Annotated in this window: 88 protein-coding genes (2 of these 88 cut by a window edge); 39 read left to right on the plus strand and 49 right to left on the minus strand. The window is 73.2% G+C overall.

Translation table 11 applies throughout. The features are described 5' to 3' along the window. Positions 1-1,193 carry the 5' portion of a glycosyltransferase family 39 protein gene (locus tag WMF43_RS12585; protein ID WP_437680092.1) on the minus strand. 502 nt of this gene lie to the left of the window's left edge, so 1,193 of the gene's 1,695 nt are visible here — the first part of the coding sequence; its start codon is at positions 1,191-1,193; its stop codon lies off the left edge, out of view. 577 nt (positions 1,194-1,770) lie between these two features. On the opposite strand from WMF43_RS12585, the gene WMF43_RS12590 reads away from it, so the two are divergent. Beyond that, positions 1,771-2,553, plus strand: coding sequence for a DUF1206 domain-containing protein (locus WMF43_RS12590; RefSeq protein ID WP_437680094.1), 783 nt, complete (start codon positions 1,771-1,773; stop codon positions 2,551-2,553). 197 nt (positions 2,554-2,750) lie between these two features. Beyond that, positions 2,751-3,164 (plus strand): zf-TFIIB domain-containing protein, encoded by a 414-nt coding sequence (locus WMF43_RS12595; protein WP_437680095.1) that lies wholly within the window; start codon positions 2,751-2,753, stop codon positions 3,162-3,164. A 13-nt stretch (positions 3,165-3,177) separates the two neighbouring features. On the opposite strand, the gene WMF43_RS12600 is transcribed toward WMF43_RS12595, so the two are convergent. From WMF43_RS12600 to WMF43_RS12610, 3 genes are read right to left on the minus strand one after another with little or no spacing between them, the layout of a single operon-like run. Continuing rightward, a complete protein-coding gene (locus WMF43_RS12600) occupies positions 3,178-3,993 on the minus strand; it encodes a class II glutamine amidotransferase (RefSeq protein WP_437680097.1) in 816 nt (271 codons plus the stop codon). After that, entirely contained in the window at positions 3,986-5,377 is a 1,392-nt protein-coding gene (locus WMF43_RS12605; protein ID WP_437680099.1) for a hypothetical protein, read from the minus strand. The genes WMF43_RS12600 and WMF43_RS12605 overlap by 8 nt, the downstream gene beginning before the upstream one ends. Before the next feature lie 19 nt (positions 5,378-5,396). Beyond that, positions 5,397-6,890, minus strand: coding sequence for a hypothetical protein (locus WMF43_RS12610; protein WP_437680101.1), 1,494 nt, complete (start codon positions 6,888-6,890; stop codon positions 5,397-5,399). A gap of 567 nt (positions 6,891-7,457) precedes the next feature. On the opposite strand from WMF43_RS12610, the gene WMF43_RS12615 reads away from it, so the two are divergent. Further along, positions 7,458-9,047: a hypothetical protein gene (locus tag WMF43_RS12615; protein ID WP_437680102.1), complete on the plus strand. Its 1,590-nt coding sequence runs from the start codon at positions 7,458-7,460 to the stop codon at positions 9,045-9,047. A 117-nt stretch (positions 9,048-9,164) separates the two neighbouring features. Here the strand turns inward: WMF43_RS12615 and WMF43_RS12620 are convergent, their stop codons facing one another. Then, positions 9,165-9,644: a Spy/CpxP family protein refolding chaperone gene (locus WMF43_RS12620; protein ID WP_437680103.1), complete on the minus strand. Its 480-nt coding sequence runs from the start codon at positions 9,642-9,644 to the stop codon at positions 9,165-9,167. Between the two features lie 146 nt (positions 9,645-9,790). Between WMF43_RS12620 and WMF43_RS12625 the strand changes: the two genes are divergently transcribed. From WMF43_RS12625 to WMF43_RS12660, 8 genes are all read left to right on the plus strand, one after another. After that, entirely contained in the window at positions 9,791-10,672 is an 882-nt protein-coding gene (locus WMF43_RS12625; protein ID WP_437680104.1) for a GNAT family N-acetyltransferase, read from the plus strand. Between the two features lie 82 nt (positions 10,673-10,754). Continuing rightward, on the plus strand, positions 10,755-11,252 hold the full coding sequence (locus WMF43_RS12630; RefSeq protein WP_437680106.1) for an NADPH-dependent FMN reductase: 498 nt from the start codon (positions 10,755-10,757) through the stop codon (positions 11,250-11,252). Positions 11,253-11,752: 500 nt separating this feature from the next. Next, positions 11,753-13,510: a sigma-54-dependent transcriptional regulator gene (locus WMF43_RS12635; RefSeq protein WP_437680107.1), complete on the plus strand. Its 1,758-nt coding sequence runs from the start codon at positions 11,753-11,755 to the stop codon at positions 13,508-13,510. A 159-nt stretch (positions 13,511-13,669) separates the two neighbouring features. After that, a complete protein-coding gene (locus WMF43_RS12640; RefSeq protein ID WP_437680108.1) occupies positions 13,670-17,767 on the plus strand; it encodes a TOMM system kinase/cyclase fusion protein in 4,098 nt (1,365 codons plus the stop codon). 185 nt (positions 17,768-17,952) lie between these two features. Continuing rightward, positions 17,953-18,435 carry a hypothetical protein gene (locus WMF43_RS12645; protein WP_437680110.1) on the plus strand — a complete coding sequence of 161 codons (483 nt, stop codon included), beginning with the start codon at positions 17,953-17,955 and terminating at the stop codon, positions 18,433-18,435. Between the two features lie 226 nt (positions 18,436-18,661). Then, entirely contained in the window at positions 18,662-20,863 is a 2,202-nt protein-coding gene (locus tag WMF43_RS12650; RefSeq protein ID WP_437680112.1) for a TOMM precursor leader peptide-binding protein, read from the plus strand. A gap of 50 nt (positions 20,864-20,913) precedes the next feature. Beyond that, complete coding sequence (locus WMF43_RS12655) at positions 20,914-22,068, plus strand: amidohydrolase family protein (protein WP_437680114.1); 1,155 nt, start codon at positions 20,914-20,916, stop codon at positions 22,066-22,068. Between the two features lie 31 nt (positions 22,069-22,099). Continuing rightward, positions 22,100-22,504, plus strand: coding sequence for a nuclear transport factor 2 family protein (locus WMF43_RS12660; RefSeq protein WP_437680116.1), 405 nt, complete (start codon positions 22,100-22,102; stop codon positions 22,502-22,504). Between the two features lie 74 nt (positions 22,505-22,578). Here the strand turns inward: WMF43_RS12660 and WMF43_RS12665 are convergent, their stop codons facing one another. Beyond that, positions 22,579-23,403 (minus strand): hypothetical protein, encoded by an 825-nt coding sequence (locus WMF43_RS12665; RefSeq protein ID WP_437680117.1) that lies wholly within the window; start codon positions 23,401-23,403, stop codon positions 22,579-22,581. 229 nt (positions 23,404-23,632) lie between these two features. After that, the gene (locus WMF43_RS12670) at positions 23,633-23,929 is read right to left on the minus strand and encodes a hypothetical protein (protein ID WP_437680119.1); all 297 of its coding nucleotides are present in this window, start codon (positions 23,927-23,929) and stop codon (positions 23,633-23,635) included. A gap of 167 nt (positions 23,930-24,096) precedes the next feature. On the opposite strand from WMF43_RS12670, the gene WMF43_RS12675 reads away from it, so the two are divergent. Continuing rightward, on the plus strand, positions 24,097-25,335 hold the full coding sequence (locus WMF43_RS12675) for a methyltransferase (protein ID WP_437680121.1): 1,239 nt from the start codon (positions 24,097-24,099) through the stop codon (positions 25,333-25,335). A gap of 86 nt (positions 25,336-25,421) precedes the next feature. Here WMF43_RS12675 and WMF43_RS12680 read toward each other — a convergent pair whose 3' ends face one another. Next, on the minus strand, positions 25,422-27,248 hold the full coding sequence (locus WMF43_RS12680) for a protein kinase domain-containing protein (protein ID WP_437680123.1): 1,827 nt from the start codon (positions 27,246-27,248) through the stop codon (positions 25,422-25,424). A 131-nt stretch (positions 27,249-27,379) separates the two neighbouring features. On the opposite strand from WMF43_RS12680, the gene WMF43_RS12685 reads away from it, so the two are divergent. The 5 genes from WMF43_RS12685 to WMF43_RS12705 all read left to right on the plus strand — a co-directional run bounded on the left by WMF43_RS12685 (position 27,380) and on the right by WMF43_RS12705 (position 32,234). Next, positions 27,380-27,832 carry a YeeE/YedE family protein gene (locus WMF43_RS12685; RefSeq protein ID WP_437680125.1) on the plus strand — a complete coding sequence of 151 codons (453 nt, stop codon included), beginning with the start codon at positions 27,380-27,382 and terminating at the stop codon, positions 27,830-27,832. Next, positions 27,829-28,335, plus strand: a complete 507-nt coding sequence (locus WMF43_RS12690) for a DUF6691 family protein (protein WP_437680127.1) — start codon at positions 27,829-27,831, stop codon at positions 28,333-28,335. Before WMF43_RS12685 ends, WMF43_RS12690 begins: the two co-directional genes overlap by 4 nt. 204 nt (positions 28,336-28,539) lie before the next feature. Further along, positions 28,540-29,898, plus strand: a complete 1,359-nt coding sequence (locus WMF43_RS12695) for a hypothetical protein (protein WP_437680128.1) — start codon at positions 28,540-28,542, stop codon at positions 29,896-29,898. 504 nt (positions 29,899-30,402) lie between these two features. Continuing rightward, positions 30,403-30,960: a YdeI/OmpD-associated family protein gene (locus WMF43_RS12700; protein WP_437683998.1), complete on the plus strand. Its 558-nt coding sequence runs from the start codon at positions 30,403-30,405 to the stop codon at positions 30,958-30,960. Positions 30,961-31,040: 80 nt separating this feature from the next. Beyond that, positions 31,041-32,234, plus strand: coding sequence for a DUF3616 domain-containing protein (locus WMF43_RS12705; RefSeq protein ID WP_437680129.1), 1,194 nt, complete (start codon positions 31,041-31,043; stop codon positions 32,232-32,234). 28 nt (positions 32,235-32,262) lie between these two features. On the opposite strand, the gene WMF43_RS12710 is transcribed toward WMF43_RS12705, so the two are convergent. The 4 genes from WMF43_RS12710 to WMF43_RS12725 form a co-directional block, all read right to left on the minus strand. Continuing rightward, positions 32,263-32,760 (minus strand): DUF2383 domain-containing protein, encoded by a 498-nt coding sequence (locus WMF43_RS12710; protein WP_437680131.1) that lies wholly within the window; start codon positions 32,758-32,760, stop codon positions 32,263-32,265. Between the two features lie 263 nt (positions 32,761-33,023). Further along, positions 33,024-33,443 (minus strand): hypothetical protein, encoded by a 420-nt coding sequence (locus WMF43_RS12715; RefSeq protein WP_437680133.1) that lies wholly within the window; start codon positions 33,441-33,443, stop codon positions 33,024-33,026. 905 nt (positions 33,444-34,348) lie between these two features. Next, positions 34,349-34,795 (minus strand): hypothetical protein, encoded by a 447-nt coding sequence (locus WMF43_RS12720; RefSeq protein WP_437680135.1) that lies wholly within the window; start codon positions 34,793-34,795, stop codon positions 34,349-34,351. 573 nt (positions 34,796-35,368) lie between these two features. Further along, positions 35,369-38,692 carry a beta-propeller domain-containing protein gene (locus tag WMF43_RS12725; protein WP_437680137.1) on the minus strand — a complete coding sequence of 1,108 codons (3,324 nt, stop codon included), beginning with the start codon at positions 38,690-38,692 and terminating at the stop codon, positions 35,369-35,371. Positions 38,693-39,457: 765 nt separating this feature from the next. On the opposite strand from WMF43_RS12725, the gene WMF43_RS12730 reads away from it, so the two are divergent. Continuing rightward, positions 39,458-41,044 carry a glycoside hydrolase family 43 protein gene (locus tag WMF43_RS12730; protein WP_437680139.1) on the plus strand — a complete coding sequence of 529 codons (1,587 nt, stop codon included), beginning with the start codon at positions 39,458-39,460 and terminating at the stop codon, positions 41,042-41,044. 307 nt (positions 41,045-41,351) lie between these two features. On the opposite strand, the gene WMF43_RS12735 is transcribed toward WMF43_RS12730, so the two are convergent. From WMF43_RS12735 to WMF43_RS12770, 8 genes are all read right to left on the minus strand, one after another. Next, positions 41,352-43,532 carry a bi-domain-containing oxidoreductase gene (locus WMF43_RS12735; protein ID WP_437680141.1) on the minus strand — a complete coding sequence of 727 codons (2,181 nt, stop codon included), beginning with the start codon at positions 43,530-43,532 and terminating at the stop codon, positions 41,352-41,354. A gap of 19 nt (positions 43,533-43,551) precedes the next feature. Next, positions 43,552-45,123 carry a heparinase II/III domain-containing protein gene (locus WMF43_RS12740; RefSeq protein WP_437680143.1) on the minus strand — a complete coding sequence of 524 codons (1,572 nt, stop codon included), beginning with the start codon at positions 45,121-45,123 and terminating at the stop codon, positions 43,552-43,554. Positions 45,124-45,215: 92 nt separating this feature from the next. Next, positions 45,216-46,322, minus strand: coding sequence for a glycosyltransferase family 4 protein (locus WMF43_RS12745; RefSeq protein ID WP_437680145.1), 1,107 nt, complete (start codon positions 46,320-46,322; stop codon positions 45,216-45,218). 167 nt (positions 46,323-46,489) lie between these two features. After that, entirely contained in the window at positions 46,490-47,638 is a 1,149-nt protein-coding gene (locus tag WMF43_RS12750) for an acyltransferase family protein (protein WP_437680147.1), read from the minus strand. 187 nt (positions 47,639-47,825) lie between these two features. After that, a complete protein-coding gene (locus WMF43_RS12755) occupies positions 47,826-49,070 on the minus strand; it encodes an ATP-binding protein (RefSeq protein WP_437680148.1) in 1,245 nt (414 codons plus the stop codon). 91 nt (positions 49,071-49,161) lie between these two features. Beyond that, positions 49,162-50,661, minus strand: a complete 1,500-nt coding sequence (locus WMF43_RS12760) for a protein kinase domain-containing protein (RefSeq protein WP_437680150.1) — start codon at positions 50,659-50,661, stop codon at positions 49,162-49,164. Between the two features lie 292 nt (positions 50,662-50,953). Further along, positions 50,954-51,757: a metal-dependent hydrolase gene (locus WMF43_RS12765; RefSeq protein WP_437680152.1), complete on the minus strand. Its 804-nt coding sequence runs from the start codon at positions 51,755-51,757 to the stop codon at positions 50,954-50,956. A gap of 129 nt (positions 51,758-51,886) precedes the next feature. Further along, positions 51,887-52,324 carry a nucleotide triphosphate diphosphatase NUDT15 gene (locus tag WMF43_RS12770; RefSeq protein ID WP_437680154.1) on the minus strand — a complete coding sequence of 146 codons (438 nt, stop codon included), beginning with the start codon at positions 52,322-52,324 and terminating at the stop codon, positions 51,887-51,889. 638 nt (positions 52,325-52,962) lie between these two features. Between WMF43_RS12770 and WMF43_RS12775 the strand changes: the two genes are divergently transcribed. Next, positions 52,963-53,709, plus strand: a complete 747-nt coding sequence (locus tag WMF43_RS12775; RefSeq protein ID WP_437680156.1) for a hypothetical protein — start codon at positions 52,963-52,965, stop codon at positions 53,707-53,709. Between the two features lie 60 nt (positions 53,710-53,769). Here the strand turns inward: WMF43_RS12775 and WMF43_RS12780 are convergent, their stop codons facing one another. From WMF43_RS12780 to WMF43_RS12795, 4 genes are all read right to left on the minus strand, one after another. Next, on the minus strand, positions 53,770-54,621 hold the full coding sequence (locus WMF43_RS12780; RefSeq protein WP_437680158.1) for a PhzF family phenazine biosynthesis protein: 852 nt from the start codon (positions 54,619-54,621) through the stop codon (positions 53,770-53,772). Positions 54,622-54,746: 125 nt separating this feature from the next. After that, on the minus strand, positions 54,747-55,628 hold the full coding sequence (locus tag WMF43_RS12785) for a tRNA1(Val) (adenine(37)-N6)-methyltransferase (protein WP_437680160.1): 882 nt from the start codon (positions 55,626-55,628) through the stop codon (positions 54,747-54,749). A gap of 21 nt (positions 55,629-55,649) precedes the next feature. Beyond that, positions 55,650-56,369: a hypothetical protein gene (locus WMF43_RS12790; protein WP_437680162.1), complete on the minus strand. Its 720-nt coding sequence runs from the start codon at positions 56,367-56,369 to the stop codon at positions 55,650-55,652. A gap of 118 nt (positions 56,370-56,487) precedes the next feature. After that, entirely contained in the window at positions 56,488-57,417 is a 930-nt protein-coding gene (locus WMF43_RS12795; protein WP_437680163.1) for an SIMPL domain-containing protein, read from the minus strand. A 199-nt stretch (positions 57,418-57,616) separates the two neighbouring features. On the opposite strand from WMF43_RS12795, the gene WMF43_RS12800 reads away from it, so the two are divergent. From WMF43_RS12800 to WMF43_RS12820, 5 genes are all read left to right on the plus strand, one after another. Further along, positions 57,617-59,785 (plus strand): serine/threonine protein kinase, encoded by a 2,169-nt coding sequence (locus tag WMF43_RS12800; RefSeq protein WP_437680165.1) that lies wholly within the window; start codon positions 57,617-57,619, stop codon positions 59,783-59,785. A gap of 83 nt (positions 59,786-59,868) precedes the next feature. Beyond that, on the plus strand, positions 59,869-60,546 hold the full coding sequence (locus WMF43_RS12805; RefSeq protein ID WP_437680167.1) for a hypothetical protein: 678 nt from the start codon (positions 59,869-59,871) through the stop codon (positions 60,544-60,546). A 152-nt stretch (positions 60,547-60,698) separates the two neighbouring features. Next, on the plus strand, positions 60,699-61,106 hold the full coding sequence (locus WMF43_RS12810; protein WP_437680169.1) for a hypothetical protein: 408 nt from the start codon (positions 60,699-60,701) through the stop codon (positions 61,104-61,106). 218 nt (positions 61,107-61,324) lie between these two features. After that, a complete protein-coding gene (locus tag WMF43_RS12815; RefSeq protein ID WP_437680171.1) occupies positions 61,325-61,939 on the plus strand; it encodes a cysteine hydrolase family protein in 615 nt (204 codons plus the stop codon). Between the two features lie 242 nt (positions 61,940-62,181). Further along, entirely contained in the window at positions 62,182-63,255 is a 1,074-nt protein-coding gene (locus tag WMF43_RS12820) for a PAS domain-containing protein (RefSeq protein WP_437680173.1), read from the plus strand. Here the strand turns inward: WMF43_RS12820 and WMF43_RS12825 are convergent, their stop codons facing one another. The 6 genes from WMF43_RS12825 to WMF43_RS12850 form a co-directional block, all read right to left on the minus strand. After that, entirely contained in the window at positions 63,256-64,161 is a 906-nt protein-coding gene (locus WMF43_RS12825) for an ABC transporter ATP-binding protein (protein WP_437683999.1), read from the minus strand. It lies immediately after the preceding gene. After that, entirely contained in the window at positions 64,158-64,925 is a 768-nt protein-coding gene (locus WMF43_RS12830) for an ABC transporter permease (RefSeq protein WP_437680175.1), read from the minus strand. Before WMF43_RS12830 ends, WMF43_RS12825 begins: the two co-directional genes overlap by 4 nt. Positions 64,926-64,967: 42 nt before the next feature. Beyond that, positions 64,968-66,029: an ABC transporter substrate-binding protein gene (locus WMF43_RS12835; protein ID WP_437680177.1), complete on the minus strand. Its 1,062-nt coding sequence runs from the start codon at positions 66,027-66,029 to the stop codon at positions 64,968-64,970. A 202-nt stretch (positions 66,030-66,231) separates the two neighbouring features. Then, entirely contained in the window at positions 66,232-68,712 is a 2,481-nt protein-coding gene (locus WMF43_RS12840; RefSeq protein ID WP_437680179.1) for a SpoIIE family protein phosphatase, read from the minus strand. A 12-nt stretch (positions 68,713-68,724) separates the two neighbouring features. Beyond that, on the minus strand, positions 68,725-69,108 hold the full coding sequence (locus tag WMF43_RS12845) for a hypothetical protein (protein WP_437680180.1): 384 nt from the start codon (positions 69,106-69,108) through the stop codon (positions 68,725-68,727). Continuing rightward, positions 69,089-69,619 (minus strand): hypothetical protein, encoded by a 531-nt coding sequence (locus tag WMF43_RS12850; protein ID WP_437680182.1) that lies wholly within the window; start codon positions 69,617-69,619, stop codon positions 69,089-69,091. Before WMF43_RS12850 ends, WMF43_RS12845 begins: the two co-directional genes overlap by 20 nt. A gap of 382 nt (positions 69,620-70,001) precedes the next feature. Between WMF43_RS12850 and WMF43_RS12855 the strand changes: the two genes are divergently transcribed. Then, complete coding sequence (locus tag WMF43_RS12855) at positions 70,002-73,262, plus strand: PQQ-dependent sugar dehydrogenase (protein WP_437680183.1); 3,261 nt, start codon at positions 70,002-70,004, stop codon at positions 73,260-73,262. A 51-nt stretch (positions 73,263-73,313) separates the two neighbouring features. Here WMF43_RS12855 and WMF43_RS12860 read toward each other — a convergent pair whose 3' ends face one another. Continuing rightward, positions 73,314-77,516, minus strand: a complete 4,203-nt coding sequence (locus WMF43_RS12860) for a protein kinase domain-containing protein (protein WP_437680185.1) — start codon at positions 77,514-77,516, stop codon at positions 73,314-73,316. Between the two features lie 360 nt (positions 77,517-77,876). Between WMF43_RS12860 and WMF43_RS12865 the strand changes: the two genes are divergently transcribed. Beyond that, positions 77,877-78,323, plus strand: a complete 447-nt coding sequence (locus tag WMF43_RS12865) for a hypothetical protein (RefSeq protein ID WP_437680187.1) — start codon at positions 77,877-77,879, stop codon at positions 78,321-78,323. Between the two features lie 12 nt (positions 78,324-78,335). On the opposite strand, the gene WMF43_RS12870 is transcribed toward WMF43_RS12865, so the two are convergent. Further along, on the minus strand, positions 78,336-78,872 hold the full coding sequence (locus WMF43_RS12870; protein WP_437680189.1) for an N-acetyltransferase family protein: 537 nt from the start codon (positions 78,870-78,872) through the stop codon (positions 78,336-78,338). A 244-nt stretch (positions 78,873-79,116) separates the two neighbouring features. Here WMF43_RS12870 and WMF43_RS12875 point away from each other — a divergent pair, with 244 nt between their 5' ends. Beyond that, positions 79,117-79,557, plus strand: a complete 441-nt coding sequence (locus tag WMF43_RS12875; RefSeq protein WP_437680191.1) for a CBS domain-containing protein — start codon at positions 79,117-79,119, stop codon at positions 79,555-79,557. A 79-nt stretch (positions 79,558-79,636) separates the two neighbouring features. Here WMF43_RS12875 and msrA read toward each other — a convergent pair whose 3' ends face one another. Continuing rightward, a complete protein-coding gene (gene msrA / locus WMF43_RS12880) occupies positions 79,637-80,299 on the minus strand; it encodes a peptide-methionine (S)-S-oxide reductase MsrA (RefSeq protein ID WP_437684000.1) in 663 nt (220 codons plus the stop codon). A 341-nt stretch (positions 80,300-80,640) separates the two neighbouring features. On the opposite strand from msrA, the gene WMF43_RS12885 reads away from it, so the two are divergent. Beyond that, positions 80,641-81,165 (plus strand): dihydrofolate reductase family protein, encoded by a 525-nt coding sequence (locus tag WMF43_RS12885; RefSeq protein ID WP_437680193.1) that lies wholly within the window; start codon positions 80,641-80,643, stop codon positions 81,163-81,165. Positions 81,166-81,506: 341 nt separating this feature from the next. Beyond that, entirely contained in the window at positions 81,507-81,968 is a 462-nt protein-coding gene (locus tag WMF43_RS12890) for a hypothetical protein (RefSeq protein WP_437680195.1), read from the plus strand. A gap of 69 nt (positions 81,969-82,037) precedes the next feature. Here WMF43_RS12890 and WMF43_RS12895 read toward each other — a convergent pair whose 3' ends face one another. From WMF43_RS12895 to WMF43_RS12905, 3 genes are all read right to left on the minus strand, one after another. Next, entirely contained in the window at positions 82,038-82,700 is a 663-nt protein-coding gene (locus tag WMF43_RS12895) for a class I SAM-dependent methyltransferase (RefSeq protein WP_437680197.1), read from the minus strand. A gap of 178 nt (positions 82,701-82,878) precedes the next feature. Beyond that, positions 82,879-85,476, minus strand: a complete 2,598-nt coding sequence (gene pepN, locus WMF43_RS12900; protein WP_437680199.1) for an aminopeptidase N — start codon at positions 85,474-85,476, stop codon at positions 82,879-82,881. Positions 85,477-85,787: 311 nt separating this feature from the next. After that, a complete protein-coding gene (locus tag WMF43_RS12905; protein ID WP_437680200.1) occupies positions 85,788-86,888 on the minus strand; it encodes a lysylphosphatidylglycerol synthase domain-containing protein in 1,101 nt (366 codons plus the stop codon). Positions 86,889-87,040: 152 nt separating this feature from the next. Here WMF43_RS12905 and WMF43_RS12910 point away from each other — a divergent pair, with 152 nt between their 5' ends. Beyond that, a complete protein-coding gene (locus WMF43_RS12910) occupies positions 87,041-87,910 on the plus strand; it encodes a hypothetical protein (RefSeq protein WP_437680202.1) in 870 nt (289 codons plus the stop codon). A gap of 228 nt (positions 87,911-88,138) precedes the next feature. Here the strand turns inward: WMF43_RS12910 and WMF43_RS12915 are convergent, their stop codons facing one another. Next, complete coding sequence (locus WMF43_RS12915; protein WP_437680204.1) at positions 88,139-89,119, minus strand: ABC transporter substrate-binding protein; 981 nt, start codon at positions 89,117-89,119, stop codon at positions 88,139-88,141. Between the two features lie 267 nt (positions 89,120-89,386). Between WMF43_RS12915 and WMF43_RS12920 the strand changes: the two genes are divergently transcribed. Beyond that, a complete protein-coding gene (locus WMF43_RS12920) occupies positions 89,387-90,214 on the plus strand; it encodes an inositol monophosphatase family protein (protein ID WP_437680206.1) in 828 nt (275 codons plus the stop codon). 240 nt (positions 90,215-90,454) lie between these two features. Here WMF43_RS12920 and WMF43_RS12925 read toward each other — a convergent pair whose 3' ends face one another. The 5 genes from WMF43_RS12925 to rarD form a co-directional block, all read right to left on the minus strand. Beyond that, positions 90,455-91,204, minus strand: a complete 750-nt coding sequence (locus WMF43_RS12925) for a hypothetical protein (protein ID WP_437680208.1) — start codon at positions 91,202-91,204, stop codon at positions 90,455-90,457. A gap of 66 nt (positions 91,205-91,270) precedes the next feature. Then, the gene (locus WMF43_RS12930; protein WP_437680210.1) at positions 91,271-92,050 is read right to left on the minus strand and encodes a hypothetical protein; all 780 of its coding nucleotides are present in this window, start codon (positions 92,048-92,050) and stop codon (positions 91,271-91,273) included. A 46-nt stretch (positions 92,051-92,096) separates the two neighbouring features. Then, positions 92,097-92,693, minus strand: a complete 597-nt coding sequence (locus tag WMF43_RS12935) for an RNA polymerase sigma factor (RefSeq protein WP_437680211.1) — start codon at positions 92,691-92,693, stop codon at positions 92,097-92,099. A gap of 73 nt (positions 92,694-92,766) precedes the next feature. Next, positions 92,767-93,852, minus strand: a complete 1,086-nt coding sequence (locus WMF43_RS12940; RefSeq protein WP_437680213.1) for a hypothetical protein — start codon at positions 93,850-93,852, stop codon at positions 92,767-92,769. 78 nt (positions 93,853-93,930) lie between these two features. Next, positions 93,931-94,872 (minus strand): EamA family transporter RarD, encoded by a 942-nt coding sequence (rarD, locus tag WMF43_RS12945; RefSeq protein WP_437680215.1) that lies wholly within the window; start codon positions 94,870-94,872, stop codon positions 93,931-93,933. 235 nt (positions 94,873-95,107) lie between these two features. Here rarD and WMF43_RS12950 point away from each other — a divergent pair, with 235 nt between their 5' ends. Both WMF43_RS12950 and WMF43_RS12955 read left to right on the plus strand, forming a co-directional pair. Then, positions 95,108-95,752 carry a hypothetical protein gene (locus WMF43_RS12950; protein ID WP_437680217.1) on the plus strand — a complete coding sequence of 215 codons (645 nt, stop codon included), beginning with the start codon at positions 95,108-95,110 and terminating at the stop codon, positions 95,750-95,752. A 452-nt stretch (positions 95,753-96,204) separates the two neighbouring features. Further along, entirely contained in the window at positions 96,205-96,708 is a 504-nt protein-coding gene (locus WMF43_RS12955; protein WP_437680218.1) for a hypothetical protein, read from the plus strand. A gap of 99 nt (positions 96,709-96,807) precedes the next feature. On the opposite strand, the gene WMF43_RS12960 is transcribed toward WMF43_RS12955, so the two are convergent. Beyond that, positions 96,808-97,179: a thioredoxin family protein gene (locus tag WMF43_RS12960; RefSeq protein WP_437680220.1), complete on the minus strand. Its 372-nt coding sequence runs from the start codon at positions 97,177-97,179 to the stop codon at positions 96,808-96,810. Between the two features lie 100 nt (positions 97,180-97,279). On the opposite strand from WMF43_RS12960, the gene WMF43_RS12965 reads away from it, so the two are divergent. The 3 genes from WMF43_RS12965 (at position 97,280) to WMF43_RS12975 (ending at position 99,877) form a co-directional block, all read left to right on the plus strand. Further along, positions 97,280-97,816 carry an RNA polymerase sigma factor gene (locus WMF43_RS12965; protein WP_437680222.1) on the plus strand — a complete coding sequence of 179 codons (537 nt, stop codon included), beginning with the start codon at positions 97,280-97,282 and terminating at the stop codon, positions 97,814-97,816. 134 nt (positions 97,817-97,950) lie between these two features. Further along, positions 97,951-98,748 carry an N-formylglutamate amidohydrolase gene (locus WMF43_RS12970; RefSeq protein ID WP_437680224.1) on the plus strand — a complete coding sequence of 266 codons (798 nt, stop codon included), beginning with the start codon at positions 97,951-97,953 and terminating at the stop codon, positions 98,746-98,748. Between the two features lie 151 nt (positions 98,749-98,899). Beyond that, a complete protein-coding gene (locus WMF43_RS12975; RefSeq protein ID WP_437680225.1) occupies positions 98,900-99,877 on the plus strand; it encodes a hypothetical protein in 978 nt (325 codons plus the stop codon). Between the two features lie 156 nt (positions 99,878-100,033). Here the strand turns inward: WMF43_RS12975 and WMF43_RS12980 are convergent, their stop codons facing one another. From WMF43_RS12980 to WMF43_RS12995, 4 genes are all read right to left on the minus strand, one after another. Beyond that, on the minus strand, positions 100,034-101,020 hold the full coding sequence (locus tag WMF43_RS12980) for an STAS domain-containing protein (protein ID WP_437680227.1): 987 nt from the start codon (positions 101,018-101,020) through the stop codon (positions 100,034-100,036). Between the two features lie 6 nt (positions 101,021-101,026). Continuing rightward, the gene (locus WMF43_RS12985; protein WP_437680229.1) at positions 101,027-102,214 is read right to left on the minus strand and encodes an FIST signal transduction protein; all 1,188 of its coding nucleotides are present in this window, start codon (positions 102,212-102,214) and stop codon (positions 101,027-101,029) included. Between the two features lie 269 nt (positions 102,215-102,483). Further along, a complete protein-coding gene (locus WMF43_RS12990; RefSeq protein ID WP_437680231.1) occupies positions 102,484-105,837 on the minus strand; it encodes a protein kinase domain-containing protein in 3,354 nt (1,117 codons plus the stop codon). Between the two features lie 205 nt (positions 105,838-106,042). Further along, entirely contained in the window at positions 106,043-108,697 is a 2,655-nt protein-coding gene (locus WMF43_RS12995) for a serine/threonine-protein kinase (RefSeq protein ID WP_437680233.1), read from the minus strand. A gap of 1,009 nt (positions 108,698-109,706) precedes the next feature. Between WMF43_RS12995 and WMF43_RS13000 the strand changes: the two genes are divergently transcribed. Both WMF43_RS13000 and WMF43_RS13005 read left to right on the plus strand, forming a co-directional pair. Then, positions 109,707-111,419 carry a mechanosensitive ion channel family protein gene (locus WMF43_RS13000; RefSeq protein ID WP_437680235.1) on the plus strand — a complete coding sequence of 571 codons (1,713 nt, stop codon included), beginning with the start codon at positions 109,707-109,709 and terminating at the stop codon, positions 111,417-111,419. Positions 111,420-111,820: 401 nt separating this feature from the next. Beyond that, positions 111,821-112,066, plus strand: coding sequence for a hypothetical protein (locus WMF43_RS13005; protein ID WP_437680237.1), 246 nt, complete (start codon positions 111,821-111,823; stop codon positions 112,064-112,066). A gap of 217 nt (positions 112,067-112,283) precedes the next feature. On the opposite strand, the gene WMF43_RS13010 is transcribed toward WMF43_RS13005, so the two are convergent. Both WMF43_RS13010 and WMF43_RS13015 read right to left on the minus strand, forming a co-directional pair. Continuing rightward, positions 112,284-113,837, minus strand: coding sequence for an SLC13 family permease (locus WMF43_RS13010; protein WP_437680239.1), 1,554 nt, complete (start codon positions 113,835-113,837; stop codon positions 112,284-112,286). 9 nt (positions 113,838-113,846) lie between these two features. Beyond that, positions 113,847-114,263 carry a hypothetical protein gene (locus WMF43_RS13015; protein ID WP_437680241.1) on the minus strand — a complete coding sequence of 139 codons (417 nt, stop codon included), beginning with the start codon at positions 114,261-114,263 and terminating at the stop codon, positions 113,847-113,849. An 87-nt stretch (positions 114,264-114,350) separates the two neighbouring features. Between WMF43_RS13015 and WMF43_RS13020 the strand changes: the two genes are divergently transcribed. Then, positions 114,351-115,343 carry the 5' portion of a DUF1990 family protein gene (locus WMF43_RS13020; protein ID WP_437680243.1) on the plus strand. Its footprint extends 504 nt past the window's final position, so the window shows 993 of its 1,497 coding nt (coding positions 1-993); it begins with the start codon at positions 114,351-114,353; its stop codon lies off the right edge, out of view.

Here is a 115,343-nt window from a genome sequence, read left to right on the forward strand (position 1 = left end):
CCCAGGCCGAAGAGGATCGACAGGATCGCGAAGCCCGGCATGATCACGTTCGGCCAGCCGCCGGAATGCAAACGCCCAGCCCACGACGCGCCGATCATCCCGACCGCTGCGAACAGGTAGAAACGCCGGCTCTCGTCGAAAGGCGGAGCGAAGGTCGAACCCCCGTCCTGCGATACAGGACCCTCGGCCGCTCTCGCGGCGGGGAGCGCAGGGGCGGCGCGGCCGACCGCCCAGTAATAGAGCGCAAAGAGGCAGCTCACCGACAGCGGCGTCATCAGATCGTGGCGCCAGAAATCGGTCCACATCCGCGATACCCAGGGGTGCTGGCGCGGAAGCCAGAAGACGAAGTACCAGAACCAGCCGTCGTGGATCCAGTCGAGCAAGAGCACGCTGCCCACCATCATCGCGGCGCCCGCGGCCCCAAAGACGAGGCCGCGCTTCCACTCGGTGAGGAGGACGTGCGCCGCGACGGGCAGGAAGATGACCGACGCGGACTGCTTCGTGTGCAGCGCCAGCGTGAAGAGCACCGCCGCGACGAGAGTTGACACGAGAGAGCGGCGGAAACGCACGAGGTAAAGCGCGCCGAGGAGCAGGAGGACGAAGAGCGAGTCGACACGCGCGATGTCGTAGAACCCGGCCGAGAGGTTGTAGGTGCCCGCAAAGACGGCCGCCGCCAGGAAGGCGGCGAGCTTGCCGCCGGTCTCGCGATGGACGAAGCGGGCGACGAGCGCGATCACGCCGAGCGAGGCGAGGAACGAGACGAGCCGCGCCGAGAAGAAGCTCAGCCCGAGGACCTTCGAGAACGCAGCGGCAACATAGAAGTAGAGCGGCGAGTAGATGAATGGAACGAACTCGACCGTCGGCTTCACATAAAGCTTCCGCCCCTCCAGCGCGCGGCGCACCTCGTCGAGCATGCCGCCCTCCATCCACTCGATCTCGAACGGGTACCGGAGGTGCACGACCGCGAGCACGAGGTAGGTGACCACCGCCGCCACCGCGGCGAGCGCGACGACCACCCGCAGCGACACCACGCCGAACCCCGGGAGACGGTCGAGCCACGGCGCCACCCGCGCACGGAGCGCCGCGGCGCGGGCACCCCACAAGGACTGCGCGGTCAGGGGAGCGGGCGTCGCGACGCCGCGCGGCTCTTCCGGCGCGGGCTCGGGTGCTTCGTCGAGGAGGTTCTGCGTCATCGAGGTGCGGGAAGCTGGCACAAACAGCGGAGGGAAGGGAAGGGAGAGGCCACCGCGGCCATCGTGCTCACCGAGCCGATGGCCACACCGGAAGCTGGGACGTGTGCGCCAGCAAACTCCAGCGGCAAGGGTATGTCAATGCCCTACCATGTCGCCGCGATAGCAGGCGATTCATCGCAGGGCGAGCGACGCAGGCGCGTTTGCCGGCGGGCAGGGCGACGTCTCGCCACGACAGCGGGTTATCCGTCGCAGACCCCCTGCGACACCGGCGTGTTTGCTGGCGGGCAGGGCGACTTCTGACTCGCTTCCTCCGCGTTCCCGCCCGTGTTGTCCAGCAGCGGAGATACGCGGCACCTGAGGCAGTCTTGGGCCGTGGCGTGGCAGCGCGCCCCACAACACACGACGCGATTCACGACGCGCGCGGCTCGCCGCACCGCCGCCGGCGCCCGCAGGATCACGCACCGCGCCGCGTTCGCCCGGTGGCATGCGCACTGCACAGGACTCCAGGCAGGAGAACGAGCTCATGGAAATTCCGGTGTCGCGAGATATGTTTACCCAGCCTGAAAATAACGGCTGGGTGCGTACCCTGGCCCGGGTCGGGTTCGCCGCCAAGGGGCTGGTCTATGTGCTGATCGGGGCGCTCTCGCTCCAGACCGCCCTCCGGGGCGGCGGGCAGACCGCCGGCGGGCGCGAGGCGGTCGGGGTGATCGGCGAGCAGCCGTTCGGACAGGTGCTGTTGTTCGTCGTGGGGATCGGGCTCCTGGGATATGCCCTGTGGCGAGAGGTGCTCGCCATCAAGGATCCGGGCCACGTCGGCCACGACGCGAAGGGCACGGCCGAGCGCGTGGGCTGGGCGGTCAGCGGGGTCGTCTCGGCAGGCCTCGCGCTCACCGCCTTCCAGCTCGCGCTCGGGCGCGACAGCGGGCGGGGCGGCGGCTCAGAGACCTGGGTCGGCACGCTGATGGAGCAGCCGTTCGGGGGCGTCCTCGTCGGCCTCGCGGGGGCCGTGGTCATCGGCGTCGCCGTCGCGCAGATCCGCAAATCGATGAAGTGCCGCTTCGCGCGGGACCTCGACACCGAGCGCATGAGCTCCCCCGAGCGCACCTGGGTGTTCCGCATGGCCCGCATCGGGCTCATCTCGCGCGGCGTCGTCTTCGGCATCATCGGCTCGGCGCTGATCAAGGCCGCGATCGCCCACGATCCCGGGCAGTCCAAGGACGTCGACGACGCCCTCGCCACGCTCGCCACGTCGCCCTTCGGCACGGTGCTGCTCGTGCTCGTCGCCGCCGGCCTCTGCGCCTACGGCGTGTACATGTTCTTCTGCACCAGGTACTCGAAGCTGAGCCACCCCGCCGCGTAACCCGGCGGGCGCTCGCGCCGGTGACCGCCGCGCCCCGGCGCGCGCAGCCCGCGAGGGCCCCGCGCGGCCCGCCGCCCCAGACGAACCCAGCACGCCCGCGCGCCGCGCGCGGGGCGCAGGCGCAGGCGCAGCGACGCCGGCCGGCGAGGACGCCGCGCCGGCCCCGGCCCTTCACGCGATCCGACGCCTCTGGTACGTTGCGCCTGACCGCGGCGCGTGCCGCACTGGAGCGCAAGTTGAACTGCCCGAAATGCATGGCCACGATGCAGATCGTCACCTTCGGCGGGGTCGACGTCGACCGATGCACCCGCTGCGGCGGCATCTGGTTCGACAGCCGCGAGAAAGAGATGCTCAAGGCCATCGAGGGATCCCAGCAGATCGACACCGGCGATCCCGCGGTGGGGCGGCGGAACAACGAAATCCGGCGGGTGCCGTGCCCCCGGTGCACGACGCCGATGGTGCGCATGGTCGATCCGGAACAATCGCATATCTGGTACGAGACATGCAGCGTGTGCGGCGGCGTGTACCTCGACGCAGGCGAGTTCCGCGACTACAAAGAGCACACGATCAGCGACTTCTTCCGCGGCCTTTTCGCGCGGCCGCGCAGCTGAGCGCCCGCGCCGCTCAGGCGTGTGAGGCCGGCCCGGGGGCCTCCTCCGGGAAGGACGCCAGGAGCTCGCCGGCGCGGAAGACCCACAACGTGCCCGGCGTCGCCTTGCTCCAGAGCTCGTCGCGCGTGAGCGGCTCGGTCGCGACGACGGCCATACGCGCGTCCGGGCCCATGCCGTGGACGTCGTTGAAGTTCACCTTGACGTCCGCGTCCACGAGCGTGGCCTCGCCGAAGGGGGCGCGGCGGACGATGCACGACAGGTGGTCGCCGCAGCGCGCGAAGAGGTGCTCGCCGTCGGCGAACAGGAAGTTGAAGACTCCATCGCTGCCGAGCTCGTTCCCGAGCTCGAACAGCGTGCGGCCGAGCGCGTGCGCGTCGGTCGGGTACTGCGACCCGTAGGCGGCCCGCAGCTCCTCGAGGATCACGCAGAAGGCGTGTTCGCTGTCGGTGTCGCCGATGGGCGTCTCGAAGCGGAGCTTGCGGTCCCTGACATTGGGCAGGGTTCCGTTGTGCGCGAACACGATGTGCCGCCGGTGCAGGACCCGCATGAAAGGGTGCGTGTTCTTCAGGGCCGCTCCGCCGCGCGTCATCTTGCGGACATGCGCGATGGCGAGCGCCGTGTGGATCGGGTTCTCCCGGATGAACCGCGCGAGGGGGCTCGAGAACGCGGGGTGAGGCTCGAGGAACGTCCGCGCGAACAGCCCGTCGTACATCGACACGCCCCATCCGTCCGCGTGCGGCCCAGTCTGTCCGCCGCGGAGCGCGAGCCCGGTGAACGAGAACACGATGTCCGTCGGCACGTTCGAGACCATGCCAAGCAGCTCACACATGCCGCCTATCCTCCCGCAGCGCGAGCGCGTCGTCCACGATCATGAGCCCCGTGACCCCGCCGCCCGCGGACACGTTGCTCACCGCCGACGCGGAGAGCCGCACCATCGCGCCTTCCATGCGGCCGGCGAACACGAAGGGGCAAAGGTCGAAGTAGACCTCTTCCTCCACGATACCTCCGCGGAACGTCGGCGCGCGCAGCGTGCGCGAGCGGCTCCGCTCCTGCGCGATCATCCGCTGCTCCGGGTCCGCTCCCGCGCCACGGACGGCCCCGCGCCACACGGCCGGGGACGTCTGCCACCCGAGCAGCACGCCCTTGCCGCCGTAGTCGTCGTTCGGCTTGAGCACGAAGCTCTCCTGCTCGGCCTCGAGGAGCTCCAGCAGGTCCACCTCGCGGCCACGCCACGCGACGCGGCCCGGCTTCACCCGGCGCGTCCAGGGGATGTGCGCCGCGATCGCCGCCCGCTGCTCGGGCGAGAACAGGCCCGAGAACTCCGGGGCGCTGAGCACCGCGAACGACGCCTTCTTGTTCAGCGGCTTGATCCGGAAGGAGTTCGCCACGCACGCCGCGCGGTCCCGGGTTGCGCGGAGCAGCGGGTGGTCCAGCCCGCACCGCGAGAGGAGCTCCTGCGTGATCACGCGCCGGTAGACGAGATCGACCTTCTCCCCGCGCGCCGAGAGCCGGCCGCCGCCGACCTCGAGCTCGGCCGGATCGAGGATCAACGTCCGGTGGCCCTCGGCGGCGAACAGGTCCGCGAGCACCTTGAACTCGGCCCGCGTGTCGACGGTGGCCCAGTCGACGATGGCGATGGTCGGCCGGGGCTCGCGCCCGCCCCACCCGGCGTACGCCTCGCGCAGGGCGCGCAGCAGCCCGAGGTGCGGCGCCGGCGTGCGCACGAAAGGACGGCTCCGGACGCGCGCTACGTGCGGGAGCGCCATCAGGGTCTGCTCGATGAGCAGCTGGTCGGTGATGCCGGCGGGGGAGTCGGCGTTGAGCTCGATGAAGTGAAAGCCGCCCTCGGTCACCAGCATGTCGAGGCGCCCGACCGTGAGGAACGGCCCGTCGCCCGGATCCATCGCCGCGGCGGCGAGCTCCTCGCGGGACATGCCGAGCTCCTCGGCCATGGCCGGATCGGCGAGCGCCCGCCGGGCGACGCGCTCGACGGCGGCCGTGATCAGCTCGGCGGCGCGCGCGACCGCGGCGTAGTCCCGCTCGGAGATGAGGTAGGGCCGCAGGTGGCGGCAGAGCGGGCGGGCGCCGTGCACGAGGCCGAGCTTCGCCTCCTCCTCGAGCAACGACGAAAACCGCGCCTCGTCCATCGCCCCCGGCGCGAAGAGCCCGGCGTCGAGCTGCTCCGCGACGGCCTGTGTCGCGTTGTGGTGCATGGATCTCCTCCGATGTGCGTCACCCAGGGATCGCCCAGGCGTGCAGCGGTTTGCCGGACCCGATCTCGGCGAGGTACTGCTCCACCACCGCGCGGAGCGCCTCTTCCCGCGACGGCTTGCGGGCCTCGATCGCGTCCAGCGCGCGCAGCTGCCACACGGCCCCGGTGATGCCCTTTTCGACGCGCGCCTCGAAGATCTGCAGGAAGTGGCGGGCCTCCCGCGCGTCCACGCCGGCGGTGAGCAGCGCCTCCTCGGCCCGCGGCAGGAGCGAGAGGAGGAGATCGCGCGCGCGGACGCCCTTCGGCGCGGCGCCCGGCTCGGACGGCCAGACCAGCTCGGCGTCGAGCCCGTGCTGCGCGGCGTGGTAGAAGTTCCTCGCGGCGAGCGCGAACGGGAACGACGGCAAGAGCTCGGTCACGGTCGGCGCGAGCGCGAGGATGCCGCCGAGCAGGACGCTCGCGTTCGCGAGCATGTCGTCGAGCGTCGGGCCGGACGGCAGGGCGCGGAGCTCGATCCGCAGGTGGCCGCCGCCGGCCGGATCGTACACCGGTCGATTCCACTTCCAGACCGTGCCGTGGTGCAGGCGGAGCTCGTGCAGCTGGGGCACGCCGCCCGCGGTCGCGCACGCGATCGCGTCCTCGTCGCTGCACACCGGGAGGATGGGCTCGTGCAGCGCGACGCTCTCCCGGAAGAGCTCCGCCGCGCCGTCGCGCACCCAGCCCGTCCCGAAGCCGATGCGCGCCGGGCGCCTCCAGTCCGTCTCGGGCTCCGGCGGGCGGTCGTCGCCGGCCTGCTTGAAGAGCGCGACCCGCGTCTCGTGCCACAGCCGGTGCCCGAGGAAGGTGGGCGAGTTGCCGGAGGCCGCGAGCACCGGCGCGGTCATCATCATGGCCGCGTTGAACACCCGCGCGAAGGAGTCCGGATCCGCGCGGAGGTGGACCTGAAAGGCGGTGTTCGCCGCCTCCATCGCGGGATCGTCCGACATCAGATCGAGCGGCTCCTGCCCGTCGATCCGGATATGGAACGGCGCCTTGCGCAGCCGGCAGAGCCCCGCGGCGAGCGCGCGGTACCGGGGCAGGTTCGTGATCGTCGCCGGGTGGAAGTCCTGCCGGCGGAAGGTCGGCAGGATGCTGACCGGGACCACACGCGCGCCCCGCGCCGCGGCGCGCCGCTGGATCTCCTCGACGGTCGCGCGCATCTGCTCGCGCAGCGCCGAGAACGGCCGGCCCGCGAGCGCCACGGCCTTGGTGCTGAGCTCGATGTCGAACGCGCCCATCTCCGGCGTGATCATCGGGCTCCCCGCCGCGCGGGCGATCTCCGGCCCGATCGGCACGGGCCGCGCCTCACGGTCGACGAGGAACATCTCGAGCTCGGTGCCGATCGTCGGCTCGCCGAGGCCGAACCCCGGTCGGCTCATCACCATCTCGAGCGCCGTGAGGTGCTGCTGGAGGCGCCGCTTGAACAGGGGGTAATCCGCCGTCCTGAAATGATCCTGCTGAATCTCGATGCCCAAGGGACCTCCCGATGCAATCTCGGGCGAGCGCCGAGCCGCCCTGCACAGCGGCTCCAGCGACCGGCTGGATGCCTCCGCGCCGCCAGGATCGCGACCTGTTCGCTGAGCCCGCGCAATGCAAACACAAGGCCAGCACCGGCGTGCTCGGGGCGGAACGTGCTGAACTCGGAGACGGCGTCCTCCGGCCGTGTCCGCCGCCCAGCTACGCCGATCGCACGGTGAGGCACGCCTGCGGCGTGTGGCAAAACGCCGCGTGAGCTCGGGTTCGCCCGCGCGACGGCCGGCGCGTTCAACGACCGTCGCCGGCCGCGCGCTCGGGCCTGATCGGCGCGGGACCCGGTGTGCGACCCGGGCGCATACGGAAGGCGCCTGTTGACGCCGCCGAGCCGCCGCGCCTCCACGGCCCTGCCAGGAGGGCGCATCGCGGAAGGCGCAGCACGGAAGGCGCAGCGCGACGGCGGCGGCGCGCTTGACCCCTACTGTGGCACGAATAGCATCGAGGGCGAGAGGGGCTCGTTCCCCCCTCACGCTTGGGTGCTTGGATTCAGATCAATCAAAGGAGGGGTCATGATGGCGAGGTCTCTTCGTCCGCGCGGCGCGCGGCGCGCTTGTGCGGTCGCTCTTGCGTGCGCGCTGGTCGCAGGGTGCGGGACGCCCGGCCCTGCGCTCCCCGAGGCCGAGCTCGCGACCGAGCCGGTCGACCCGGTCGACCCGGTCGACCCGGTCGACCCGGTCGAGCCTTCGACCTCGTTTCCCGCGGACGATGGCGAGCTGCTCGATCCGCAGGACCCCGTGCAATGTGACCCTTCCATCTCGGTTCCTAGCGACGGACCGGCGCTCGTCGTGACCGACCCGGACATCCTCGATCCGTTCCAGCTCGAGCGGGTGCTCGCGCAGATCCTCGCGCGCGCCGGGGAGACGGAGATGACGCCGCTCGGGCTCCTGCAGCGCCTGTTCGACACGGAGAACACCACGGCCGGCGCCGTGTTCCCGGACAATATCCATTGTGACAGCCCGGAGAACCGCGCGTTTACCAACGCGGCTCCCGTCGATTGCCCGCGGGCCGAGGGCGCGCTCGCGCGGAGCCCGGACCTGTTCACGCCGGGTCGCCCGGACTACTTCGCGCCGGTCGCGCTCGTCAACCGCTTCGATCTGGCCACGAGGGCCATGGATACCTGCGGCGAGTACCGCATGATCTACGCCAAGCAGTCGGGGCGCGACGACCCGGACAACCGGCTCTTCCTCATCTTCGAAGGGGCGCTCTCCAACCCGACGCCGGGCGACATCATGACATGCTCGTCCCCCGCAGCGCTGTGGGCGAGCCTCGAAGGGAAGGACCCGGCCACGATCACCGCGAGCCTCGAGGCCTTCTATTTCGACGGGCTGCCGGGCTTCGCGCCGCTCGTGGATCCCAACCACTTCGGGCTCCTGTCGAGCGATGACGGGACTTATGGTTCCCAGCGCGGGCAGGTGCGCGTGAGCCAGCGCATGCAGGACCCGTGGGAGATGCGGGAGCTTCGCTTGACGACCCCGGGCAAAAGCGAGCTGCCGCGGCTCCTCTTCGCGCCGACGACCGTCAAGAACAACCCTGCGCCGACCCTGTACGCCCCGGGATCGAGCGAGCCGACGGACGCCGCGCTCATGTTCGTGGATTCGTTCCGCATGAACGTGACGCTGCTCGCCGCGGCTCGGGTCCCGGGGATCCGGATGGAGGTGCCGAGCGGCGTCAACGCGGGAGAGAGCGCGGTGAGCGGCCGGGCGATGACCGATTATGCCGCCCTGCTCGCGCGCGACACGCCGCTCCTGGATCAGATCGAGGAGGAGATCGCGCGCGCGCAGCCCGACCTGTCCTGCCCTCCGGGAGACCCGCTGACCGCCGAGTCCATCTTGAAGCGCGCCTCGGTCCAGTCCTGCGCGGGCTGCCACGCTCCGGAGCAGTTCCTCGGCCCGGAGAGGAAGATCGGCTGCGGCCTCGAGTGGCCGGGCACGCTCGGCGAGGTGCATATCGACGAGCGCGGCGCGCTCTCCCCGGCGCTCACCGAGGTGTTCCTGCCGCACCGCGCGAGCGTGATGACGACCTTCCTCCAGGCGTGCGACACAGGGGCTATCCTGGACAACCTGCTCCCCGCCGCGTCGGACACGATACTGCCGATCTGAGCGCCTCGCGCGGCCCGGCCGCTCAAGGAGGCTCAAACGAGGGAGGGGCGCTCGAAAACAACGCTGGCGGCGCGCCACGCCGGCGGCGCGCCGCGGGGGGAAGGGAGCGCCTCGCGCTCAGAGGGTGATGGCGCCCGTGCGGATGAGGTACGCGAGCCGGCTGCGCTGCTCCGGATCGAGCAGCGCGTGGGTGCGCGCGAGCGTCTTCACGACCGCCTCGCGCAGCCGCTCGGCGGTCCGGACGCGCGCCGCCGCGGCCTCGGCGACCCTGGCCTCGTCGAACGTGTCGCCGGCGAGCGCGTCGGCGAACGCCGCGGTCACGCGGCGGTTGTCGACGGCGGCCTGGGCGCGCTCGGTCTTGAGGTCGTCCATGAGGCGCGCCAGCTCGGCCACCTGCTTGTCGCTCAGCCCGAGCCTCTCCGCGAGGAAGCGGAGCGGCCTGCGCACCCCGAAGCTCCACCCGCCCAGCTCGCCGTCGTGCTCGCCGCCCGCGTGGGCCCACCCCGGCCCGCCGCCCGACCGTCCGCAACCTGCCGCCGCGCCAAACGCAGCACGGCGCTGCGCGCGTTTCCACCACGCAATCATTCCCGGGTACATGGCACTCTCCTCTCGCCGGGGCGCGAGGCCGCCGGCGGGGTTCAACGCGCGGGCTCCATGCCTCGCGCAAGCACCAGCGTGAGGCGTTGCGCGCCGCTGTCAAGCTGAGGCCGCCATTCCGCGGAGACCTTTGGTAGGCTCTCGCCATGGCGACGACCCTGCGCACCCTCGCTCCAGGCGACGAGGCCGCCCTCGAGGCGTTCCTCGTCCAGCACGCCGACACCTCGATGTTCCTGCGCTCCAACGCCCGCACCGCCGGCCTCGCCGACCAGGGCGAGCCGTTCCAGGCCACCTATGTCGCCGCCCTCGATCAGGGCCGCATCGTCGCCGTGGCGGCGCATTGCTGGAACGGGCTCGTGATCGTCCAGGCGCCCGTCCACACCGAGGACGTCGCGCGCGCCGCCGTCGAGCGGTCGGGCCGGGCGAAGCGGATCGGCGTCACGGGCCCGTACGAGCAGGTCGAACGCGCCCGGCGCGCCCTCGGCTTCGCCGAGCACCTGGCCGCGCGCGACGGCCGCGAGAAGCTGTTCGTCCTGGACCTCTCGGCGCTGCGGGTGCCCGCCCCGCTCGCCTCCGGCGAGGTGGTGTGCCGGCGCTCCGCGCCCGGCGACGTCGATCGGCTCGCCCGCTGGCGCGCCGCGTACTCGACCGAGCTCTTCGGCTGGGCGCCCGGCCCGGCGCTCGACGCCTCGTCGCGCGAGCAGGTCACACGCCAGCACGAGGACGGGAACGCGTTCGTGCTCGTCTCCGGCAAAGAGGAGGAAGAGCCGGTGTCGTGTACGTTCTTCAACGCGCGCCTTCCCGACATGGTGCAAGTCGGCGGCGTGTGGACCCCGCCGGAGCTGCGCGGGCGTGGTCATGCGCGCGCGGTCGTGGCCGGATCGCTGCTGTCGGCGCGGGGAGAGGGCGCGACGCGGGCGATCCTGTTCACGGGCGCGCAGAACCGCGCGGCCATGGCCGCCTACGAGGCGCTCGGGTTCACGCTGGCCGGGGAGTACGGGCTGTTCTTGCTGGCCGGCACGGGGTGAGCGAGCGGGGGAGAGAGCCGTGGAGACGACGCAGGGATGTCGGCCGTTTGAACTTCCCTCGAGCCCCGTGTAGCGTTGGCCGATGAGGATCCTCGGCGTCTGCGGGAGCCTTCAAGCGAGATCATCGAACCTGACGCTGCTCCACACGGCGAGATCCATGGTCCCCGGAAGCGTCGAGCTCGTCCTGTACGACGGTATCCGCGATCTGCCCCTCTTCAACCCCGATATCGAGGCGAGCGGCGCGCCCCCGGCCGTCGGCGAGTGGCGGCGCGCCATCGCGGCGAGTGACGCGTTGTTGATCGCCTCGCCCGAATATGGCCACAGCCTGCCGGGCGCCCTCAAGAACGCCATCGACTGGGTGATCGGCACCGGCGAGCTCGAGCGCAAGGTCGTCGGCGTGACGGCCGCGACGGCCAGCCCCGAGCGCGGGCGCCTCGGCTTGCAGGCGCTGCGGGGCACGCTCGGCGCCGTGAGCGCCAGGGTCGTCGGCGGCGAGCCCATCGCGCGCGGGCCGTCCTTCGAGCGCGAGCTGGCGGCGCTGCTGGGCGCCCTCATCGACGCCGCCCGCGACGAGGGGTAGAGCGCCCCCATCCAGTTGAAGAGGGTGCGGAGGCGCCTTTGACCATCGAGGAGCGGGCGGGAGGTGTTCCTCCGCAGTGCGCTGACGAGAACGCTGCAGGGCTCGGACCCCCGCGTCGGTAGCGACGAGGTGGGATAGCGGGGGAGCTGGGCGCGGCAAGTCTCGCGGTGTGGGCTCATGAAGGTCAAGCTGCGCTCGCAGGCGACGGGCGCCGCGGGACGGCCTACCCGATCTCGGCGCAGCGACGGCGCCTTCCAGCAGGGACGACGCCCAACCCGCGCGGTCGACCCTCGGCGGAGGGGGGCTCGCGAGACGCGCCCCGACAGGCGAGCTCACGCGTCCTGGGAGGACGCGCGTACGTCTTCGCGGGACGCCGCCGGTATCGAAAAAATCTGGCGTAGATGTTGACTGGTGATCCTTCTTACGATGCTGGGTGCCCCCGGGTTTCCTAGAAATCTCCCTCGGGCTGAACGCACCTTGTGTACCCTGGCCTACGCCTCATGCCCGATGACCTGCTCCCGGCGCTGATCAACAGGCTCATGGGGGCTGCCTGCTTCGAGGACGCCGCGACGGCGGTGCTGCAGGACATGCTGGCGAGCGTCGAGGCGGCGCTCGCCGAAAGCCCGCTCGCGGCGCAGGGGCGCCTGCTCCGCGGGGTGGTGCACCTCAGACCCCAGGACGGCTACCAGCGGCTCTTCGGCCTCGAGCACCGGAGCGGCGCGCGCGTCGAGGGGACCGGGTACCTGACCTCGGGGAGCGTGTGGCGCTGGCTGCTCGAGCACCGCTGCTCGGTCTCGATCGACGTCCAGCTCGGCGTGCTGCGCCCCTGGCTGCCGGACGGCGCGCCCGCGCGCGTGGTCGAGCGGCGCGACGGGGCCTGCCTGCCCGGCAGCGAGACGCGCGAGCGGATGCTCGAGCGCGACGCGACGCACGTGCACGTGGTGCCGCTGCGCGCCCCGGGGGGCACGGTCGAGGGGATGATCGCGCTCGAGGTCGGCTGCAAGCAGGCGATCGGCGGCGAGCTCGTGTGGCGCAGGTGTTACGAGCTGCTGGAGCTCCTCGCCAGCGCCGCGGCGCCCTACCTGCGCGCCCTGCCGGCCCGGCCGGTCAACGCGCCGCGCGCGGACGAGTTCCTGCCGGTCGTCGGGCCCACCACCGCGAGCCTCATCGATCTCCTCCGCGTGTTCGCGCGGCAGGAAGAGACGATCCTCATCAGCGGCCCGACGGGCGCCGGCAAGTCCCGCCTCGCGCGCTGGTGCCACGAGCAGTCGACGCGCCGCCAGCAGCGGTTCGAGACGCTCGATCTGCTCAGCGTGCCCGAGGACCTGCAGATGGCCGAGCTCTACGGCTGGAAGCGGGGCGCGTTCACCGGCGCGGTGCGCGACAACCCGGGCGCGATCGCGCGCGCCGCCCAGGGGACGCTCTTCATCGACGAGGTGGACAAGCTGTCGCTCAAGGCCCAGGCGGGCCTGCTCCACGTGCTCGAGGAGCGGCGTTACCGGCCGCTCGGCGACGAGGGGAACGAGCGCCGGGCGGACGTGCGCTTCATCATCGGCACCAACACCGATCTGCGCGCGGCCGTGCGCGAGGGCCGCTTCCGCGAGGACCTGTACTACCGGATCAACGTGCTGCCCGTGCGGCTCCCGCCGCTCTCCGAGCGGCTCGACGAGCTGCCGCTCTGGGCCGACTACATGCTGAAGCGGCGCCACCGCGAGGGGGGCGGCCAGGGCGCCGCGCGCGTCGGGCCCGACGCGATGAAGCTGCTCCTCGACGTCGCCTGGCCGGGCAACCTGCGGCAGCTCGACAACATCATGCGCCGCGCCTACGCGCTCGCGCTGGCCGAGCGGGGCGGGCTCGGCGGCGAGCTCGTGCTCGAGAGGACCCACCTGGAGCGCGCCCTCGCCTACGAGGACGCGCCGGACAAGGGCGCGCTGCTCACGCAGCTCTGGCGCGCGGCGCACGCGTTCGTGCAGGAGGCGGAGCGGCGCGGGCGCGCCGGCGCGCCGCTGCCGCTCGAGCTGATCGAGGCGTTCCGGGGCCTCGTGCTGGGCGCGGCGGTGCGGCGCACCGGGAGCCGCGAGGAGGCGTTCGCCCTGCTCGGCCAGCAGCAGCTCCTCAAGAACCGCAACCACCACCGCGCGCTCCGGCGGGAGCTCGACCGGGTCCGGGAGCTCGCCGACAAGCTGGGAGGCGAGATCGATCGCGACCTCGCCGCCCTGCTCGAGGAGGAAGCGGACGCATCCGTGGACGGGCGCTGAGCGGGGCGCGACCCGGCGCGGAGGAGGGGGCGCGAGCCGCGCATCGAGATTGACCCTGCTGCGGCGCGGCCGTCTCATTCCACGCCGAAATGCTTGCGGTCGTTCGGGCGCTGCGTCGCTCGCGGAGCGCGAGGATCGTCCATCGAAGAGGGCAGGGGAATGGATCGACGCAATCCATTGCTGGCGGGCAGCGCCGCGTTCGCAGGCCGGTACGAGCTCCTCTCGGAGCTCGGGATGGGCGGCTTCGGCGCCGTCTACAAGGCGCGGCAGCTCACCACCGGGCAGGCGGTGGCGCTCAAGATCATGCGCCTCCCGGAGCAGGGCGGCGCGGCGGAGATCGAGCGGCGAATCGCCCGGTTCCTCCGCGAAGCGCAGCTGTGCGCGCAGCTCCACCACCCGAACATCGTCCAGCTCATCGACGCCGGGCGGGCCGAGGACGACCTGCTCTACACGGTCTTCTCCTTCGTGCCCGGCGAGACGCTCGCCGACGTCCTCGCCCGCGAGGGCGCGCTCTCGCCCCGGGAGGCGCGGCACCTGATGCTGCAGGTGCTCGACGCGCTCGCGTACGCCCACGCGCAGGGCGTGATCCACCGCGATCTCAAGCCGCGCAACATCATGGTGCTCCCCTCGGGCGCGCGCAGGAACGCCGTGGTGCTCGATTTCGGCATCGGCGCGATCTCGGGCGCCGGGGGCGAGCGGCGCTCCCGGCTGACCGGCACGGACGAGGCCCTGGGCACGGTGGGCTACGCCGCGCCGGAGCAGCTCCGCGGCTCGGAGCCGACGCCGCGCGTGGATCTGTTCTCGTGGGGGCTCGTCTACCTCGAGTGCCTGACCGGCGCGCCCGTGTTCGCTGGAAGCTCGTCGGCCGAGATCCTGTACGCGCAGCTCAGCCCGGACCCGGTGCCGATCCCGCTCGCGCTCGACGGGCACTGGCTCGGGGGGCTGCTCCGCCACGTGACCAACAAGGACCCGGCCGCCCGCGACGCCCGCGCCGCGGCGCTCGTCGCCGCGCTCGAGGCGTGCGATCTCGGCGAGCTGTCGCAGGAGACCATGGCCGGCGGCGCGCCCTCGCTCGCCGGCGCCGACCTGCGCTCGCGGCCGGTGCACGGCTTCTTCGCGTCCACCGCCGTGGCCCGGCCCGGCGCCACGGCCGAGGGCGGGGAGCGGCGGCAGATCACGGTGGTGTGCTGCGCGATCGAGGTGCTCGCCGGCGCGACCGGCGCGATCGAGGTGGAGGAGGCCGACGAGGTGCTCCGCGCAGGGCTCGCGCGCTGCGCCGAGATCGCGCGCGGCTTCCGGGGGCACGTGGCCGCCGCGCTCGGCGATCGGGTGCTGATCTACTTCGGCTATCCGCGGGCCGAGGAGGACGACGCGCGGCGCGCCGCGCGCGCGGCGCTGGCGATCGCGGCCGCGATGCAGGCCGAGGGCGAGCGGGCCGCGGCGCGGGGCGCGCGGATCGTGGCGCGGCTCGGGATCCACACCGGCGTCCTCGTCGCGCAGGAGCTCCGCGCGGTCGCCGGGCTCAACGTGGGCGCGACGCCGGGCACGGCCGCGCGCCTCGCGGCGCGGGCGCCGGCGGGCGGCGTGGCCGTCTCGGCGGAAGCCCAGCGCAAGCTGCGGAGCGCGTTCGAGCTCGAGCGCGAGGGGCCGCGGCGCGCCGGCGACGACGGCGCGGCGAGCGAGATCTTCCTGCTGCGGGCGGAGCGAGGATCACGGCTGACGCCCGACGCAGACAGCCGCGGGGCGCCGCTCTTCGGCAGGGAGCAGGAGATGGCGATCCTGCTCGAGCGCTGGCGCCGAGCGCGCGCCGGCGCCGGGCAATCCACGCTGGTCACCGGCGAGCCCGGCATCGGCAAGAGCCGCCTCGCGCGCGAGCTGCGCGCGAGGCTGGCGAACGAGCCCCACACGTTCCTGGAGTTCCGCTGCGCGCCGGACGCGCGGCACAACGCGCTGCTCCCGGTGGTCGACATGCTCGGGCGCGCGCTCGGCCTCGATCAGGAGCCCTCGCCCGAGCGCCGGATCACGCGGCTCGAGGCGCGCCTCTCGGGCTACGAGTTCACGCCCCTCGAGGTGATGCCGCTCTTCCTGCCGCTCTTCTCGCTGCCCATGTCGCCGCCCTACGCCCGGCTCGACGTCTCCCCCCAGCGGCTGAAGGAGCGGACCCTCAACGCCGTGCTGTCGCTGCTGTTCGCGATGGCCGAGGAGCGCCCCCTGATCCTCGTGGCAGAGGACTTGCATTGGTCCGATGCCACGACCCTTGAGCTGCTCACGCTGCTCGTGCAGGAGGCCCCTTCGGCTCCGGTATCGGTGATCATGACCGCACGACCTGAATTCTCACCTCCCTTTTCGACGACCGGCGTCCAGCAGATCCCGCTGAGCCGCCTCGAGCGCGCGCACATGGAAGCGATGGTCGCGTCGCTCCTCGGCGGAAAGTCGCTGCCTGCCGAGGTGATCGAGCAGGTCGTGGAGCGCACCGACGGGGTGCCGCTCTTCGTCGAGGAGCTGACCCAGATGATGGTGGACTCGGGCGTGCTCCTGGAGCGGGAGGACCGGTACGAGCTCGCGCGCCCGCTCTCGCAGGCGGAGATCCCGAGCACGCTCCGCGACCTCCTGACGGCGCGCCTCGACAACCTGGGTCGGGTGAAGGAGACAGCGCAGCTCGCGGCCGCGCTGGGGCGGGAGTTCCCCGTCGAGGTGCTGTCCGCGGTGAGCCACCTCGGCGCCGAGGGCGTGCAGCAGGACCTCGACCGGCTGATGGAGGCGGGGCTCGTCCAGCGCAAGCGGCGGCCGCGAAACCCGGTGTACGGCTTCAAGCACGCGCTCATCCGGGACGCGGCGTACGAGTCCCTCTCCAGGGCCGCGCGGCGGAAGGTGCACGCGCACATCGCGCGGACGCTGGAGGAGCGCTTCCCGGAGATCGTCGAGGCCCGGCCGGACATGATCATGCAGCACCACGCGGCGGCGGAGCAGAAGCTCCAGGCGCTGACGTACGCCCGGAAGGCCGCGCTCGGCGCGCTGGTCCAGTCGAACTACGCCGAGGCGATCGGCCATGCGACCGACGCGCTCGGGTGGCTGGAAGCGATCGAGGAGGAGCGGGAGCGGGCCGATCTGGAGCTCGGCCTCAACGGGGTGATCACGCCGGCGTTGATGTCGACGAGGGGCTGGGCTGACCCCGAGATCAAGGCCAAGGTGGAGCGCTCTCTGGCGCTGGTCGAGGTGGTCGGGCACAGCGCGTACAGCATGCCCGCGCTCTGGGCGCTCGTGCTCTTCTATCATGTCGGCGGTCATGACCGGGGCAAGGCGGTGGAGACCGCGGGCCGGATGCTGGATCTGGCGAAGCTGGGCAACGACGTCGGCCAGCAGGTCGCGGCCCTCGCCGCCCTCGGGCATTGCTCCTGGATCGACGGGAACTACGAGCGGGCGCGCGCCCACTGGGAGTCCGTCATCGCCCTCTACGATCCCGAAGCTCACCGGGATCATCCCTCGATATACGGGCACGACTCGAAGGCTTGGGCCTGCATGGGCCTCGGCGAGGCGCTCTGGTTCATGGGCTACCCTGAAGAGGCGCTCGCGCAGGCGGAGGCCGCCGTCGCCTGGGCCAAGGAGACCGGGCACGCCAACACCCTCGCCCAGGCGTACATGTTCCTGAGCCTGCTCCGCCATGACCGGCAAGAGCCCGCCGAGGTCATCAAGGCCGCGACCATCGTGCAGGAGCTGGAGAAGCGTTATGGCCTCCCGCCGGTGTCCGCCTATACGGGCGTGGTGCATGGCTGGGCGCTCGGCGACCTCGGGATGGCGAAGCGCCATCTGCAGAACCTGGAGGGATCCGGCCACGCGCTGGCGCAGACGTATTTCCGCGCGGTGGTCGCCAGGATGGAGGCCGCGCACGGGGATCTCGACGCCGCGCTCGGGCGCGTCGAGGGGTGCATCGCGCTCTGCGAGGCGACGGGGGAGCGGTACTACCTCGCGGAGCTCTTGCGCCTGCAGGGCGCCTTCCTCCTGGAGCGCGATCCGCGCGCCGAAGACGCGAGCGCGGCGTGCTTCCGCCGCGCCGTGGAGCTCGCTCGGGCCCAGGGGGTGAAGATGCTCGAGCTCGCGGCCACCACCAGCCTCGCTCGTGTCCTCCTGAGGCAAGGCGCCGCGGAAGAAGCGCGCGCGCTGCTTTCGCCGATCGTCGCCTGGTTCGGCGAGGCGCCCGACGTCCCTCCGCTCACGGAGGCACGGGCGTTGCTAACTTCGTTGACAGAGTTGGCATAGCTCGCTTGATTGGCCGGCGCGCCTAGCCGCTCTGCTCTGCGAGGCGCGCCCGTGATGGGCTTGGCTTGAGACCCGGAGAGACATCTCTCCGGGCGAGGGCGCCGCACGTTCGGTGCGGGCGCAGGGGCGTGTTTTGCGAACTGTAACAGAGGTGCGCGATGTCTGGAATTCAAGAATTCAGCCCGATGAACACCGTGTCAGGGTTCAAATACGCCTGGATGAGGCTCATCGCCATGGCGTGGAGCGACAAGGACGTGATGAAGCGGCTGCTCAACGCCAGCTCGGCCGACGTGCGCAACGCCTTCAAGAGCCTGGCCGACTTCGAGGTGCCCGATGACATGCACATCATCATCTACAACCCGAAGCGGTACAACCCCGATGACATCGAGAAGAGCATTCGCGAGGTCATCTTCAAGAACGAGCCCAGGTCCTTGTCCGATCTCCAGGGAGGGGGCCCGAAGGACGACAAGGACCCGAAGGAGGATTTCACCTGGGGGTGGGATGGGGGGCTGAAATCGTGGCTGCTGCCGTCGGCGATCGTGCTGCTCCCGATGCCGCCTCCGCCCGAGCACAAGGAGGCTGACCAAGGCCGCGATCTCAACCAGGACGCGATGGCCCTGGCGGCGTACCAGTGGATAGGCAGGGCCCTGCCGCTCTCGTGCTGCTGACGGCGCGGAGGTCGGCCAAGTCGACGCGCGCGGAGGCGCGTGGAGGTCAGGCGCAGGTGGCCAGAGCCGGCGGCGGAGGACCGTCTTCCCTCGTCCGGCTCTGGCTGCGGTCGGTCATCGGACCGCCGCGCCTGCGCCGGCCTCGTGCGGCGTCGCACGCGGAGCGCGCGGCGCCGGGCGTGGGTTTCTGTGGATGGACTTCTTTGAGCTGAGCCCGTATCGAGCCATGAAAAGACTCCTCCGGTTCAAACCGCACCTCCGCGTCGAGCTCGCAGGCGATGAGCAGGTCTTCCTGGTCGGAGAGCGCGAGCGCTTCCTCCTCAAGGGGAGGTGCCACGAGCTCTTGGCGCCGCTGCTCGACGGCCGGCGGACGGAGCTCGAGATCGTGCAGGCGCTCGAGGCCCAGGCGTCGCCGGCCGAGGTCTTCTATACCCTCATCACGCTGGAGAAGAAGGGCTACGTGGTGGAGGCGGACGCGGGCCCGTCCCCGGAAGTCGAGGCCTTCTGGCATTCGCTCGGCCTGGACGCGGCGCGCGCCGCGTCGCAGCTCGCCAGGACTCCCGTGGCCGTGCTCGCGACGGGGGGCGAGGACCCGGAGCCGCTGGTCGCGGCGCTGATGGGCGCCGGCGTGTCGGTGCGGGACGACGCGGCGTTGCGCGTCGTGGTCGCGCGCGATTACCTCGACGGCGAGATCGAGGTGATCAACCGCCGCGCCTATGGCGACCGCTCTCCCTGGATGCTGGTGAAGCCCGGCGGCTCCGCCGCGTGGATCGGCCCGATGTTCCGGCCCGGCGAGGGGCCTTGCTGGGAATGTGTGGCGCAGCGCGTGCGGGCCAACCGCCCCGTCGAGGCCTTCGTGGCCCGCCGGACGGGGCGCGCCGAGCCGCTCACGGCGCCGCGGGCGCTCCTGCCCACGAGCGCGCGAGCCGCCGCCGACCTGGCCGCCCTCGCGCTGTCGCGGTGGATCGTCGAGGGGGGCCGCGGCGCGATCGATGAGAGGCTGATCGAGGTGGACCTCCGCCGCTTCCGCCTCGAGGAGCACGCGGTGGTGCGGAGGCCTCAATGTCCGGTCTGCGGCGACCCCGATCTGCTGCGCAAGCGCGCGATGCGGCCGATCGAGCTCGCGCCTCGACCCAAGTCGTTCACCGACGACGGCGGCTATCGCTGCGTGACGCCCGAGGAGACCTACGCCCGTCACGAGCACCTGATCAGCCCCATCACCGGCGCCGTCACCAGCGTGGGCCCGGTGCCTGGCCGCGATCACCCGCTGCGGCCCGTGTATGGAGCGGGGTATTTCGCCTGCCCGGTCACGCAGGCGACTCCGCCGCTCGACGAGTTCATCCGGGCCAGCCTCGGGAAGGGCCGCACGGCGGCGCAATCCCGCGCCGGCGCGCTCTGCGAGGCCCTCGAGCGGTACAGCGCGATCTTCCAGGGCGACGAGCCGCGCGTGCGCGCCTCGTTCGCCGACCTCGACGGCGAGGCGGTGCACCCGCGCCTCCTCCTCGGCTTCAGCGAGTCGCAGTACGCGCGCCGCGAGGAGCTGAACCGCGACGTGCGGGACTGGAGGAAGAAGGTCCCTCCGCCGTTCGATGAGCGGACCGTCATCGACTGGGTGCCGGCCTGGTCGCTCACGCGCGGCGCGCGCCGTTACCTGCCGGCCGCGTACTGCTATCTCCACGTCCCCGCGCCGCCCGGGGAGCAGCTCTGCTCCATCGATCCGAACGGGCACGCCGCCGGCAATTGCGTGGAAGAGGCGATCCTGCAGGGGCTCCTCGAGCTCGCGGAGCGGGACGCCGTGGGGATCTGGTGGTACAACCGGGTCACCCGGCCAGCGGTCGATCTCGCCAGCTTCGATCAGCCGTATTTCGGCGCGCTCGAGGAGCACTATCGCGCCATGGGGTATCGGCTGTGGGTCCTGGACGTGACGAACGATCTCGGGATCCCGGCCTTCGCCGCCCTGGCGCACTCGCCCGGCGCTGGGCGGTTCTGCATCGGTTTCGGCTGTCACCTCGAGGCGCGGCTCGGCGTCCAGCGGGCGCTCACGGAGCTCAACCAGCTCTTCGAGCCCGCTGCCTCGACGCGCGCGCCGTGGGGCGACGAGGACCCCGGAGATCCCGCGTTCCTCTTCCCGGGTGAAGGGCTCCCCGCGCGGCGCCTTCGCGATTTCGACCAGGTCTCGAGCGACGACCTGCGCGACGACGTCCGCGCCTGCGTGGAGCGGGTCGCCCGGCTCGATCTGGAGGTGCTGGCGCTCGATCAAACGAGGCCCGACCTCGGCCTCCACGCGGTCAAGGTCGTGGCGCCGGGCCTGCGGCACATCTGGCCGCGGCTCGGGCCGGGGCGCCTCTACGAGGTGCCCGTACGGATGGGATGGCTGCGCCGGCAGCTCACGGAGGCGCAGCTCAACCCTGTGCCCCTCTTTCTCTAGACAACGGTGCCGCGCCTGCTCGCGAGACGTGGGCGAGATCGGAGGCCTGGATGCGAAACGGTTATCGGATCGTCGACGCCGATAGGCATGTTATCGAGCCGGTGGAGATGTGGAGGGAGTACCTGGAGCCCGAGCACAGGGGCCGCGCCCCAACCCTCGAGATCCTCGCCCCCGGCGGGGCGCCCGCCTCGCCCTCCGGCGCTCGGGCCGCGGCCCCGCCCGCGCCGACGCTGATGCTCGACGGACAGCCCGTGATGGTCAACCTGTCCGCGCGCGCGCGGATCGAGCTCGCGTCGGCGCGGCAGGGCCGAGCGAGGCAGTACCAGGCCGGCGCCGACCCCATCGCCCAGCTACGGGCGATGGACGCGTCCGGAATCGACGTCTCCTTCCTGTATCCGACGTTCGCCATGTACCTTCTGGGCGTGGACACCCTCGACGCGGAGCTGGCGGGCGCCTTCGCGCGCGCCTATAACCGCTGGCTGCGGGACTTCTGCAGCGTGAGCCCGGAGCGCCTCCGGGCGGTGGGCCTGGTCAGCCCCCACGATCCGGCCGAGATGGTGCGCGAGCTCGAGCACGTCGCGCAGCTCGGCTGGCGCGCGGTGGTGCTGCGCCCCAACCCGGTGAAGGGGAGGCTGCTCAGCGACCCAGCCTACGAGCCGTTCTGGGCCGCGTGTGCGCGGCGCGGGATCGCCGTCGCCATCCACGAGGGCACCCACGCGCGGCTGCCGACGGCCGGCGCGGATCGATTCAAGACCCGGTTCGCCCTGCACGCGTGTTCCCACCCCATGGAGCAGATGATGGCGTTCCTCGCGCTGGTGGAAGGCGGCGTGCTCGAGCGCCACCCCGGCCTGCGCGTCGCCTTCATCGAGGCGGGCTGCGGGTGGCTGCCCTACTGGCTGTGGCGCCTCGACGAGGTGGAGTACGCGCACCTCGCCGGCGAGGTCGCGGAGCACGTCCGCATGCCGCCGTCGGAGTATTTCCGCCGCCAGTGCTTCATCTCGGCCGAGCCCGACGAGCCGCTCCTCCCCGAGGTCGTGCGCGACGTGGGGGGCGACCACCTCCTCTTCGGCACCGATTTCCCGCACCTGGATCACGAGGCCGACATCGTGGATCGGGCGCTGGCGCTCCGCGGGAGGGTGTCGGAGGAGGCGCTCGGGAAGATGCTCGGGGAGAACGCGGCCCGCTTCTTCGGGCTCGACGCGTAACGCGGGTGGATTTCCAGGCAAGGAGGGCGTGATGTCTCAGCACAACGTGGACGTGGTGCGCGGCTTCTACGAGGCGGTCCATCGGCGCGACTTCGAGCGCCTCTTCAGCTTCATCGACGAGCACGTCGAGTGGATCGGCCTGAAGCCGCTGCCGTGGGGTGGCGTCTTCCACGGCCACGACGGCGTGAGGACCTATTTCCAGCGCGCGCTCGAGGCGAACACGGAGCTCGTCCCCGAGCCGTACGAGTACGTCGCCAGCGGCGACAAGGTGGTGAGCCTGAGCTGGGTCCGCGGGGTGGCGAGGACGACCGGCAGGCCCTGGAAGGTGCAGTGCTGCCACGTGTGGACCGTGAGGAACGGGAAGATCGTGGCGATGTACTATATCTGCGACGTCGCGACGATCATGGACGCGCTGGGGCAATCCACACCGCGCTGAGTCGAGGAGGAGCGCCGGCGGGCGCGGACCCGTCCGCCGGGCGCGCATGCCTCGCCAGAGCTCCCGATGCGCCGCTAGAACTCGGCGATCACCCCGATCGCCGGATTGATGATGTAGCCGTCGAGATTGAACTTGAATCCCCGCTGCCCGAAGGCGTCGATCAGGCCGCTCCCGAAGATGTAGGCGCTCGTCAGCTCGAAGCCGACGAACAGGTTCTTGTAGCCGACCGCGCCGCCGATCTGGGTGCCCAGATAGGCGGCGTAACCGAGGAACGAGCCGTTCTCCTGCTCCCCCGGGTAGCCGTTGAAGGCGGGCAGGTTCAGGACGATGTCGGTGCCGAACCTCGCCAGCATCAGGCGAGGACCGCCCCAGAGCCGGAACCATTCGCCCCGCCTCCCGAACAGGATCGGCACGTCGATTTGCCACCGCCAGAAGTCCTTGAGCTCGAGGATCTCGAGGCCGCTCTCGAGGGGATACCCGCGCAGGAAGTACGCGAGGCCGGCGCCCACCGTGAAGTCGTAGCCGTCCTTGTCCATCTCCGAGAGCTGGTGGCGGGTGCCCACGCGGAACGAGCTGCTGGTGTAGCGGAGGTTGGCCTCCCAGCGGTCGACCGGGGTGAAGCCGATGCCGACGTGCGGCGTGACCGCGGTCGGGCTGAGCGCGTGCCCGCCGGCCGCCTTGAAGAGCTGCAGCCGCTCCTCCTGGGACAGCTCGGACGACCTCGCTGCGTACGCCGCGTCGATCCCCCAGAAGACGTGCTCCCGGGGCCTGCTGAGCGCGAGCGCGGCGTCCGCCCCGAACTCGGCCTGAGCATGGCCCTTCTCGGCGATGTGCGCTGGATGAAACGTGGAGAGCGCCGGAGCGCAACCGCATGTCGAGAGGGCGAGGAGAGCCGACACACAGGGCCGCATGGGCCCGGCACGCTATCACGGGCTCCTTCGCTTCGTTCTCCGGATCACGGCGCTGCGACGCGGCCGCAGCGGGGATGAAGGGCAGGCGCCGCCGCGCCAGCGCCGCCCGGCCTCAGGCCGATCCGAGAGGCCGGCGCGCGGCGTCTGCCCGTCCTCCGAGCCCAGGTGTGCTCCGGGCCCGCCGGCTTCGTGGAGCGAGGCGCTCGTGTGGCCGGGATCAGTCCCGCCCCTTCTTCACGCCGATCTCCTCGTACGGGTTCGGCTTGCCCTCCTCCTCGTCGCCGACCGTGGCGCCCTTGCCGCCGAAGTCGCCATGACCGTGGCTCGCGCCCACGGCGCCCTCGGTGTTGCCCCCCTGGTGCGTTCCGCCCGGGTTCTCGCCCTTCTGGTACGCCTCGGCGCTCTCCTGCGAGCTCTTGCCGCCGTGATGCTGCTCGCCGGCGCGCCGCTGCGCCCGCTCGTCGACGGGCTGCTGCTTCCGATCGTCGGTGCCCTGCTTGTTCTGGTTCTCCATGGGATTTCACATGGTGCGGTGGTGCCCGGCCGCAACCCCCCCGCCTGCGCCGCCTGCGCTGCCTGGCGCCGCCTGCGCCGCCTACCCGTCGCCGCGCCCGCGCGGATCCTGTAGGCCTCGCGTCCGTCGGCCCTCCCGCGCTCCCAGCCCGCTCCACCCGCCCGCCCATGCTGCCCTCCACCAGGTCCTGTTCCGTCGCCCAGCGCCTCGAGCGCGCGCTCGAGGTGCTCGTGCCGGCGCTCGACATCGTCGAGGCGCGCGTGGACGAGGGCGCCCCGCCGGGCTGGTGCGAGTCGCGCGGCTGGACGGGCTTCCTCCTCGCGCTCTCCGACGGCGATCTCGCCCGCTGCGAGGCCGACGGGCTCGCGGCGTGCATCGACGGGCTCGACGGCGCGCCGCCGGGCCTCGTCGCGCTCGCGCGCGCCGCCGCCGGGGCCGCGGCGCTGCCGCGGCGCCCGGTCGAGCCGCTGGTCCCGCCGCTCTCGGCGCTCCAGGCGGTGCCGGCGCGCAAGCGGCGCCAGCTCGAGGCGCTGCTCGGCGCGGTGGCGCCACTCTGCGCGCGCGCCCGCCGCATCGTCGACGTCGGCGCGGGGCACGGTCACTTCGCCCGCCTTGCCGCGGCGCGCTTCGACCGCGACGCGATCGGCCTCGAGCGCGAGCCCGATCGCGTCGCGACGGCCTCGGCGCTGGCCGCGGGGGGCCGGGCGCGCTTCGTCGCGTTCGACGCCTGCCAGGAGGCGCTCGCGTTCGCCCCCGACGACCTCGCGGTCGGCCTGCACGCCTGCGGCGAGCTCGGGGACCGCACGGTCGTGGCGGCGGCCCGCTCGCGCTGCGACCTCGCGCTCGTCTCGTGCTGCCTGCAGAAGATCGGCGCGCCGGCCCGCGCGCCGCTGTCGGCCGCGGCCAGGGCGGCCGGGCTCATCCTGCCGCGCGAGGCGCTGGGCCTCACCAACCTCACCGCGCGGCGCGTCGGCGTCGAGGCCACCCTCGACGAGGAGCTCGCGGCGCGCGAGCGCCGCCACGCGCTGCTCTCGCTGCTCCGCGGCCGCGGGCTCGACGTCGCCCTGGGCGAGGAGATGCGCGGGATCAACCGGCGCCGCGCGCACGGCGGGCTCCGCGAGCTCGCCGCGCGGGCGCTCTCGCTGCGGGGCCTTCCTCCGGCCACCGAGGCCGAGCTGCGCGAGCGCGAGGCCGCCGCGCGCGCGGCGTTCGGCCGGATGCGCCGGCTCACGCTGCCGCGCGCCCTCCTGGCCCGGCTCACCGAGGTGGCGGTCGCGCTGGACCGCGCGGCGGCCCTCGGCGACGCGGGCTGCGAGGTCGAGGCGGCGATCGTCTTCGATCCCGAGGTGACGCCGAGGAACATCGCGATCTTCGCGAGCGCGCGGCCGGGCGGGCTCGGCGCCTGACGCGGCGCCGCGGCGGTCCGGGCTTGCGCCGGGGGCCTGCGCGCCGTGGCGGTCCGGGCCGCGCAGGGACGCCGCGGCCCTGCGCCTCAGCGGTGCTCGCGCAGGCGCACCGACTTCGTGGTTGGCTCGCCGCTGCTCGGCGACGCCGCGGGCGGCGCGAGCACCGCCCGCGGGCGGGATGGCCGCACCGGATCCAGCGGCGCGAGCGTGGCGCCGGCCGGAGCGAGCCGGCTCGCCGCGGCGCCCGCGGGGGGCTCGTCGGCCGCAGGGAGAGGTGGATGCGGGGGCCCGGGCGCCTCGCCCGCGGGCGCCGTGGGCTCCGCCGCCGCCGGTGCGGCCAGCGGTGCCGCCGCGGCGGGCTCGACCTCCGGCGCCGTGTCCTGCAGCCACACGAGCGCCGCCGCGCCGCCGGCGATCACGGCGACCACCGCCGCGGCCGCCCTGGCGCTCCGACGAGGTCTGCGGCGACCGAGCGCGCTCCCGCCCGGGTCGCTCCCGCGCGGCACGTTCGCCCCGGCCGCGAGCGCCGGCTGCACGTCGGCGCCCGGCTGCGCGTCGGCGCCTGGCTGCACGTCCGCGCCCGGCTGCACGTCGGCACCCGGCTGCACGTCCGCGCCCGGCTGCACGTCGGCGCCAGGCCGCTCCGCGGGGCCCGGCCGCACCTCGGCGTGCGCTCGCGCCTCGGCGCCCGGCTGCGCATCGCCGCCCGGCGGCGCCTCGGGGCGCAGCGGGCCCGCAGGCGCCGGATCGCTGGCGGACGCCTTCGTGGGCGCCGCCAGCTCCGCGAGATCCTTCACCGGCAGCGCCGCGCGCCCCTGGACCTCCGGCGCCGCCTGGATCGGCCCGGTGAGCGTCCGCGCGTCCTCGCCGAAGACCCTCGGCTGCTCCGGCGCGGTGGGCACGCCCGCGGCATCGCCCTCCGCCGCCGGCGGCGCCTTCAGCGCCATCTGCGCCGTCTGCGCCGTCTGCGTGATTTGCTGGATCCGCGCCACCTTCTGGCGCGCCCGGTCGGTCCCCAGCGGCTCGAGCAGCCTGGCCAGCTCGGCGACCGTCTGGGGCCGGCGGGCCGGGTCCTTCTCGAGGCACATCAGGAGGATGCGCTCGAGCTCCTCGGGCAGATCGGGCCGGTGCACGCGCGGCGGCACCGGCGGGTCGGTGACGATGGCCACGAACAGCGCCGAGACCGACTCGGCCTCGAACGGCAGCCGCGCCGTCACGAGCTGGTAGAGGCTCAGGCCGAGCGCCCAGATGTCGGTGCGGGTGTCCACCATCCGCGTGCTGCGGATGTGCTCCGGCGACATGTAGCGGGGCGAGCCGAGCACCACGGACGTCACCGTCAGCCCGGCGTCCTGTCCGAGCACGCTCGCCTCGCAGGCCTTCGAGATGCCGAAATCGAGCACCTTGATCGAGGTCGACCCGTCCTCGCGGCTCGCCAGGAAGAGGTTGCCGGGCTTGAGGTCGCGGTGGACGATCCCGAGCGCGTGCGCCTCGGCGACGGCCTCGCAGGCCTCGAGCGCGTAGCCGACCGCGAGCTCCACGGGCAGCGGGCCCCGCGCTTCCAGGAGCGCCTCGAGGTCGATGCCGCTCAGGTACTCCATCACGAAGTACGGCTGCGCCTCGCCCGTCTGCCCCACGTCGATGACGCGCGCGACGTGCTCGCTGGTGATGGCCGCCGACGCCTGCGCCTCCCGGAGGAAGCGCTCGACGGCGCCGGGCGTGGCGCGCCCCTCGGGCAGCAGGAACTTCAGCGCGACCCGGTGGCGCAGCGAGACGTGGTGCGCCGCGACGACTACGCCCATGCCCCCGCGCCCGAGCACCCGCTCGACGCGGTACTTGCCTTCGATGATGTCCCCGGCCCGCGGGACCCCGCCCCCGGTAGCCGTCTCGACCGCATCGCAGCCTGCCTGGGCCATCGGCGGCCGAGTATACACGAGCCACCTCCGTCACCGGCCGGATCTCGCCCGGCGGCCGCCGCCGCGCGGCCTGGCCCGGCGGCGGCGGCGGCCTATCCTGCTGGCGGACACTCACCTTCACGAGGCTCACCATGGTTGAATTCACCGTGACTGGCCCGCTCCTCGGCGGCGCCCTCATCGGGCTCAGCGCGTCGCTGCTGCTGCTCTTCAACGGGAGAATCGCGGGCATCAGCGGCATCCTCGGGGGGCTCCTCGTCCGGAAGCCCGGCGACGCCGCCTGGCGCGCCGCGTTCCTCGCCGGCCTGCTCCTCGGCGGCCTCGCGCTCGTCGCCGTCCACCCCGGCGCCTTCTTCGCGGGCGCTGGCGCCGCGGGCGGCGTGGGCGGTCGCACGCTCGGCCTCGTCGCCGCCGCGGGGCTGCTCGTCGGCTACGGCGCGCGGCTCGGGAGCGGGTGCACGAGCGGCCATGGCGTCTGCGGCCTCAGCCGCCTCTCGGTCCGCTCCCTCGCCGCCACGGCGACGTTCATGGCGACCGCGGCGGTCACCGTGGCGTTCGTCCGGCACGTCCTGGGGGCGGCGCGATGAAGCAGGGCGCGATCGCGCTCCTCGCCGGCGCGCTGTTCGCCGCGGGGCTCGGCGTCTCCGGCATGACGCTCCCGTCCCGGGTCCTCGGCTTCCTCGACGTCGCCGGCGACTGGGACCCGAGCCTCGCGTTCGTGATGGCGGGCGCCGTCTCGGTGCACGCCGTCGCTTACCGCGTCCTCCGCCGGCAGCAGCGCGCCGCGCCGCCCGGCGGCGCCGCCGGCAAGCTGCGGTTTCCCCTCCTCGGAGGCCGCGTCGATGTCCCGACCCGCGCGTCCGTGGACGCGCGCCTCGTCGTCGGCGCCGCGCTGTTCGGCGTCGGCTGGGGCCTCGCCGGGTACTGCCCAGGCCCGGCGCTCACCTCGCTCGCGACCGGCTCGCGCGAGGTCGTCGTCTTCGTGGCGGCGATGATCGCCGGCATGGCGCTCGAGCACGTCACCTCGGCGAGGGCGAGATCCGCGGCGAGCGCGCGCGCCGGCGCGACCGCGATCGCGCACGACGGCTGACGCGCGCCGACGAGGCACGAGGCGCGCCTTCGTCTGGCCTCGACGGCCGAGCCCCGAGAGGCCAATCGCGGAGCGCTTGCGCCGTCCTTGCGGCGCGGCGAGAGCCAATGTAATCATCGACCCTCAATGATGCATGCTGGCCCTGCCCACGCGCGAGCCGGCAGCAGGAGGCTTCGGCTTTCACCGAAGCTTGGAGAACGAGCCATGGAGATGTCACTCGGCCCCTTCCTCGGGGCGGCGGTCGGCGTTTGTCTTCTATCCGCTTGTGTCGAGCCGGTGGGCTCGGCCGGGCAAACGGTCCTCGGAGAGGAGACCGAGGCGGCCCTCGCGGAGCCGGCGTTCGAGGTCTGGGCCGTCGACCAGTCCAACACGAACGGTCTGGCCCACGGCGGCACGGTGTACATTTACAATGGGGCGGCCCTGACGGGCGCGGCGGGGGTGGGGCCGGTTCCGGCGGAGGTGATCGACCTCGGGGCGCAGACGTCGGCGCTCTGCCTCGCGGAGACCGGCGCCAATCCAGTCCGGCCGCACATGGTTTTCTTCAATGCGACGCACACCCACGCGGTGCTCTCCTTCGTGGCCAGCGGGCACGTCGCCATCTTCGACGCGGCCTCGCGGACGGCGGTCGCGTGCCTGCGGGCCTCGGTGGGCGCGGGCGGGGCGCGGCAGGCGCACGCCGCGGTGCCGGCGCCGGACGACTCGTACATCCTGGTGGCGAACCAGAACGGCAAGCTGCTCGAGCGGATCGCGACGGACTACGCGGCGGGCACGTTCGCGTGGGAGCCGTCCGCGACCCTTGATTTGACCACGTGCATCACGCCCACCGGCGATCCTTGCCAGTTCCCGCACATCCGGCCGGACAACGCGCCCATTTGCCCGATCATCGACTCGACCGGCAGCTACGGCTTCATCACGCTGCGCGGGGGCGGGCTGCTCGTCGTCGACCCCGCGGCGACGCCGATCCAGATCGTGGGCGAGTACGACGAGGACACGGTGCACGGCAACGGTTGCGGCGGCATCGAGGCCGGGGGCACGATGTTCCTCAACTCCGGCGGCGGGACGGCGGCGAACCTGGATCAGTTCGACGTGTACCGCTTCCCGCTCTCCGGCTACTCGCCGAGCAACGCCGCCAACACCCCTGCTCCCGAGGTGGTGTTCGCCGACGACTCCCCGGATCGCGACGCCCACGGCGTGGCCCTGACCAAACACGGCCGGAACGTCTGGGTGCTGGACCGGATCCAGGGCGTGGCCGAGGTGTTCGACGTGGCGACCAGCGATCACGTGAACACCGTCGATCTGAAGGGCGCTTACTCGGAGGATCCCGCGCCGGATCTCCTCGACATCTCGCCCTCGGGGAGCCGGTTCTTCGTGACCCTGCGCGGCCCGACGCCGCTGAGCGGCGATCCGCACGCCTCGGTGGGCAGCACGCCCGGCGTGGGCGTCGTCCACGTGACCCAGCACGGGCGCTCCGGCAAGCTGAAGGCGATCGTGCCGATCACGAACAAGGACGCCGGCGGCGTCGAGCGGGCCGACCCGCACGCGGTCCGGGTGCGCCGGCTCTGATCGGCATCAAGCTGTGCGCGAGGGGCCGTGCGGGAAGCGCGCGGCGATCCGTGAAGACCACGTTCGCGTCCTCCTGACCGCAACGGCGCTGCTCTCGTGTAGCCGGGCGAGTGAGCGTCTCCTGCCTCGGCATAGGGTATCGGCCGGCGCGTAGCCGTGGCATGCTCGGCGAGCCGGCCGCCGCGGAGCCCAGCGGAGCAGCGGACGCGAGGTCGCCACCTCGGCCCTGAGGTGGATCTCCCTCGCCGCGGAGGCAGGCTGACGAGCGGAGACCGGATGAGCGCGACGAAGAAGGTCGGGACGAAGACCAGAAAGAAGACGGCGCCGGGGCAGGCGGCGCCCGCGAAGTCCAGCGCCGCGAAGTCCAGCGCCGCGAAGTCCAGCGCCGCGAAGTCCAGCGCCGCGAAGCCCAGCGCCGCGAAGCCCACCGCTGCGAAGCCCAGCGCCGCGAAGCCGACGTCGAAGGCCTCTCCGCCGAAGCCGGCGCCCGCGGGGGAGCAGCCGATCGTCGCGTTCGCGCAGCCGCGCGCGTGGGCAGACTGGCTCGCGTCGAACCACGCGTCGTCGCGCGGCGTGTGGCTCAAGCTCGCCAAGAAGGGGTCCGGGGTCGCGTCGGTCACCTACGCGGAGGCGCTCGAGGTGGCGCTCGCGTGGGGCTGGATCGACGGCCAGAAGAGGCCCCTCGACGACGCGTTCTGGCTCCAGAAGTTCACGCCGCGCGGGCCGAAGAGCGTCTGGTCCAAGATCAACCGCGACAAGGCGCTGGCGCTCATCGCGGCGGGCGAGATGAAGCCGCCGGGGCTCGCGCAGGTCGAGCGCGCACAGCAGGACGGGCGCTGGGACGCGGCCTACGACTCGCCGAGCCGCGCGGCGGTGCCGGACGACCTGTCGGCCGCGCTCGCCGCGAACCCCCGCGCGGCCGCCTTCTTCGCCGCGCTCAACGCCGCGAACCGCTATGCCGTGCTGTTCCGGGTCCACACCGCGAAGAAGCCGGAGACGCGCCAGAAGCGCATCGCGCTCTTCGTCGAGATGCTCGCCAGGCACGAGAAGCTGCATCCCTGATCCCGACTTCCCGGCGAGGCGCGCCGCGCCGCAGGACGGCGGCCGCGCTTGCCGTCCACCACGAGGAGCAAGGCGTGACCATGAATCGATCTGGGAGGGAATGCCGCCCGCGCGGGACGTGGCTCTGGCTCGTGGGGCTCTGCGCGTGCAGCCAGGGCGCGCCGCAAGGACAGACCCTTTCGCCGCCCGCGGCCGCGCCGGCCAGCCGCATGTCCGCGGCCGGCGCGCCCGGCGCCAGCGCGGCAGCCGTCGGCTCGGCTGGTCCGGCGCCCTGCGATCTCCGCCGCGACGTGCTGCCGGGGCTGTGCAACGTCTCCGCGATGGTGCTCCTGCCCGACTGCCGCCTGCTCGCCGCGGATGACGAGGACCGGAGCCATCGGCTCTTCGCGATCGCCCCCGGGGCGGCCCGGGCGCCGGCGCCGGTCCCCGCCGGCGGACGCCTCCTGGCCAGCGGCGCGGTCCTCGACGACGAGGAGCTCGATCTCGAGGGCGCCGCGTGGGTGGGCGACCGGATCTACTGGATCGGCTCCCACGGCAACAACAAGCTGGAATGGAAGAAGGGCAAAGGCGAGTACTCCGCCGTGAAGGAGAAGCCGAACCGGCACATCCTGTTCGCGATCGCCCTCTCCGCAGACGGCGGGATCGAGCCCGTGGGCACGCCTTACCGCGATCTCGCGAGAGAGCTCGTGAAGGGCATCCCGGGCCTCGCGAGCACTTACAAGGCGGTGCACTCGAACGCCGGCGGGCTCAACATCGAGGGCCTCGCCGCCGACGGCGAGGCGCTGCTGATCGGGCTGCGGTCGCCGGTGTCGGACCCCGACAGGAGAGCGTACGTGTTCCGGCTGGAGAACCCGGCCGAGGTGCTGGGCGGCAGGCCCGCGCGCGTGGGCGGGCCGTTCCTCCTCGACCTGGGGAAGCGGGGCGTGCGGAGCCTCGAATGGTCGCCGAGCGCCCGCGCCTGGTTCATCGTCGCGGGCCCGGTGACCCACATGCGAGCGGACCCTGGCGCCAAGGACGGGCTGTCGCAGGTCCCGGGATATGGGGAGGGAGCGGCCCTGTACCGGTGGGAGTCGCTCGACAAGCAACCGGTGCTCGTCAAGGAGATCGCGGACGCGAAGGGCTTCCAGGCCGAGGGCCTGATCGCGACCCCGGCGGGGCTCTTCGTCACGAGCGACGACGACGAGCAGAAGCGCGGCGGGAAGAAGAAGTGCGAGAATCTGCCCGCCGACGACCCGGACCGCTACACCCGCAGCCTGTGGATCGAGGGCCCCTGATCCCGGGGCCGGGTCGGCGCCGCGCCCCTCAGGCGGCGCCTTTGTCCTTCTTGCCTTGTCCTTCCTCCGCGACGGCGGCTGCGCCCTCCTTGGTCTCCCAGATGCGAGCGGCGATGGCCTCCTGGATCCAGGAGAGGTGTCGCTCCTCGTCCTCGCGGTTGCGCTCCACCACGGTGCGGGCCTCGCCGGGGAGCTCCGTCTTGAGCGCGGCTTCGTACAGTCGATTCGACAGCTCCTCGTTGCCGAGCATCGAGAGGAGCGCGCTGCGGTCGCCGCGGCTCGCGAGCGCGGTGAAGCCCTCGATCAGGAACCCCTTGAGGTCACGCTTGATCTTGGGCTCCTCGCCGCTCGCCCGGACGAGCTCGGCGAGATCGTTGATGTGCTGCTGGTGATCGTCCTGAAAGCTCTTGAGCTTCCGGCGGACCTCGGAGACCTCGCAGGCGTCGATCGCTTGCTGGTACGCGAGCACCGCGTCGGTGTCGAGCTGGATAAGCTTGTTCAAATGGCTCACAGCCGTCTTGTTCATCGGGACGCCTCCGCGAGCCAGCATGGAGCATGCGGCCGAGGGGGCCTACCGGGCGATCCCTGAATCTGTGGTGGCTCCGTTCGCGCTGCGTGTCTCGTGTGCAGTCTGCGGGACGGAACGTGGTTTGTGCGGGGCGGACGGAGCGTGGGTGGTCGCAGGCCCGGTGGCGTCCGGGGCCCGCTGATTCGGAGGGTAGGGTGACGGCGATCAGGTGGGCCGACGGGCCACGGGCTCGGTGCTGGACGAGAGGAGACGGCGCCGGGTCATTTCGAGCGCCGGAACAGGTTCAGCAGCCGGCGGAACAGCCCGGGTTTCTGGGCCGGCGCGCCGGTCGCCGTCTGCTCCGGGGCGCGGCGCTGTGAGCCGGGCGCAGCGTCGCCGGGTGTTGCGCCGTTGCGGGTCTTTGCAGCGGCCGCGTCGCGAGGCCTTGCAGCGGCCGCGTCGCGAGGCCTTGCAGCGGCCGCGTCGCGAGGCTTCATGGCGTCGCCGCCGGCGCGTCCGGCCGGCGTCGCGGCTTCCTCGCGCGCGGCAGTCGCGGCCTGGCCGGCCGTCTCTGCCGCCCGATCTGCCCCGGGCTTTGCTGGCCGCTTGCCGGCCCGTGCCTGCGCTTTGGCCTTCATCGCTTCCTTGGCCGTGAGCGCCGGCTTTTTCTTGCGCGGGAACGCGGCGCTGGGCAGCGGCACCCACGCGGGCTCCCGGGGCGCCTCGGGCGGCGCCGTCGACTCCGATGCCGTCGCCGGCGCCGCGGCCTCGGTCTCAGCGCGCTGGGCCTGCTGGGGGGCCTTGCGGGCCGCCTTTGCCTGGGTGAGAGGCGCCGCCTTTGGCTCGGCGCGTGCCGCCGTGGGCCCCTGGTTGGCCCCCGTGGCCTCCGCGGCTGCCGACGAGGCTGCGCGGCGCTCCCGCGCCGGGGCGTCCGACCCGGGACGTTGCTTCGGTGTGCGGGGCCGGGGAGCGGCCACCTCGCCCTCGGGCCCTGCCGGGCCGCCCTGGGGATGCCCCTCCCGCGGTGCCTTGCGCGCATCCGGTGAGCGGTCCTCGCGTGCCCCGCGCTCGCGAGGTCCCCGCTCGCCGGCGCCTCGCTCGGCGGGTCTACGCTCGGCGGCCTTGCGCTCGGCGGGCCCACGTTCGCCGGCGCCACGCTCGGCGGGCCCACGTTCGCCGGCGCCACGTTCCCTCGGGCTCGCCGAGCGTGGGCGCGAGGGCTCCTGCGCGGGCGCAGGCGGGCGAGGTCGGCGCATGTCGATGACCCGCCGCGGGCGCGCAGGGGCTGGCGCTGCGGCGGGGGCCGCGGCGGCCACGCCGGCCGCCGGCGCGTGGTGCGGCGACGTCTCCACGCCGCCCTCCGCCGCCGCGCCGCCGGCCTCCGGCGCTCGCTGGTCCGGCGCGTTTTCCCCGGCGGACTCCGCGCGTTCCGGTTGCCCCTCGTCGTTTTCCGCTGTGTTTTGCTCGCCCATGGGCCTCCTCCATAGCGTTGTCCGGCGCTCCGCGAAACCGGATCCCGCCACAGGCCGCCCCGGCGACCCCCCCGCGCTCCCCGGCAAGCACCTGGCCGGGCGCGCCGAGGCGGCGCCTCACCGCGGCGTCGAGCTCAAGCTGCGGGGCCGCGCTCGCGGAGCGCGTCGCCCAGCGAGCGCTCGAACGAGGCGCGGGAAGGGTGCACCGCCAGCTTCCTGAGCGCGGCGTTGGCGATCTGGACGCCGAAGACGACGACCCTGGACCGGAGCAGGAAATGCCCCCCGTCGAGCGTCTCGAGGATGGACATGGACGCCTCGGTCAGCCGCGTGCGCGCGGCCTGCTCGTAGTCGGTCATCTGCTCCCAGTCGTTGAAGACGATGAGCCGCCCGTCCTCGGTCACCCGGCGCAACATCACGTCCTCGATCGCTGTGGCGGCTTCGTCCACGAGGATCCCGGCGACGCGCGTGACCATGAGCGACGGCGCCGGACACCAGATGTCCACCGTCCCCGCCTGGCACGAATAACTCCGCATCGGCTGTACGGTGAGCTCGATCATTGTGTGAACAGGATACTGTTCCATGGCCGACCCTTCGTCTAGACCTTTAACGCAGGTTCCCGACGGGGGATGTTCGCGCCGGTTTCCTCGGCGGCCAAGTACGGCATTCCCCCTATCGTCCCGTCGCATCTCTCCCGACTAGCGGCGTCTCCTGGTCGCTTCCTGGCCGCCTCCTCTTTAATTCTTCATGCGCTGACACTTCATATTTCCCTCAGGTTTCGCGAGCGCGGTTGAGTCGGATCATAATAAGCCGTCGTCATTGCTTGTTGTCCGCCGTCGGACGATGTCCCGGTGCGGCTGGCGCGACCACGACGCCCTTCGCGGCGCCCTCGCGGGGAGCGCGCTGCAGCGCGGGCCGAGGCCGCATGAGCCGCGAGCCGGCGCGGCCTCGCGCCAGAGGCGCGCCGCAAGAGGCGAGCTCCGTCACATCGCGGGAGATATGGATCGAGGCGGTCGAAGGGAGACGGGCGGGGGCGGCGGCCCGCGCGCGGCGCTCGTGCGCCGCGCCGGCAGCGGCGGGAGAGCGCCCTCCGCCGGCGCGCCGCGCCGTGCCCCCCGCCGGCGCGCTGGCTCGGCAGGGGGCGCGGTCCGCGGTCGCTACTCGCTGGAGTAGGGGATGAGGCTCACCGTGTCGCGGTTGAGCTGGTGAATGCCGTAGTAGCTTGCGGCGAACAGGACCTCCTCCCCGCTGACCACGAACGCCTCCGGCCAGCCCCAGGTGGGGAAGAACGCCTGCGCCTTGGGCTGCTCGGGCTGCTCGAGGGAGATCGCCAGCACGCCGCCGGGGACCTCGAGCAGGGCGCGGCTGTCGGCGGTGTCGCGCAGCGCCGCCCACGTCCCGACGCGCACCTCGGAGAGCACGTTGAACGCGCTGGGGGCCGGGGGATCCCCCGGCTCCTCCGGCGACGGAGGCGGCGCCTCCTCCGCGGGGACGGGCGCCAGCGTGACCATCTTCTGGTTCGCGTCCCAGCCGTACCACGTGTTCGCCGGCTGCCAGATCAGGCTGTGGGTCAGGACGGGCAGGCCGCGATCGTCGACCGCGATCGCGTTGACCTGACGGTTCGGGAACTGCCGGTAGTCCCTCAGGTACGCGAGCCCCTCGTGCAGCTCGAGCCGCGCGATCGCCGTCTCGATGAACTGCTCGCCCCACACCTTGTCGCTCGCGAAGATCGTCGAGCCCTTCACCGAGAGGACCTGGCCGGGCACGTTGATCGACGGCGCGAGCGCGGGCTGCGACGGGTCGGTCAGATCGAGCGGCGTGAGGAAGTACTGCGTGTGCGGGCGCGGGTCGTCCGGGGCCCCGACCGAGCGCTTGACGTTGAAGAACAGCTGGCCATCCTCGTTGATCACGTTCACGGCCTCGTCCGCCGGCGGCAGCGCGAGGGCCGGCGCGAGGGTCGGGTTCTCCGGGTCGGAGAGATCGACCACGTGGACGTCGAGCTGCGCCCAGCGGCGGCGGGGCACGTACTCGTAGCAGTACGTCTGGGTGACCCCCGGGACGTCGTCCCGGCCGATGTCGACCGGCGTGCAGGTCGTGTCCGCGCCCGCGTGATCCGTGCACTCGGCGAACCCGCCGTTGCAGTACTCGTCGTCGCCGATGCGGCGGCAGGACCGCTGGCCCGCCCAGTACGTGCAGCCTTCCTGGCCGAAGCAGGTCGCGCCCGCGACGGCGTGTGTGCGGCACTCCCAGCCGACGCCGAGGTCCTGCGTGTGGCCGATGACGCGCAGGAAGGCGAGGGCGTCCTTCGCGACATGCACCGTCGGGAACGACGACCCTCCGGCGTAGTAGGCCCCGGTCGGGGGCAGATCGCTCGTGTCGAGCGTGCCCGCCTTGCGGGGCGCGGTCGGATCGGACAGGTCGTAGACCTCGATGTGCGTCACCTTGCCCACCCAGTTCTCGAAGGTGGAGGTCAGGGTCACGAGCAGGTCGCCGACCTGGTAGATCTGCGCGTCGAGCGGCAGCTCGAAGCGCGCCACCGGCGCGGCGAGCTGGGTCACCCCGGTGCTCGGGACGACCTCCGCCTCGAGCTTCTGGTTCGAGCTCCAGGTCCAGTAAAGCTCGGTCGGGCGCTTCATGCGCACGCGGTAATCACCGAACGCGAAGACCTTCGTGTAGTCCGGGGCGAGCTCGAGGCGGCCGCGCTCCTCGGGGCTGTCGAGATCGCTCTGGTCGTACAGCGAGAGCTCCTGATCGGACACGTTGGCCCCGGCCTGAGGCGCAACGCGGAACGTGCGGCGAACGGGGGTGCCGTGATCCATCACGCCGCGGCGGGTCAGGGTGGTGTCCGAGTAGGTGAAGATCTGGACGCCGTAGAAGGGCTGGCGGACGTTGTCCACCCACCGCCTCGTCGAGAACGGCAGGAGGACGAGCCCCTTCTCGACCTCCCCTGTCGGCGCCGCCGTGTCCACGGCGTCGTCGAGCACGGCGAAGGCGCGGTGATCCCAGTCGGCCTCGGACCAGCTCCAGCCGTCGCTGTCGCCGCCCACCTCGGTGCGCGCCACGAGGGGATCCGAGCTGGTCAGATCGGTGATGTCGTAGAGGCTGGCCGCGAGCTTGCGGCCGTTCTCATCGTTCACGCCGATGCCGATGAGGCGGGTCGCGCCGAGGACCGGGCGGAAGAAGTTGTTCCACCCGGAGACGACGAACTCGCTCTCTTCGACGATGTTCCCGGTCGGGTCGATCGAGAAGGCGTGGAAGGGATCCTGGCGCAGGTAGGTGACCGCGAACGCCCTGTCGTCGAGGAAGACGGCCCCGAACAGCGACTGTCCGGTGCCGAACTCCTCGCTGTCGATCGGCACGATGTCGTCGGGATCGGCGGCGCTCCAGGTCTCGAGGTGGCTCGAGGTGCCGCTCCACCTCGGGCCGGAGAAGACCCGCAGCATGTCGTCGCGGAAATCCATGTGGAACTGCGAGCGCACGTAGCCGGCGGCGGTGACGGTGTCGCGCAGCGTCATGGATCCGTCGCGCTCGGAGATGTCGATGACCGAGATCTGGCTGGACTCATCCGACCAGTTGGAGCTGCTGCGCGCCACGAGGAGCACGTCCGCCTCGGCGTGGATGGCGGTCACGGTGTCGCCGAGCTCGAGCTCGGTGCGCTGGAGGAGCCCCTCGCTCGCGACGTCGAAGCTCTTGACCACGGTCTTGTTGACGTACTGCCAGGACCCGGGGGAGATCTCGACCAGCTCCGACGTGTTGGCGGCGACGTAGAGCGCGTTCTCCGTCGTGCCGCGCGCGAGGCGGCTCGTCGTGATCGCGCCCGGGACGTAGACCTGCGACATGAGCTCGGGCGCTTCGGGATCGGCGATGTCGATCATCAGGACGGTCCCGCCGGTGCGCCGCTCCACGGTGAAGCCGTCGGCCTTGACCTGGTATCCGCCCCAGTCGTTGAGGAGGACGACCGCGCGGTCGCCGACGACGTACATCTCGACCGGCGTGCCGGCGACCTGCAGCTCGCCGACGAACTGCGGGTTCGTGAGGTCGTGGATGTCGATGACCTGGAGGCCGCGGTACGAGTTGAGGTTGAGGAGGTGTCCGTCGCCGAGGACGCGGTAGATGTCGCCCTCCTCGAGCTCGCGCGCCTCTTCCTCCTCTTCTTCTTCCTCTTCCTCCTCTTCTTCTTCCTCTTCCTCCTCGCCGAGGTAACCCTCGGTGAAGGGCTCATCGGCCGACGTGAAGGTCGTCTGCCCCTGTGGCGTCGAGGGCTCATCGGGCTCATCGGGCTCGTCCGGATTGTCTGGCGTGTCCGGCGTGTCCGGCTCGTCAGGCTTGTCCGGCGGCGGGGTCTCCTCGCCCGTCGGGGTCTCATCCACGTCGGGGGGATCCTTGTCGGCGCCGCACCCCTGTCCGAACAGCACAAGGAGCGCGGCCATCACGCTGGCCTGCGCCGCGAGCGCACCTCTGAAACGAGATCTCTTCGCCACCGCACCCTCCTCACGCCACCTCTCCCGAGGTGTGGAACCTGCGCACATCAAGGCATGTCGCCCGTCGTCAGCCGCGGTCTGCGCGTCGCGATCACAGGATCGTCGACGCGCTGGATCCCCTGGTCGGGGGCGGAAGACCCGCTCGGGCGAGGCGCAGCCCGCGACGGCGCTGCGCCTCGTCGGTCTCGCGTCTCCGTGGACCGTGGAGTTGCACCGCGCGGATTATCCAATGGCTGGACGGTTTACTCAATGTGGAATGATGTGACGGAACGGAGACGTGGCGGTTATGGGAAGGACGGCAGCGCGGCGTCCGGCGCGGTGGGTGAGCGGAGGCGAGCGCGGCTTGCGCACAGGGGCAGCTACGTGACCACACCCCTCAAGAAGCTCCACGAGCGAGCCGTTCTCAGAGCTCGACGGTCACTGAACGACGTGCACAGTGGCTCCACCGAGATCTCGGGGTCTATCGCAGCACAGCAGTCCGCGTTGTCCGAGGCTCACGCGCTGCTGGCAAGGAACCCCTAGCCGACACGTCATCTTGTAGGGAGCCACCACGACGGCGTAGACGAGGAGTCCACGGAGGGCGCTCGGCCGCAGCGCGCCGCTCCCGCGGGGGAGCGCCTCGCTCCTCGACCCGCGGGCCGCGCGCGGCGCGGTTGCGCTCCGTCCCCTCCTGCGCGTATCGTCCGCTCGACCTCGCGCAGGCGGGTCACAGGGCGACACTCTCATCACGCAGGCCGGAGCCAGCCTCACGAGACCGGAGCGAGCATGATCGACAACCCGATACTCCGGGGCTTTCACCCGGATCCCTCCATCGTCCGGGTGGGGGACGACTATTACATCGCGACGTCCACCTTCGAGTGGTTCCCGGGCGTGCGGCTCCACCACAGCCGTGATCTCCGGCACTGGCGGCCCGTCGGCTACGCCCTGGACCGCCGCTCGCAGCTCGACCTGCTCGGCAATCCGCGGTCCGGTGGCGTCTGGGCGCCTTGCCTCACCCACGCTTCCGGGGTGTTCTATCTCGTCTACACCGACGTCAAGTGCTGGGGCCGCGGCTTCGTGGACGCGCACAACTACCTGGTCACCGCGACCAGCATCGAGGGGCCCTGGTCCGAGCCCGCCGCGCTGAACCGGGGCGGCTTCGATCCCTCGCTCTTCCACGACACCGACGGCCGGGCGTGGCTCGTCAACATGCTGTGGGATCACCGCCCCGGCAACAACCAGTTTCCCGGCATCGTGCTGCAGGAGGTCGACCTGCAGCAGCGCCGGCTCATCGGAGAGCGTCGCTGGATCTTCTCCGGCAGCGGCCGTTCGTGCACCGAGGGGCCGCACCTCTACCGGCGCGGGGACTACTACTACCTCCTCGTGGCCGAGGGCGGCACGGCGTACGAGCACGCCGCGACGGTGGCGCGCGCTCGCCGCATCGAAGGGCCTTATGAGGTCGACCCCGGCGCGCCGCTCCTGACGTCTGTCCATGATCCCGGCCTCGAGCTCCAGAAGGCCGGGCACGGCTGTCTGGTCGAGACCGCGACGGGCGAGTGGTACCTGGCGCACCTGTGCGGCAGGCCGCTCCCGGGCGAGCGCCGTTGCATCCTCGGCCGCGAGACGGCGCTGCAGCGGGTGCGCTGGACCGACAGCGGCTGGCTTGCGCTCGACGCGCCGCGCCCGCCCGCGCCGGCCGCGCGTGTGCAAGCGCCCCGCCTTCCGGCGCACCCGTTCGAGGCGCCCCCGGCGCGCGACGACTTCGACCGGGACGCGCTGGGGGTCGACTACCAGGTGCTGCGCGACGTGCCCGACGAGCGCTGGATCTCGCTGCGCGAGCGCCCGGGCTTCCTGCGCCTGCGCGGCCGAGAGTCGCCGCAGTCGCTGCACCGGCAGAGCGTGGTTGGCCGTCGCCTGCAATCCATCCACTGCCGCGTGGAGACGTGCCTCGAGTTCGAGCCGACCTCGTACCAGCAGATGGCGGGGCTCATGTGCATGTACGACGACGAGAACTTCTTCTATGCGCTGCTCAGCCACGACGAGCGGGTCGGCCGTTCTCTCTCGCTCCTCGGCAGCGAGCACGGCAAGCTGACGTGGCTGACGGACCGCCCGCTCCCCGTCGCGTCCCCCCGCCTCCACCTTCGCTTCGATCTCGCCGGCAAGGATCTCCGGTTCTCATGCTCGACGGACGGCGAGCGCTTCGACGAGCTCGGCCCGGTCCTGGACGCGTCGCTCCTCTCGGACGAGCGCACCTCCCTCGGCATCGGCTTCACCGGCGCCTTCGCCGCCCTCTGCGCCCACGACCTCACCGGCGCCTTCTCCCCCGCCGATTTCGATTACCTCGACTACGTCGAGCTCCCGCCGAAGCGCTGAGTCCTTCTCCCCATCTCCCCCCTCGACGCAAGCGCCGGCGGGTGGGGCCGCGCTCGCCGGCGTGGCGCGGGCGGGCGCGCCCAGCACCGACCGAGGTGCCATAAGCTCCCAGCGGGCTCGGCGTCCCAGGCGCGCCTTGTGTGGCGCGCACCATAACGTCTCAGCTGGCGAGGCCCGAAGGGAGACATGCCGGGTGGTGTCCCCTGCGCAAGCTCCCCCGCCCCAGTCTTGCCGATTGGCCAGCGCCCGCTCGCGCCGCCGGCGAGCGCGGCCCCACCCGCCGGCGCGCCCCCCACGGGAACCCCTCCTAGAACTCCACGCCCACGTTCTCCACCCGCGCCTGCTCGATCGCGAACGTCGCCCGCGTCGTCGCCTCGATGCTCGCCCACGGGATCGGGCTCGGCCCGTCGCCGTTGCACGCCCGCACGAACGCCTCGAGCTGCGCCGCGTGCCCCTTGTCCGCCTTCAGCGCGCGCGTCGTCCTCGTCTTGCCGCGCTCGGTCACCGAGAGCGCTCGCCAGTCGGAGATCTGCGCGACCTTGCCCTCGCAGAACACCTCGTAGCTCTCCTTCGGGACGCTCGGGTCGCCCATCGCCGTGTAGATCAACGTCCCGACGCTGCCGTCCGCGAAGCTCAGCGTCGCGATGACGTTGTCGTCGCGGCGGTACGCGCCCTCCGCGCCGAGCCCGTGCGCGCTCGCCCGGACCGGCGCGGCGCCCGCCCAGTAGGACATCAGGTCGACGAAGTGGCAGCCCTCGCCGATGATGCGCCCGCCGCTCTCGGCCGCGTCCGCGATCCAGCTCGTCCCGGGGATGCGGCCGGCGTTGATGCGCGCGACCATGACGAGCCCGGCCCGCCGCCCCGCGAACGCCTCCCGCACCGCGACCGCGAACGGCGCGAACCGCCGGTTGAACCCGAGCTGCAGGCGGCCCTTTGCGCCCGCCACCGCCTCCGCGAGCTCTGCGAGCTGCGCCTCGTCGATGGCCGCCGGCTTCTCGAGGAACACGTCCCGGCCCGCGGCGAGCGCCTTCGCCGCCTGCGCCGCGTGGCCCGCGTGCCGCGTCGCGATCACCACCGCGTCGACCTCCGGCAGCGCGAGCGCGGCGTCGAGATCGCTCAGCACGTGCGCGGCGCCGAACCGGTCCGCCGCGTGCCGCGCCGAGAGCCCCCGGCCGGACACCGTCGCCACGAGCTTCGCGCCGGAGACCTTCGCGAGCGCCGGCAAGAGGACGCTCGTCGCGAACGCCCCGGTGCCCACCATCGCCACGCCTAACGTCGACCGCGTCGACCGATCGCGCCGGACGTGCGCCGCCGGCGCGGCGGCGGCCGCGCTCGCGCCGTTCGTCGCGCGCTCCTCGCGCTCGGCCGGGTACGTCAGGAGCACGCCGAGGTGCGGCTCCGGCCGCTCGCCGGTCACCACCGCGTACGCGTCGAGCGCGTCCTCGAAGGCGAAGCGGTGCGTCACCAGGCTCTTCACGTCGAGCCGCTTCGTCTCGATCGCGCGCAGCACCGCCTCGAAGTTGCGCCGCTCGGTCCAGCGCACGTACCCGATCGGGTAGTCGCGGCCGCGCTCCTCGTACTCGGGATCGTAGCGCCCGGGGCCGTAGCTGCGCGACACGACGAGCTCGAGCTCCTTGTCGAAGTACGTCTTGCGCGGCACCTCGAGCGGCATCAGCCCGACCATCACGACGCGCGCGCGATCGCGCGCCATCTCGCCGGCGGTGACCAGCGGCTCGTTCGTCGGCGACGAGGCCGTGATCACCACCGCGTCCGCGCCCAGCCCGCGCGTGTGCGCGCGCACCACCTCGATCGGGTCCTCGCTCGTGGGCACCGCGCCGGCCACCGCCCCGCGCGCCTTCGCCCGCTCGACCTTGGCCGGGTCGATGTCGACGCCGATCACGTCGCAGCCGTGCGCCGCGAGCAGCTGCACCGCCATCTGCCCGAGCAGCCCGAGGCCGATCACCACGACGCTCGCCCCGAGCGTCGGCCGCGCGAGCCGCACGCCGTGCAGCGCGATCGCGCCCACCGTCACGAACGAGGCCTCCTCGTCCGTGACCGCGTCCGGCACCGGCACGACGAGGTTCAGCGGGACCGCGTTGATCTCCGCGTGGTTCGCGAAGCCGGCGCCCGCGCACGCGACGCGATCGCCGCGGGTGAACCCCTGTGCGCCGGCGCCCACCGCCGCGACGCGGCCGGCGAGCGAGTAGCCGAGCGGGATCGGGTTGTCGAGCTTGGTCCGGACCGCGTCGAAGGCCGCGAGCACGCCCTCGCGCTTCGCCTTGTCGAACACCTTGGCGACGAGATCCGGCCGCTCCTTGGCCTTCGCGAGCAGGTTCTTGCGGGCCATGTCGACGATGGCGCGCTCCGTGCCGGCCGAGATCAACGAGACCGTGGTGTCCACCAGGACGCCGCCCGCGGGCGCCCGCGGCGCCGCCGTGTCCACGAGCGCGAGCTTCCCGGTCCGATAACTCTGAGATACCTGACGCATGCCGATTCTCCTCGAGCCTCTACCACTCCAAAACCCAGCGGAGCACGCCGCCCGGGGGGATCTCCCGCGCGTGCACGACCGCCGGCAGCGGGTCGCCGTGCCGCGGGTACCACCGGTCGGGGCTCGGCGGCGCGGGGTCGCCGCCCGCGGTCACGCGGAGGCGCGCCGCGGCCCCGGCGTCGAGCCGCAGGCGCGAGACCGCGCGGCGGAACGGGCCGGTCACCGTGTCCGTGATCTCGAGCCGACCGCGCTCCAGCACGAGCCGCCGCCGGTGCTCCGGTCCGCCGGGCATCCAGGCGTAGCCGTCGTGCGACGCCTCGGCGCAGGCGCTCCCGCCCTCGGCGCCGAGCGCGAGCAGCCGCCCCCGGGCGCGGCGCCCGACGCGGAAGCCGTCCCACACCTCGCAGGAGTCCGTGTCGTCGATCTCCACGGTGCTGTGCACGCGGGTCGAGCGCGTCGCGGTGCGGTCCGGGCCGTAGCCGTACGCCTCGATGCCGTAGTCGACCACCACGCGCGCGCCGTCCACCCAGAGCTCGAAGCCGAGGGCGTCCGCGTGCACGTGGCCGGGCTGGTACGCCGCCCCGTCCGGCCCCGCGTCGAACGCGAGCCACGCGCCAGGCGCCGCGAGCAGCGCCCAGCCCGTCGCGTCGAGCAGCGTCGCCCGCGCCTCGCTGGCCGCGCGCGCCTCGCCGGCCGCGCCGCGGTAGACCGAGAGGCCGCACGCGTCGCCGAGAGAGAGCACGTCGTCGAGCGCGGGCGCGGCGTCGAGCGCGGCGTCGTTGAAGAGGGGGTAGGTGCCGTCCGGCGCGCGCACCGCCGCCGCCCACGCGAGCGCCGCCCGGGCCGTCTCCCGCCACAGATCCGGCGCGCCGCGCCCGGAGGCGTCGGCGAGCTCGATCACCTCGAGCAGCCCCGTGAGCAGCCAGAGGTGGTAGCTGGCCGAGCCCTCGAAGTGCCCGCCGTCCGCGAGAAACTGCTCCGGCAGCTGCCACGCGAGCAGCGCGCAGCCGGCGCGCCACCACGCGTCCGCCTCGAGCCCCTCCGCCGCGGCGCCGCCGCACGCGAGCCCGAGGCCGTTCTCGAGGAGGTGGTTGCCGAGCAGGTGGAGCTCCGGCTGCACGAGCACCGCGCGGCAAGCCCGCGCGAGCTCGACCTCGCGGCCGGCCCCGCGCGCGCCGAGCCGCGCCGCGAGGGCGAGCTGCCGCGCGCGCACGGACGCGGGGTAGGGGTCGAACGCGAGGCCCGGCGCGCTCGGCAGGGCGCCCGGCGGGGGAGGGTCGTCGCCGACCAGCTCGAACCCGTACGTCGCCTCGTAGGCGCGCAGCTTGACCCCCGGCGGCAGCCGCGCGAGGCGCGCGGCGGCCCGGGCGCGGTCGCGCGCGGCGAAGGCGCGCAGGAACGGGTCGGCCGGCGGCCAGGCCGCGCGGAGCCGGGGAGCGCCCGCGCCCGGCGTGCGGCGGATCGCGCGCGCGAGCGCCAGGCTCGCCGGGCGCGCGAGCACCTGGAGCGGGTGGAGCGACCGCACCGTCCGCGCGATCCGCGCGGCGCGGCTCGAGAGGCTCATCGCGCGCACGCCGCCTCGCGGTTGCATGACCGGTCCGGGGTCCTCATCGCGCGCGCCGCCTCGTGGTTATGTGATACGTCCGGCATCCTCATCGGCCGCGCCCTCTCCTCGTGCCGCGCTCACCCGGCGCCGGCCGCCTCGGGGAGGTCGACCGAGACGTCGCGGCCGGCCGCGCGCGCGGCGCGCTCGAGGATCGCCGCGAACCGCGGCCAGACGACGTCGATGGTGTGGTTCTGCTCGATCTGCCGGCGGCCCGCGTCGCCCATGGCCCGCGCGAGCGCCGGGTCCTCCAGCAGGGTGCAGAGCGCGTCGGCCATGGCGTCCGTGTCGCCGACCGCGGTGACGAAGCCCGCGCGGCCCGGCGTCACGACGTCCTCGATCGCGCCGACGCGCGTGGCCACGACCGGCAGCGCCGCGGACATCGCCTCGAGCATCGCGTTCGGCAGGCCCTCCGCGTGGCTCGGCAGGAAGAACACGTCCGAGCGCAGGAGGTGCTCGAACACCTCCTCCTTCGGGAGCCACCCCTTGCAGTCCACGTGCGCCGCGATGCCCTTCTGCGCCGCCGCGGCGCGGAGCTCCGCCTCGTCGCGGCCGCCGCCGATGAGCGTGAGCGTCGCGTCGGGCACCCGCCGGAGGACCTTCTCGAGCGCGTCGAGCGCGTCGAACACGCCCTTCGGGCGGTAGACCCACCCGACGTACACGATGCGCTTGCCCGGCGCGCCCCGCCGGGCGATCCGCTCGCGGTCGATCAGCGGGATCGCGTTCAGGATCTCGACGACCTTGCCGCGGCCGCCCGGGAACGCCTCGAAGAAGCGCACCCAGAAGGGCCCCTGCGCCACGATGCCGTGGCAGCTCTCGACCACGCGCGACATCCACCACCGCATCAGGCGGCTGCGCTCGCACTCGTCCGCGATCGCGCCCGTGCTGAACCGGAGCACCGCGCCGCGCCCGCACGCGCTCGCGATGACGCCCATGAGCCCCTTCTCCACGACGCTCAGGCCGCTCGACGCGAAGATGAGCGCGACGTCCGCGGAGGGCAGCAGCCGGGTGAAGGTCGCGAGCCGGCGCGCCGCGCTCCCGAGCCGCACCGCGAAGGGCGGCGGGGGCGACGAGGGCATCGTCGTCGACATCGGGATCACCTCCACGTGATCCACGAGCGGGCTGCTCATCAACGAAGAGGCCGCGGCGAGCTGCCCCCCGGTGTCGCCGTTGGCGAGGGGCTTCAAGCCGGCCACGAAAAGGACGCGAAGTTTCCTCGTCATCGAAGTGCCCGCCGTGCGCGGTCGCGCAAGCAAATTCCCCGGAGGGGCGCGGCACTCTAGCCGCCCTCCGCCGAGCCGCAAGCCTGTCCTGCGCGGCGATCCCGTCGCGCCGCGCGCGGTCGCGTGGCCGCTCAGGGCGCCGCCCGCGCGTGCTCCTCCCGCTTCGCGGGCCGCCCGCCCTTGCGCGCGAGCGCGGGCTTCTCGACGAGGCGCCAGGACGCGAACGCCGCGATCACCGCGACGCCGAGCGCCGCGAGCACGTACGAGGGGCGGCCCACGAGGCCGAGCTCGACGAGCACGTTGATGATCACCATGTGGTAGAGATAGAAGCCGTACGAAATGTCCTGATGGCGAAGCGCCCTCGCGCTCAGCCACGGCGCGCTGAACGCACCCGAGAGCACCGTGGCGGCCAGCATCACCCGCGCGAGGGCGGTGAGCAGCGGCCCCCCCAGGATCTCCTGCCGCAGCGCCAGGGCGAGGGCGGTGTACAGCACGATCCAGAGCAGGAAGCGCCCTCGGAGCAGGCGCTCGACGACGTCCCAGTTGCGCTGCGCGAGCACCCCCAGGAGGAACATGTAGAGGTGCGGCGCGAGGGTGACCTGCACGAGCTTGGTCCGCATCGCCTCGGGCGGGTCGAACGCGCCGGTGCTCATCGCGTAGCCCACCGCGAACGAGGCGAGCGCCACGAGGCCGAGGAGCGCGTTGCTGGTGCGCCGCGCGCGCCCGTGCACGAGCGCGCCGTAGAGGGCGGGGACACAGACGTAGAAGGTGAGCTCGACCGGGATCGTCCAGAGGCTGCCGTTGAGCACGCCGACGCCGAACCCGCGCAGGAACGGCGGGTTGTAGAACTGCACGAGGGTGATCTGGCCGGCGAGCCACGCCGCGAAATGCGGCGAGAGCACGACGTCCGGCGGCAGGAACCCGAACGCGCCCGCGACGGCCAGCGAGATCGCGAGGCAGACCCACAGCGCGGGGTAAATCCGGAGCAGGCGCGCGCGGAAGTAGCTGCGCAGGTCGGGGTTCCGCTCGTAGGACGCGGAGATCAGGAAGCCCGACACGACGAAGAAGATCGGCACGCCGGGGAACACCCGGAGCACCTCGGCGAGGTGCGCCCACACGCCCTCGGGCGGGACCTTCATGTGCGCGCTGGCGTGGAACAGCGCGACCTGCAGGGCCGCGAGGATGCGCACCAGATCGAAGTTGTTCTCGCGCGCCGCGATGCGGGCGGCGGGGCGCGCCTCCGGCGGCGGGGTGAGGGGCTCGGCGAGGGCTTGCGTCATGGGCGGCGCCGCGAGGGGTCCGTGTCTGTTACCGCCCTTCGCCCCGCGGCGCGAGACACGCGCGTGGAGGACGGGACAGGGGATCTGGAGCTCTCATGAGGATCGAGCAGAAGATGAGGTTATCGTGGGTGCCCTGTGAGGTAGGCGGCCTTCCCGTCGCAGGGCAGCGCGCCGCCGCGCCGCCCCGTCACCCCGCGGCGCTCGCCTCGGGCGACACGGGGAGCGCCACGAAGAACGTCGCGCCCTGGGAGACCACGCTCTCGACCCAGATGCGCCCGCCGTGCCCCTCGACGATGCGCTGCGCGATGGCGAGCCCGAGGCCCGTGGAGCGCTCGCCGCCGGTGCTGACCGTCCGCGCCCGGCCGAACGGGCGGAAGAGCTTGCCGATGTCCTCCGGCGCGATGCCGGGCCCCTCGTCCTGGACCGAGACGATCACCTCGGTGTCCGACGCGCTGGTCCCGGGGGCGGCGGGCGCGCTCCGGACGCGCACGCGGATGGTCGTGCCGGGCGGCGAGTAATGGATCGCGTTGCTGATGAGGTTGTTGAGCACCTGCTCCAGTTTGTGGACGTCCACGTCCACGCGCGGGACGCGCTCGTCGCTCTCCACGACGAGGCGCATGCTCTTCTGCCCGGCCAGCACCATGTTGAGCGCCACGTTCGACTCGACGAGCTGGACGACATCCGTGCTCTTCCGGTCGAGGTTCAGCTTGCCGAGCTCGATCATCGAGACGTCGAGCAGATCGTTGATGAGCGAGAGCATGAATTTGCTCGAGCTCCTGATCATCTCGACGATCTCGACGCCGCCCTCCTGGAGCAGGGACCCGGGCGCCCCGCGCCGGTGGGTCATCAGCATGAAGTCGCTGTAGCCGAGGATGACGCCCAGCGGGTTCCTGAGGTCGTGGGCCGCCATACCGACGAAGCGGTTCTTCTCCTCGTTCAGCCGGATGAGCTCGGCGTTCTTGGCCGCGAGCTCCTCGTGCATCTGGACGAGCTGCCGGTTGCTCTCCTCGAGCGTGTCGGCGTACTGCTTGAGCTTGAGCTGGCTCCTCTTGTGCTCGATGGCGTAGCGGATCGTGCGCTCCAGGATCTGCGCGTCGAACCGCCCCTTCACCAGGTAGTCCGCGGCGCCGGCGCTCATCGCGGCCATGTCGATCGCCTCGTCGCCGACGCCGGTCAGCATGATGATCGGGATCGTGCAGCCGAGGTGGTTCGCCTCGTGCACGACGTCGAGGCCGGTGCGCGCGTCGAGCCGGTAGTCGAGGAGGCAGACGTCGTAGCCGCCGGCGAGCAGCGCGTCGATCGCCTCGTCCGACGTGCTCAGCCACGTCACGTCGTAGCGGGTCCGGGACACCTCGCGCAGGAGCCGCCGCGTGACGAGGTGATCGACCTCGTCGTCGTCAACCAGAAGGACCTTGATCTCGCTGTCGTTCATCGGGAGCCTCGACGCTGCCGGCCAGGCGGGACATCGCCCCTCGCGCGCCGGCCCTCGCCGCGCCGTTGGACGGCCGCGGTCATGATCGTCGTCATCGCGGCCGGCGCTTCTGCTCGTTCGCGACGCCGACGAGCGCGCGCGCCAGGGTGATGAGCTGCCCCGCGTCGAACGGCTTGACGAGGAACGCCGAGGCGCCGAGGCGCGACAGGCACTGCCAGTCGGCCGCGCCCCCGGTCCCGGTCGCCACGATGATCGGGAAGTCGCCCCCCCGCGGCAGCTTCCGCACCGCGGCCGTCAGCGCGATCCCGTCGAGGCCGGGCATGTCGAGGTCGAACACGCCGAGCGCCGGAGGGTTCGCCTCGATCGCGGCGAGCGCCGCCGAGCCGTCCGGCGCGGTCTCGATCAGCGCGCCGGGCAGCGCCTGGGCGAGCACGTTGCTGAGGAAGGTGCGGAACGCCGGGCTGTCGTCGGCGACCATGATGCGCGTCGTGGGCGCGTACGTCGGGAGGGAGCTGCGCGCGTCGAGCAGCGCCTCGCGCAGCGCGTCGGCGCTCGCCGTGCGCTGCTCGGGTTCCTTGGCCAGCGCGGCGAGCACGGGCGCGTCGAACGACGCCGGGAGGTCAGGGCAGAGCTCGCTCGGCGGGACCGGCGGCTGATACGCGTGCTGCATGACGAGGTCGATCGTGCTCGAGCTCTGGAAGGGCAGGCGGCCCGCGAGCAGAAAGTAAGCGACCACCCCGAGCGCGTAGACGTCGATCCGCGGCAGCAGCGCCGGATCGAGCTGCCGCCCCAGCGCCACCTCGGGCGCCAGGTACGCCGGGGTGCCGGAGAAGGCGAGCTCGATCCGGTCGCCGCGGGGGATCCGCTTCGCGAGGCCGAGATCGGCCACGACCACGCGCAGCGCGCTGCCCACGAGGATGTTGCTCGGCTTGACGTCGCGGTGCGCGATGCCGGACGCGTGGATCGCCCCGACGCCCAGGCAGGCCTGGTCCAGGATGCTCAGCGCCTCGTCGAGGCCGAGCCGGCCGCCCTTGCCGTGCACGTAGGTGTCGAGCGTCACCCCGGGCACGTACTGCATCACAAAGTAAGGAGCATTTCCGTACTCGCCGAACGCGTAGATCTCCACGACGTTCGGGTGGTGGACGCGCGCCATCGCCCGCGCCTCGGCGAGCAGCCGGGCCTGCATCTGCGCGTTGTCGAGCTGCTCGGGCCGGAGCAGCTTGATCGCGACGTCCCGCTGGAGCTGCTCGTCGCGCGCCAGCAGGATGACGCCCATGGCGCCTTCGCCGAGCCGCCCGATGACGCGATAGACGCCACCCAGTAAACTCCCGTCGGGAGGCACCTGAATTGCGGCGCCGCCCTCGTGCATGCTCGATCGGGTTGCGGCCAGCGCGAGCTCTTCATCGCTGAGCGTCGAGCTGTCGCCGTACCGCTCGACGAGCGGCTCCGGGCGCCCGGGAGACCGGTCGCGCACCACGGTGTCGACGCCGGGCAGCGTATCCGCGGTGTCGGGCGGGAGCGGTGTCCGGGGACCGCCGCCGTTCTCGCTGCCGGAGCTGAGGCCAGGCGGGCCGTCCGCCGCGTCTACCATGGAGCGCATGATACGTGCCTGGCCCATGCCTATCAACGACGAGTGACAAGTTCGAAAGACGCGGAGCAATGTGTGCGCCGCTGTCCGACGGCGCGTGGCCGTCGACCGCCGCCCGTGCTGAAGATGCTCCCGCGCGGCGTCAAGTACAATGTCAACTGTGTGTCGGGATCGCGTTCGGTCCAGCGCCTGGCCCGGTCGGCGAGCTCAGCGCTCGGGCGCTCGCCGGCGCCGCAGGAGGAGCGGCTCGGCTGCGGCGGCCTCTGCGGGCGCCGCGCGCGGCCGCGGGCCCCGCTCAGGCGGCCCCGATCTCCGCGAGGTAGGCCTTCGCGAGGTGGAAGTTGTCGTTCTGGGAAGGGTGGAAGTCGCGGCGCACATACTCGCGTAGCCCGCGGAGGAACACGTTTTTCAGCACGGAGTGGCGCCTCTTGAAATCGCGGCGCGGGGCCCGCTCGCCGCGGCCGAGCTCCTGCGGGAGCAGGACGACGAGCGCGGCGATCCAGAACATCGCGAGCGTGAGCGTCGCGAGCGCGAAGCCTCGAATCCGGAGCGAGTAGCTCGGGTTCACGGTCTTCAGCACGTCGAAGGCCACGGTCTTGTGCTCGATCTCCTCGGCAGCGTGCCAGAGCAGGAGCGCCTTCGCGGTCGGATGGGCCGTGTCGAGCGTCCCGGCCGAGAGCGCGCCCTCCGCCATGAGCGCGGTGTAGTGCTCGAGCGCCGCGGTGACCGAGAGCCGCAGCTCTGGCGAGCACAGGCGCTCGATGCCGTCGTAGGCGACGCGCTCGTAGGCGCGGAGGAACCGGTCGATCTCATAGCCCTGCTCCCGGAGCAGCTCGAAGAACCGCTCGTGCGCCTTCGCGTGGTGGCCCTCCTGCCCGAAGAACGCCTTCATCTGCGCGCGCAGCGCCGGGTCGTGGATCCGGTCTGCGTAGCGCGCGACGCTCCGGATGAAGAAGCGCTCCCCCGCGGGAAAAAGCAGGTTGACCGCGTTGGCGACGTGGGTCGGCACCGCGGCGCCCCCGAGCCAGTGGCGCGGGAGCCCCTCCTCGAACGACACGGGCGGCTTGCGCGGCGTGAAGGTCGATTGCTCGGCGACCATCGTGGTTTCCTCCTCCTGCCCAGGCCGCGCCCCGAGGCGCCCGACCGGGACCTCCAGCGCGCCCAGGGAATGAGCCGAGGAGCACCCTAGCAGCTATTGAACAGAAGTCAATAGCGGCCGGGCGGGCGGTCACGGGTTGTAGTGTTTGCCGCTGCGGTAGCTCGCGATGGCGAGCTCCACGGGGCGGAAGAGCGGCGAGGGCAGCGCGTCGAGCGGGTACCACCCCCAGCCGGCGATCTTGTGGGGCTCGCGTTCCTCGGGTTCGCCCTCGAACTCTTCTGCGAGCATCTGGATGTCCACGTAGTGCTTCCCGTAGGCGATGATGTTGCTCAGGCACAGGAAGGAGAGCTTCTTGACGACGAGGCCGCTCTCTTCGCGCACCTCGCGCCGTGCGCAGTCCTCGATCGACTCGCCGAGCTCGAGGTGCCCGCCGCACCACGAGTAGCTGCCGTCGCCGTGGCTGCCGCGCCGCCGCGCGAGGAGCACGTGTCCTTTGCGCATCAGCATGACGCCCACGCCCACCTGCGGCCGCTCTGCGGTGTTGTTCCTGACGATCGCCTCTCCCACGGGACGCCTCCTCTTCCCAGCGCGCCGCGGCGCGCGGCCGGCCCTCTAGCACACGGGCGGCGCTGGGGGCGGGGGCCTTGGATCGAGCTGCCCGGCCCCCTGAGAGGGTGTTCGTGGGGCGGCGCGGGGGCCCCGCCGAACTCGCCTGAGACGTCCTCTCCCCGGCGCGCTGCGCACGCCGGAGAGAGGACGTCTCAGGCTCAAACACGGCCCGTCCCCCGCGCCGCCCCACGAACACCCTCTCAGGGGGCCTACGGTATCTCCATGGAATTCACGCCTCCCCCACCCCGGCTCCGACGGTGAGCGCCGGCGGGTGGGTCCGCGCTCGCCGACGTGGCGCGGGCGGGCGCGCCGAGCACCGACCGAGGTGCCATAATCTCCCAGAGGGCTCGAGGTCCCAGGCGCGCCTCGTGTGGCGCGCAACGAGACGTCCCAGCTGGCGAGGCCCGAAGGGAGACATGCCGGGCGGTGTTCTCAGCGCAAGCTCCCTCGTCCCAGTCTTGCCGATTGGCCAGCGCCCGCCCGCGCCACGTCGGCGAGCGCGGACCCACCCGCCGGCGCGGCGCCGCTCGGAACCCCCCCAAGACCGCCACTTCCCATTTGACTTTTGAGTGAACGCGCGTACCGTGCCAGTCCCGATGGACGTTTTCCTCCCCTGGGAGCTGAATCCTGCCCTGGACCAGAGCCGGCTTGTCCTTCTGGCGCAGACCGCGGTCAACGTCCGCAACAAGGCGTTCAGCGAGGCGAACCGCGAGGAAGGCGACACGAGCTGGGGTATCGGTTGCAAGGCGCACGAGCGGCTCGGCCACGCCCTCTGCCGGCTCGCCGAGAGCGGCAAACACCCCTGGCTCTCGGTCCACCGGGACGGCCTGTACCTGATGCCGCTCATCGAGGGCGTCGCCGTGCGCGTGTACCGCGGCCCCGCCGACAAACCGTCGCAGCGGCACCTCGAGGCGGCCCGCATCGAGCACAACCGCCGCTCGGAGCCCCGCCAGATGGCGTTCTCGTTCATGGGGCAACCCGACGAGCCGGACGGCCCGTGGTTCTGGATGATGGCGATCGAAACGGACGTGGAGGGGAGGGCGCTCCGCGCCGTGTTCTTCCAGGCCAACGAGGCGGGGGGAACCCGGAACGCCTGGGAAGCTCCGGTGGAGCTCTCCGCCGCGCCCGCGGTCGACGCGCCCGCTGCCGCCGCGCCCGCGCCCGCGGTCGACGCGGCCACGCCCGCTGCCGCCGCGCCCGCGCCGCAGGAAAAACCGACGCGCCCGGCCCGCCCGCGCGCGGCGGCGGGCGCTGCGGCGAAGGGCGCGCTCCTGTCGCGCGACGGGCGGCCCCTCTTCCAGGCGCAGACCGTGCCCCTGCCGCTCGTGATTCAACCGAGCTGACGGCTCCCAGCCGAGCTGACGGCTCCCAGCCGAGCTGGCGGCGCCCAGCCGGAGCGTGGATCAGCGCGCAGGCCGACCCTCGGAGATGGGCGCGTCCTCTCCCCGGATGTTCGGCTCCGCCCGGAGCTCGCCCTCCATGATCGTGACCGCCTGGCCGCCGAGATCGACGCGGTCGCCGCGCAGGCGCACCCGCACCACGCCCCCGCGCGCGGAGGCCTGGTACGCGGTCATCTCCGTCTTGCCGAGGCGCCCCGCCCAGAACGGCGTCAGGCAACAATGGGCGGATCCGGTCACCGGATCCTCGTTGACGCCCGCGGCGGGCGCGAAGAAGCGCGAGACGAAATCGAAGTCCCTGGACGAGCTCCGGCTGGTCACGATGACGCCCCTCACCGGCAACGTCGCGAGCAGGCCGAAGTCGGGGCGCGCGGCGCGGACCTCGTCCTCCGAGCTCACCAGCACGAGGTAGTCGAACGCGCTCCTGCCGACGTAGAGCGCCTTCACGCGCAGCGCCTCCTCCAGGCCCGGCGGCGTCGCCGCCTTCTCCTCGCGCTTCGCCGGGAAATCGAGCTCGATCCACCCGCCGTCGCGGCGCGTCGCGGTGACCGGGCCGCTCTGCGTGGAGAAGCGGGCCTGAACGTCCCGCGCGAGCAGGCCTGTCTCCCAGAGGACATGCGCGCTCGCCAGCGTGGCGTGCCCGCACAGCGCGACCTCCACCGTCGGCGTGAACCAGCGGAGGTCGTAGCCGCCGTCGTCGCGGCCGACCAGGAAGGCCGTCTCGGACAGGTTCATCTCGCGCGCGACCGCCTGCATCCACGCCGCCGGGCGCGCCTCGGGCAACACGCAGACCGCCGCCGGATTGCCGCGGTACGGCTTCGCCGTGAACGCATCGACCTGGGTGATCCGAAGACTCATTGCGATCGACTACCGCGGCCGTGCTGCGCAGTCCATCGCGGAAGCGGTGAAGCGGCTGACCCCGGAGTGGAGCGCTCCAGTCCTGGCTGGACGACCGTCGAGCTCCGTAGTGCGCCGAACCGCGGTTACACCGGCATTCCCATGGTCCGGCGGAGCGCGTCGAACTCCTCGGTGAAACGTCCGCCGCGGCCGCGCAGCACGAGCGGCGGCTCGTCGCCGCGCCCCGCCGCCTCGCCCGCGCGGCGCAGGGCGTAGACCGAGAACAGCGCCGCCTTGCCCTCCTTCGGGACGACATCGCGCCACGCCTCGAGCGCGAGGCCCGCGGCCGCCGCCGCCGCCTCGACCCGCCCCCGCTGCCGCGCCGCCGCGCAGGCCACGAACGGCGCGCCGGGCGCGAGCAGCCGCGCCGCCGCGAGGCAGTAGTCCTCCACGCCGCCCCGGTGCTCGAAGCGGCACGGGCCGCACTGCACCCGATCGGACTCGATGCCCGTCCCGACCGGCAGGTACGGCGGCGTCCCCGTCACGAGCTCCGCCGGCCCGAGCCCCTCGAGCGCCGCCGGATCGCGCAGGTCGCCCCAGCGGACCTCGCAGCGCCCGTCCACGCCGTTCCAGGCGACCGAGCGCCGCGCCATCGCCGCGCTCACCTCCTGCGCCTCCACGCCCGCGCAGCGCGCCTCGGGGAACCGCCAGGCGGTGAACAGGAGCACGGTGCCGATCCCGCACCCGAGATCCACCACGCGGCGCGGGGGCGCGCCCTTCACCTGCTCCGCCGCGAACCAGGCCGTCACGAGGTCGTCGGCCGACCAGCGGTGGCCGTCGAGCCGCTGCAGGATGCGGAAATCGCCCGAGAGATGGCAGAGGTCCTCGCCGGGGCCAGGCCAGACCTCCGGCCGATCCGGCGTCACGGGGCGCGGCCCCGGGGCCACCCACCCGGGCGGGCGGCGCGCGGGCCGGACGAGCCCGCCGCGCGGCGAGATCGAGGGCTGGACGTCAGGGGGAGCGATCATCGGGCCCCATGTACCACGCCGTCACTCGGGCTCGCAGTCCTCCTGGTGCATCAGGGGATCCTCGCACCAGAGGCAATTCGAGGGCTCGTCGGCGGTCCCCGGCTCGCATTCCAGCGCCGGACAGGACGTCGGGCAGCCCAGATCTTCCGTATCGTTCGGGTCGCGGACCGCGTTCGGGTCGCAGTCGATGAGCTGCCAGGTGAGCCAGCCCATGTCGCGGGGGGACCTCGGGCAGTCGCACGGGTTGAATTCGTGCGACGCCATCATCGTGATGGTGTGGCACTTGTCGGCCGCCGTCTGCCACTCGCCCGCGTCCGGGAGGGGCTCGTAGAACCAGCTGGCCTGGAAGGAGCGCTTGCCCTCGGCGATCGTCCCCGCGGAGACCAGCTTCGCGTTGGAGCTGCGCCGGAACGGCCGGTTCGCCCGCGTCCTCTTCCCGTAATCGATGTAGAGGTAGACCTGCACGGGAGCGCCGTTGTCCTCGGACAGCACCGTCGCGCCGAAATCGATGATCTCCTGGCTCTTGATGAGCTCCGTGATGTAGATGGGCCTGAAGACGTCGGGGGACGTCGCCATGAGCGCCGGCGCCGTCTGCGCCGGCTCCTCGTACTCGGGCGCCGAGAGGACCAGGCAGCCTGCGGCCGGCGCGGCGAGCGCCGCGACGGCGAGCGAGCGAGCGAGCGCGGCGGCGAGGCGGGAGCGCGCCGCGCGGCGGAGGAGCGGGGAGGTCGGGGTGGGCATGGTCGGCGCGGTGCGTGGTGAGGGCTGAGCGCTGCGCTGCGACTCTACCCGCTCGGGCGCGGCGCGTGCCAGGGAAGGCAGAGAGACGGCAGAGGGATGGAGCCCTCCGCCCGCCCGGTCACTTGCGCGACGCCGCCGGCGCGCCCTCCAGCGCGTAAATGACCTTCACCTGCGTGGTGAACTGCACCTCGCCGGGGGAGATGGGCGTGCCGCCGCCCCCGTCCTTGGCCATCGCGACGGCCCTCATCGCATAGACCGGCGGGCCGCCGTCCACGATCTCGCTGATCGCCACGACGCGCCCGAGCCCGACGCCCTGCAGCCGCGCGAGCGCCTCGGCGCGCAGCCGCGCGTCCGCGATCGCCTTCTCCCGCGCCTGGGCCTCGAGCGGGTCGGTCTTGTCCAGGCCGAACGAGACGCCCCACACGTTGTTCGCCCCGGCGGCCACGGCGGCGTCGAGCACCGGGCCGACCAGATCGAGGTTGCGGATCGTGACGTTCACCGTGTTGCTCACCCGGTAGACGTGCGCGGGCGGAGGCGGCTGGGCCGGCGCGAGCGGAGGCGACGCCTTCGGCGCGGGGGCCGGGGCCGGCAGCGGCTTCGACCCGCGCGTCGCCGGGGCGGGGGCGGCCGGCGCCGCGGGGGCCGCAGGGGCCGCCGGCGCGCTCGCCGCCGCCGGCGCGGGCTGGGGGTACGCATAGGGCATCGGCGGCTCGTGCTGCCGCTCGAGCTGGATCGAGTAGTTGCTGGTCTGGATGTCCTTGTCGGCGAGGCCGACCTTCCTGAGCGCCGCGAGGATCTCGGCCATGCGCGCGGCGGACGCCTTCGTCGCGTCATCGACCGTGGGCGCGATGACCTCGATGCCGAGCTGAGCGCGGGCGATGTCGGGCCTCGCGCTGACCTCGCCGTGGCCGACGACCGTGATCGACTGGGCCGCCGGGTCGACGACCTGGGGCGCCGCCGGGGGCGCGCAGGCGGCGAGCAGGGGCGCGGCCGACAGCAAGACGCCGGCGAGGTACAGCCGGCGCGACAGGGAGCTCTGGTTCTTCATGCCCGTGCAACGCGCGGCGCCGGGCCCGCCTTACAGCGCGCCACGCCGCGCGCGCGCGGGAGCGCCGGCGGGCCGCTCCCGGCGTGCTCCCACCGGCGCGCTCCCGCCGCCCCCGCGCGCGGCGACCCCTCGGGGGCAGGGCCTTGCTCCCCCTCGTCAAGTTGTTCCACGGCGCGCCGGGTGCGCTATGGTCGTTTACGTGCTCACGATACCCAGCGACGAGGAGGCCCTCGCAGGTCTGCAGGGGGCGACGATCGGCAGCGATCTCTCGGGGAACATCGGCTACCGCATCGTGTCGCGCGCCGGGGCCGGGACGATGTTCGTCTCGTACTACGCCGTCCGCACCGCGCCCGAGGGCGAGACGCCCGTCGTGGTCAAGATCCTCCGGCCGTCGCTCTTCCGGCAGCTGGGCCCGTCGGCGGCGGTCATCGTGAAGAAGGAGGCGGTGTCCCTCGGCCGCCTCAACGAGCAGGTCCCCCCGACGCCGTTCGTGGTCCGGCTCATCGACACCGGCACCTTCGCGGTGCGCCGCGGCAACAAGACCCTCGACCTGCCGTGGATCACGATCGAGTACGTGCACGGGGGCGTCCAGGGCGTGACGCTCCGCCAGCGCGTGCAGGGGACCATCCAGGCCACCGGCTACGCCTTCGACCCGGCGCGGGCGACGCGCGCGATCGAGTGCATCTCGAGCGGGCTCTCGGCCGTGCACGACGTCGGCGTCATCCACCGGCAGCTCAACCCGGAGAGCATCCTGTGCTGCGGCTCCGGCGACGAGGAGCTCTTCAAGATCAGCGACTTCGGCCTGGCGCGGCCGAAGGGCATCCGCGAGACGATCATGGCCGGCGTCGTCGGGGGCAGCGGGGTCGCGCCGCCGGAGATGCTCTCGGCGGATCCGAGCACGATCGGCCCGTGGACCGACATCTTCAACCTCGCCTCCGTCATCTTCTTCGTGCTCACGGGCGAGCAGTACATCGTCGCGGAGACGCAGGCGCAGTCGCTCATGGCCGCGATGGCGCGCACGCGCCGGAGCATCCTCGAGACGCGGTGGCTCCACCCCGCGCTGCGCGGCAACGACCAGGCCTGCAAGTCGATCGACTTCGCGCTCCGCTGGGCGTCGGCGGGCGACGCGGCGGAGCGCCTCCAGGAGTCCGTCGCCGTGGCCGCGATGCTCTCGCCCTACCTCCGCCCCGCGTCGCCGGTCTCCGCGCTGGAGCAGCGGCTCGTCGCGAGCGCGGGCGAGCAGCGCACGCGGACCCCCGACGAGGTGGGCCCGATGACGATCCCGTCCACGTCCGCGCACCCGGTCGCGGTGCAGCTCACGGGCGAGCTCGGCAAGACGATGCTCTCGCCGCGCCAGGCCAAGGTCGCGGACCGGCCGAGCCCGGACCGCGCGATCGAGGCCGAGCTCATCAGCGCGCAGCCGCGCGCGCTCAAGGAGGCGCCGGCGCGGGTGTCGGTCGTCGAGCGCTGGACGTGGAGCGTGCTGCACCACCCGAACCTCGACGCGATCCTCCGGAGCGTGGCCTGGGACGGCTACGGCCGGTGCCTCGCGGCGGCGACGGGCGGGCTGCTCTTCTGGAACGGGACGAGCTGGAGCGAGGCGTCGTCCGGCGGCCTGCCGAGCCCGCAGGGCGTGCGCTTCGTGCACCGGATCGGCCCCGGCCGCTGGCTGCTCGGCGGCGACGCCTCGACGCTCGCGGTCTACACGACGGGCGGCGTGACGGGCGTGTTCCAGCTGCCGGGAGAGCCGCAGTGCCACCTCGCGCTGAGCGGCGACCTCGAGGACATGGGCATCCTCGTCTCGACGATGCCGAGCGATCCGCGGCCGCTCCTCCACGCGTTCATCGCCAAGCGCTGGCTGCGGCCGATGCCGGCCGAGGGCGTCGCGTTCCTCACCGCGGTGGCGCGGGTCGAGGACGAGCGGTGGCTGCTCGTCGGCCGGTCGACGACGGGCGAGGGGCTGGTCGCGCTCTACGCCCCGCTCGACTGGCACATCGAGCGCATCCCGGCGCCGCCGGCGCGGGCGTTCGTGGCGTGCGCCGGGCGGCCGGACCTCGGGGTGGGCATCGCGGTGGGCGCCGAGGGGAGCGTCGTGTGGCGCTACGGGCAGAGCGTCTTCACAGAGACGATCGAGCCGCGGCGCGCGCTCTCGGCGGCGACGCTCGACGCGGAGGGCCGCGCCTGGGCGGGCAGCGCGGGGCGCATCTGGGTGCGGCGCGGCGGCATTCCGCCGATGGCGGGGACGTGGGAGTGCGTCTGGGAGAACGACGCGTGGGTCGGCCCGGTCGTGTCGCTGTTCGTCGACTCGGAGGTGGTCGTCGCCATCACCGCGGACGGGGGGATCATCGAGGGGCGCGTCACCGGCTGACGCGCTCGGCTGGTTCTCCCTGCTGAACGCCGCCGCTCGGTCGCTGGTCCGACGGCGCCGCACGCTCCAGGCTCCCTGCTCCGATGCCCGGACACCCCCTCAACCCCGAAGCCGGCGCGACCCCGGTCCCCGACGATCCGCGCGAGATCGCGGCCGCCCTGCGCGCCGGCGAGCTCTCCCTGGCGCTGACGCCCTATTACGGCTTTCGCTACGGCGAGCGCGGCCGGCGCTTCACGAAGAGCGACAGCGCCTTCCTCGTGACGCTCGCCGACCACACGCGCCCCGTCGTCGACCGCCAGATCCGGTGGATGGCGGGCCTCCTCTCGAACCGCGGCATGCCGAGCCTGCTGCTCGAGCAGCACCTCCGGGTGCTCCACCGGATGTTGTGCCGCGAGGTGCCGAGGCGCGCCGCGAGCTACGGCCGCCTCCTGGAGGCCGCCGGGCTGCTGCGCGAGCTCCGGCGCGTGCACCTGCCCGACGCGGCGTGCGGGGCGCTGGCCCGGTCGTTCGTGCGCGAGGCCGGGCTGCCGCCGACGTGGCTCGCCTTCGGCACCGGGCGGCTGATCGCGGCGGCCGTGGCGGACGAGCGCGCCGGGTTCCGCAGCGCGGTCACCAGCCTGGCGTCGTGGCTCGCCGATCCCGAGCTGTTCCCGCCGCGCTTCACCGCCGCGGTCCACAGCACCATCGCCGAGGCGCAGGCGGCCGCGCGCCCGGGCGCCGCCTCGACGGGCGGTGATCCGAGGAGATCCGACGCGACGTGAGGAGATCCGGCGCGGCCGGACTCATCAGCTCTTCAGCTGTCCCCAAAGATACGTCCAGCGCGATTCGGCGGTTCTGCCGGCGTGATCCAGAGGCCGTAACGCCTCACATCGAGGCGCCGCTCGGCGAGATGGGTCACAATGGGGGGAATCCCATGCTCGAGCTGCTGCGCAACGATCATTTCACGGTGACCGTGGACGCTGCGGCGAAGCTCGCGAGGATCACGCGGACGACGGAGCCGTTCCGGTCCCCTGAGGAGCTCGAGGAGAAGTGGCTCGAGGTGAGCCGCGCGCTGGTCCAGCGCGACCGCAGGGAGCTGTCCCTGCTCGTGGATGTCCGCGCGTCCCCCGGTCGCAATGAGCCGGCGTACGAGGCGGCGATGCTCCGGATGCGGCCCGTCGTGATGCGCGGCTTCCGGCGCGTCGCCCTCCTCGTGTCTTCCCAAATCGGGGCGCTGCAGCTGCTCCGCCACGTCCGCGAGGACGGGATCGACCGCATGATCAGCCACGACGAGGGCGCGCTGCTCGCCTACCTCGCCGACGCGCCGCCGGGCAGCCGCTGAGCCCACGCACGGCCTCCGCGGCCGGCGGCCTGGGGGCCGGGCAGCGCGCAAGAGGGCTGCCTCGGGGAATCTTCTGTCGCAGACGAAATTGACTTGCCGGGAGGCCTTGCATTTCAATACGTTGCGGCCCTTTTGACCCGAAGGAACGGAGTGCGCGGAGGTGTCATGATGTGCGAATTGGTGCGCAATTGGGCGACGTCGTGCGTCGCGCGTCGGCGATGACACCACGCGTCCGTCCCTTGCCGGTCGAGAAGATCGCGCCGGCGAACACCGCCCTGCTCGTGATCGACATGGAGCGGGACTTCGTGGACGAGGGGGCCCCGGGGGAGACGCCGGGTGGGCGCGCGCTCATCCCGGTCATCAACCGGCTCATCGGGTGGGCGAGGCGGTACGAGTTGCCGATCGTCTTCACCCAGGAGATGCACAGGCCGGATCGCAGCGACTACGGCATCGAGCTGGAGTTCGACCCCCTGCACTGCCACGAGGGGACGCGGGGGTGCGAGCTCGCCGAGGGGCTTTCGGTCGAGGCGAGCGACTACCGCATCGTGGCGAAGCGGCGATACGACTGCTTCCTCAGCACCGATCTCGACCTCCTCCTGCGCTGCAAGCGGATCGAGAACCTCGTTTGCTGCGGCGTCTCCACCAACGTGTGCGTGATGAGCACCGTCTTCACCGCCAGGAACCTCGATTACCGCGTCCTCCTGCCGGTCGACGCGACCGCCGGCAGCACCGCCGCGCACCGCGACGCCGCGCTCCTCTGCCTCGGCGACGTGTTCGCGTACATCACCAGCAGCGCCGAGGTGACGCAGCTCTGGGAGCGGCGCTCGCGGTGAGCCGGCCGCGAGGCAGGCGCGCCTCCCGCCCTGCGCCCTCGCGGCGAGCGGGCGAGCGGGCAGGCCGCCCCTGCTGATTTTCTCGGAAACGAAACAGATCAGAAACAGAAGGTGAGTACCCTTACATGAGCTCGGCAAGGGGCGCTCGGGCGCACGTGGGGTGAGCCCGTGCGCGCGCGTCGCGCGGGGCTCGCCGTCCGCGGCGCGAGCCGCGTGGACGTCCCCTGTCACGCAAGGCGGATATGCAACACATCTGGCCAGCCGACCCGTCGTACAACGGACAGCGACCCGAGGAGGACGGCGGCGCCCCGCTCTCGGAGCAGGTCGTCGCGCTGCGCAGGCGCGTCGCGGAGCTGGAGCAGCAGCTGCCCGAGACGCACCGCTCGGGCGCGGCGCTCGGGCGAGCGCTCCCCGCGGCGCCGGAGGAGCTGTTCGACGCCCTCGCGCTGAAGGCCGCCGAGCAGGCCGCGCTGCTCGACGCGCTCCCGGCGATGGTCTTCTTCAAGGACCGAGATCACCGCTACATCCTGGTCAACAAGGCCTATTCCGATTACCACCGCATCCCCGTCGAGCAGATCCTCGGCAAACGCGACGAGGAGCTGTTCGTCCCGGAGACGGCGCGGACCTACCACGACAACGACGAGGCCGTGATGGCGAGCGGGCAGCCCAAGCTGAACGTGGAGCTCCGCTGGAAGCTCGCGGACGGGTCCGACGGCTGGTCCCTGGAGAACGACGTGCCCTACCGCGACTCGAGCGGCCGCGTCGCGGGGATGGTGGGCATCGTGATCGACGTGACCGCCCGGAAGCTCGCCGAGGAGGCCCTGCGCCGCGCCGAGGCCGAGCTGCGCGCGACGCGCGAGCGGCTCCTCGACACGATCTCCGCGCTGTCGACGCCGGTCCTGCCGATCGACGACGGCATCCTCGTCCTGCCGATCGTGGGCCACATCGACGCGGCGCGGAGCGACCAGATCATGGAGGTGCTGCTCGACGGCGTCGAGCGCCACGGCGCGGACTTCGTGATCGTCGACCTCACCGGCGTGCCGGTCGTCGACGGCGCGGTCACGTGCCACCTGCTGCGCGCGGCCCACGCCGTGCGCCTGCTCGGCGCGCAGTGCATCCTCGTCGGCATCTCCCCGGCGACGGCCCGGTCGCTCGTGCAGGCCGACGCCGGCCTCGACGAGCTCATCCTGCTCCGCGACCTGCGGGCCGGCGTGCGCCACGCGCTCGCGCGGCGGCAGCGCGGCGCCCTGCCGCGGCGGGCTGCCGCGGCGGTCGCCGGGCGCCCGGGGCGCACCGGGCGCCCCCCGCCGCTCTGATCAGCCGCCGCGCACCGGCGGCAGCAGCGACTTGAGGCGCGCCGTCAGCTCGTAGAACTCCGGCTGCTCCCGGATCCACGGGCCCCGCTGCTCGAAGGTCACCTCGTCGAGCGGCCGCCCGAGAAGGGCAGAGAGCGCGTCCTCGCGGCCGCGATCGCCGGCCGCCGCGCGGCGGAGCGCGTCGCGCGCGATCTTCTGCTCGAGCTCCTGCTCGGTGCGCACCTCGGCGATGATCCCGGACGGCCGCTCCCCGAAGATCACGACGCGGTGGGCGAGGAACACGGCCTCGGGGATGTCGTGCGTCACGAAGAGGATGGTCGGCCTGCTCTCGCGCCAGATGCGCAGGAGCTCGGCCTGCTGCGCCTCGCGGTTCTGGGCGTCGAGCGCCGCGTAGGGCTCGTCCATGAGCAGGAGGCTCGGCCGCGTCGCCAGGGTGCGGGCGATGGCGACCCGCTGCTGCTGCCCGCCGGAGAGGTCGCGCGGGTACGCCGACGCGAGCGCCGTCAGGCCGACCAGATCGAGGTACGCCGCCGCCCTGCGCTCGCGCTCCGCCCGGGTGGGCAGGCAGTACTGGAGGCCGAACAGGACGTTCTCCCTCACGGTCAGCCAGGGGAACGAGGAGTACGACTGGAACACGAACCCGCGATCGGGCCCGGGGCCGCGGATCGGGCGGTCGCCGAGGAGCAGCTCGGTCTCGGGGCGCGGGTCGGGCTGCTCGAGCCCGGCGATGATGCGGAGGCACGTCGTCTTGCCGCAGCCCGAGGGCCCGAGGAACACGACGATCTCCCCCGGCCCGACGCTGAGGCCGAGATCGCTGAGCACGCGCATCCCTCCCGGGAACGTCTTGGAGAGGGCGCGCAGGACGAGCGGCTTGCCGGTCGCCCGCGGGGGGTCGCTGGGCTTCATAGCCACGGAAAGAGCCTCCGCCGGGGGAGCTTGAAGAGCTGATCGAAGAGCAGCCCGAGCAGCCCGATGACGAGGATCGAGGCCATGACGTTGCCTGTCTGGATGAAGCGCTGCGACTGGATGATCACGTGGCCGAGCCCGGACGTCGCCGCGACGAGCTCGGCGACGACGAGGTACGACCAGGCCCACCCGAGCGCCACGCGGCAATGGTCGTACAGCGTCGGCAAGCACCACGGCAGCACCACGCGCAGGAGCACGTGCCGCGAGCTCGCGCCCATCGTGTACCCGAGCTCGACGAGGTGCTTCGGCACGCGCGCCGCGGTGTCGGCGACGAGGGGGACGAGCTGGAAGACGGTGCCGACGAAGATGATCCCGATCTTCTGGGCGTCGCCGATACCCACCCAGAGGATGCTGAGCGGTATCAGGGACGCGACCGGCAGGTACCGGAGGAAGTCGTTGAACGGCTGGACGAGCGCGTCCACCGGCTTCATCGTGCCCGCGAGCAGCCCGACCGGGATCGCCACGGCGGCGGCCGCCGCGAACCCCACGGTCACCCGGTAGACGCTCGCGAGGATGTCGCTCAGGAAGTCGCGCTCCCGGAAGAGCGCCGCGCCCGCCGAGAGCACGTCGAGCGGCGAGGGGAGGAAGACCGCGGCGGACTCCATGCTCCGCGAGAGCAGCGTCCACACCGCGAGGAAGAGCGAGAACGAGAGCACGGCGAGCGCCGCGTACGCCCGTCGGTGGATGTCCCGATAGAGCTTCATGCGATGGCGCGCCCGCGCTGGTCTCCGGCCGGCCGCGAGGGGCTAGGGCTTGCCGCTCGCGGCCTTGTTCACCGAGACGAAGTCGACCAGGGAGGCCGCGTCGACAGGCTTCTGCGTGATGCCCGCCTTGAGCCAGAGCTCGTTCGCCCGCCGCACGGTGTCGAGCAGCTGCCCCGGCGCGGCCGCCGTCCCGAAGAGCTCGGCGTTGCGCGGCAGGGACATGAACCGGATGCCGGCGACGGTCTCCTTCTCCTCCGGCAAAGGCAGCTTCCAGAAGCGGGCGATCAGCTCGTCCCCCTCCGCGGCGTGGGCGGCGTACCAGTCCGTCGCGCGCCCCATGGCCCGGATCATCGCCTGGATGTCGTCCGGGCGCCTCTGCACCGCGGCGCGGTTCATGTACAGCACGTCCACGATGAGGCCGGGCTTATCGGCGCTCGTCACGACGACGTGGGCGTTCGGCATCGACTTGGTCTTTCCGATCCACGGCTCCCACGTCACCGCGGCTTCGACCTTGCCCGCGACGAACGCGCCGCCCGCGCTGCCCGTGTCCATGGGGACGACGGTCACGTCGGCCGGCGTGAGGCCCGCCTCGGCGAGCAGCGACAGGAAGAAGAAGTGGCCGGTGAAGCCCGGCTCGAGCGCCACCTTCTTCCCTTTGAAATCGGCGATGCCCTTGATCGACCGCTGAGCGAGGACGCCGTCGGCCCCGTGCGACAGGTCGAAGACGTAGACGATCTGCCCGTCGACGCCCGCGGCCGCGCTCGTCACCGTCGAGTCGGCGGTGTGCCCCACGCCGTCGATCGCGCCCCTGAGGAGCGCCGCGTTCTTCTCGCCCATGCTCTCGAGGATCGAGATCTCGACGTCGATCCCCGCCTCCTTGAGGAACCCCTTCTCCTTCGCGATGACGAGCGGGGAGTAGCCGAGCCAGGTATTGAACGCGATCTTGAGCGGCTCCGCCGCGGCCCGCGCCGGCACGGCCTCCGCCGAGCCCTGGGGGCCGCCGCTCGACGCGGACCCGCCGCCCTGGGGGGTCGAGCGACATCCCAGGAGCGCGCAGCCCGCAGCGAGCAGGGCCGCCCCCGCCAGACGAGGCACGTGGGACATGGTGAGGACCTGAAAGGGGCTCGCGCGCATCCTGAGGGGGACGGGGACCTCTGGCCACATCCCGAACCCATGCAGCCTAACGCCGCCAGGATGTGAACTGCAAGACGTTCCTCTCGTCGATGGCCGCGCGTGGGCGGCTGACGGGGGCCGCGCGTGGGCGGCTGACGGGCGGCGCGGCGTGCGGCGACGGGGGGCGCGGCGATCACGCGGGCGCAGGCGCGCTCGCGGCGGGCGCGCGATACCTCGCCACGACGAGCGTGATGTCGTCGTCCGGGCTCGGACACCAGCCCTCGACCTCCCGCAGGATCCGGTCGCGGATGGCGTCGACGGGCGCGCCCTGGGCCGCCTCGATGGCGGCGCAGAGCCGCTCGAGCCCGAACTGCTCCTGGTGGGCGTCGCGGGCCTCCGTGATCCCGTCGCTGTAGAGCACGAGGAGGTCCCCCTCCTCGAGCTCGAGCTCGGCGTCCGGCGTCAGCGCGTCGATCGAGGGCAGGACGCCGACCCAGACGCCGGTGCTCGGGATGCACGTGCAGCGCTGGGTGCTCGCGCGGCACACGATCATGTCGTCGTGCGCGCCGGCGAACGTCACGCGCCCGCCGCGCTCGTAGCGGAGCAGGAGCAGGGTCGCGTGCTCGTCCCGCCGCAGGCGCGCGCGGATGTTCTCGTGGATCGCCCGGTTGAGCGCCGAGACGATGCTGGACGGGCTCGCGGTCGGGTCCCGGCGCGTCATCGCCGCGACCATGCTCTGGATCATCAGCATGACGAGCCCCGCCGCGAGGCCGTGCCCCGCGACGTCGCCGATCCCGAGCCAGCCGCCCTGGGGCGTCGCGATCACGTCGTAGTAGTCGCCCCCGACGTCGGCGGTCGGCCTCATGTACGCGGCGAGCTCGAGCCCGTCGATCGCGAGCTCGACCGGCGCGAGCGCGGTCTGGATGTGCTCGGCGACGCGGCTCTCCTGCTGGACCCGCTCCTGCTCGAGCCGCTCCCGGATCTCCACCTGCCGCACGATCTCCCGGTGCATCGCCACGGCCTTCATCGCGGAGCCGATCTGGAGGCGCACCGCGTCGTAGACCACCTCGTTGGCGCCGCTGTTGACCACCGCGACGCCGAAGTGCTCCGCCTCGCCGAACGCGAGCGGCATCGCGACGACGCTGAAGCGGTCCGCGGAGCTCAGGAAGCCGGGCGGGGCGAGGCGCCACGACGGGAAGCTCGCGGGCGGCGGCTCCACCTCGCGGCTGTTCTCCATCAGGAAGAGGGACTTCAGGGCGGCGCGCTGGGGGTCGTCGTAGAGCGACACCGAGACGTGCGTGAGATCCAGCCGGGGCAGCTCCGCCGCGAGCGTGCGCCGGAGGGCGGGCAGGCTCAGGGCGGTCGAGAAGCACATGCCCGTCCAGCTGAGGTTGACCGACGCGAGCTCCAGGTAGAGCCGCTTCTCGCCCTCGGCGCGCACGGAGGCGTGGCCGATGAGGACGCGGGACGTGTGCCAGAGCCGCTCGAGGTCGCGGTCCGGGGCGCCGCCGGGCGCCGGGCGGACCCGCGCGCGGAGCAGCGTGATCGCGCGCTGGAACTGATCGAGGGCGACGCCCTCGCGCCCCGCCGCGTCGAGCAGCGCCCGGAGCGCCTGCACGAAGGCGCCCTCGCGCCCGGCGAGATCCTCCTCGAGGGCGAGGAGCAGCGCCCGGGGCCAGCCCTTCAGCGAGTCGGCCGAGGCCGTCACCGCCCGCGCGAGCGCGCGCTCCAGCTCCTCCCGCTGCTCGGCGACCGGGAGCCGCCCGGGGGACGAGCCCGCCTCGGCGGCGCGCGGCAGGGCCGCGTAGTAGCCGCAGCCGCACGACTCGCGGCGCGTGAGCTCCACCGAGAGGAGGTTGCACTCCGGGACGGGCTCGCCGCGCATGAGGCGCAGGACCGTCTCGACGGCGAGCGCGCCGAGCTCCTTGATCGGCTGGCGGACGGTCGTCAGGGACGGCCTCGTCACACGCGACACGGCGACGTCGTCGAACCCGCACACGAGGACGTCGCCCGGGACGTCGATGCCGTGCGCCTTCAGCGTGTCCATCGCGCCGAGGGCCATGTTGTCGTTGCCGGCGACGACGGCGTCGAACTCGACCCTGCGCGCGAGCAGCTCGCGCATGGCGCGGCGGCCGCCGTCGGGCATGAAGTCGCCGAACACGAAGAGGCGCTCGTCATAGGGCAGCGCGCGCGCCTCGAGCGCCCTCCTGTACGCGCCGGCGCGCAGCTTCGCCTCTTCGTTGTTGGCGGGCCCGCTGATGTACGCGACGCGCCGGCAGGCGTGGTCGTCGACCATGTGCGCGACGGCCGTCTCCGCGCCGCGCGTGTTGTCGACGATGACGCTCGGGATGCCGTCCATCGCGAGCCCCACGCTGCACATGGGCAGGGCCGCGTAGGACCGGCAGAACGCGTAGGTGCCCTCGATGCCGAGGTGGTTCGTGAGCGCCGACGAGACGACCACGACGGCGTCGGCCGTCTGCACGCCGATCAGCGGGTAGATGCTGTTCGAGACGACCAGGGAGTACCCCGGGCGGGCGTGCGTCTCTCCGAAGGCGACCACGAGGTTGACGTCATGCAGCCTGGCCGCGCGCTCGACGCCGAAGCACACCTCGGACTGGTACTCGCCGGACAGGTAGTCGGTCAGGAGGGCGATCGTGGGCCGCTTTCCCGTCATGGCCTGTCGAGTTTACTTCATCTTCTCGACGATCGAGACCAGGCTCGGGGACATCCGCTCTAGGGCCGCGAGGCTCCGCCGCTGCCAGCCGAGCCGCGCGTCGGTGACGAACCTCACCTCGCACTTCGCGCCCTGGCCGCCGACGTTGCAGATGAAGGAGATGAACGCCTTGAGGCAGCTGGAGTTCAGGAAGTAGAGGGCGCGTATGTCGATCTCCACGGCGGAGAGCGCGAGGCGCTTCACCTCGTCCTGGACGTCCCTGAAGAAGCTGCCGAGCGGCGCGGCCGCCGCCATGTCGCCCGTCCCCGTGAGCCGGACGCAGAGGATGTTGCCGTCGAGGACCGGCTCGATGCCGAAGCTCTCCATGGCGAGGGGCTCAACCCTTAGGTTGCGCATCTGTCCTCCATCGCTCGAGCGGCGCGTGCGCGATGATCGTCAGCTCGTTCCCTTCGATCTTGTAGTCGACGTCGAGCCCTCCCTCGGCCCGGACGCGCGCGAGGCCCAGGCCCGAGACGCCCTCCACCATCGCCGTCTCGGTGATGAGCTCGTCGTAATGCTTCTGCGGGTCGATGGCGGTCTTGAGATCGAGCAGCCGCTTCTCGACCTCCCGCAGGCGCTCCGGGGACGCCTCGTTGCGGGCGCGGATCTTCAGGATGTGCGACTGCTCGTCCTCCTCCAGCGCGAGCTCGAGGCTGACGCGAGGGCCGGTGGAGTACTTGGTGATGTTCTCGGCGAGCTCGTGCGCGGCCATGTAGAACCGCGAGCTCACGTTCGCGTCGTCCAGCACCGCGCCGCAGAAGCTGGATACCAGCCGCAGCACCGCCGTCGCTAGGCGCTCGCTAGGAAAGAAGGTGATGCAGAGGAACAGCGAGGCGCTCTGCGTTGGTTCGGGTGATGACACAATCATTTATTCTACGCCGTTCCCTCGCTGGATCCAACTGCGAACGGAATCGTCCGAGCCGCCTCCCGAGCCCTGCTCGTGACAGGGCGACGCGCCGGGCGCGATCCGCGCGGTTCTCCCTGTCGCTTGTTTTGCAGCGCGGCCCGGGCGGCGTGTGGGATCTGCGGGGCGCGCGGGGAGCATTGTCCACCCCGTGCGCTGTGGTGCGCCGCGTCAAGCATGAGCCCGGTGGCACGTTCGTTGATTCATAAGAAGACCGCCGATCCCCCATCCGTGGGGGGTGTGTCGACGCGGCGACGACATGGCCGCCGATGCACCTCCCGCGCATCAACGACATCACGCCTCGGGCAGCGCCCGGCGGCGGACCCCACGAGGAGGTGAGTGCTTTATGAAACGACGGTTCCTTGCGATCGGGCGCGTGCGCCGCCGCCCTCACCGCGCGGGGGCGCTCGCGCGCATGCACCCGCTCGTGAAGCGCGGCGTCCTCGCCGGCGCCGCCGCGGCGACGTTCGGGTGCAGCGCGGGCCCCGAGACGGACAGGCACGGTTCCGGCGGGAGCGGCGGTGGCAGCGAGATCCAGGCGGGCGACGCGCCCGCGCTCGGGACGGCCTCCGCGGCGCTGGCGAGCGACGGCGTGGTCTGCGTCGCGATCCAGCGCGGCGCCGGCGGCACGGTGAGAGATGCGACATTGTGGCAAAACGCTGCGAGCTGGAACGACTCTGACTCTCCCAACCTGTGGACAGGATCGGTGCCCAGCGCGGGAGTCCGCCGATCGATCCTGCGTTTCGATCTCTCTCCCGTGCCCGCCGGGGCGACGGTCGTCTCTGCCACGCTCACGCTCCACCAGACGTACAAGGCCGAGGGCAGCGCGATTGGCGTTCATCGCGTCACGGTCCCGTGGGAGGAGCGCTCGGTCACGTGGCGGAGCCTCGGCGAGGCCGGCTACGAGCCGGCGCGCGCGGCGACGATCGCGGCCGACGCCGGCGTCGGCGCCCGATCGGCGGACGTGACGTCGCTCGTGCAGGCGTGGGCGCTCGGCGCCGCGGAGAACCACGGCGTGCTCCTCGACGAGGCGCCCGCGCGCAACACGGGCCTGAGGAGCAGCGAGATCGGCGCCGCGGCGGAGCGCCCGCGGCTCGATGTCTGCTACGTGACGTGCTCGGACGGCGCGAGGAACGGCGCCGAGACGGGCGTCGACTGCGGGGGCCCGCGGTGCGCTCCCTGCGCCGGGGCGTCGCCGTCGGCGACGAGCGGCGCGAGCGGCGCGAGCACGTCGGGCGGCGCGAGCACGTCGGGCGGCGCGAGCACGTCGGGCGGCGCGAGCACGTCGGGCGGCGCGAGCACGTCGGGCGGCGCGAGCACGTCGGGCGCGGGAGGCGCTCCGTGCGTCGACCCGCGCGCGATCCCGCCGGATCCGACGCCGCCCGCGTGGCTCTCCGGGACGGGGCTCTACGTCGACCTCGCGACCCGCTCGCGCGCCGCGGGCACGGCGGAGTTCCGGCCGGCGTACGAGCTCTGGTCGGACGGCGCGGCCAAGCGGCGGTTCGTGTACTTGCCCCGCTGCGAGACCGTCGACACGCGCGACATGGATCACTGGTCTTTCCCGGTGGGGACGCGCTTCTGGAAGGAGTTCCGCGCCGACGGCGTCACCGTCGAGACGCGGTTCATCCACCGGTTCGGGCCGGGAGCGGACGACTGGGTGTTCGCCGCCTATGCGTGGGATCCGTCGCGGGACGACGCGTACCTCGTCGAGGACGGCGTCGAGGACGCCCGCGGGACGGGGCACGACATTCCGCGGACGGAGCATTGCTGGGAGTGCCACGGCAAGCTCCCGGAGCGCGTGCTCGGCTTCAGCGCGCTGCAGCTGAGCCACGCCGGCCCGGGGGAGACGATGGCCTCGCTGAGCGACGCCGGGCGGCTCAGCGTGCCCTTGCGCGGAGGGTTCCACCCGCCGGGCGACGCCACGGCGGCCGCCGCGCTCGGGTACCTCCACGCGAACTGCGGGAACTGCCACAACAGCACCGGGGTCGCGACCTTCCGGACCCGCCTGCTCGCGGCGAACACCACGGTGGAGAGCACGGACACGTACGCGACCGGCGTCGGCGTGGCGCCGAGCTTCTGGGAATCCGGGGTGCGCCACCGGATCACGGCGGGGGATCCCGAGTCGAGCGCCGTGGTGCGCCGGATGGCGCAGCGCGGGTCGCGGGCGCAGATGCCGCCGATCGCGTCGGAGGTCACCGACGCGGCGGGGCTCGCCGCGGTCCGCGCCTGGATCGAGCGCTTACGGCCGTCCGCCACCGGCAGCGGCGGCGGCGGCGCGAGCGCTGGCAGCGGCGGCGTCACGGGCAGCGGCGGGGGTGCGGGCGCGGCCAGCGTGAGCGCGAGCGCCAGCGCCGGCACGGGCGGCGCCAGCGCCGGCACGGGCGGCGCCAGCGCCGGCACGGGCGGCGCCAGCGCCGGCACGGGCGGCGCCAGCGCCAGCGCCGGCACGGGCGCGGGCGGCGGCAGCGGAGGCGCGGCGTGCTCCGGCGTGCCTCGGCTGAAGCTCACGCCGGTCGCCTCCGGCCTGGAGATGCCGCTCTTCCTGACGAGCCCGCCGGGGGACACCTCGAGGAAGTTCGTCCTCGAGAAGGCGGGCGTCGTCCGGCTCATCAAGAACGGCGTGCTCCAGGCCACGCCGTTCCTCGACATCCGCGGCGGGACGTCCTGCCCGCCCGCGGCTCCGGAGAGCGCGAACCCGCTCGTGTGCACGCCCAGCGCGCTCGCGGAGGGCGGGCTGCTCGGGATGGCGTTCCACCCCGGCTACGCGTCGAACGGGCGCTTCTGGCTGTTCTACACGGCCGCGCCCAGGGGCAACGTCACCATCGCCGAGTTCCGCCGCTCCGCCTCGAACCCCGACGTCGCCGACACGGCGCCGGGGAGCCTGCCGGTGCGGAAGCTCCTCGACGCGCGGCACGGCGGCTGGAACCACGCGGGCGGCACGCTCGCGTTCGGGCCGGACGGCTACCTCTACGCCTCCGTCGGCGACGCCGCGGCCACGCCCTACGCGACCTCTCCGGCCAAGGACCTCTCGTCGCCCCTCGGCAAGATCCTGCGGATCGACGTGGACACCGGGCTCGGCCCGGCAGGCAACCTGTCCGGCGCCGGCGTGAACCCGCTCGTCTGGGACTACGGCCTCCGCAACCCGTGGCGCTTCAGCTTCGACCGGCGCACGGGGGACCTGTACATCGCCGACGTCGGGCAGAACGCGTGGGAGGAGCTCAACATCGAGCCCGCCCGCGCCGGGCGGCGCAACTACGGCTGGCCGACGATGGAGGGCGACCACTGCGTCTCCGCCGGGTGCACGCGCGTCGGCGTCGCGCCCGCCGTGGAGCACAGCCACGCGACCGGCGCCGGCGGGTCGATCACGGGCGGCTACGTCTACCGCGGCGCCGCGATCCCGTGCCTCCAGGGGAGGTACGTCTACGGCGACTACGGGACCCACCGCTTCTGGACGTTGCGGTGGGACGGCGGGGCCGTGCGCGACCACGTGGAGATCACGGCGGACCTCGCGTCGAGCCTGCCAGCGGCCTCCTTCGGCGAGGACGCCGCCGGGGAGCTCTATGTGATCATGATCACCGGGGAGGTCTTCCGCATCGACGCGAGGTGAGCCCCGGCCGCGTGGTGCGGCGGGCGCTCCAGCCCGCCGCCGCTCCGCAGCTCACCCCGCGAGCTGCCCGTACCCGGCCCTGAGCTTGGCGAAGCGGGGCCGCCAGGCCCTGCTCTCGGCGAGCATCTGCGCGGCGCGCGTGAGCAGCAGCGCCACGTCCTCGTGGCGGCCGGCGTCCAGGAGGGCGCGCGCGCGCCAGTAGAGCAGCTCGAGCCGCTCGTCCGCGCTGAGCCCGCCGCCGATGTCGCCCGCCGGCTCCGCCTCCTCGCGCAGCGCCGCCCGCGTGCGCGCGCTCTCCAGGCTGTAGCGCGGGTCCCTCACGGCGAGCTGCATCGCGCCGAGCAGGGCCTGCGCGTAGGGCGGCAGATCCGCGACCGCGCCCTGCGCCCGCAGCCACCGGAGCTGCCGGCTCGCCTCCACGTGCTCGTCGCGCATCGCGTGGATCCGCGCGAGCAGGAGCGCGCTGTCGTAGACCGGGCGGTCGGCGAGCTGCTCGTCGAGCGCGCGCGCCTGCCGCACGAGCGGCAGCGCCTCGTCCTCGCGGCCCCACAGGTAGAGCAGCTCCGAGAGGCGGATCGTCGCCTCGCGCTCCGCCCGGGCGTTGGCCTCCTCGCGGGCGAGCGCCACCGCGCGCCGGAGGTCGGCGATCCCGCGGCCCGGCTCGTCGAGGGCCGGCCAGAGCTCCGCGCGCCGGACGAGCGCGGCGCAGAGGTGGACCCGATCGCCGCGCTCCTCGCACGCGCGGACCGCCTCCTCGAAGCGCTGCTCGGCCTCGTCGAGCTGGCCCGATTGCGCGAGCGCGCAGGCCAGCAGCGTGAGCGCCGTCACGTGCGCGTCGTGGTCGGCGTCGCGCACGCTCTCCGCGCCGCGCGCGAGCCGCTCGAGCGCGTCGGCCACGTTGCCCTTGCGGAAGGCCGACCGGCCGGCGGCCACCTCGAAGCGCGCGGCGAGCGCGGCGTGCGCGGCGTGCGCGACGTCATCGCCGTCGCGCGCGTCGAGCAGCGGGAGCACCTCCTCGACGCGCGCCGCCGACTCCTCCCAGGCGCCGGCCCAGTCGAGCGCCGTCGCCTCCTCGAGCAGCGCCTCCGCGATGAGCCGGCCGTCGCGCATCGTCCGCGCGAGCGCGCCCGCGGAGCGGAGATCCTCGAGCGCCTCGCCGGTGCGCAGCACGCGGTAACGCACGCGCGCGCGGCCGAGCAGCGCGAGGTAACGCCGGCGCTGATCGTCGCCGTCGGCCCAGAGGAGCGCGGACGAGTAGTGGCCGTCCGCGACGGCGTTGTTGTGGCGGTCCCGCTGGAGATCGCCGAGGACCAGGTACGCGTGCGCCGCGCGGGCGCGCGCCCCCGCGGCCGCCGCGTGGCGCGCCACGGGCTCGAGCAGCTCCGGCGCCCGCGGCCGCGTCTCGGCCAGCGACTCCCAGACCGCGAGCGCGTGCCGGTGCAGCCCGGCGCGCTGCTCCTCCGTGAGCAGCGCGTAGATGGCCTCCTGCAAGAGCGCGCTCCGGAACGTGTACCGGGCCCGGCCGCGGGCCGCGTCCTCGCGCGCGCCGCGCGGGACGAGGATCCCCCGCGCGGCGAGCGCGCGCAGGCTGCTCGGGACGTCGAGGCGCGGGGCCGCGGCGCCCTCGCGCTCGCCCTCGTCCTCCCTGCGCGAGTCCTCGCGCTCGCCCCCGCGCGCCACCTCGCGCTCGAGCGAGCGCTGCGCGCCCTCCGCCACGTCCTCCGAGAGCTCGAAGCCGAGCACGGCGCACAGCCTCGCGCACGCGGCGAGCTCCGGCGGGAGCGCCTCGAGCTGCCGCGCCGCGAACCACTGCCAGGCGGTCGACGGGGGGAGCTTCTCGAGCTCGGCGGTCGCGAGGTGGCAGCTGCTCGACCTCGCCCGCAGCCGCACGAGGCCCGCGCGCTTGATCGCCCGGGTGAGCTCCACGAGGCCGCGCGGGCTGTAGCCGGCCCAGGCGCAGATGCGGCGGAGCGCCGCGCTCGGCGGGTGCTCCGCGGGCCGGAGGAGCTCGGCGCAGAGGAGCAGCCCGGCGGCGTCGTCGAGCGCCGGCAGCGCGATGTGGTCGCGCGCCGTCCTCCGGGCGCCCAGCGTGTAGCGCCGCGCCGCGAGCTCCGGCCCGCCGGTGAGCAGCACCCAGAGCGGGAGCGGCGCCTCGCGCCGCGTCGCGAGCTCGAGCGCGTCGAGCGCGATGTTGTCGGCGAGGTGCGCGTCGTCGAGCACGAGGACGACGGGCCGCTCCATGGCCCGGCGGCGGAGACCCTCGGCGAGCGCGCGGATCGCGCTGCCGCGGTGCGCCCACCCCCGGAGCCGATCGGTCGAGGGCTCCCTCCAGCCGAGGAGCGCGGCCACCGCGGGCCACACCTCGCCGCCGAGCGGCAGGCCGAGCCGCTCGATGCAGCGCGCGCGCGGATCCCGCGGCGCGTCCCCGGCGCCGCGCTCGCCGGCGTCACCGGGACCGCCGGAGATTCCGGTGTCAGTGTCCAATTCCGGCCTGAGCACCTCGGCGAGCAGCGCGGCCGCGGTCGTCGCGGCGCGGCCGCCGGGGCGCGCGGCGATCTCCGGCTCGGCGCGCAGGGAGATGACGAGCGCGCCCGGGTGCGCCCGGCGGCTGCTCTCGGCGATCTCCTCGGCGAGCCGCGACCTGCCGGCGCCGCGCTCGCCGGTGAGCAGGCAGAGGCCGGGCCCGAGGCCGGCGAGCGCGCGCTCGCGGCTCTCCTCGACGGCGGACAGGGGCTCGCCGCGCCCGACGAGCGGCAGCGGCGCGGCGCGCGCCGCGTCGCGATCGCCCGCGGGCGAGGGCGCGTCCGGCGCGAAGAAGTAGCGGCCGTCCTCGCTCGCCGCGGCGACGTCGAGGCCGGGGTGGGCGGTGACGAGCTCGGCGCTGAGCGCGATCCCGCGCCACGGCTCCGCGGGCAGCCACGACTCGGGCCGCTCCACGGCCATCCCGGCGACGTGGAGGCCCTCGGCGTCGCGGCGGAGCTTCAGCGGCGCGACGTGGATCGCGAGCGGCGCGCCGACGGACGCGACGATCTCCCGGCCCGCGAGCAGCGCGCGCTCCGCGGCGGCCTCCTTCGGCCCGGGGAAGTACGCGACGAACCGGTAGCCCCGCTGCCGGGCGAGGTGCCCGTCGTGCCGGGCGACGGCGGCGCGGACCTCGGCCTCGGCGCCGCGGGCCTCGAGGGCGAGCACCACCGTGTCGTGCCGGTCCGCGGAGCTCGACGCGGTCTCCTCCGCGTCGTCCGCGCGCGCCGCGGCGCCGCCCGGGCCCCTGCCGGCCGGCGCGAGCGCCGCGCTCGCGGCCGACGCGAGCGCGGCCCGCAGCGCGGCGGCGTCGCGCGGCCGGAGCGCCCGCTCCTTGGCGAGGCAGGCGAGGACGAGCTCCTCGATCGGCGGCGGGACCGCGGCGAGCGCGCCCGGCCGGGGCGGCCGCCGGCGGAGGTGCGCCTGCGCGACGCTCGCCGGGTCGCCCGCGAACGGCGCGCGCAGCGTGAGCAGCTCGAAGAGCAGCGCGCCGAACGCGTAGAGGTCCGCGCGCTCGTCGACCGGCTCGCCGCGCAGCCGCTCGGGCGACATGGGCTCCGGCCGCCCGAGCAGGGCGCCCAGCGTGGCGAGCGCGCTGTCCGCCGGGTGGCAGGCCACGCCGCGGACGCGCTGCGACAGGCCGAAATCGAGGAGCCGCACGCCCCCCCCGGGCTCGAGGAAGACGTTCTCGGGCGCGAGGTCCTGGTGGATCAGCCCGCGCTCGTGCACCGCCTCGAGGCAGCGCAGCACGGCGAGCGCGACGTCGACGGCGGCGCGCAGGTCCAGCGCGGCGGGCAGGCTCTCGAGCCGGGACGCCAGGGTCTCGCCTTCCAGCCGCTCCATCGCGATGTACGCGCGGCCGTCCTCGAGCACGCCGTTCTGGTGGAGGCGGGGCGAGACCGGCGGGCCGAGCTGCTCGAGCGCCCACGCCTCGCTGCGGAAGCGCTCGCGCGCGAGCAGCGAGTGGGCCCTGCTGACCTTGAGCACCGCGCGGGCGCCGTCGTCGAGCCGCGTCGCTTCCCAGAGGAGCGAGAACGCGCCCGCCGCGAGCGGCAAGCCCACGTGGAACCCCGCGAGCGAGGGCGGCGGCTCGGCGCCGAGATCGATCGACGCCGCGCGGAGCGGCGCCTGAGCGCCGTCCGCGGGGCAGGAGGCGAGGGCGGCGAGTCGGCGATGACAGGAGGGGCAGCGCGGCACGAGAACCTCGGTGACCTCGGATGGGCCCGTCGCCATGGGTGGCCGATGTTACCGGGTGTCCCCGTCATCATGAATTGGAAAAACCGACGTTGAGCGGCGCCGCCTTACGCCCATGGCGAAAGCGTGCGGCGTGGTCGCGAAGTACAGCGTGGGTGTCGCGTCGACACGGGCGGACAGCGGCGGAGGCTGTCGTCGGCGCGGCCGAGGCGGTGCGGCGGTGTTCGCCCGCTTTTCCTGCGGGTGCGGGCTGCCGTGCAGGCGTGTGCGCCGGCGGTCGCCTTGTAGATGCCGAGTCGCAGGGCGTCGGATTGTTGTCCAGCCCGATCGTCGGCGCGGCTTACGCTGCGCGGGGCAGGGACGTGTGGTGTATGCTGCAGCGACCGGCCGGAGGGGTGGATGATCCATCGACAGACGGGCGAAATCGAGCTTTCATCCGGGGCCCGCATCGGTCCCTCGTACTCGGAAGCGCAGTTCCTGGCGTCGCCGCTGGCGCGCACGGCCAAGGCCCTGAGCAAGACGCACCCGTGGAGCGGATACCGGACGTCGCGCCAGCGCATTTCGCACAAGACCTTCCGCGTGACGCTGCACTTCTTCAGCGGCAAGCTCGCCTCGATCGAGCTCTTCGAGGTCGGCGCGGAGTCGAAGGCGTTCTGGAACGACTGGTCGGAGAAGGAGGAGGCGGAGCGCAAGGCGAGCCACGACGCCTGGCTGGAGTCGATGCTCGGCGCGCCGCCGTACGACTACCCGTGGGGGAGGATCACGTCGGAGTACGACCTCCGGGGCGGCTACAGCAGCATCGTTGTGCGCTTCGGCCCGCGCGAGGGCGCGCCGGCCGTGCGCTGACGGCGACGACGGCTACAGCGCGCGCCGGTAGCGGATCTCGGGCAGGCTCCCCGGGCCGACGGGCGCGGCCCGCCGCGCGCCGTCGAGGGTGAAGCCGGAGAGCTCGTAGAAGCGCCGCGCGCGGGTGTTCCCCTCGAGCACCCAGATCGTCATGGTCCGGTGGCGGCGCCGGGCGAGGTCGGCCTGGGCCGTGTCGAGCAGCGCGGCGCCGAGCCCGCGGCCCCACGCGGCGGGCAGGAGGTAGATCGTGTAGAGCTCGCCGACGTCGCCTGGGTCGTCGTCGTCGTCGCGCGAGGGGCCGGCGCTCGCGAAGCCGAGCGCGGCGCCGCCGGTGCAGAGCAGGAAGGCGCGCGTGCCGGTCGCCGCGCCGTGGCTCAGGATGCGCCGCCAGCTCGCCTCGCGCGCCGGCGCCGAGAGGGCGTTGAGCACGGCCGCCGGCACGAGGCCGAGGTAAGCGGCTCGCCACGAGTCGACCTCGACGCGCGCGATGGCGACCGCGTCCGCGGGCTGCGCCCGGCGGATGACCGCGCTGGTGATCGGCTCCGACATGGGATCTCGCGCGACAGTATGCCCGCCGCCGCCCCGCGGCGCCCGCGGTCTGGTGCGCCTGTCGGCCCGCCGCCGCCCCGCGGCGCCGGCGGTCCGGTGCGCCTGTCGGCTCCCGCCGCCGTCCAGCGGCGCCCGACGGCGCATTCATCCCGCCGCTCCATTCTCTGCCCGCGCGGGTCCCTTAAGGTCCCTGGCGTGACCGGAGGCGCGGCCGGATCCCGAGACCGCGCCGGAGGAGGGAACCATGCTGTGTCAGGAGATCATGAAGAGGGAGGTCCAATGCATCATGGCCGAGGACACGATCCAGGCGGCCGCGAGCAAGATGCGCGACGCGAACGTGGGCTTTCTCCCGGTCTGCGACAGCGCCTGGCGGGTGCTCGGGACGCTGACGGATCGCGATCTCGCGCTCCGGGTCCTGGCCGAGAGCCGCCCGCTGAGCACGAAGGCGGGCGACGTCATGACCCGCGAGGTGGTCGCCTGCCGGCCCGAGGACGACGTGCTGCGCGCCGAGCAGCTGATGGGGCAGCACCACAAGTCGCGCGTGCTCTGCACCGAGGCGGACGGCCGGCTGGTCGGCGTCATCAGCCTGTCGGACATCGCGCAGCGCGAGGATGACAGAAAGGCCGCGCAGACCATGCGCCGCGTCACCGAGCGGGAGTCGGCGCACGGGGCCGGGCCGGGATAGACCCGGAGCGCCGCGCGTGCGGCGGCGAGGCGAGGCGCGCGGCGGGCGGCGCGCGGCGCTGCGCCGCCGGCGCGCCGCCTCAGGCAGGGGAGGCGAGCCCGGCGGGGCAGGAGACGCCGGTGCCCCCGAGGCCGCAGTAGCCGCCCGGGTTCTTCGCGAGGTACTGCTGGTGGTAGTCCTCGGCGTAGTAGAACTCGGGCGCGGTCAGGATCTCGGTCGTGATGGCGCCGTGGCCCGCGGCCGAGAGCGCCTTCTGGTACGCCTCGAGCGAGGCCTTGGCCGCGCGGCGCTGCGCCTCGCTGTAGCAGTAGATGCCGGAGCGGTACTGGGTGCCGACGTCGTTGCCCTGCCGCATACCCTGGGTCGGATCGTGGCTCTCCCAGAAGAGCTTCAGCAGGTCCTCATAACGTATCTGCTTCGGATCGAAGACGACGCGCACGACCTCGTTGTGGCCGGTCAGGCCCGAGCAGACCTCGCGGTACGTGGGGTTCGGCGTGTACCCGGCGGCGTAGCCGACCGCGGTCGAGTAGACCCCTTTCGCCTGCCAGAGCTTCCGTTCGGCGCCCCAGAAGCAGCCCATTCCGAACATGGCCATCTCCAGCCCCTCCGGGAACGGCTCGGTCATCCGGTTGCCGTTCACGAGGTGCCGCTCGGCGACGGCGATCCGTTCCTTCCGGCCCGGGAGCGCCTGCTCCGGGGTCGGCATTCTCGCCTTCTGCGACATGAATCCCATGGCGCACATCATGGCCCCGTTCCGCGGCGTCGACCAGCGCCGGGCGCGCGCGGGCTTGCGTGCCCCTGCGCGTGCGGGTAGTCTCGCCCTCGGCGCCCAAGCAGCGCCATCCATGATCTCCGCCCGCTGACCCCAACCGGTTCGACCGTCCCGTCGCTCGTCCTCGTCGGCGCCGTCGGTGTCGTCGGTAACGCCCAGTTCGTCGCCTGAGGCGGCGGGCGCGGGGCGTACCGTCTGTGACGCCGATTCCGGCGAGGGAGGCGCGTTATGCGCCTGCGCGGGGCGACCTGGCGAGTCAGTCAGAGGCCGACGTTCCGCCGGCCGTGTCCTTCTGCTGTGGAGATCATCCTATGAGAAAGCTCAAGTACCACGTGGCGACGACCATCGACGGCTTCATTGCCCGGAGCGATGGATCGCCGGACATCTTCCCCTTCGAAGGCGACCATGTCCCCGACTTCACCGCGGCGCTCCGGTCCTACGACGCCGTCGTGATGGGCCGCCGGACGTACGAGTACGGGTTGAACCTCGGCGTGACCGATCCGTATCCCTGGATGGATACCTACGTCATGTCGCGCACGATGAAGGAGAGCCCGAACCCGCGCGTGAAGGTCGTGTCGGAGGACGGGCCTGGGGTCGTGCGCCGGCTGAAGGAGCAGCAGGGCGGGGACATCTACCTGTGCGGCGGCGGAGAGCTCGCGACCGCGCTGCTCCACGAGGGGCTCGTCGACGAGGTGATCCTCAAGGTGAACCCGTTGCTGCTCGGCGAGGGCGTCGCGCTCGCCCCGGGGCTCCGCGCCGTGACGAGCCTCGAGCTCCTGTCGACGAAGGTCCACAGGAACGGCGTCGTCGTCGTGCAGTACGCCGTGCGTCGCTGAAGACGGCGCTGCCCGGGGGGGCGCTGCGGGGGGGGAGGCGCTGCGGGGGGGGGGGAGGCGCTGCGGGGGGGGAGGCGCTGCGGGGGGGGAGGCGCTGCGGGGGGGGGGAGGCGCTGCGGGGGGGCGGCGTTGCGGGGGAGGCGGCGTTGCATGGGAGGCGGCGTTGCGGCGCAGATCGTCGCCGCCGCGCTCGGCGGCCGGGCGGATGGAAGGGGAAGGCGTGATAGGATGAGGCCCTGTTCGCCGGGAACCCAATACCGCCCGCCGGCTCACCGAGGACATCCGGACCGGAGCGCCGCGGTTGGCGCGCGGCCGTTGGCCCGCGCCTCCGCGAGTACCTCGTGCTGCTTGCCGGCAGCCTGGCGGCGGGCGGCTGCGGAGCGCTCTTCGATCAGGTCACCGCGACGATCTCGCCCGAGTACTTCCTGGAAGGAAAGGGCCTCACCTCCTCGGGGTTGCCGTTCCGTTTGGCGGTCGCGTGGACGGGGTTCCGTGGAGGATTGCCGCTCGGCGCGCTCGTCACGGGGGTTGGCCTCCTCCGCGCCTCGCGGGGCGCCGGCTTCTCCTGGCGCGCATGGCTGAGGCGCATCGCCGCAGCGCTCGCGGCGGCGCTCCTCGTCTGCCCCGTGCTCATGGCGGCGCTCGACCCGTTCGGCATGCGCGAGGCGAGCCTCGGCGTGTGGTCCCCGGGCGTCGCGACGCGTTACCTCGTCTGCTGGGGGCTCCACATCGGCGCCTATCTTGGCGTAGTTATTGGAATTTTTAGGGATTCCTCTTCGGCAGAGGCAGGGCGGCCACCGTGATCTGCCGGCTGCCGGGGGGCTCATTCCAGGAGAGCTCGCGGGCGCGCAGCAGCCGTGCGCTCGTGTGCTTCACCCTGGCTCCGCTCCGCCGATCGCCTCGGCGGTGAGCAGCCGTGTCCTCCGGCCCGACGCGAGCGTGAGGTGCTGTCCCCAGCTCGTCTGGTGCGGCACTTCGCCCTCGACCATCCTGGTCTCCCGGATGGCGAACCCCGCGGCGAGGTAGGCGGGGCGCAGCGTCTCCTCGATCCAGGCGTCCGACAGCTCGGGCAGGCCGAGGCGCGTCGCGTACGGCCGGTCGTCGAAGACGCTCTGGTTGAGGAGGGCGATCAGCTCGCCGCCCGGCCGGACGAGGCGGCGCAGCGCCTCGAGCACCGGCGGCTCGGGCAGCACGAGCGCGGAGAGGAGCGAGGCCCAGGGGAAGTTCAGCGTGAGGGTGTGGGCGAGCCCGCTGAGCTCCTCCGGCAAGGTCTGCACCGACGCGACCACGAAGAGCGCGTTCGGCCGCCCGCCCCGCGCGACCTTGCGGCTGGCGCGCCACGAGACCTCGCGCATCCGCTCGCCCGCGGGGTCGACGCCGATGCAGAACGTGTCGGGGTGGGCCCCGGCGGAGCGATACACGAAGCGGCCGTCGCCGGTGCCCACGTCGATGAGGACGCGCGGGTAGCCGGCGATCTTCGCCTCGACGTCCGCGCGCGTCCACGAGAGGGAGGTCTTGCCGAGCTGCACGATCATCGTCACCTCGATCGCCGCCGCGCCCCGGACCGACGCCGGATCCGCGCCGCGCGTGTCGTCACCACGGCGTGCGGAGCCCGGTCGGGATCCAGGCAGCCATGGCACAGGCGAGCGGCAGCGCATGAACCATGGTGAGCTGCCCCCGTCTTACCGCCTTTCCGCGCCGCCAGCCGCCCCCTCAGCGCCCCCCGCCGGATCCGCTCGCGGCCGCGAGCTCCCGGCAGGCGATGCTGCGCGCGAGATCGTCGCTCGCCTCCCGCAGCATCCGGAGCAGCATCGGCAGCCGCGGCTTCGCCGGCGGCGCCCCGTCCGGGGCCTTCTGGAGCGCCGCGAGCAGCGCCTCGGCGCGCTCGAGCACGCCGCGCTCGACGCGGTACGAGGGGAAGAGGTGCGTGAAGTACGCGGACGCGAGCTCGTGCGTCCGCGTCTCGAACACCTGCTGCACCCGCTCGAAGAACGCCCCGGCGTACGGCTCGAGCAGCGCGCGCTGGAACGACCAGTTGAAGCCCGACATCGCCGCGCCCGTGAGGTGCAGCGAGCCGTACCCGCCCTCGTGGAACCGCTCCCACGCCGCCGCCTTCGCCGCCGCGTCCGGCCGCGCCGTCTCCGCGCGCAGCGCCGCGCGCTGGCCGCGATCCGACGGGTCGCGCTTGCGCTCGGCCGCGAGCCGCTCGGCCGCGCCCGCCATGCCCCGCGCGACCCACTTCACGGCGACCGTCCAGCGCATGTCCTGATCGATCTCGAGCCCGCCCACCTCGAGCTCGCCGTCGACGAGGCGCGCCGCGAGGGCGAGATCCGGCGCGGCGTAGGCCCCGTTGAGGAGCGCCCGCGCCCACACGATCTGCGCGTCGCCGCGCGGCGCCGCCCGGAGCGCCGCGAGCGCGAGCCCCACGAACGCGCTCGCCTCGGCCTCGCGCATCGCGTCCGGCACGAAGCGCGCGAGCGTCGTCACCGCGTTCGTGAGCACCGGCTCGACGAGCGAGAGGTCGGGCTCGGAGGGCAGCTTGTCCCGCACCAGCGCGAGGTACGCCGGGGAGGGGAGCTTCTGGTCGCGCACCATGCTCCAGAGCGACGACCAGAGCAGCTGCCGGAGGAGCGGGTCCTCCACGCGGCCCATGTGCTCGCGCACGAACGCGAGCGACCCCGGGTCGAGCGCGATCTTCGCGAACGTGAGGTCGTTGTGGTTCGGGAACACGAACAGCGGCGCCCGCCGCCCCCGCGCCCCCGCCACCTCGGTCGTCGCGCCGTCGATCTCGGCGGGCACCGAGTCGACGACGAGCGCGCCGGCCTCCTCGCGCGCGAGCGCCACGTCGATGCGGTGCGGCCGGAGCGTCGGGTAGTCCGCCGGCGCGGTCTGCACGACCCGCAGCTGCCCGATGCGGTCGCCCTCGGTCTCCCACTCGGCGGTCAGCGTGTTGAGCGACGCCTGCTCCAGCCAGACGCGCGACCACGCGCCGAGGTCGCGGCCGGAGCCCTCCTCCAGCGCGTCCAGGAACTCGCGCAGGGTCGCGTTGCCGTACTGGTGGCGCTTGAAGTACCGGCGCATCCCGTCGCGGAACGCCGGCATGCCGATCGCCGCGACGAGCTGCTTCATCGCGGCGGCCCCCTTGCCGTACGTGATGCCGTCGAAGTTCAGGAACGTGTGCTCGGTGTCCGCGAGCTCCCCGGCGATGGGGTGCGTGGTCACGAGCTGGTCCTGCCGGTACGCCCAGCCCTTCATCACGTTGAACACCTTCCACACGGCCGGCTGGAACCGGGTCGCCTGCTCCATCGCGAGGAAGGACATGTACGTGGCGAAGCTCTCGTTGAGCCAGAGATCGTTCCACCAGCGCATCGTCACGAGGTTGCCGAACCACATGTGCGCCATCTCGTGGAGCACAACCTCCGCGCGCGAGAGCCGCTGGTGGTCGGTCGGCGGGTCCCGGAAGATCATCCGCTCGCTGTAGGTCACGGCGCCGACGTTCTCCATGGCGCCGGCGTTGAACTCCGGGACGAAGATCTGGTCGTACTTGGTGAACGGGTAGGGGTAGTCGAAGAAGCTCGGGTAGAAGTCGAAGCCCTGCTTCGTGATGGTGAACAGCTCCTCCGCGTCGAGGTGCTTCGCGAGCGACCTCCGGCAGTAGAGCCCGAGCGGGATGCCGCGGTGCTCGTCGCGGACGCCGCTGTAGGGGCCGGCGACGAGCGCGAAGATGTACGTGCTGAACCGGGTCGTCTCCTCGAACACGCGGGTCGAGCGCCCCTCGCCCGCGGCGATCGTGCGGGTCACGCGGGCGTTGCCGATGACCTCCCAGTCGTCGGGGGCGGTCACGGACAGCCGGTAGCTCGCCTTGATGTCCGGCTGGTCGAAGCACGGGAAGAGGCGGTGCGCGCTGAACGGCTCGAGGTCCGAGTAGACGTACTCCTCGCCGTCCTCCGGGTCGCGGAAGTGGTGGAAGCCGTCGCCGGTCGTGTCGTAGTCGTTCTCGTAGACGATGCGCACGCGCGTCTCCGGATCGAGCAGCTTCCCCGGGAGCCGGACGCGGCAGTCGGACCACTCGGGCTCCACCGCGACGCCGCCCACCTCGAGCCGCTCGATGCGCCGGCCGCGGAAGTCGATGAAGGTGTCGCCGCCGCCGCGGACGTCGAAGTAGGCGATGGCCTCGCCGCGATAGCCGCGGGCGCCGCGCGCGAGATCGATGGCGAGCTCGTAGCGCACGTTGCCGATGCGCGCGGCGCGCTCCTGGGCCTCCTCCTGGGTGAGCACGTCCCGTCCAGGGCTGCCGGTCTTGTCCGTCATGCATGCACCCTAGGACGAACCGCGGGAGGGTGGCCAGCGCATCCACCACGGTCGCGATCGTCGCCCCGGCGCGGTGTGGCCGCGCGCGTCACGCGCGTGGGGGGCGCGCTCGACGCGGCGCGGGGGAGCGCGCCGCCTGGGCAAGGCGCGCACGGTGTGGGCGAGCGCGCGTGCGTGTACGAGCCACCCCGGCGGGCGGTGGCCGCCGGCGGCGTTCGGGCGGTGGCCGCTGGCGGTGTTCGGGCGGTGGCCGCTGGCGGCGTTCGGGCGGTGGCCGCCGGCGGCGTTCGGGCGGTGACCGCCGGCGGCGTTCAGCCGGCGGGCGGGGGGCGTCGCCAGGCGATCGTGGCGACGATCCCGGCGAGCGCGCCGATCGCCTGGAGGGTGTGGGCGAGCACCGAGACCGCGACGGCGGCGCTGGTGGAGAGCCCGAGCAGCGGGGCGGCGAGCGTGAAGGCGCCGTCGGTGGCGCCGATCTGGGCGGGAATGAGGTCGCCGAGCGCGGTGCCGATCACGGCCACGCCGTACGCGGCGAGCGCGCGGAGGGGGCCGCTGTCGGCGCCGACGGCGGCGAGGAGCACCGCGTACTGCGCGGCCTGGAGCGCGCGGCCCGCGCAGAACGCGGCGAGCGGCCGGAGCGGGACGGGCGGGTGCTCGCGGACGGCCTCCTGGAAGGCGGCGGTGGCGTTGCCGGCGCGGGCGAACCGCCGGGCGAGCCACGCGAAGGCGGCGCGCTGCCGGGCGGCGAGCGCGACGCCGGCGCCGCTCGCGACGGAGACGGCGGCGTGCGCGAGCAGGGCGAGCGCGAGCGGAGAGGCGCCGCCGCTCTGCCACACGGCCGCCGCCGCGAGGAGCGAGGTGGGGGCGAAGGAGAGGAGCGCGAGCGACTGGTTCGCCGTGGCGATCGCGGCCGCGCGCGGGGCGCCGACGTACGGCGAGAGCAGCGCGGCCTTGACCGCCTCGGCCGCCGCGCGCCCGGCCGGCATCAGCGTCGCGACCGGGTAGGCGACGACGTGGATGCGGGCGAGCTCCGCGAGCGGGACCCGCCGCGGCCGGCAGAGCGTGTAGGTCGCGAGCCCCTCGCAGCCGATGCGCGCCGCCTCGAGCGCGACGAGCAGCGGCAAGAGCGGCGCGGCGCGCCTCAGCGCCTCGAGCAGCGCCGCGGCCCCGGCGTGCCGGACGAGCGCCGCGAGGCCGGCCAGCCCGGCGACGCCGAGCGCCGCGTGGAGCACCGCCCGGCGCCGCGCGCGGCGGGCGGCGGCGCTGCTCGAGCGCCCCGGGCCGCTCGAGAGCCCGGCGCCGCTCGAGAGCCCGACGCCGCTCGAGGCCGCGGCGGGCGCCTCCTCCGGCGCGCTCCCGGCGTCGCTGCCGGGGCGTTCCTCTGCCGCTCCGGCCGGAGTCCAAGGCGTCATGGAGAGAGATCGCGGTGCCAGGCGCGTGCCGGCGCGGCGTGCGCGTCGCGTGCGCACGCGACCGCGGCGTTCCGGGCGGAGCGCGGGCGCCCGGCCGGGGCGCCAGGACGTCCACCGCCGCGCCCCGCTGCGTCTATTTTCTGTTATGCCAATTGACACAACAGAAATTCCAGATCATCCTGGTGCTCGTGGCAGACACAGCAGGTGGTCGTCCTCGGGGCAGGCCGAGGAAGGATCCCGAGCGGCTCTCGACGTGGGTCCCGCCCGAAGGCTGGTCACGCCTGGTGGCGTGGATCTCGCCGGAGGAGCGGTTGGCGCTGAAGCGGGTGGCGCTCGAGGCGAACACCTCGGTCGCGGATCTCGTGCGCGCCCTGGCCAGCGGCCTCGCCGGGGGGGTGATCACCCCGGAAGAGCTGCTCGGCCACGTGAGAAAGGGGATTCAGGTCATGGAAAAGATTCCGACGATGTTCGACCGCGGCGAGGACTTCAAGGTGCTCCCGCGGCCGCGTCAGGGTTGCGAGTGGGTCTTCGCGGGCGAGGGCCGCCCCACCGAGAAGCTCGACGGCACGAACGTGCGTGTGACCGTTCGTTCGGGCCATGTGGTCCGGGTCGAGAAGCGCAGGAATCCGAGCAAGCTCCAGAAGCAACAGGGGATCATCGACGGCTGGTATGTCGACGCGGACGAGCACGGACCGGAGGACAAGTGGGTCTTCGAGGCGGTCCGCGGCACGAGCTTCGAGGGCTGGCCGGACGGCGAGCATCCGGCCGAGGCGCTCGGGCCGAACATCCAGGGCAACCCGCTCGGCCTCACCCGGCACCTGTGCGTGCCGTTCAACCTCGAGATCCCCGTCTACGACGAGGTCCCGAGGACCTATGACGGACTGCGCGAGATGTTCCAGCAGCTGGAGAGCCGCTTCGCCCCGGGGCACCTCGCCGAGGGCATCGTGTTTCACCACCCCGACGGCCGGCGCGCCAAGATCAAGCGCAAGGACTTCCCGGGGATCTCCGCCAGATCGCGGTGAAGGCGCGCCGCGCACGAGAGCGGTGGCTGGAACACCGATCGCGTTGTATCGAGCGAGAGATGAACGAAGGCGCAGAGGACGCCAAGAACGCCAAGAAAAAGAAGATGTCGTGGCGTCCTTGGCGTCTTGGTGGCTCGAAGCTCTGCGCCTTAAGGGCGGGTTCCGCCGCCTGAGGTGGCCGATTGCCTCAGGCGGCGTCTCGTGCGGCGCGTCTGCGATCTCGTGGGGTCAGCCCTTCGGCTTGCCGTTCGCGTCCCACTCGGCCCAGTACCGCTCGAGCCCGGTGTCCTTCAGCGCCTTGGTGAGGAAGCGGCGGTCGATCCAGGGCTCGACGTCGAAGGTGTTCCTGATCAGGCCGAACTTCTTCGAGTCGCCGATCGCGGACTTGTAGCGGGCGAGGATGTACTCGTCGAGCAGGGGGCTCGCGTTCTGCTTCATGTCCTCGCCCTGCTGGGCTTCCTTGTAGTTCGAGAAGGGCGTGCCCGACTTCGACCACAGCTGGAAGATCTGGGTGCGGTTCTTCTCGTCGCCGACCCACGCCGCCGTCTTCACGAGGATCGTGATGAACCGCTGCACGACGTCGGGATACTCGTTGATGAAGTCTTCCCGCGCGAGGATGCCCGAGTTGCTCGGGTAGGTCGGCGAGTCGCCCTTCGTCGTGTAGACGATCTTGGCGATGCCCTGGTCGCGGAGAGAGAGGTAGTCGGTGCCGCCGAACACCGCGTCGATGTCCTTCGTGGCGAGCGCCGCCTTGGCCGTGGACGCGTCCATGTTGATGGCGCGGATGTCCTTCTCGGTGAGGCCGTGGCCCTCGAGGATCCGGTTCGCCGACAGCTGGGTCGCCGTGCCCTTCTGGAAGGCGACCTTCTTGCCGCGCAGGTCCCGGACTCCGTTGATGGGCGAGTCGGAGGGCACCACGAGGTAGGCGTGGCCGCGCCGGCTGGCGGCGGCCAGGAGCCGCGTCTTCAGCCCGCTCGCCCGTCCGACGACCGAAGGCAGGTGGCCGTGGCTCCAGATGTCGAGCAGGTTGTTCGCGACCGCCTCGTTGACGGCAGGGCCGGCGCCGCGGAAGAAGTTCCACTTCACCTCGATGCCGTCTTTCTTGAACTCCTCGGCTGCGATGCCCTGGATGTGCAGCAGGGAGAAGACGCTGCCGCCCGTGACGGGGCGGTTGCCCACGCCGACGCCCGGCACACCGATACGGATCACACTGGGCGCAGCGGCCCTGGCTCTGCCCGCGAGGAGCGCTCCGGAGACCGCCGCCGCCGCGCCGCCTAAGAACTGACGTCTATCCATGGCGGGGTCGAGATGCACCGGGCGTGCCGCGCTCTAGAAAGCCTTCCAATTCCGGGTCGAGCGCGCCGCGCTGCTGCTCCGGGAGCACCCGATCCGCAGGCGAGTGCTGCTCTCGCCGCACGGCGGGGCGCGCGCTGCTTTGGCTGGCAGGGACGGCGCCAGGGAAGGTAGGGTGCCGCCATGTCGATCCCCGATCTTGCGCGTGTGGGAGCCTTCCTGGAGGAGGTCGCGGGCGAGCACATGTTGCCTTTCTGGCGCCGCCTCGCGCAAGACGAGGTGACGCTGAAGGCGACGGCCTCCGACCCGAGCGACGTGGTGACCACGGTGGATCTCGCGGTGGAGCGGCGGGTGACCGAGGGACTGCGCGCGCTGCTGCCCGGATCGGCGGCGGTGGGCGAGGAGGCGGCGCACGCCGAGCCGCGGCTCCTCGACGCGCTCGCCGGCGACGGCTGGATCTGGCTCATCGATCCGATCGACGGAACGCGGAACTTCGTCGCGGGCAACGACCGCTTCGGGGTCATGGTGGCGCTGGTGAAGGCGTCGGTGACGCGCGCGGCGTGGATTCACCTGCCCGCGCGCGGACAGACCTTCTCCGCCGAGGAGGGGGCGGGAGCCTTCCTGAACGGCGCGCGCTTCCGCGCCGAGAGGCCGGACGGCGAGGGAGCGCCGCGGGGGACGATCTACGGGACGTTCATGCCGGGCGAGGTCCGCGCCGAGATCGAGGCGCGGGCGCTGGGCGGTCATGTGCCCGAGGAGGGCGCGGGCAGCGCCTGCGTCGAGTATGCGAGCCTCGCGCGAGGCCAGAAAGATTTCTGCGTCTATTACCGCATGCTGCCGTGGGATCACGGCCCCGGCGCCCTGATCCTCCGCGAGGCGGGCGGCGTGGCCGAGCACCTCGATGGGACGCCCTACGCGGTGACGAGCAAGAACCAGGTGACGATCGTCGCGCGGAGCAGGGGAGTCGCCGATGGGATCAGGCGGAGGTTGTCCGCGGGGGGCGGCGCCTAGGACACCGATCATGTTGATCGAGCGAGAAATCAAGCGCCAAGGACGCCAAGGCGCCAAGGACGCTAAGATATTTTCTTCTTCTTGGCGTCCTTGGCGCCTTGGCGTCCTTGGCGCTTCGAATTCTGCTCGTTTCAGTCTGGTTCAGCCCGATTGTCGCTCTAGGGCGTCAAGTCCAAGGATGCCTTCGGCGATCGGGCCCGTGGCCCCCAGCTCGGGGAGAGGGAGGTTTATCGTGCGGCATCATTGCGTGGACTTGCAGGTCTCACCGATACACACGTGGTTGTCACCGCACTCCGCGTCCGACGTGCAGTACTGGGCGTCCGGACCCTCGCAAATGCCGTCGTAGCAGACCTGACCACGGAGGGGGCAATCGGCGTCGATCGTGCAGGACCCGGCGCCGTTGCTGCAGGTATTGTCTCTTGCACAGAGGAGATCCAAAGGGCAATCCGCGTCTACGACGCACTCGGGGTCGGGCGGCGGCGAGCAGGACGCCGTGCCCTTCACCGGCCGAGTAGACTTGCAGACTTCATCGATGCACACGTGGAACAGAGGGCAATCCGCGTCCGACGTGCAGGAGTCCCGCCCCGCCGGACCCTCGCAAATAAAGCCGCCGCCGCTCTCGCCGCAGTTCTGTCCCTCGATGGGGCAGCCGACGTCGGGCGTGCAGGAGAACGCATCGTCAAGACCGCAGGACTCGCCCCAGAGGCAGTAGAGATCCGAAGGGCAATCCGCGTCCGCGAAGCACACGCAGGATTTCGCGCCCTCGACGCAGGCGCCGCTCACGCAGGAGAGCCCCGAAGGGCAATCCACGTCCGCGACGCAGCTCGCCTCGCACGTGCCCGCGCCGGAAGTCTCCCCTTCGCCGCACCCGGAGTCGGCGTCGCCCACGACCTGCTGCTTGTCTTGGCCGATGGAGACCTCGGAGGTACACGCGAACATCGCCGTCGCGATCGTCAGGCCCGCTGCGCTGATGAGCTTCTGGATTTTCATAATCGCTCCTCTCTACCGGCTCATGGCCGCGAGCGGAGCGATCCGTGTGAGAAAAGCCCTCTCGAGTCATTTCCCTTCGCACGCGGCGCGCACGCGAGCCGAATACGGTGAGCCGGGGCTCTGCCGCAGGAAATCGAGCATCGCCGCGCGACCCTCCGCTGTCCTGCCGAGGTTGCACAGCGCCACGACGCGGGCGGCGGCCCGCTCCTCCCGCAGCTCTTGCCCGCCCGCATCCGCGACGTCGAGCAGCGCGAGCGCGCGCTCCGGGTCGCCGCGCCGGAGCGATTCGTGGACGTCGCGCAGCCGCCGCGTCTCGGCGACGAGCGGGTCTTCCGCCGGCACCCCGGGCGGCGCTGCCGGTGCGCCGGAAGGGGCGGCCCGAGGCGCCCTCCAGGGCGCCTCGGGCCGCGCGCTCGTAGCCTGCGGCGGATCGAGCTTCTTGCCTTCCGCGGGCTCGATCGGCAGAGCCGGCTCGCGCGGGCTCTCCGCGGGCGCGCGGTCGTCGCTCGCTGGCGGCTGCGCCGCGGCCGCCGCGCGCGCGCGCCCGGCGATCACGGCGCCGGCCGTGCTCGCGCGCGGAACGGCCTTCGGCTCGCCCTGCGTCGTGTGCAGCGCGGCCACGACCGCCGCGGGCGCGAGCAGCGCCACGATTCCCCACGGCAGCGCCGCCTTCGCCGAGACCATCGCAAAGCCGGTCTTCGCGGCCCCGCCCGCCGTGAGGGCCGTGCCGACGGCCAGGCTCCGGCGGAGCTTCGCGCGCACGCGCGCGCGGTCCGCCGCCGTGCTCCGGTCGCCGTTTCGGGCGGCGTCGATGATCGATCGCGACACGGGCCCGAGCTGACTCATGCCTCCCTTCCTTCCTGCGGGCTGCACGCCGCGCGCCGGGGCCTCTTCATCGCGACCTCCACCCGTCGCGCGCCCGTAGGCGCGCCACGCCTTGCTCGAACTCCTTTCGTGCCGCCCGGAGGCGCGCGTAGACGGTGTTCACGTTGGCCCCGGTCGCCTCCGCGATCTCCGGCGCCGTCATCTGCTCGAGCTCCGCGAGCACGAAGACGGCGCGCTTGTGGTCGTCGAGCCCCTCGAGCAGCGCGTGCAAGAGCCGCGTCGCCTGCGCCTGCGCCAGCGCCTCGTCACAGCCGGCCGCGCCGCTCTCCACCTCGTCCGGATCGAGGGGCGGGGCCAGGGATCTCGCGAGCGGGCTCTTGCGCGTGTAGGCCCTCCGGTGCTCCCGCGCGACCCGCGCGACGATGCCCGAGAGCCACGCGCGCACCGTGGAACGGGGCTCGAACGACGACAGCTTGCGGTGGACGACGAGAAACACCTCCTGCACCGCGTCGTCGGCGTGGCAGTCCGGCACGCCGAGCCGGCGTACGTTGCGCCAGACGAAGTCGAAGTAACGCTCGTAGATCGCGTCGAACTCGAGCGCGACCTCGCAGTCCGCCGCTTCTGCCGAGGGCGAGATCTCCGCCGCGGCAGAAGCGGCGCTCAAGGGGACGGCACGGGCGGCCACCCTCGCCCATGGCCAGCGCGCGCCGGATCCGTGAAGAAAACGACCGCGCCCCTCAAAGCGAAAGCTCGAGCCCCAGGGCGGCCCGCGCCGCGACGCTCGGCGCGTGGACCTCGCCGACACCTTCGAGCACGAAGCGCGGGCGCTCGAGGGGCACCACCGCCTCGAGACGGAGCCTCAGGCGCATCCACGGCGCGACGACCCACGCGGCCGCCGCGCCGCCGCGTAACGCCGCCCACAAGGCGCTCCCTTCGTCCGGGTCGCTGACGCCGTATCCCTGGGCGTGCATGCGCCCGAGCTCGAAGCCGGCGCAAGGGACATCGACCTCGAGATGGGGTCGAACGGCGCGCGCGAGGGGTGGCAAGAGGGCGCACGCCGTGAGCGAGCCGGCGACAAGATCGATGGTCCCGCCGCTCTGGGGTTTGGCTGAGGACTCCGCCGTGGTCCCGGGCCAGAAGGATGCCCCGGCCTCCAGCCGCGCGGGGCCGACGACGACGCCGGCCCAGGGCTCGATGGCGCCGCTCAGATGCTGCATCGTGCCCAGATCGCCCACGCCGGCGAGCCCGATCCGGAAAAGGGGAGCCGTCTCGGCCGCGCCCTCCGTCGGACGCTCGCGTCCCCTCGTCGGGGACACGGACCTGGGCGGGATCCTCGGCGGTGTGGGCCCGGCGGGTCGTGCCGCGGCGGCCGGGGGCTCCGGGGCGGGATTGGCGGGACGCGCCCCCGCGGTCGAACGATCGTCCGTCGCTGCCGTGCCCGACCGCATCGCGACGTCCGGATCGATCGCCATCGCCACGATGAGGGCCCCCGCGTCGGCCAGCGCACGGCACGTCGCGCCGCGCACGGTTCGCGCGCTCTTCCACCCGTCGCGAGAGAGCTCGATGTGCAGCACGAAGCCCCTGTCCGCGGGCGTGATCGCGCCCGCCGCCCGGAGGGGGCCGCTCGAGGCAGGGCTCTGGTCCCCGAGGAGCCGGGCGATCTCGGCCTCGACGGCCGCGCCCGCGGGGCAGTCGGCGGGGGCGGTCCACCGCAGAGTGAAGGGGCGATCGTCGGCGCGCGCGGCGCTCGGAGCGAGGAGCGCGACACTCGGGATCACGACGGCACACAGCAGCGCCTGCGCCCTTGTGCGTGACGTACGCATGAGCGCCGCATCGTACCACGGGGCGAAGGCGGCGCGCCGCCGCGCGCAGGACGCTGCGCGTCGTCCGCCGCGCTCGACTCACGCGAGCTGGCGCGCTCGTTCGTCGAGCCGTCGCGCGCGGCGGGCGCGCAGCGCGGCGTCGACGCTGAACACCGCGAGCGCGGTCCAGATGCAGGCGAAGCTCGCGGCCTGGGTGGACGTGAACGGCTCGCCATAGACCAGCACGGCCAGCAGGAACTGGCCGCTCGGGGCGAGGTACTGGAGGAAGCCGAGGGTGGTCAGGGACAGGCGCCGCGCCGCGTTCGTGAACCAGATGAGCGGGAGCGCGGTGATGATGCCCGTCGCGGCGAGGAGGACGTCGGTGCGGAGATCCACGCGGCCCATGGCGCCGGCGCCCTGGATTTGGAGGGTGATCAGGTACGCCGCGCCGAGCGGGGCGACGAACAAGGTCTCCAGCGTGGAGCCGGGGAGCGAGCCGACCGCGACGACCTTGCGCAGCAGGCCGTAGAGGGCGAACGTCCCGGCCAGGGCGAGCGCGATCCAGGGGACCGAGCCGGCGCGCACGGCGAGGTAGAGGACGCCCGCCGACGCGAGGCCGAGCGCGATCCACTGTGGCGGGCGCAGCCGCTCGCGCAGGAAGAGCATGCCGAGGAGCACGCTGAGCAGCGGGTTGATGAAGTAGCCGAGGCTCGCGTCGAGCACGCGACCCACCGAGACGGCGTAGATGAAGAGGACCCAGTTCGCCGAGACGAGCGCCCCGGTCGCCGCCATCGCCGCGACGACGCGCGGGGCGCGGAGGGCCGCGACGAGCGCGCGGAGCTGCCCCGTCGCGACCGTCAGGGCCGCGAAGGCGAGCAGGCTCCACGCCGTGCGGTGGGCCAGGACCTCGACCGCGCCGACGTGGCGGAGCTGCTTCCAGAAGACGGGCACGACGCCCCACGCGCTGTAGGCCGCGACGCCGTACACGGCGCCCCACGCGGCGTCTCTGCGGTCGTCGCGGGCGTTCTCCGGCGTGGGCATCGGCGGTCAGGGCTCGTGAGGGGCGTCGCTCGACGGGGCCGTCGAGAGGCGCCGCTCGCGCTCGACCGACTCGGCAACATGGCGAACCTGCTCCGGGAATTCAAGCATCTTGCGCGCCGCGGCGCCCCGCGGCCGATCGCGCCCCGCGGCGCGGCGGATCCGCGGCCGATCGCGGCGCGCGCGGCCGCGGGGATCCGGAATTGAGCCGGGCTCCCTGGCGGCCTAGACTGCGTCGGTGAGCCTCTTCGTCGGGCGCTGGTCCTTGCTGAGCATCGTCCCCCGGGTGTGGGTCGACGGCGACCACCTCCACGCCAGGACATCGTTCGCCGTGCGCGCCCTCTCGCTCTTTTCTTACGCGATGACCCTCCACGTCGACCGGCGCGCTCGTTACGTGTTCATCGAGCGGCGGACCCTGTGGCTGCGCCGGCAGGGCCGCGCCATCCCGTTCAAGCAGATCGACCATATCGATTACCGCTTCTCGAGCTTCACGACGGAGTGGAACGCCAGCGGCCGGCCGACCGATCGGCTGGAGAGCTTCTCGGTCGCTCTGGTGCTCAAGGGCGAGGAGGAGCCGGTGCGCCTCTTCCGGTTCCGCGGCGAGGGCTCCGTCTCGACAGGCGGGCTCGGGGTGCTCGCAGGAGACGCGATCGTCGATCTCGAGGGCGCCCAGGAGGAGGCGTCGCAGCGGTTCGTGTCGCTCCTTCAGGAGTTCATCGGCGTCGGCCTGGGCAAGCCGATGCCGCGGCTGCGGGACGCGTCGGGCCAGGTGTGGGCGTGCCGCGCGTGCGCGCGACCGGCGCCCCCGCGCCCGGGGCGGTGCCTCTACTGCGGGGGCCAGGTAGCGCCCTCCGGAGACGCGGCGTCCGGCCCGAGTTCCTGAAGCGCCTGAGGCGGTGTCCCTGGCGACGTCCGGCGTCGTGGAGCGCGCCGTCTCCGCCCTCGTCACCGCAGCCGCGCCACCGCGGCGGGGCTTTCCACCGGGATGGACGGAGCCCGGTGGCGAGCGGTCCGCTCGGCCGCGCGGGCGGAGCACAGCCTCGCCCGCTGGTCCGGAGCGTGCTCGATCCCGCCACCGGGCAGCGCGTGCGCGCCCCTCGTCGTCCGGGCTCGCCGGCCCGTCGTCGCGGGACCGCGCGCTGCGATCCGGCGCAATTGCGGCGGTTCGGCGGCGGCAGGCGCGCGGGCGAGCTCGCCGTCCGCGCGCGAGGACTTCGTGGCACCTGGGTTGCTGCGCGCGGGCGAGGCGCAGGAGTTTGCGCCGAGCTCAGCGAGGTAGGAATGCGAAGTATCTATACTGTGGCGGGGCTGTGCGCAGCGACGATGGTCGCGTGCATGCACCATGAGCCCAACGAGGTGCAGCCCGGAGAGACAGAGCCCGAAAAGATGGGATTCGTCACCGTCCAGTGGGCGATCGAGGACAGGACCAGCGCCGAGCAGTGTGAGGCCTACGGCGCGAACGCGGTCGAGCTGCTGCTCATCAGCACGGACACGAACCAGGTCACCAGGCAGGTGGTCCCGTGCGAGCGGTTCGACGTGAGCGTGCAGGTCCCCGCCGAGGATTACGTCGGCACGCTCACGCTGATCGACGAGAAGGGGAAGGTCGTCAGCGACCCACTCCCGGTGGGGCCGTTCGAGGTCAACGGCAAAGAGGAGACGACGCGCAGGGTCAGCTTCCCGGCCGCCCAGCAGGGCGGCGACCAGCGGAGAGGCGAGGACCGGCGGAGAGGCGAGGACCAGCGGAGAGGCGGCGACCAGCGGAGAGGCGACGACCAGCGGAGAGGCGACGACCAGCGGAGAGGCGACGACCAGCGGAGAGGCGACGACCAGCGGCGGTAACGGGCGAGCAGCCCTCGCCGACCACCGCCAGGCCGCCGAACGACCGGCGACAGCCTCTCCGCAGCGTCGTCGTCGGCCCATGACGTCGGCCCCGCTCCGTCACGGCATCGGGGGCGCGCCCTCCCTTCGCGCGACCTCGCCGGTCTCCCGGCCTCCGAGCAGCTTCAGCAGCTTCTCTCGCGTGGTCAGCCCCACGTGGCGCGCCACCTCCTTTCCCCCGGCGAACGCGATGACCGTCGGGAGCCCGCGGATCCCGAAGCGACGGGCCAGCGAGGGGCACCGGTCGCCGTCGACCGCCACCACCTTCAGGCGCCCCGCCCCCTCCTCCGCCAGCTTGTGCAGGATCGGCGCGAGGGCGCGGCACGGGGGACACCACGCCGCGGTGAAGTCGACGAGGACAGGCACCCCGGCCTGCAGCACCTCGGCCTCGAAGCTCTGCTCGTTGATCTCCTGGATGGAACTCGTGGCCATGGGAAGAACCTCCATGCCTGGCCAGGTCTCGAGCGCCGCATCCATTACTGCGCCCGGCGCTGTAATGTGGCGGCGGATCAAGACCTGACCTCCGGAGACCATGGAAGCCATCAAGGACCCGGACGACATCCTGGGCTGCGTGTCGCACCTTGTGCGCGAGGAGCGCGCGGCGCTGGCCGCGCTGGCGCGGGCGGAAGGGGTCACGCCCGAGGATGCGGTCGACTGCGTGCAGGAAGGGCTCTGCACGCTGCTCACCCTCGCGCAGCGCGGCGCGCTTCCGGAGGACACCGGCGCCTGGGGCGGCGTGCTCGCCGGGATCGTGCGCAACGCCGCGCGCAACCGGCGACGGCGTCACTTCCGCGCCCGGCCGCACGAGGACCTCGACGCGCACCCGCAGGCCGCGGCGGATGCCCCGGCGACCGACGAGGCGATCGCGCGCGCCGAGGAGCACGTCCGCCTGCGCGCGTGTGTCGAGGAGCTCTGCGAGATCCAGAAGGCGGTGGTGACGCTGCGCATGCTCGAAGAGCAGCCGGGCGAGGACGTGGCGCGCGCGCTCGGCATCTCGGCCGGGCACGTCGCCGTGCTCTTGCACCGCGCCAAGGCCGCGCTGCGCGCCTGCATGACCACGACGGCCTGACCGCGCGCGGCGGCGCGGGGCCGGTCGGCGCGGCGGCGCAGCGTCCGCCGGTCGGCGCGGCGGCGCAGCGTCCGCCGGTCGGCGCGGTGGCGGGCGACGGGGCGCCCGGCTCTGCTATGCCTTGCGTTCACGCCATGAGCTCCCTTCCACCTGCCCCGAGCCTCCTTGCGCCCGACGAGCCGCCCGCGTTCGAGGTGGTGAACCCCGACGGCCGGTCGAGCGCGGTCCTGCTCTGCGATCATGCCGCGAACGTCGTCCCGCGGCGCCTCGCGCGGCTGGGCCTCTACGGCGACGAGCTCTCGCAGCACATCGGCTGGGACATCGGCGCCGCGCGCCTGTCGCGCCGCCTGTCCACGCTGCTCGACGCGCCGCTCGTGCTCTCCGGCTACTCGCGCCTCGTCATCGACTGCAACCGGCCGCCCGGCTCGCCGACCTCGATCCCGCAGATCAGCGGCGGCGTGCCCATCCCCGGCAACGCCATCGACGCCGCCGAGGCCGAGGCGCGGGCCGACGCCTGCTTCTGGCCCTACCACCGCGCCGCCGCCGCGCTGCTCGACGCGCGGCGCGACCGCAGGAAGAGCACGGTGGTCGTCTGCGTCCACAGCTTCACGCCCTCGCTGCTCGGCCAGGACCGGCCCTGGCATGCGGCCGTCCTCTACGGGCGCGACCGGCGGCTCGCCGGCCCGTTCCTCGAGGCGCTGCGGCGCGAGCCCGGCCTCTGCGTCGGGGACAACCAGCCGTACTACGTCACCGACGGCGGGGACTACTCGATCCCGGTGCACGGCGAGGCCCGCGGCCTGCCCTGCGTGCTCCTCGAGATCCGCCAGGACGGGCTGACCCGCGACGAGGACGTGGAGGCCTGGGCGCAGCGCCTCGCGAGGATCTACCGGGAGATCGAGGCCGCGCTCCTCCCCGGCGCCGGCGGCGCGTGACGCCGGCGCTCGGGTGGATTTCGGCCTCCTGCCGGGCGGGAGGCCGAAATCCGCCATGGCGGCGCCACCCACCGGGGCGCGCGCCGCACGCTAAATCCCGCTGTTCTCGGCGCGATTCGCCGCGGCACGCGCGCTGCTGAGCGCGCGGAGCATGGGAGATGCCGATATCACGTTGCGCCACATCGCCCGGCGGCGCCCCGAGGACCTGGCGCGCGCCTTCGTCCCCGGGGGACGCGCCGTGGAGGTGCTCGGCTGGGTCGACACCCAGGTCACCAAGATCGAGCGCCGCCTCGACAAGGCGCTTCACCTGCGCGTCGACGGCGAGCCGCGCGTGCTGCACGTCGAGTTCTGCTTCGCGCTGCGGCGCGACGTGCCGGATCTCGTCTTCGAGTACCTGGGCTTCCTCTTCTCCGCGCTGCGCGCCGACAGCGCTGGAGAGCCGGTGCCGCCGATAGAGAGCGTCGCCGTGGTCCTGTCGGGCCGCCGGCGGCGCTTGCCGGCCACGGGCAAGCGGCGCACCGCCTGGCCAGGTCGGCGCTTCAGCGGCACGCACTTCCGCATCGACGCGGTCTACCAGCGTACGGTGAGCGAGCTCCGGGCGCGCGGCAGCGTGCTGTGGCTGGTGTTTGCCCCGCTCGCCCGGGACGCGAGCCTCGCGGCGATGCGGGAGGTGATCGCGGAGCTCGGCGCGAGGGCGGCGACCAACGAAGAGCGGGCGGATCTGTTCACCGCGTTCCTGGTCATGGCCACGATCGACCCCTGGGGGCACAATCTGCGGAAGGAGCTGGTCACGATGGTAGAGGACAAGGAAGAGGGGCTGCTGCGGCGCACACCGATCATCGGAGAGATGATCATCGAGGCCGAGCGGCAGGCAGAGCAGCGGGGGGAGCTGCGGGGAGAGCAGAAAGGGGAGCAGCGGGGGAGGCAGCGAGGGAAGGAAGAGGCGGTCCTGGAGCTGCTCGGCCGCCTCTTCGCGCGGCGGGTCGGGCGCCGGCCGACCACCGAGGAGGAGCGCTCGATCCTCGCGCGGGCACAGGTGCTCGGCCCGGTCGAGGTCGAGGACGCCCTGCTCGACCTGGAGGGCGAGGCGCTGGTGCGCTGGCTCGCGGAGCCGCTGCGGCGGTCCTGAGCTTCTCCTGGAACACGGCGTCGAGGTCGGGCTCGGCGAACGCAGCTGCCACCGGGCGCGGCGAGGACGTTCCTCGAGGCCACGTTCATCGAGGCGGCGGGAACGGGAATCCTAAGCAGGGGCCCGAGAAGGCCGCCTGAGCTGACGGCCGCCTACCTACCCGCGCGAGGTAGCGAGCAGCGCCCGCAGCGCGTCGTGCAGGCGGCGGTACGTCACGACGGTGCCCCACGCCACGCCCTCCCGCGTGAGCTCGCGGGCGACCTCCGGACCGATGCCGGCGAGCACGCAGGCGCTGCCGAGCAGCCTCACCGCCACGGCCACGCGCAGGAAGAGCGCGAGCGCGCTCGCCTCCATCCGGTCGAGCCCGGTCACGTCGATGACCACGGCGCGCGCCTGCTTGGCGCTCACCGCGGCGAGCAGCCTCTCCATCAGGTACGCGCACCGCTCCTCGTCCACGGTGCCGATCACCGGGACGCAGAGGATCTGGCTCCACACCTCGAGGATCGGCATGGAGAGGGCGCGCATCGTGGCGCGCTGGTGCTCGATCAGCGTGAGCTTCTCGGTGAGCTCCCGCTCGTGGGCGAGCTCGCGCGCCCGGGCGAGCTCCTCCTCGGCGCGGGCGCGCGCGAGCGCCTGCGACGCCGCGGGCAGGAGGCGGCGGACGAGGCTCACGTGGCGCGCGTCGAAGGAGGCGCGCTCGGGATGGACGAGCACGAGCAGCGCCTGCAGGCCGCCGGCCTGGAGGGGCGCGTGCAGCGCGGAGCCGTAGCGCCGCAGGACGTCCTCCGGCAGGCGCTGCCACTCGGCCAGCTGGCTGAGGTCGAAGCTGGCCACCGGCCGGCCCGCGAGGGCCCGGTCGAACGCGGGCCCGCGCTGCCACACGGCCGCCGACAGGCGCGGATCGGTGGAGACCATGACGTGGCCCTCCGCCCCCTCCGCGAACGCGATCACGAGCCCGGCGGTGGCCCCGACCCGCTGCGCGGTCACCTCGACGACGCGCGACAACGTCTCCGCGAAGGTCCCCGGCTCCGTGAAGAGCAGGAGCGCCTCCGCCAGCCCCTCCGCCTCCAGCCGGAGCGCCCGCTCCTCCTCACGCGCGCGCTGCAGCTCGGCGATCGTCTCGCGGACAGCCTCGTCCTCCATCACCCCTCACTGCCCGAACAGGAGGACGGCGATGGAGAGGTTCGCGTGCTGGTTCTTGCCCCGCGTGAAGCACCCCTGCTCACCGAAGGTGAACCGGCCGAGGAACGGCGCCTCCCCGAGCGACGCGACCACCCCCTCGACCACACGGTCGATCTCGTCGCGCACGGCGAGCATGCACCCCGCGCAGAAGATCACGAGCGCGCCCTGCGCGCGGAACGAGGGCGGCGCGGACTCCCGCGCGGCCTCGACCACGGAGCGGACGCGGCCGATCAGGCTCTCCCGCGAGCCGGTCATCAGCACGAGCTCGTCTCCCTCGTTGATGTTCGCGCCGAACGTCATGGAGTTGTCGGCCTCGACGGTGCTCGGATGGATGAGCAGGAACTGGGGGACCTTGCCGATCCACCCCGAGGGCCGCCCGAGCGGGTGGAGCGCGGATTGCTCCACGATGGATCCGCCGCCCAGCTGCGCGGTGATCACGCCGCCGGTCCAGCGATCGTAGACCTCGGCGGCCGGGAGCCCGTCGATCTCGGGCAGGCGCCTGCCCTCGGCGCGGGTCACGCGACAGCGGTGCTCGGTGGGGACGTAGCCGCTGCTGAACGCATACGAGATCTCGCCAGAAGGGTAGAGGGCGGACAGCAGCACGGCGCCCTCGCTGGCCCGCCCGCGCTCCAGCTGCGATTGTTTCCCGTCGATGGCGTTCGCCGCAGACGAGCCCCCGAACACCGGCACGTTCGGGCCGACCACGTCCGCAATGCCGAGCAGGACGTCCTCCTCCGCGCCCGTCTGCGAGGTGAGCCATAAGAGGGCCGGGAGCTCGCCGGCCCGCCCGGCGTCCTCGACGGCGCGCCGCGCCGCGCGCGCCCCGGCCGCGCGCGCGTCGCCGCCGATAGGCTCGGCCGCGACGCCATAAGCGCCGTCGGCGTCGACGATCCCGAGCATGGCGAGGCCGGGACCGGGCGCGCCGTGGACGCCGGCGGCGGTCATGACCGACAGGCACGAGCTCGAGCCATGGACACGCACCGACGGCGGCAGCGCCTCGGTGGCGCGGGCGAGCTCGTTGACGTCGTAGGGCTCCGTGTAACTCAGGAAGATGTGGTCGGGCGTCGCGCCCAGGCTCGCGCGGAGCGCGGCCATGGCCTCGGCGAACGCCGCGCCCGCCGCCCCTGCGGTCGACGCCGCGGTGGCCATTCTCATCTGCGCTGCTCTCCTTCGTGCGCGGTCCAATCCGCCGTGACCGACGCGCCGACCGGCGACCCGGAGAGGACGACTGTCATATTCATGCGATTTCTCTCCTCGGCGCCTCGCGCGCTCGCCGGCCAGGACCGCGGCGATTGCGGGGGGAGATATACACGAAAACCTGCGCCGGACCTGCCGCGATTCGGCGGCGGCCCGGGCCCTCGGCCGCGCTGGCCCCTCGCGCTTCCCCGGGCGCTCCCGGCCGAGCCGATAGTGCGCGCGGCCTGCTACCGGAGCGTCGCCAGGAGCCGCCGCATCTCGCCGACGGCGGGCACCGGCTCATCCGCGAGCGACCACTCGTCGATAACGCGCCGGGCGAGCGCGCGCGCCTCGTCCTTGTTCCCCCGCCGCGCGGCCCGGTGCGCCGCGCGCACCGTGGCGAGGCTGACGCTGGTCAGGAGCGCGTCGCTCGCGGAGGACGCCGCCTCCACGCGCTCGACGAGATCGTGCTCCCCCGTGCGCTCGAACGTCGCCGCCATGGCGTCCGCGAGCACCGCCACGAACGGCCCCGGCTCGCGGAGCAGCGGGCGCCACGCCTTCGCGGCGCCGGCGTGATCCGCCTGCGCGAACCGCTCGGCCCCCCGGGCGAACGCCTCCACGCCCGGCACCGCGTCGTCGGAGAACCTCGCGCGCAGCGCGCGGAAACGCGCGAAGCAGCGGGCCGAGACCGCCGCGGTCGCGCGCGCGCAGATCGCCGGGACGCGGAGGGAGGTGTCGATGCCGGCCGCGTTGAGCGGGGAGGGCTCGGGGTCGAGGAACCGGGCGACGATGAGGTCGGCGATCTCGGCGGGGCGACCGAGGACGCGGCCGAGCTCCAGCGCGGTCCACGCGATGTCGAACCGCTGGACGCGGACCCAGCCAGCGTCCTCGGCCGAGATCGTCATCGACCGCTTCGCCCGCTCGAGCGCCGCGCCGAGGCGCGCCTCGCTCGCCTCGATGCGCACGAGCAGCATCTCGCTCTCGACCTGCTCGTTCGGGGTCCTCCCCGAGGAGAGCGCGAGCGCGATCCCCCGCGCCTCCTCCCGCGCGCCGGCCGCGAGCAGCTGGGTGGCGAGGACGCCGGCGATGTAGGCGTTGTGCGGCGAGAGCACGTGCGCGCGCCGCGCATACGCGAGCGACAGCCCCGGATCGCCGGGGCGGATGGCCTCGAACAGCCACCCGTAGCTGGCCCACGGGGCCCACGCCTGCGCCGCGCGCCGCGCGCTCTCCGCGCTCGCCGTGCCCCGGGTCACGCCGGCGACCTGCAGCCACGGCGAGCAGTTCTCTCCGGTAGGGTTCTTCGGCTCGGCCTGCACGGCGAAGAGCGCCATCTGGGCGGCGCGCTGCGGATCGGTCGACTGGAGCAGGCAGGAGGCGGTCGTCGCGAGCGTCGCGCGCGCCCACGGCGAGGCCTCGCGCTGGACCAGGCGCACGAGCTCCTCGGCCACGCCCGGATCCGCGCCGGGCCTGACCATCTGCGCGATCCGCGCGCGCGCCGCGAGCGCGCCCGGCGAGGGCGCCTCCGAGGGGGACAGGAGCGCGATCTCCGGCGCGGGGAGGCCGAGCACATAGGCGCAGCGGAAGCGCTCGCCCGGCCCCATCTCGGCGAGCTCGCCGGCCAGCGCCTCGACCCGCGCGCACTCGACCTCGAGCCCGCCCGCGTTGTTCATCATGGCCATCGACAGGTCGAGCAGCGCGAGCGCGCCGGCGACGTCGCGCGCCCGGGAGAAGTCGGCCACCACGGCATCCAGGCGGCTCGAGAGCGGCAGCCGGCCCGCCTCGATCAGCGGGGCCATCGACGCGCGGATCGCCTCGTACAGCGCGCGCCCGGCCCCGCGCCCGACCCCGAGCGCCTCGCCGCTGGGCCCGCGCAGGGTGACGGCGACCCGGAAGCCCGCGCTCTCCCGCACGATCTCCCCGTCGACGTAGGCGGCGGCGCGGGCGCGCGCCGCCTCGATGGACTGCGCGCGCGCGCCGGGCGCGGCGTACGGATCGAGCGGGAACCGATCCACCGGCTGGCGCGGCAGCGCGAGCAGCTCGGCCGGGACCAGGGTGCGCGCCGCGCTGCCCCCGAGGACGAGCCGCGCCCGCTCGCAGAAGCTCGCCGCGGCGGCCGCGCCGAGCCAGCCCGACGGCTCCTCGACGCCCGAGGCCTGGAAGAGCGGGCACGCGATCACGGCGTCCGGCGCCTCGAGGGGCGAAGGCGCGGGGGCAGCCGGCGGCGTTCTGCCGACCACCGCGGCGGCGAGCACGCCGGTCGCCGCCGCCACGCCGGCCACCGCGAGGAGCCAGCGCCGCCTGCGCTGCCCGGCGCGGGGCGCAGCGCTCCGCTGCGGCCGCGCCGCGGGGCCGGGCGCAGTGCTGCCGTCGTGATCTGCCGGCGCGACCACGAGGGCGGGCGCAGAGGCCGCGGGGGAGGGGTCCCGAGAAGAAAAGTCGGTGGAAGCCGCCAGGGTCGCCTCGGAAGCGCGGGCGGAGGACGCGCGGGCGGGGGTCGCCTCGGAAGCGCGGGCGGGGGTCGCGCTGGACGCGCGGGCGGGGGTCGCGCTGGACGCGCGGGCGGGGGTCGCGCCGGAAGAAAACGTGCTCGTCGTCGCCGTCGCGGAGAGGTCGTCGCGGCCTTCGCGGCCGCGCTCCGGCGCGCGCGCGGCCGGGGGCTCCACGCCCGGCCTCAGCGCCAGCGTCCCCTCGTGCAGGGACTCCGCCCTGGCCCGCAGGCCCGCGGGCAGGGCCGCGCGCTCGCCCAGCGCTTGGGCCAGCGCGATCACGGCGGCCGAGGCGCTCGGGAACCGCTGCTCCGGCTCCGGGGCTGCGGCGCGCGCGAACCAGTCGTCCATCGCGACGGGCAGGGCCACGCCGCGCCTCGCCGCGCGCGCCGTGGCGCGCTCCACCGGGCCCGAGGCCGCGATCTGCAGGAAGGCCATGACGTCGCGCCCGCCCGCCGCCTCGTCCTTCCAGTAGGGCGCCCCGGCGAGCAGCGCGAACGCGATCATCCCGAGCGCATGGATGTCGGCGGCCGGCGTCACCCGGTGGCCGCGGAGCTGCTCCGGCGCCATGTACATCGGCGTCCCCACGGACGCCGTCGACTCCGCTCCCCCGTCCTGATGAAGCACCTTGGCGATGCCGAGGTCGAGGATCTTCGCGCGCGGCGCGTCGTCCTCGCGCTGCTCCAGGAACAGGTTGCTGGGCTTCAGATCGCGGTGGACGATCCCGAGGGCGTGCATCTTGTCGAGCCCGAGCGCGACCTGCCCGAGGCAGGCGACCGCCTCGGCGGGATCGAGGCGCCCCGCGCGCGTGAGCCGCTCGGCCAGCGTCTCGCCCCGGAGCAGCTCCATGACGAGGAAGGGAGCCCCCGTCTCCTCGTCGACGCCGGCGTCGACGACGTCCACGAGGAAGGGGCTGTCCACCTGGCCCGCGACGCGCGCCTCCAGCGCGAAGCGCTTCCTCCAGTCGGCGCGCTCGAGCGCGTGCGGGTGCATCAGCTTGAGCGCGCGCCGGCGATCGGTCTCGAGGTCGACGGCCTCGTACACGGCGCCCATCGCGCCGGCGCCGATGCGGCGCACGACGCGGTAGCGGCCGGCGATGAGCGTCGCGTCGATCATGGCGGCACCTTCTCTCTACCACGCGCGGCTGTCGCGCGGAGAGGACCAGGATGACGGCGACGCGGCGACGCGGCGACACGGCGACACGGCGACACGGCGGCACGCGGACGACGTCGCGCTGACGCGGGCGAGAGGCCCGCGCTGCGCCGAGCGACACCGCGCCGCGGCGGGCCGGACCCGCTGCGCTCACCGGCGCCCGCGCCGCCTAGCCGTGCTCGGCCAGCGGCACGGGCGCGCCCTCGCTCGCCCGCGCGAAGTGCCTGGCGGCGAGCTCCTGGCCGAGCGCGCGATCCTCGTCCGTGAGCAGGCGGAGCGCGGCGTCGCGCACGAGCACGTGACGGAACCGGTACTCCCCGTCGCCGGGCGCGCGGCCCGACCACTGGCTCTCGATGAGCTCCAGCCGGACGAGCTCGCTCAGCGCGGATTTCGTCTGCTGCGTGCCCTCCTCTTGCCCGAGCAGCGCGAGCGCGCCGCGCGCCGAGAAGGCTTGCCCGAGGACGCTCGCGGCGCACAGGAGGCGGCGCACCTCCGGGACGAGGCACGACAGCCTCGCCTGGAGCATCGCCAGCACCGTCTCGGGCAGCTCCTCGCCCTCGGCGGCGGCGCGGATGAGCTCCTCCAGGAACATCGGGTTGCCGGCGGCCTGCTCGACGAGCCGCGCCGCCACGGCCGCGGGGACCTCGGGGCCGAGCGCCGCGGCGATCAGCCGCTCGGCCGCCCTGTTGCTGAGCCCCGGGAGGTGGATCCGCTGCACGGTCCGCCCCGCCTCCCACAACGTCGGGAAGCGCGCCGTCACCTCGGGGCGCGCGAAGGCGAGCACGAACAGGGGCCGATCGCGCAGCTCCCGCAGCGCGGCGTCGAGCAGCTGGATGGTCGCGTCGTCGCTGCAGTGCAGATCGTCGAGCACGAGGAGGCAGGGCCGCGCCGCGCACTCGGCGCCCAGGAAATCCAGGAAGGCGCGCTGGACCTCTGCGCCCATGATCCTCGGGTCGCCGCGCGCGGCGTCGAGGAGGTCGCTCGGCCCGGCGACGAGCACCCCGCACATCGACGCGAGGACCTCGCCGATTCGCGACGCGCGCGCGGGCGCGACGCGCGCGGCCGCGCGCTCCCGGATCTTCTCCTCCTGGAGCGCCGGCGGATCGCCGGCCTCCACGCCGCAGCGGCGGCGGAGCGCGTCGGCGAGCAGGCCGTACGGCGTGCCCGTCGACGCGCCGCCGTCACCCGAGATCACCTCGACGTGGGCCGCCCGATCGCGCAGGCGGCGCAGGACCTCGCGCCGCAGCCGGGACTTGCCCCCGCCCGGCGGCGCGACGACGAGCGCCGCCGAGGCCTCCGCGTCCTCGGCGCACCGCGCGATCGCCGCGGTCAGCATCGACAGCTCCTGGTCGCGGCCGACGCAGGGGGTCGGTCGGCCGAGCAGCGGGCGCGGCGCGTCGGCGCCGCCCGCGAGCTCGCCGCGCAGCACCGGGTGCTCCCCCACCGTGGTGAGATCGAAGCGCGACCCGAGCAGCCGCTCGCTCAGCCGGTCGAGCCAGACGCCGGGCCCGGCCTCGGGCGCCCCCTCGAGCTCGGGCTCGGACCCGCCCGACGCGGCGCTCCCGCCGGGGCGGAGGAGCGCCTTCGCGCGATCGAGCGCCTCGCCCACCGGGAGCCGGTCCTTGAGCAGCGCGCGGCCCGTGGCCAGCACGACGCGCGCCTCGGGCCACTGCTCCTTGATCGCCAGGGCGCAGCGGGCGGCCTGCGCGGCCTGATCCACGGCGCTCGGCGCGGGGGGCACGATCACCGCGAGCGAGCCGTCGGCGAGCCACTGGATGCGCCCCTTCAGCCGCATCAGCCGGGCGCGCAGGGCGTCGCGGGGGGGGCGCGCCTCGGGGCCCGTGGCCGGGAGCGTCTCCAGCTCGGCGAACCGCGGCGCGACCCCCGGCACGGCGAGCACGACGCAGAAGAGCTGCATGACGTCGCCGCCGAGGGCCTCCGGGGCGCGCGCCGCGACGCTGCCCGACCGCGCGGGCGCGCTGTCCTGCGCGTGCAGCTCCAGCGCGGCGAGCTCGTCGCGCAGCGCCGCGGCGTCGGGGGGGCGGCGTGCCGGGTCCTTGTCGAACATGCGCGCGAGCAGGGCGGAGAGGGCCGGGGGCGTCTCCGGGCGCAGCGTCTCGACCGGCGGCGCGTCGTCGAAGCGGCACTTCGTGATCACCGCGACCGGGTCGCGCGCGAGGAAGGGCGGCCGCCCGGTCAGGCACTCGAAGAGGACGCACCCGAGCGCGAACACGTCGGCGCTCGGCCCTACCTCGCGCTCGCCGCGCGCCTGCTCCGGGGCCATGTAGCCGGGGGTGCCGATGATGCGTCCGGTGCGCGTGAGCGCCGAGGCCGCGAGCTCCGCCTGGGCGATGCCGAAGTCGAGCAGGGTGACGCGATCGACGCGATCATCGCGCAGGAACAGGTTGCCGGGCTTGATGTCGCGGTGCACGACGCCGCGGTCGTGCGCGAACGCGAGCGCGTCCGCCGCCTTCTCGAGCAGCGTCACGCACTCGCTCACGCGCAGCGGGCCGCGGGCGAGGCGCTCGCTGAGGTCCTGCCCGGTGAGCCACCCGATGGCCAGGTAGGGCCGGCCGTCCTCGGTCTGGCCGTGCGCCACGTACGACGCGATGCCCGGGTGGTCCAGCTCGGAGAGCAGCCGTCCCTCGCGCAGGAACCGCTCCACCGCCTCGGGCGCGCCGGTCCGCGCGTGCAGGATCTTGAGGGCGACGGGCTCGCCGGTGCCGACGTCATGGGCGCGGAAGACCTCGCCCATGCCGCCCTTTCCGGCCAGACGTCCGACCAGGAAACGACCGGCAACGAGCGAACCCTCCCGAAGCGACATGAACGATCTCTCTCCTGGGGAGCATACACGCTCCCAGCGTTGCACCAAGTGTGGCCCGGCGATCTCGATCCGCGCCGCGCCGCGCCGCGCGCGGGGGCCTCTCTCGTCCGGACATGCTCCGTACGAGGGCCAAGGATAGCGCACAAGCAGAACGCGCCGAGCGTGGGCCCCGCGCCGTGTCGATCGACGACCGAGGGCCGCCGCCGGCGGGCGTGTCGAGCGCGGCGCCGACGGTCCCCGCGCGCGGACCCATGCCCTGACGCGGCAGGCCGTCGGAGAGCGAGGGCGGCGCCGGCGCCAGGCGCGGCGGAGCTCGACGGCGCGCCGTCAGGAAAGCGCGGGCGCAGGACAGGGACCCGATGTCGTCAGCCGCGGAGCGCGAGCTCGACGCTGCCCCGCAGCTTCCGCTCCGCCCCGCCGTGCTCGCGGAGCGCGGCCAGCACCATGCCGGCCGTCACCTGCGCCAGACTACCCCGGCGGAGAGCAGAGGCCCGAGCATAGGCGGCCTCGGCGCGCCGGGCATTCTCGTGGGCTGCCAGGGGGCCTCTCCCATTCGTCCCCGCGGCAACGTATTACCACGAAGTGTGCGCGCCGGATGGGTCGCGAGCGCCAACGTGCGATGGGTCCGATCAGCAATCTCTCGACGTGTTCCGGGCTGCAGATGTCCTCGAAGCAATGAGAGCGCGCGGTCGGCATGATCGCGCGTGGCGCGCGCAAGAGGAGCAGGGCCGAGTGTGTCGAGCAAACGCTTCAGCCTCCGTCGATAAACATCCGCGCGGCGAACGTCCTTGACATTGTCCGGATACTGCTCGGCGAGTCTCCGGTATAGGACCCGCTCAGCGAGCTGCTGCGCCGAAATCTCGTGCAGTTTTGCATAGGTTCATGGTTATTGATTGGACGCAGTTCCCCCGCGCCTCGTCAGCGTGTATCGTCCGGCGGCGAGTCTTGCCCCAGACGTGCTCGGAATGCTCCAAGGCCATCGAAATCGGGCGCCAGTCGCCACCAGACCATGTCGAACACCCCGCTCGCTCTGCCTCCCCTCGACCTGCTGATCCACAACCTTATCGCCCTCATCGTGGCGATCGTGCTGGTGATGCTCCTGTCGGAGCTCGTCGTCGCGACGATCCTCAGCGCCTCGAGGTTTGCGCTGCGCGCCTCGATCTTCAGCGCGGTCACCGAGGAGGAGCGCGCGGCGCTGCGCAAGCGGGTGCGGCGCCAGGCGCTCATTATGGTGGCGCTGATCAACCTGGGGCTCCTCGGGGCTGCCTTGATCGCGAGCTTCACGGGCCGTCGCGCGCTGGATCTGGCCCGGGGCTGGCTCGTGCAACTCCGCAGCGAGGACCTCTCCTCGCTCAGGGCGGCCGGCTTCGCCGTGGTCAGGATCGCGGTCCTTGCGCTCATCACTGACGCCCTGGCCAGGGCGCTCGCGGCGGGGCTCGGCAAGGGCCTTTCCTCCTCAGCGTGGTTCACGAAGCACCGGGCGCCCCTGTCCGATGTGATCAAGCGCCTCCGCATCGCGCTCCGTGTCACGATCCTGTGCGCCGCTGTGTTCCTCATCGCTGGTACGCTCGGGCTGCCCGAGGGGGCGCGTCGCGCGGTCGCCATCGGCACCTACGCGTTCAGCGCGTTCTATATCGCCCGGCTGGTGGTCGGCGTCGCGTACATCCTGGTGGATCTGCTCTTCGAGACGTCGGGGAGGCTGAGCAGCTTCGAGAGCCCGCTCAGGTATCTCGGCGGCCTCACGCACCTCGCCGGGTTGACCAAGCGGACGGTGGACTACTTCGTCTACGTCGGGGCCGCGACGCTGGTCGCCGATGAGCTCACTCCCGATACCTGGATCGCCCGGGTCGGCGGGATCGGCGTCCGCGCGATCGCCATCTTCTACACGAGCCGGGTCCTCGTGGAGCTATGCAGCATCTTCGTCAAGGAGTTCTTCCTCACGAAGACCGAAGAGATGGATCCAGGCACGTTCCAGCAGCGGAAGACGCTCGTCCCGGTCGCGATGGGGCTGGTGCGGTATGGCATCTATTTCTCGGCGCTCCTCATGGTGCTGCGGGCGGCGGATATCGACACGACGCCGCTGCTCGCAGGCGCCGGGGTGCTCGGCGTCGCCGTCGGCCTCGGCGCGCAAGCGTTCGTGGGCGACATCGTGGCAGGCTTCTTCATCCTGTTCGAGAACCTCCTCCTCGTCGGCGACCTCGTGGAGGTGAGCAGTGTCCGAGGCGTCGTGGAGGAGATCGGCGTGCGAATCACGAAGATCCGCGACGACGCGGGCGTGCTCCACGCCATCCCGAACGGAGAGGTCCGCAAGGTGGCGAACCACTCCAAGGGCTACGTGAACGCGGTGGTCGACGTGTACGTGCCTTATGAAGAGGATCTGCGGCGCGTGCGCTCGATCCTGTCGTCGAGCGTGCAGAAGGTGCTCGAGGAAGAGACGGGCCAGCGCGGCCCAGTGGAGGTCAACGTGGAGGAGCTGGGCGAGGGCTCGATCCTGCTCCGGGTGGTCGCGCGTGTCCCGCCCGGCAAGGACGAGGATCTGGGCGATGCGATGCGGGCGAGCGTGGTGGACGACCTGCGCAGCGCTGGTATCGGCGCCCCGCGCGCGCGCCGCGCCGTGCTGATCGACAGCGCGCTGCGCGTCGGGGCGCCCGCCGAGAAAGAGGAGGACGAGGGCGAGGAGGCGACGCCCAGTCCCTTCGCGCCTCCCTCGGGGGGCGATTGACCGCCGAAGAATTTGCACCTGCGGCAGCCCTCGCTCGCCGCTGTGCTGCTCCGGCATCGCGCGATGCAAGGAGGGGTGTGGAGAGCCGCTCCAGGGACCGCGCCCGAGCTGCACCGCGAAAGAGGGCGGCCCCGCCCGGCAACGCGCCCGGCGCGCTCCGCGCTGGACGGGCGCGAGGCGCCGTGTGGCAGGATGTCTCGTCCGTGGCGCCTTGTCGCAGCGAGCTCGTGCCGGAGTCGTAGGGCGAGGCCGCCGAGCGCACCAGGGCACGCGCAGGCGTGCCGCCCTGGCGCTCCAGCAGCGCTCGCGGCGGCACCGTTCGTGTATCGCGCCTTCATCACACTGCGCCGGGCCTCGCGCGTCGAGCCGGCGTCCATTCAACGACATCGATGGAGGTACCGATGACCCAGGCGATCAATCCGAGGTGGTGGGATACGCACAAGGCGTCCGGCTGGGAGCGCGTGAAGGAGGCGCTGCGCCGCGACTGGGAGCAGACGAAGGCGGATTTCACCAACGACAAGGGGCACGAGCTGAATCAGGACGTCGGCGACACGCTGAAGCAGGCGGCCGGCAAGCAGGCGATCCCGCCGCGCGGCGTGCCGAACAGCAGCTGGGACGACGTCGAGCCGGGGCTGCGTTACGGCTAGGGCGCGGCGGGCCAGTACAGGGAGCACACCGACTGGGACGACAACGTGGAGAGCAAGCTCAGGGAGGAGTGGAACGACCTCAAGAGCGGGCGCACCTGGGACGAGATCAAGGGCACCGTGCGGCGCGGCTGGGAGTCGGCGCGGCGCAACCCGTCCTGAGCGTCGCCGGGGCGCGCCGCCGGGAGCGCCCGGGGGCGGCCGCGCCGGCCCAGCGCGCTCATCCGGCGATGAGGTGCCGCGCGTAGCCGTAGACGTACGCGGTGATGATCAGGACGGCGGCGACGTCGAGCAGGAAGCCGGCCTTGATCATCACCGGGAGCCGCACGTAGCCGCTGCCGAACACGATGGCGTTCGGCGGCGTGCCCGCGGGCAGCATGAAGTCGCAGGACGCCGCGATCGTGGCGGCGAAGAGCACGCCGAGGTCCTGCGGGAGCACGTTGAGCGCGACGTTGATCGTGGCGGTGTTGGAGGCCAGCGCCGACAGGGCGACCGACCCGGCGCTCGCGAGCCCGATCTGCGAGAGCAGCGGCGCGTCCGCGACGACCGCGAGCTGCGCGGCCATCCACGCGGAGAGCCCGCCGCCCTCGATGCCCGCGGCCATGGCGAAGCTGCCGCCCAGGAGGGCGAGCGTGCCCCAGGGCATCCGCCGCAGGGACGCGAGAGAGAGCGCACGGAGGGCGACCAGGGCGAGCGCCGCCGCGACGGCCACGCCCGCCTCGACGTGCTTGCCGAGCAGCTTGAACCCGGCCCCGGAGCCCGGCGCCGCCGCGGCGCCGAGGGCGGCGAGCGCGGCCCCCACGCGCGGACCGATCGCGGCGCGCAGCGGGTCGCCGAGGATCCAGAGCGCGCTCGATGCGGCGAAGACCACGGCGACCTTCCGCTCGCCGGGGCTCATCGGGCCCATCGCCGCGAGCTCGCGGTCGAGCGCGCCGCGCGCCGTCACGTGGCCGAGGCCGTCCCGCCGGCCCACGCGCCAGAGGGCGAGCCAGACGAGCGGGATGAAGAGCACCACGAACGGCAGGGCGATCGCCATGTACCGCAGGAAGCCGAGGTCGTGGTGGAGCTTGTCCGCGACGAACCCGCAGAAGATCGAGTTGGTGCCGGTGCCGATCTTCGTGCCGATGCCGCCGACGTTCGCGGCGTAGGCGACCGCGAGCATGAGCGCCGTCCCGAAGTGCGCGAGGCGCCGGCCGCCGGCGGCCGCCTCGAGCTGCGCGAGCAGGGCGAGGCCGATCGGGACCATCATGACGGCGGTCGCCGTATTGGAGATCCAGAGGGAGATCGCGCTCGTCGCGACGAGCATCCCGAAGAGCAGCCGCTTCGGGTCGGTGCCGATGGCCCGCATGATGTGCAGCGCCACCCGGCGGTGCAGGCCCCACTGTTCCATGGCGGCGCCGATCGCCATCCCGCCGAGGAACAGGAAAATGTAGGCGTCGAGGAACGGGGCGGCCGCGCGGGCCGCGTCGCCCGGGAGCCCGCGGCCGAACACCCCGAGCAGCGGAAAGAGGACGAGCGGCAGGCACGCGGTGACCGCGATGGGGAGCGCCTCGAACAGCCACCACAGCGCCATCCACGCGGCGACCGCGGCCGCGTACGCGGGGCGGTGGCCGTAGCCGGGGACATCGTGGAGCCCGCTCGGCACGAGCGCGATCGCGAGGGCAGCGGCTGGACCGGAGGCGACGCCGAGCCAGCGGAGCAGGCTCGGCCGGCGCTGCGCGCGACCTCGGCGCGGCGCGCCCGGCGGTGTGGCGGAAAGGTCGGTGCCCTGCATGGGGCGACTCTAGTCCACCGCGGCGCCTCCCCGGCACAGCGCGTCGTACCAGCGCGCGTAACCCGTCGACGCGACGAGGCGCCGGTTCTCGTCGGGCGCGCCGTCGCGCCACCAGGGCGGGCCCCGTTCGCCCAGGGCGACCTTCGCCTCGTGCACGCGGCGGCGCGCTGCGCGCAGCGCCCCCTCGTCGCCGGCGCGCAGCGCGCGCCCGACCTCGCGCCGGGCCGCCATCAGCTCGGCCACGAGGCGCCTGCGCGTGTTCTCCGGCAGCGACGGATCAGCCCGCCGCCACAGGCGCCCGCGCACGATGAGGTAGCGGCCGTCGGGCGTCACGAGCGGCGCGGGCGCGCCGGTCGGCGCGGGGGCGCGGGTCGGCGCGGGCGCGCCGGTCGCGGGGCGTCGTCGCGCGCTCGCGCGGGGGCTCATGCGCCAGCTCCAAGCAAGTCTCGGGCGAGCGGCAGGGCGGGCCTGGCACAGCCTTCGCTTTGAGGTCCCCGCAAAGGAGAGCGCGTGATGAAGGTTCTGGTGACCGGCGGCACAGGGGTGGTGGGCCCGGAGGTGGTGCGGCGGCTGCTCCGGCGGGGGTACAGCGTGCGGCTCTTGTCGCGCCACGCGAGCGACGATCGCAAGGCGTTCGAAGGCGACGTCGAGGCGTTCGACGGCAACATCGGCGACGCCGGGGCGGTGCACGGCGCCGCCGAGGGGTGCGACGCGGTCATCCACCTCGCGGCGGTGGTCGCGGAGCGGCCGCCCGAGGTGACGTTCGAGCGCGTGAACGCCGAGGGCACCCGCCTCCTGGTCGAGGAGGCCGAGCGGGCGCGCGTGAAGCGCTTCGTGTACGTCTCGTCGCTCGGCGCGGACAAGGGCGAATCGGACTACCACCGCTCGAAGCGCAAGGGCGAGGAGCACGCCCGCGCCTTCTCGCGCGAGTGGGTCATCTGCCGCCCGGGCAACGTGTTCGGGCCGGGCGACGAGCAGATCTCGCTCTTGCTCAAGATGGTGCGCACGCTCCCGGTCGTGCCGCTGGTCGGCAAGGGCGACGACCCGTTCCAGCCGATCTGGTGCGAGGACTGCGGCGAGGCGCTCGCGATCGCGGTCGAGCGCGACGGCCTCGCGGGGCGCGAGCTCGACCTCGCGGGGGGCGAGGTGACGTCGATGAACCAGCTGCTCGACCGGTTCGAGGCGATGACCGACCGGCACCCGGTCCGGCTGCCGCTGCCGGCGTGGATCGAGTCGACCGGGGCGAAGCTCGCGGCGAAGTTCGGCATCGAGACGCCGGTCAACGCCGACCAGATCACGATGGTGGTCGAGGGCAACGTGATCGCCGAGGGCCGGGAGAACGGCCTCGTCGCGCTCGGCGTCACGCCGACGCCGCTCGACGAGGCCCTGTCCAAGCTCGGCGACTCGCTGCCCGAGCGGCTGCCGTCCGAGGGCATCGGCCCGATGCACCGCAAGAGCTACCGGGCCGACATTCGCGGCTCGCGCCTCTCCGCCGAGGAGATCCTC

Source organism: Sorangium sp. So ce131, assembly GCF_051519095.1.
Lineage (GTDB): Bacteria > Myxococcota_A > Polyangia > Polyangiales > Polyangiaceae > Sorangium.

Coding starts and splice junctions, on each gene's coding strand:
- WMF43_RS12600 (WP_437680097.1), bottom strand. CDS start 3,993: ATGTGTGAGCTGCTTGGCATGGTCTCGAACGTGCCGACGGACATCGTG.
- WMF43_RS12605 (WP_437680099.1), bottom strand. CDS start 5,377: ATGCACCACAACGCGACACAGGCCGTCGCGGAGCAGCTCGACGCCGGG.
- WMF43_RS12615 (WP_437680102.1), top strand. CDS start 7,458: ATGATGGCGAGGTCTCTTCGTCCGCGCGGCGCGCGGCGCGCTTGTGCG.
- WMF43_RS12620 (WP_437680103.1), bottom strand. CDS start 9,644: ATGTACCCGGGAATGATTGCGTGGTGGAAACGCGCGCAGCGCCGTGCT.
- WMF43_RS12625 (WP_437680104.1), top strand. CDS start 9,791: ATGGCGACGACCCTGCGCACCCTCGCTCCAGGCGACGAGGCCGCCCTC.
- WMF43_RS12630 (WP_437680106.1), top strand. CDS start 10,755: ATGAGGATCCTCGGCGTCTGCGGGAGCCTTCAAGCGAGATCATCGAAC.
- WMF43_RS12635 (WP_437680107.1), top strand. CDS start 11,753: ATGCCCGATGACCTGCTCCCGGCGCTGATCAACAGGCTCATGGGGGCT.
- WMF43_RS12640 (WP_437680108.1), top strand. CDS start 13,670: ATGGATCGACGCAATCCATTGCTGGCGGGCAGCGCCGCGTTCGCAGGC.
- WMF43_RS12645 (WP_437680110.1), top strand. CDS start 17,953: ATGAACACCGTGTCAGGGTTCAAATACGCCTGGATGAGGCTCATCGCC.
- WMF43_RS12650 (WP_437680112.1), top strand. CDS start 18,662: ATGAAAAGACTCCTCCGGTTCAAACCGCACCTCCGCGTCGAGCTCGCA.
- WMF43_RS12655 (WP_437680114.1), top strand. CDS start 20,914: ATGCGAAACGGTTATCGGATCGTCGACGCCGATAGGCATGTTATCGAG.
- WMF43_RS12660 (WP_437680116.1), top strand. CDS start 22,100: ATGTCTCAGCACAACGTGGACGTGGTGCGCGGCTTCTACGAGGCGGTC.
- WMF43_RS12670 (WP_437680119.1), bottom strand. CDS start 23,929: ATGGAGAACCAGAACAAGCAGGGCACCGACGATCGGAAGCAGCAGCCC.
- WMF43_RS12675 (WP_437680121.1), top strand. CDS start 24,097: ATGCTGCCCTCCACCAGGTCCTGTTCCGTCGCCCAGCGCCTCGAGCGC.
- WMF43_RS12680 (WP_437680123.1), bottom strand. CDS start 27,248: ATGGCCCAGGCAGGCTGCGATGCGGTCGAGACGGCTACCGGGGGCGGG.
- WMF43_RS12685 (WP_437680125.1), top strand. CDS start 27,380: ATGGTTGAATTCACCGTGACTGGCCCGCTCCTCGGCGGCGCCCTCATC.
- WMF43_RS12690 (WP_437680127.1), top strand. CDS start 27,829: ATGAAGCAGGGCGCGATCGCGCTCCTCGCCGGCGCGCTGTTCGCCGCG.
- WMF43_RS12695 (WP_437680128.1), top strand. CDS start 28,540: ATGGAGATGTCACTCGGCCCCTTCCTCGGGGCGGCGGTCGGCGTTTGT.
- WMF43_RS12705 (WP_437680129.1), top strand. CDS start 31,041: ATGAATCGATCTGGGAGGGAATGCCGCCCGCGCGGGACGTGGCTCTGG.
- WMF43_RS12710 (WP_437680131.1), bottom strand. CDS start 32,760: ATGAACAAGACGGCTGTGAGCCATTTGAACAAGCTTATCCAGCTCGAC.
- WMF43_RS12720 (WP_437680135.1), bottom strand. CDS start 34,795: ATGGAACAGTATCCTGTTCACACAATGATCGAGCTCACCGTACAGCCG.
- WMF43_RS12730 (WP_437680139.1), top strand. CDS start 39,458: ATGATCGACAACCCGATACTCCGGGGCTTTCACCCGGATCCCTCCATC.
- WMF43_RS12735 (WP_437680141.1), bottom strand. CDS start 43,532: ATGCGTCAGGTATCTCAGAGTTATCGGACCGGGAAGCTCGCGCTCGTG.
- WMF43_RS12740 (WP_437680143.1), bottom strand. CDS start 45,123: ATGCAACCGCGAGGCGGCGTGCGCGCGATGAGCCTCTCGAGCCGCGCC.
- WMF43_RS12750 (WP_437680147.1), bottom strand. CDS start 47,638: ATGACGCAAGCCCTCGCCGAGCCCCTCACCCCGCCGCCGGAGGCGCGC.
- WMF43_RS12755 (WP_437680148.1), bottom strand. CDS start 49,070: ATGAACGACAGCGAGATCAAGGTCCTTCTGGTTGACGACGACGAGGTC.
- WMF43_RS12760 (WP_437680150.1), bottom strand. CDS start 50,661: ATGGTAGACGCGGCGGACGGCCCGCCTGGCCTCAGCTCCGGCAGCGAG.
- WMF43_RS12765 (WP_437680152.1), bottom strand. CDS start 51,757: ATGGTCGCCGAGCAATCGACCTTCACGCCGCGCAAGCCGCCCGTGTCG.
- WMF43_RS12775 (WP_437680156.1), top strand. CDS start 52,963: ATGGACGTTTTCCTCCCCTGGGAGCTGAATCCTGCCCTGGACCAGAGC.
- WMF43_RS12780 (WP_437680158.1), bottom strand. CDS start 54,621: ATGAGTCTTCGGATCACCCAGGTCGATGCGTTCACGGCGAAGCCGTAC.
- WMF43_RS12785 (WP_437680160.1), bottom strand. CDS start 55,628: ATGATCGCTCCCCCTGACGTCCAGCCCTCGATCTCGCCGCGCGGCGGG.
- WMF43_RS12790 (WP_437680162.1), bottom strand. CDS start 56,369: ATGCCCACCCCGACCTCCCCGCTCCTCCGCCGCGCGGCGCGCTCCCGC.
- WMF43_RS12795 (WP_437680163.1), bottom strand. CDS start 57,417: ATGAAGAACCAGAGCTCCCTGTCGCGCCGGCTGTACCTCGCCGGCGTC.
- WMF43_RS12805 (WP_437680167.1), top strand. CDS start 59,869: ATGCCCGGACACCCCCTCAACCCCGAAGCCGGCGCGACCCCGGTCCCC.
- WMF43_RS12810 (WP_437680169.1), top strand. CDS start 60,699: ATGCTCGAGCTGCTGCGCAACGATCATTTCACGGTGACCGTGGACGCT.
- WMF43_RS12815 (WP_437680171.1), top strand. CDS start 61,325: ATGACACCACGCGTCCGTCCCTTGCCGGTCGAGAAGATCGCGCCGGCG.
- WMF43_RS12820 (WP_437680173.1), top strand. CDS start 62,182: ATGCAACACATCTGGCCAGCCGACCCGTCGTACAACGGACAGCGACCC.
- WMF43_RS12825 (WP_437683999.1), bottom strand. CDS start 64,161: ATGAAGCCCAGCGACCCCCCGCGGGCGACCGGCAAGCCGCTCGTCCTG.
- WMF43_RS12830 (WP_437680175.1), bottom strand. CDS start 64,925: ATGAAGCTCTATCGGGACATCCACCGACGGGCGTACGCGGCGCTCGCC.
- WMF43_RS12835 (WP_437680177.1), bottom strand. CDS start 66,029: ATGTCCCACGTGCCTCGTCTGGCGGGGGCGGCCCTGCTCGCTGCGGGC.
- WMF43_RS12840 (WP_437680179.1), bottom strand. CDS start 68,712: ATGACGGGAAAGCGGCCCACGATCGCCCTCCTGACCGACTACCTGTCC.
- WMF43_RS12845 (WP_437680180.1), bottom strand. CDS start 69,108: ATGCGCAACCTAAGGGTTGAGCCCCTCGCCATGGAGAGCTTCGGCATC.
- WMF43_RS12850 (WP_437680182.1), bottom strand. CDS start 69,619: ATGATTGTGTCATCACCCGAACCAACGCAGAGCGCCTCGCTGTTCCTC.
- WMF43_RS12855 (WP_437680183.1), top strand. CDS start 70,002: ATGAAACGACGGTTCCTTGCGATCGGGCGCGTGCGCCGCCGCCCTCAC.
- WMF43_RS12860 (WP_437680185.1), bottom strand. CDS start 77,516: ATGGCGACGGGCCCATCCGAGGTCACCGAGGTTCTCGTGCCGCGCTGC.
- WMF43_RS12865 (WP_437680187.1), top strand. CDS start 77,877: ATGATCCATCGACAGACGGGCGAAATCGAGCTTTCATCCGGGGCCCGC.
- WMF43_RS12870 (WP_437680189.1), bottom strand. CDS start 78,872: ATGTCGGAGCCGATCACCAGCGCGGTCATCCGCCGGGCGCAGCCCGCG.
- WMF43_RS12875 (WP_437680191.1), top strand. CDS start 79,117: ATGCTGTGTCAGGAGATCATGAAGAGGGAGGTCCAATGCATCATGGCC.
- msrA (WP_437684000.1), bottom strand. CDS start 80,299: ATGTGCGCCATGGGATTCATGTCGCAGAAGGCGAGAATGCCGACCCCG.
- WMF43_RS12885 (WP_437680193.1), top strand. CDS start 80,641: ATGAGAAAGCTCAAGTACCACGTGGCGACGACCATCGACGGCTTCATT.
- WMF43_RS12895 (WP_437680197.1), bottom strand. CDS start 82,700: ATGATCGTGCAGCTCGGCAAGACCTCCCTCTCGTGGACGCGCGCGGAC.
- pepN (WP_437680199.1), bottom strand. CDS start 85,476: ATGACGGACAAGACCGGCAGCCCTGGACGGGACGTGCTCACCCAGGAG.
- WMF43_RS12905 (WP_437680200.1), bottom strand. CDS start 86,888: ATGACGCCTTGGACTCCGGCCGGAGCGGCAGAGGAACGCCCCGGCAGC.
- WMF43_RS12920 (WP_437680206.1), top strand. CDS start 89,387: ATGTCGATCCCCGATCTTGCGCGTGTGGGAGCCTTCCTGGAGGAGGTC.
- WMF43_RS12925 (WP_437680208.1), bottom strand. CDS start 91,204: ATGAAAATCCAGAAGCTCATCAGCGCAGCGGGCCTGACGATCGCGACG.
- WMF43_RS12930 (WP_437680210.1), bottom strand. CDS start 92,050: ATGAGTCAGCTCGGGCCCGTGTCGCGATCGATCATCGACGCCGCCCGA.
- WMF43_RS12940 (WP_437680213.1), bottom strand. CDS start 93,852: ATGCGTACGTCACGCACAAGGGCGCAGGCGCTGCTGTGTGCCGTCGTG.
- rarD (WP_437680215.1), bottom strand. CDS start 94,872: ATGCCCACGCCGGAGAACGCCCGCGACGACCGCAGAGACGCCGCGTGG.
- WMF43_RS12955 (WP_437680218.1), top strand. CDS start 96,205: ATGCACCATGAGCCCAACGAGGTGCAGCCCGGAGAGACAGAGCCCGAA.
- WMF43_RS12960 (WP_437680220.1), bottom strand. CDS start 97,179: ATGGCCACGAGTTCCATCCAGGAGATCAACGAGCAGAGCTTCGAGGCC.
- WMF43_RS12965 (WP_437680222.1), top strand. CDS start 97,280: ATGGAAGCCATCAAGGACCCGGACGACATCCTGGGCTGCGTGTCGCAC.
- WMF43_RS12970 (WP_437680224.1), top strand. CDS start 97,951: ATGAGCTCCCTTCCACCTGCCCCGAGCCTCCTTGCGCCCGACGAGCCG.
- WMF43_RS12975 (WP_437680225.1), top strand. CDS start 98,900: ATGGGAGATGCCGATATCACGTTGCGCCACATCGCCCGGCGGCGCCCC.
- WMF43_RS12980 (WP_437680227.1), bottom strand. CDS start 101,020: ATGGAGGACGAGGCTGTCCGCGAGACGATCGCCGAGCTGCAGCGCGCG.
- WMF43_RS12985 (WP_437680229.1), bottom strand. CDS start 102,214: ATGAGAATGGCCACCGCGGCGTCGACCGCAGGGGCGGCGGGCGCGGCG.
- WMF43_RS12990 (WP_437680231.1), bottom strand. CDS start 105,837: ATGATCGACGCGACGCTCATCGCCGGCCGCTACCGCGTCGTGCGCCGC.
- WMF43_RS12995 (WP_437680233.1), bottom strand. CDS start 108,697: ATGTCGCTTCGGGAGGGTTCGCTCGTTGCCGGTCGTTTCCTGGTCGGA.
- WMF43_RS13000 (WP_437680235.1), top strand. CDS start 109,707: ATGTCGAACACCCCGCTCGCTCTGCCTCCCCTCGACCTGCTGATCCAC.
- WMF43_RS13005 (WP_437680237.1), top strand. CDS start 111,821: ATGACCCAGGCGATCAATCCGAGGTGGTGGGATACGCACAAGGCGTCC.
- WMF43_RS13010 (WP_437680239.1), bottom strand. CDS start 113,837: ATGCAGGGCACCGACCTTTCCGCCACACCGCCGGGCGCGCCGCGCCGA.
- WMF43_RS13015 (WP_437680241.1), bottom strand. CDS start 114,263: ATGAGCCCCCGCGCGAGCGCGCGACGACGCCCCGCGACCGGCGCGCCC.